Below are 100589 nucleotides of genomic sequence, written 5' to 3' on the forward strand. Positions count from 1 at the left end.
TTGTTCTTCAGGTCGGGGTGGTCGAACTGGTAGCCCTCGTCGATGATGCCCACGTACACGCTGTCACTGCCGGTCTTCCCGGCGGCCCAGGCGGTCTCGGCGCCCGAGCCGAAGTTGCCTTTCATGCCCCACAGGGTGCCGTCCGCGAAGTAATTGTCGGTCGGTGCGGCCTGGGTCTGGTAGGTCCAGTTGGGTTCCGCGAAGCGCACGAGGCCGCTGGCCTGCAGTTGCTGCGCCTTGGCCGTCACGCTCTGCCCGTCGGTGATCTGGGCGCGCAGCAGCGCGGCGCCGTTCACGGTGGCCAGGGTCTCGACGCTCTGCACGCCCAGCGCACTGAGGCTGGTCAGGGCCTGGCTGCTGAGGCCGCCCTTGAGCTGGACGAGCAGTTCGCCGTCCACGTAGGCGGGCGTGCTGGCCTGGGCGGCGTCGGGCGCGACCGCGACCTGGGGGGACGTCTGACCGCAGGCGGCCAGGAGGACGGAGAGGGTCAGCAGGCCAAACAGACGGGTACGGTTCATGCAACCTCCGGCGTGAGCAGGCGCGGGGCCGGTCACGGTGAGTGGGGCGTTGGAAAACGGTCTGGAAACCATAGGCTGATGTTCAGGTGGTCGTTTGTGAAGCGTATTTCATTGGGGACACACCCTCCCGGGGGGGGTGCGGGTGGGTGAGACAGAACCTGTGCGCTCAGACCGTTCAGACCGGAGGTGTCTGCCGGGTCGACCCGTGTAACAATGCAGGGCGTGATGCCAGGAACAGGTCTGGGGCCGGGCGCGCAGGCGGCGTCCGGGCTCACCGACGTCAGTTACAGCACGAACACTGCCAACGCCCTGATTCACCTGTACCGCGCCGAGGTCGGCAAGATGACCGCGTACCGGCAGCGGCTGGACATGACCACGAACTGGTCGGTGGTGACCACGGCGGGTCTGTCGTCCTTCGCGCTGGGGGACGTGAACAACAGCCACGCGACGTTCCTGTTCGCGATGTTCATGAACTACTTCTTCCTGCGCCTGGAAGCGCGGCGGTTCCGCACGTACGAGATCGCCCACCACCGCGTGCGGATCATGGAGCGTTTCTTCTACCCGGCGATGCTGGGCGACCGCGTGGACCCCGGCTGGCACCAGCTGCTCCTGGCTGAACTGGGCAAGCCGCGCAGCCCCATGAGCCGCGCGGACGCGCTGGGCTGGCGCCTGAACCGCAACTACCTGTGGATCTACGCCGCGGTGCTGGCCGCGTGGTTCGCGAAACTGGACCTCGCGCAGCCCAAGGGGTGGGTGCTGGAATTCCCGGCGGCGTTCTCCCTGGCGGACATCGGGAACTTTCCCGGCTGGCTGGTGTTCACGCTCGTGGGGGCCTTCTACGTGCACCTGATCGCCCTGGCCGCCCGTGCGGCGCGCACCTACCCGCTGGAAGAGGGCTGACCCGCCCCTGCCGTGACGACCGCGCGGACCTGAGCCTCGCGCCACACCTGCGCGCCCAGCAGTGCCAGCACCTGAACGCCCAGGCTGCGCGCGTACCAGTGCGGGCGCCCCGCGAGGACGCACGCGCCCAGCAGCAGGAACTGCGAGCTCAGGCCCAGGTTCGCGCTCAGGGCAGTCACGGGCAGCGGCGTGTAGGCCTGCCGCTCCTGCGGGGTGGGGGGGTGCGGGCGCGTCACGCGGCGCAGGCGGGCCTGGAACAGGGCGTCCAGCGCCCACTCCTGCGGGATGAAGTACGCGCCGTAGACGGCCTTCAGGGCCCGCAGCACCCCCGGGTGGTCCCCGCCCTGTGCGGCGTCCTCGCGGAACACCTCGCCCCGCGCGGCGCGGTACTCGCGTTCCCACACGAAATCCACGGTCAGGATCAGGCTCTGCAGCAGCGTGACCGGCACCCCGGCGTTCCCGAGGACCGCCACGTTCAGCGCGAGATTCACCAGCAGGTCCCCCTCGGTGTCCAGGTACCGGCCGGTCTCGGTGGTCTGCCCGGTCGCGCGGGCCAGCTGTCCGTCCAGACCGTCCAGCAGCGTCTTGACCTGCAGGAGCAGCGCGGGTCGCAGGCGTTCGCCGCGCCGGATGAGCAGCGCGGCGTACAGGCCCAGGGCGGTGTGGAGCAGCACCACGTGCTGCGGGTTGACGTTCCGCCGCGCCAGGGGCGGCACCAAGGTCTGGGCGGCCGGTCGGAACAGCCGTTCGCTCGCCCACTCGCGCGCCGGACGGGCCTTGCGCGTGCGGGCGAGCCCGGACTCTATCGGCGGCCCCCGTACTTGGGTGCGCCCTTGCGAACACCGGCGTAGCGGTTGCGTTCCTTGCGGCGCTGCGCGCTGCTGCCCTGCGCGGCCTTGCCGGGCACGGCCGCGGCCGGGGCGCGCCGGGGCGCGAAGGTGTCCATCGTCAGGAAGCGCGCGGCGGGAATGTACAGCAACAGCACGAACAGCAGGCTGCCCCACCAGGTGTTCAGGGTGTCCTTCAGCGGCGTCAGTTGCAGCAGCCCACTCAGGAGCGTGGCGACCAGCGCGAACAGCATGACCCGCGCCGTGAGTTTCAGCATCTTGCCCGCCGTGAAGCCCGGCGCGGGGTCCGGGGTGGTCAGCCAGCGCCAGAGGTTCACGCGCCGCTCTCCCCGGTCGGTTCGGCCTCAGTCGGCCCGGCTGTGGCGGAGCGGGCCGCGCCGCCCAGCGTCACGCGGTCCCGGAACGCCGCGAGTTCCGGGAAGTCCGTCTGTCCGTCCGCGCTGAGCAGCAGCGTCGGCTTGTGCTGCCGCTCCGCGAGGCGACCCAGTGCGGTCGCGGTCGAACCGTCCCGCGCGCCGCTCACGAAGAGGAAGCCCTTCACGGCGCCCTTGCCACCCAGCATGGATACCGCGCCGAACAGCTCGCGGTCCCCGGGGGTCGCGCGGGGCTGCTCCAGGCGCTCGGCGCGTTTCAGGACGTCCGCGACCGGCAGCTCGTGACTGAACACGGCGTGCAGGCCCAGGTCATCCAGCGCCGCGCGCAGCGGCCCCTGCACCAGCGGTTCGCTCAGCAGGGCGCGCGGGCCGATCACGGCGACCGTCACGCGGCTCGCGCGGGTCAGGGCCGGCTGCGAGGCGCGCGGATCCTGCGCCATGGGGCGCACCTTCTCCAGCGCCAGCCGCACCCGACCGGCGTTCTGCGACACGCGCAGGCCCAGTTCAGTCGCCGCGCCTTCCAGGCCATCGGGGCCGTCGGGCACGCTGATCAGGGTGGGCAGGCCGCTGATGCGCCGCGCGAGCAGGTCCGGCAGCGCCTCGCTCCACGCGTCGCCGCTCACGGCGGGCCACTGCGGGAGCAGCACGGCGTCCAGGCGGCCCATCGACAGGATGCGCCCCAGCGTCAGCTGCACGCTCAGCGGTTCGTTCGGGAGGCTCTCGCGGCCCAGCGCCAGCGCCTCCGCGTCGTCCAGGGCGGGAAGAACCGGCTCGGAGCCCAGTTCCTTCAGGAACGCCGACCAGTAGCCCGGCAGGCGCGCGGCGTGAGTTTCAAGCAGACCAACCCTCATTCTGAACAGTGTACGCGTGCGCGGCGGGGTCAGGTGTCCGCCCGCCGGGAAGGCTGCGCTCAGCCGCTCCCCTCCTGCGCGTCCACCTTGCCCTCCTGCTTGGCCTGCGTGGCCTGCTCGGCGACCTCGACCTCGTGATCGTCGATGTGGCGCTGCTCGGTGTGGTTCTCGAACAGTTCCTGCCGGGCGCGCACCTTCGACTGCGGCTGCCCCAGGTCCGAGCCGCTGCCCCGGTGCACCCGCTGGAAGAACACCAGTGCGCCCCCCGCCAGCGCCAGCGCGCCCGCGAAGTACAGGGTGTCCAGCGGTTTCTCCCAGCGCACGAAATGCTCCAGGAACGTCACGCCTAGAATCACGATGATCACCGACACGACCTTCTGCTCCAGGTCCGCGAGACTCTCGACACCCAGCGCGGACGTCAGGTTCAGCGGCGTGATGAACAGCGAGTACAGGCCCACCCCGATCAGGTAGAACACCACCGCCTTGAGCATGGTGCTCACGATCTCCAGGAACTCCACGGCGATGTTGCCCTCCTGACTGGCGATGCCCTGCGTGAACGTGTCCCGCCAGGAATCGTAGATGGTGTGCAGCGCCAGCAGCGTGCCCTGCAGGAACAGGCTGAACGACACGAGGAGCACGGCGATCACCGCGATCAGCACCACGAACCGCGTGCGGCCGATGATCTCGCTGAACCACTCGCGTTTGGACGGTTCGGGATTCGGGGAGCGCGGGGCGGGGGAGGAGCGGGTCACGCCCTCCATCATGGCGTTCCCCCGGCGCGGGCCGTGCGGGCCGGGCTTCACGCTTGCCTGAACGTCCGCCGCGCTGCCAGACTGCCCGGCGTGACTGCCGCGCCTGACCGCCCCACTCTCCCTGAATCCCTGAAACGCGTGCTGCCCGCCGCCCGCTGGGAACGCGTGAGCGGCGGCCAGAGCGGCGCGCAGGTCTGGACATCCACCCGCTACGTGCTGAAGGTGCAGCCCCGCACCCCGCACGCCGCGAGCACCCTGCAGCAGGAACGCGAGCGGCTCCGCTGGCTGGCCGGGCGCATCCCCGCCCCGCAGGTCGTGGCCTTCGAGACCGAGGGAGACCGGGACTTCCTGGCCATGACCCGCCTGACTGGCATTCCCATGAGCCACCCCGACGCCCGGCTGCACCCCGAACGGGTCGTGAACCTCCTGGCGCGTGCGCTGCGGGAACTACATGCCCTGCCCATCCGTGACTGCCCGTTCCGGCAGACGCTGGACGTCACCCTGCCCCTGGCCCGCGAACGCGTGCAGGCCGGACTGATCGACGGCAGCGACTTCGACGACGACCACGCCGGACGCAGCGCCGTGCACGTCTTCAACGAACTGGCCCGCACCCGCCCCGCCCGGGACGACCTCGTGGTCGCGCACGGCGACGCCACGTTGGACAACATCATCCTGAACGGCGAGTACGTGGAAGGCCTGATCGACGTGGGCCGCCTCGGCATCGCCGACCGGCACGCCGACCTGGCGCTGGCCCACCGCAGCGTCCGCAGTGAGCTGGGCGAACGCTACGCCGGGATGTTCCTCGATCTGTACGGCCGCGCCCTCGTGGACGACACGAAACTCGCTTACTACCGCCTGCACGACGAACTGTTCTGAATGGGTTGTGGGCTGTGGGGTGTGGGAGAAGATCGAATCCCACAGCCCACTCCCTGCCCTTACGCCTTGACCCAGCTGCGGAGGTAGTCGGCGACGAGTTCGCTGACGTTCACGCCGTCGCGGGTGGCCTTCTCGATCTGGGCGGCCTTCTCCTCGCGGGTGATGGGGAGCCAGAGGGCCACGTACTCCTGGCCGCCTTCCTGCTTGAATTCCCCGCCCAGTTCATCGCGCTGCACGAATCCGGTCTTCTCCATGTCTTCCTCCCCGGCCTGCATCAGCCAGTGGGTCACGCGGGCTTTCAGGAAACGCCACTCCCGGCCGACCTTGCGGCCCGGGATCTCACCGCTGCGCACCAGGGTGTACGCGGTGGTTTCGCTCACCTTCAGATAGGCGGCCAGTTCCTCCAGGGTCAGGACCTCGTCCGTGGGGGTCGTTACTTCGTTCATTCCGGCACCTCCTCTCAGGTGAGGTTATCTTGCGCTATCTGATGCTTAGTGTCAATAGATGGTGCAAGATGGCATCAGCTGATACTGAATGCGCTTCGTCGCATGCCCCCCGGTCTGCCCGGCCCACCCGTGCTCTACTCGGGCTCATGCGCACCCTCGGCCGACTCGTCTCCCGGCACCCCTGGGCGGTGCTGCTCGCGTGGCTGCTCGCCGCCGCCCTCAGCCTCCCCTTCGCTGCCCGCGCCCCCGCCGCCCTGACCGCCGACCCCGCCGGAGGCCTGACCGGGTCCGAAGCCACCCGCGTCACCGACCTCCTGCGCGACCGCTTCGGGGAACGCGACACGAACACCGTCGTCCTCGTCACCCGCAGCACCCCACCCCTGGGCACCCGCGAGGGCGACGCCACCTACCAGCGCTTCCTGGACGGCCTGGAAGACGTGCCCGGCGTCACCCGCGTCACCCCCGCGCAGGGCGGCGGCCCCTACCGCACCCGCTCGGCGGACGGCACCCTGGCCCTGACCCTCGCGCAGATCCCACTGCTCGACGGCGCGAGCGACACCCTGCGCCGCGTGCGTGCCTACACCGACCGCGCCGAGAGCGCCGCGCTGGACATCCGCGTCACCGGCGGGCAGGCCATTGCCGACGACTTCACCCACTTCGCCGAGAGCGACACCAAACGCAGCGAACTCGTCGCCCTGCCCCTGATCGGCGCGCTGCTGCTCGTCGTGTTCGGCGCGCTCGTCGCCACCGGCCTCCCATTGGCCGTCGGGATGCTCAGCATCAGCGTCGCCATGGCCGCCCTGTACGGCCTGACGCACGTCATGGACGTCAGCACCTTCGCGCAGAGCGTCATCACCATGCTCGGCCTGGGCGCCGGGATCGACTACGCCCTGCTGATGGTCAACCGCTTCCGCGAGGAACTGAACCGCACGCCCGACCCGCGCCTCGCCGCCGAACGCACCGTCCACACCGCCGGGCGCAGCGTCACCTTCAGTGGCTTGACCGTCGCCATCGCCATGGCAGGCCTGATCCTCCCCCCGATCGCGTTCGTGCGGTCCATCGGCATCGGCGGGGTGCTGGCCGTGCTGCTGACCGTCCTCGCCAGCCTCACCGCCCTCCCAGCCCTGCTGGCGCTGCTGGGCGACCGCGTGAACCACCCGCGCTTCACCCGCCTGAACTGGGCGCAGAGCGGCGCCGCGTCCGGCGGGTGGACCACCTTCGCGCGGCGCGTCACCGCCCGCCCCTGGCTCGCCGTGCTGAGCAGCACCGCCTTCCTGCTGCTGCTCGCCTCGCCCGCCCTGAACATCCGCACCGGGTACGCCGGCGCGTGGGGCCTCACGCCCGGCGTGGAAAGCCGCGACACCCTGAAAGATGTCGAGGCGCTCGGTGCCGGCGGCCTCCTCAGCCAGTTCGAGGTGATCCTCGACCTGAAAGGCCAGCGCTACACCCCGCAGGACCGCGCGAAGTTCCAGGCGCTCGTGACGGACCTGCGCGCCCTGCCCGGCGTGAAGGGCGTCCTCAGCCCCTTCCTGACCCCCAGCGACCTGGCGGGCACGAGTGCCAGCAGCACCGACCAGCTCGCCGCGCTCAGCGCCCTGACCACCCGCTCGTTCAGCCGCGACCGCACCCTGCTGCGCGTCACCGTCATCCCCGACCGGACCCTCCCGGCCCGCGAGATTCCCGCCTTCGAGCGGCAGATCCGGGGCACCATTGAGGCCAGCGGCTACGCCTACTTGCTCGGCGGCGCCCCGGTCGGCGGCGAGGAATTCAGCCGCGCCATCACCGACTCCCTGCCCACCGTCGTCCTGGCCGTGTTTGCGGGCACGTTCCTGCTGCTGATGGTCGCGTTCCGCAGCCTCCTGATCCCCCTCAAGAGCATCCTCATGAACGCCCTGACCGTCGGCGCCGCCATCGGCCTCGTCACCCTGATCGTGCAGGAAGGCGTCCTGGCCGCGCCCCTCGGCATTCCCGGCGACGTCGGCGTGCTCGACGCCAGCCTGCCGGTGCTCCTGTTCGCCGTGATGTTCGGCCTCAGCATGGACTACGAGATCTTCCTGCTGTCCCGCGTGCAGGAGGAATACCTCGCCGGACACCCCAACGACGAAGCCGTCGTCCTCGCCGTCGGCCACACCGCCCGCATCATCACCAGCGCGGCCATCATCATGTTCATCGTCTTTTCCGCCTTCATCTTCGGACGCGTCGTCGCCAGCAAAAGCATCGGCCTGGGCCTCGCCATCGCCGTCGCCCTCGACGCCACCCTCGTCCGCCTCGTCCTCGTCCCCGCCTTCCTCAAACTGGCCGGAAAGTGGAACTGGTGGCTGCCCGCGTGGCTCGACAAGCGCCTGCCGCACATCCGCCTCGAACACTGAACGGGGAGACATAAAGAGGGGCGACCTGCACATGCGGTCGCCCCTCTTTCCGCTGCCCGTGATCAAGCCTCGGCGTGCTCCTGCTCGCGCTTGCGGCGCAGGAACCACGCTGCCGCCGCCACCACCAGCACCCCCAGAATGATCTTGCTCGCCGGACCCACGTACTCCTCAACCCGGTCGTAATGCTCACCCAGCAGGAACCCCGCCCCCGCCAGCACCGACGCCCACAACGCCGACCCGATCGCGCTGAACAGCAGGAACTTCGGCATCGGCATCTCACTCATCCCCGCCGGCAGACTCAGCAGCGACCGGATCCCCGGCACCATCCGCCCGAACAGCACCGCCTTCGACCCATGCCGGTCAAACCAGTCGTCGGCCTTCTTGATGTCCTTGCCGCTCAGCGTCAACCACTTCCCGTGCTTATCTGCCCACGCCACCAGACGGTCCTCACCGAACGCCCGCCCCACGTAATACAGCGGCAACGTCCCGATCACACTCCCCAGCGTCCCCATCAGAATCACCAGCACCAGATTCAGATCCCCACGCGACGCCGCGAACCCCGCCGACGGCATGATCAACTCACTCGGAATCGGCGGAAACACGTTCTCCAGCACCATCAACAGCAGGATCCCCAGGTACCCCATGCTGTCCATCAAATTCTGAACCCACTCAGCCATACCCCCGAGCCTACAGGGCGTCACGCAGGGCAGGCGTCCACCCAAAGTGAAGCCCACTTCACGCACACGCCCTGACCCACCACCCCTACACTCGGCGCATGACCATCAAAGCCGTGATCTTCGACTTCGACGGCACCATCCTCGACACCGAAACCCCCGAATTCACCCACTGGCAGGCCCTCTACCGCCAACACGACCGCGAACTCCACCTCCACGACTGGCAACGTGGCATCGGCACCTGGGACGCCTTCGACCCCTGGCTCGGCCTCCCCGACCACATCCAACAGGACCGACACGCCACCCACGAACAACTCCGCGCCGATATCCACCACACCATCCAGAACAGCGACCTCCGCCCCGGCGTCCGACACGTCCTCGACGCCATCCGACCCGCCGGACTCCGCCTCGCCCTCGCCACCAGCAGCGACCGCGCCTGGGTCGCCCGCTGGCTCCACCAGCATGGTCTGTACGACCACTTCGAAACGCTTGCCACCCGCGACGACGTCACCCGCGTCAAACCCGACCCCGAGCTCTACACCCTCGCCACCCACCAACTCGGCCTCAAGCCTCACGAATGCCTCGCCGTCGAAGACAGCCTCAACGGCGCCACCGCCGCCGCTGCCGCCGGACTCCACGTCGTCGTCGTGCCCAACGACGTCACCCGCACACAAGCCTTCCTGCCCGAATGGGGACGCGTCGACGGGTACGACGGGGGGCTGGAATCACTGCTGGCGACCGTTCGGGGCTGATGCCTCTGGGGAGCCGTTGGAAGGGTTGCGCCTGGCGGCGGGCGTCCCCACCCCCCAGCCCCCTGCCCCCCTGGGGTAGGGGGCTGGGGGAGCTTACGTTGCACTGGGCAGGTATTTCTCTGAGGTGATCAGTGGGTATGGGGCGGGTTCGGCCACTGATGGGGTTGCAGACCTCCGGGTTCGCTGCGGGCGCCCCGCGCGCTGCGCGCACGACGGGCTCGTCTGCCACGACGATGGGGTAGCTCCACACCTTGCCGTGACTCGGAAGGTTCTACTTTTTGGGCTTCTGCCAAAGCGGTCTTTTGAAAGTCGATCAACGGATCGCTTCGTGTTGCCCTGCCAGCCACCGCAGACCACCACCGGCCGTCGTGCGCGCAGCGCGCGGGCCTTGCGGGGGGCGGCAGGATGGCGTCGAAGCCGGACCCGACACCGCCCACCACAAACACGCCGCATCAGGGAAAACTCTTGCCCAGTGCAACGTAAGCCCCCCCTGCCCCTCTGGGGTAGGGGGCTGGGGGGTGGGGCAGCCCGCCGCCAGGCGCAACCCATCCAACGCGACCTGCACACCGTGAGCAGCGGTCAGCTCAGATGTCCTCACTCCCGGTGTCCATGCGGACCACGCGTGGCTGGAAGCTGGCGATGACGTTCACGAGGTCGGTCTGGCGGGCGATGACGTCCTGGATGCGTTTGTAGGCTTGTGGGGCTTCGTCGATGCCGCCGCCGATGAGGGTGACGCCGCGCTGGGTGAGGTACGCCTGGACGTCTTTTTTGTTGAGGGTGTTGGCGGCGGCTTTGCGGCCGAGTTGGCGGCCTGCGCCGTGGCTGGCGCTGTGCAGGGCGGCGTCGTGGCCGAGGCCGCGGATGACGTAGCCGGGGTCGGCCATGCTGCCGGGGATGAGGCCGAGTTGGCCTTGGGTGGCGGGGGTGGCGCCTTTGCGGTGGACGATGAGGTCCTGGCCGTTGACGGTCTGTTTCCAGGCGAGGTTGTGGCTGTTGCTGACCTGCGCGAGGGGCGTGACGTTCAGGGCGCGGGCGAGGCGGGTGTGGATGAGGTGGTGGTTGGCGAGGGCGTAGCGTCCGGCGAGGTTCATGGCCTGCCAGTACGCCTGTCCGTCTTCGTGGTCGAGGGGGAGCCAAGCGAGTTTTTTCGCTTCGGGGGCGAGGGTTGGGTGGTGGCGTTCGGCGAGGGCGGTGAAGTGCCCGGCGACCTGCGCGCCGAAGCCGCGGCTGCCGCTGTGGGAGAGGACCGCGAGGTACTCGCCGGGGTCGAGGCCGAGGTCGGCGGTGGGGAGGGTGAGGGTGCCGAATTCGACGAAGTGGTTGCCGCTGCCGCTGGTGCCGATCTGCGTGGCGGCCTTGTCGAACAGGTGGCGCAGGATGGGCTGGTCCTGCCAGGTGCTTTCGTGGAGGACCTCGTGGTCCTGGCGGTCGCGTTTCTCGAAGGCGACGCCCGCGCCGAAGCGGGTGTGCTTCAGCAGGAGGGTGGTGGCCTCGTCGGTGCGCAGTGCATCCGGCTGGATGGGGAGGATGGAGAGCATCATGGAGCAGCCGATGTCCACGCCGACGCCGTAGGGAATGACGGCGTTCTCGGTGGCGAGGACCCCGCCGATGGGGAGGCCGTAACCGACGTGCGCGTCGGGCATGAGGGCTCCGGCGCGGCTGATGGGGAGGCGCATGGCGACGTCCATCTGGCGGTGCGCGCCGGGGTCGATCAGGTCCGCACCCCAGGTGGGGTAGGGGAGGGGCTGGGCGCGCAGTTCGCTGCCCTTGCGGGCGTCGACGGTGGCCTGCTGCGCAAGGAGCTCGGCGGCGAGCGGAGCGTACACGCCGCCCGCGGCGTACGCGGCGGGGTTCTGCTGCACGGCGCGCAGTTCGTTCAGGATGTCGTCGCGGGTCAGTCCGGCGGTTTCGCGCTGGGTGGCGGCGGTCTGGGCGAGGGCGATGGCTTTCTTTTCCAGGCCGAGTTTCACGAGGTGTTTGCCGTTCATGGGTTTCTCTCTTTCAGGTGGGCGCGGAGGCGACGGCGCTTCCGGTGGTGGGGCCTCGGGTGGTGGGTGTCCGGTCGCCGGGATCGCCGTCCGGGGCGTCGGGCGTACTGGGTGTGGCTGTACCGGATGGGGCTGTGCTGGGTGTACCTGCGGGCATGGTCGCCTCCTTTCCCTGAATCGGGTCTGGGTGAGTGTGCCGCGTGGGTGGGGCAGCGGGCATCCGCATGGTGGCGGATGGGCGGCGTAGGCCAGTGCCTACTCCGGCAGCTCGTCCAGTGGCGTGGGGTCGAAGCGGACCCGGTCGGGGATCAGCCGCCCGTTCTGCGCGCGGTACGTCAGGACGAGGCGGCCCGTGAACGCCCAGGCGCGTTGCACCTCGACCAGCGCGGTCAACTGGCCGCCCTGCACGGTCCAGTGGACCTGATCGCCGACGCGGGTCGCCTCGCCGGGGGGGACGCCGGGCAGCGGGGGGAGTTTCACGCTGCGGCCGCTCAGGGTCAGGCTGTGGGTGCCCAGGCGCACCTGCTGCCGCAGGTAGGGGACGGGCGGCGTGACCGGCCACGCCGGTCCCCTCGTCAGTCATCAGGGTCACGAGGACCTCGGGTCGGGCGTCGCCGGTCAGGTCCGTGACGCTCAGGCCGGGCCAGAAGGTGGGGTTGCTGATCGTGCGCCATGCGGGGAACGTGCGGGTGGTGCCCCCGGCGGTGACGCGCAGCCCGGTCAGCCAGCCCTGGCGGGCGGGGGCGATGATCTGCACGGTCACGGCAGGTCCCTCGTGCCGCGCGACGGTCGCCCCGGCGGGGATGCCGCCCGTGGGCGTGGGCACAGGCACCTGACCGGCCAGTGCGGTGGTCAGGTGCAGGGCGGCGAGCAGCGGCAGCAGGCGGCGCATGCCCCATCATGCCGCCCCGGGCGGGTCACCGCACCGCGGGGCGCCCCTGCGTGTCGGGGTGCACCTCGCGGGCGAGGGTGGGGGCGCGGCGGTCCAGACGGAAGCCGAACCCCGTCCAGTGCCACAGGCTCAGCGCGCGGGCGGGCGCGCCGGGCGCGCTGTAGGTGGTTTCCAGCGTGGCGAGCGTCCCGTCGGGCAGCACGGTCAGCGCCGCGACCGGCTGGAACAGCGCGCTGCCCACCCAGACCTCCCGGTACCGGCCGCCACCCAGGGGCCGCAGCACGGCCACGTGGCTGCTGAGGCCGCGCGCGTCGCGGTTTCCCTGGATGGGCGTGGGGCGCGCGGCCCAGCGGGCGGTGCGCCAGTCCCGCCAGGGTCGCCACACGGCCAGCACGCATTCGGGGGTGCCGTCGCCGGTCACGTCGGCCAGGACGCCGGTTCGCACCTCCCAGTCCGTGGGGAGGGTCAGGGCCGGGCAGGGCGGCGCGGGCTGCACGGCCGCGCCGCCCTGCCAGTCGCCCGCCGGGGTGAGGCTGCGCCACGGCAGACTGCCGCCGCCCGCGAGCGCGCCGCCCAGCAGCAGAGGGAGGAGCAGGGAGGCGCGCCTCACCGGGCCTCCGGGCAGGCGGGGAGTCCCAGGCGCGTCAGGGCCTGTGTCCGCTGGGGACCGCTGGCGGGCGTCACGCGGCCCGCGCGGGTGCGGGTGGGGGCGGCGCAGGCGCGCGTCACGTCCGGCAGCGGCACGCGCACCACCGCGCCCACCTGCGCGGACGGGAACGGCTGGTCGAACAGCAGGTTCCCCAGGCTGTACAGCACCAGCGCGGGCCCGCGCGGGCCGGGCAGCACCTCGTGTCCCTGGAGGACGTGCGGGCCGCTCCCGGCGATCACGGTCGCCCCGGCGGCCACCAGCGCGCGGGCCTGGGTGCGCTGCCGGGTGGTGGTCAGGCCGTACTCCTCGCCCCAGTGGGCCAGGACGATCACGGCGTCCGCCTGCCGCGCCGCCGCCCGCACGGTCGCTAGGGGGAGGGGGGCCGCGCCGTCGTCCAGCCAGGCCAGGAACGCGATCCGCTGCCCCCGCACCACGCGGATGGTCGGGACAGCGGTGACGGGGGTCTGCCCGGCGCGGCGCAGCGTGCCCTGCGACTGCTCCTGCCCGGGCGGCCCGGCGTCCCGGCTGTGGTTGTTCACCACGCCCAGGTGCGTGAGGGGCCACAGCGCGGCGGCGGCGCGGGGTGGAGCGCGCAGGTCGAGGCCCGACGTGACGCGGGGTGCGTCGGTCAGGGGGGATTCCAGGTTCGCGGTGGCCAGATCGGCGCGCAGCAGCGGCGCGACGGATCTCAGCGTGGCGGGCCAGTCGGCGGCATTCGCCTGCGCCACGCCGCGCGCGAGGCTCAGGTCACCGCCCAGCGCCAGCGTGACCACGCCTGACGCGGGGGCCTCCCGCCCGCCCGACGTGAGCAGCAGCCCCGCCAGCAGGGCGCAGTGAAAACGCTTCACTTCACGAGCACGCCGTCCAGCCAGGGGTGCGTGGGCGGCACCCTGCCCTGCCGGAGCTGCGCGCGCCACGCCTCGTCGGTCAGGCGGCCCGAGGCGGGCACCGTGAACTCGTACTGCGAGTACACGCCGCCCCGCGCGACCTGCAGCCCGCCGCGACCGTCGGGCACGACGGCGTACAGCTCGTGGATGAAGCCGGTGCCTTCCTCCAGCACCTCGTCCCCGCCGGTGGCGACGTCCGCGACGACGGCGGCTATGGCGTCCTCATCGAACTCGCTGGCGTTCTCGCCGTCCTCGGGGTCGGCGCTGGCCATCTTCATCTCCTCCAGCCACCCGCCGAAGTAGTGGATGCGGTCGTACTCGTCGCGGGTCAGCGGGGTGCCCGCCAGTTGCTTGGCGGTCGCGGTGTTCAGGAAGGCCAGCATGCCCCGCAGCGAGTCGAGGTTGGAGGCGGTGCGTTCCGAGAGTATCCCCTGGTCTTTCAGCACGCGCCGCGTCAGGGCCTCCAGAGTCTGGAGGCGCGCCCAGAGGGCCGGGTTGGGTTCCACGTACCCGCGCGGTGTTTCCGGGGGTTCCCCAGCGCCCATCTCGGCCATGGTCTGCTTGGCGTACAGGATCGTGTCGTGCCGCAGTTCCGTCCACGAGCCCAGCGCGGTCAGCATCTCCTTGCGCGTCCAGGCGGGCGTGCGCATGAACGCCGGGTACCGCGCGTCGCGCGGGTCGGGTTTCGCGAGGGCCTGCAGGGCGTACAGCCAGCCGGAATACACGTTCGCGGTCCAGTCGGTGGGTTTCAGCGCGGCGAAGTTCGCGCGGAGTTTCGCCATGTTCGCCTCGTAGTTCGCGTACTTCGCCTGCCCGCTGCGGCGCAGTTCGTTCAGCGCGGCGTCGCTGCCCAGCACGGCCAGCAGGTCCAGTCCGCGCGGCAGCAGGCGCGGCTGGTCGTCCGTGCCGACCTCGCGGTACACGAGGCGCTGGAAGGCCGCGCCGTCCAGCGTGAAGCGCTGCCCCATCAGCCGGAAGCCCAGCGTCTGCGCGTCGCGCACCTCGCGGCCCTCGCCGGGTTTGGCGACGACCACGGCGCTGTTCACCTGCGGGGGCGGCAGTTTCCGCAACTCGGCCTGGAAGGCGGCCAGGACGGCCGGGTCCGCCAGTCGGCGCACCTGCCCGCCGGCCGCCGCTTTCAGGGCCTGCGCGTACTGCCGGTAGTTCAGGTCGTCGCTGCGGCCCACGAGCAGCGCGGTCGGGTCGTACACGCGCGCCCAGAGTTTCTGCGCCTCGGCGTTCGCGCCCATCAGCGACGTCAGCAGTCCGGCCACGCGCGTCTCGCTGGCCTTGTCCACGCGCAGGTTCATGCGGCCCAGCCACATCATCGTGCGGAAGTAGCGTTTCAGCGCCTCGCTCTTCGTGTAGTGCCCACGCGGGATGTACTGCGAGTAGTCCTCCCGCATCTGCGTGCCGCTGAAGATGGCCGAGGGCGCGATGCCCTGATGCGCGCCGATCAGCTGCAGTTCCGCTGCCACCAGGGCGGCGACCTCGGCGGGCGGGGTCACGGCCGGGTCCGCGAGTTTCTGCGCGACCGCCAGGTATGCCAGCGTCAGCCGCGCGTCCGCCTCCAGCGGCGTGCCTTTCAGGGCGGCCAGCTGCCGCCGCGAGTCGGCCACGAGCAGCGTGGTGAGGCGGCGCGCGGCGGGCGCCAGGGATTCGCGTTCCAGGTCGCGCAGCAGCTTGTCGAAGATCAGGTGGTACACGTGCAGCGTCGCGTCGGACGTGACGAACACCGGCTGGTTCGCGTAGCGGGTGTTCTCGTACGCGGCGTCGAACTGCCGCCACTGGGCGGGCGTGATCACGAAGCCGCTCCGGGACAGCGCCGATCTCTGTGCGGCGTTCAGCGGGTCCAGGCCCAGGTCAGCGCTGCCGGTCACCAGCGGTGATCTGGGCAGGTTCACGGGCAGCGTGTACGGCGTGGGGGCGGCCAGCGCGCTGCCCAGCAGGGCCGCGGTCAGCAGGAGCAGATGTGGGCGCATGCTGCCGTGATACCACGCCGCTGCACGCCCGGTCAGCTCAGGTGCAGGGCGTCCAGCGCCTCCTGCGTCTCGTTCCAGGGGATGGTCTCGTGGGCGCGTTCCAGCGTGTCCTCGGGACCCTTCCCGGCCAGCAGGACCGTGTCGCCGGGCTGCGCCAGCGTCATGGCGGCGCGGATCGCGTCGCGGCGGTCGGGAATGGCCTGGAAGTTGGTGCGCCCGGCCTCCTGCGCGCCGCGTTCCATCTCGCGCAGGATGTCAGCAAGCGGGGTGTCGCGGCAGTCCTCCTCGGTGAAGATCGCGTGGTCCGCGAGTCGGGTGGCGACCTCGCCCAGCGGGGCGCGCTTGCCAGGGTCGCGCGGGCCGCCGGCCGAGCCGAGCACGACGATCAGGCGGCCGGTGGTGGTGGTCCGCAGGGTGCCCAGGGCTTTTTCGAGGCTGGGGGGCGTGTGCGCGAAGTCCACGATCACGCGCCGCCCGCGCGCATCGGGCACGAGTTCCATGCGGCCCGGCACGCCCCGGAACGACGCGAGGCCCGCCACCAGCGCCTCCCAGCCCGCGCCGAGGTGCGCGGCGGCGGCCAGGGCGGCCAGGGCATTGGCGACGTTGAAGCGTCCGATCATGGGGAGGTGCGCGTCGAACTCGCCCAGCGGGCTGAGGACGTGGAAGTGCAGGCCGGTGCTGCGTTCCTCGATGTCGGTGGCGCGCCAGTCGGCGTGCTGGCCCTCGGCGGAGTACGTGGTCTCGGCGGGGGCGACGCCGCGCAGCTGCGCGGTCCAGGGGTCGTCCACGTTCAGCACGGCGAACGGCGCGGCCTCGACCAGTCGGCGTTTGTCCGCGAAGTAGTTTTCCAGCGTCCCGTGGAAGTCCAGGTGTTCGCTGCTCAGGTGCGTCCAGACGGCCACGTCCCACGCGACGCTCCGCACGCGCTCCAGCGCGAGGGCGTGACTGCTGGCCTCCAGCACCGCCGCGTCCGCGCCCGCCGCGACCATGTCGGCCAGGGTGGCCTGCACCTGCGGGGCCTCCGGCGTCGTGAAGTGTGCCGGGAAGTGCCGCAGCGCGCCGTCCGGCAGTTCGTACCCGACGGTGCTCAGCAGGCCGGTGCGCAGCCCGGCGGCGCGCAGCAGGTGCCGGGCCAGCCAGCTGGTCGTGGTCTTGCCGTCGGTGCCGGTCACGCCCACGATCCGCAGCTGACGGCTGGGATGCCCGGCGAGTCCGGCGGCGGCGTCTGCCAGCGCGGCGCGGGCGCTCGGGACGCGCAGGTACGGCAGGGGGCTGGTCACGCCGTCCGGGAGGCCCTCGCCGATCACGGCCACCGCGCCCGCCTGCGCCACCCGGTCGATGAAGCTGTGCCCGTCGAAACGTGCCCCACGGATCGCCACGAACGCCGAACCCGGCTGGACCCAGTCGGCGTTGTGCGTGACGCCCGTCACCTCCGGGTTCAGGTCCGGCCCCACGGGCGTCAGGTGGGCGTGCAGGTGGTCGGCCAGCTCGGCAAGGCGCATGCCGGGATCATAGCGGCCCCCCGCGTGTGACCCTCAGCGCCGGCGGGTGTACAGGCCGCCGAAGGTCACGTTCAGGCCGCCGCATGCGCCGTTGTCCGCCGCTACCAGCCATGGCCCGACCGGCCACAGGTTCACCTCGCAGCCGTCCTGACGGTACTGCCACGGGCCGCCCTGACGGGTCAGCGTACCGGCGATCTGGCCGCTGCTCACGCTGCCGCCCGGCGTGGGGACCGTGGCGTTCCCGGTGACCTTCCAGGCGCTGGCGGTGCGGGTCAGGCTGAGCTCGGCGCGCGGCGCGGCCCACCGGCCACTCAGGGCGGGACTGGTGGGCAGGTTCTGCGCCAGCATGGTGTTCAGGTGCCCGCCCACCCTGGTGGGCACGCCGTCCTTCACGGGGTAGCTGCAGCGTCGGCCGTTCAGGGCGGGTCCCTGGAGCAGCAGGTCGTCCTTGGCCACGGACGCCCGGCCGGGCCTGCCGCTGGCGTCGGTGAACACGGCGCGGTTCACGGTGACGCGCGCGGCGCGCAGCTCGCTGGGGTTCAGGGTCATCCAGTCGGGGCAGCCCATCAGCGGGTCGGGTGTCGTCTGCGCGTGGGCGCCGTTCAGGGCGGGCAGGCTCAGGAGGGTCAGGGTGACGAGGGAACGCAGGGGAAGGGGCATGCGGGCAGGCTAGCGGTGAGCCGGGCCGCTCGCTGCCTCATCTGACCGTGCACGCAGCTGGGCGCGCTTCAGCGCAGCAGGGGCAGGCCGTACCCGTTGGCCTGCACGCGCTGGCACACCCACTCGAAGGCCTGCGGGTCCGCCACGAAGTCCAGCTGGTCGCCGGGGACGCGCACGACCGGGCACGCGTCGAAGCCCGACACCCAGCTGTCGTACAGGCGGTTCAGGCCGCCCAGGTACGCCTCGGGAATGTCCTGCTCGTAGGCGCGGCCGCGCTGCGCGATGCGCCGCTTCAGGGTGGGGAGACTGGCGTCAATGTGGATCAGCAGGTCCGGGACGCGCAGGGCGGGCAGCACGCCCTCGTACAGGCTGCGGTACGTGGCCCAGTCGCGCTCCTCCATCTGCCCGCTCTCGTAGAGGTTCCGCGCGAAGATGTTGGCGTCCTCGAACACCGTGCGGTCCTGGATGACGTAGCGCGCGCCGGTTACGAGGTTCAGGTGCTGCTCCAGCCGCCGCGACAGGAAGTACACCTGCGAGTGGAAGGAGTAGCGGCGCATGTCGCCGTAGAAGTCCTCCAGGTACGGGTTGTCCGCGTAGGGTTCGTACACGGGGCGCAGGCCGTAGCGCCCGGCGAGCATGCGGGTCAGGGTGCTCTTGCCGCTGCCGATGTTCCCGGAGATCGCGAGGTACATCAGTCCGCGGCCTGTCCGGCGCGCACGGCGTGATCGACCTGCGCCAGGATCTGCTGCTCGTGCTCGGGATTGTTCACGAAGTCGATCCCGGCGGCGTCGATGATCAGGTGCGGGTGCTCGTACGTGCGGAAGTACTCGTCGTACCGCCCCGTGAGGTTGGCGAGGTACTCGGCCTGCATGTCCTGCTCGAAGGGGCGGCCGCGCAGCGCGATGCGGCGCAGCAGTTCGTCGGTGTCGGCCCGCAGGTACACCACGAGGTCCGGGGTGGGCAGGCGCGGGGACAGGTGCGAGTACAGGTCCTCGTACAGCGCGAACTCCGCGTCGCGCAGGTTCATGGACGCGAAGATGAAGTCCTTGTCGAACAGGTAGTCGCTGACGACCGAGTCGCGGTACAGACCCGGCTGCCACAGCGCCGAGAGCTGCTTGAAGCGCGACAGCAGGAAGAACGCCTGCACCTGGAAGGAGTACGCGTCGGGCTGCTCGTAGAACTTCGCCAGGAATGGGTTCTCCTCGACGATCTCCAGGTTCAGTTCGGCGTTGTGGCGCGCGGCGAGCCGCCGGGCGAGGCTTGTTTTTCCGACCCCGATGGGCCCTTCGACGACGACGTACATGGCAGTTGGCAGCATAGCGCCCCCCGCGAGTCTCAAGGGTGGATGAACGCCTTGACACGCGCGGGGGGACCGGGGGGAGGGAGGGGTGACGGGACCTCGATCCTCTATTCCCCGTCTTCTTTCTTCTTGTCTTTCAGGCGGCCGGCATCGCGTGTGGCGCGGTTCAGGAGGTACTCGATCTGGGCGTTCACGCTGCGCAGGTCGTCTGCCGCCCAGCGTTCCAGCGCGGCGTACAGCTCCGGGCTGATGCGCAGGGGGAAGTTCTTGCGCGGCGGCATGGTCAGTACAGGCTACCGGCGTTCACGACCGGCTGCGTGCCGCGCTCGCTGGTCAGGACGACGAGCAGGTTGCTGACCATCTGCGCCTTGCGTTCCTCGTCGAGGTGCACGATGTCCTGATCGCTGAGTTCCTTCAGGGCCATCTGCACCATGCCCACGGCGCCCTGCACGATCTGCGCGCGTGCGGCGATGATGGCGCTGGCCTGCTGGCGCTGCAGCATCGCTCCGGCGATCTCGGGGGAGTACGCGAGGTGGGACAGCCGGGCTTCCAGCACTTCGACGCCGGCGTGGCGCAGGCGGGTGGCGAGTTCACGGCCCAGCGCCTCGGCGATCTCGTCGGCGTTGCCGCGCAGGCTCATGCCGGTGTCGCTGTACTCGTCGTAGGGGTACTGGCTGGCGAGGTGCCGCAGCGCCGTCTCGGCCTGAATGGCGACGAACGCGTTGTAGTCCTCGACGTCGAACACGGCCCGGGCGGTGTCCACGACCCGCCAGACGATCACGGCGGCAATCTCGATGGGGTTGCCGGCCAGGTCGTTGACTTTCAGGCGTTCACTGTTGAAGTTGCGGATGCGCAGGCTGACGCTCTTGCGGACCGTCAGGGGGTTGGTCCAGTACAGGCCGTTGCGGCGTTCCGTGCCTACGTAGCGGCCGAACAGGGTGAGGTTGGTCGCCTGGTTGGGCTGCACGATGAAAAAGCCGATCAGGGTGAAGGTCAGCAGTCCCAGGGCCAGGACGGCGACCGGGAAGATCTGCGCGATGAGCAGCGTGACGGTGCCGAGCGCGGCGAGCAGCCACACCAGGAAGACCGGGACGCCGGGCAGGCCGAAGGCGGCGCGTTCGACGCTGGCGACACCGCTGCGGGTCGAGACGCCGCCGTGGGGGGTGGGGGTGGGAGCCTGTTGCAGTTCGTTCATGATGGAACCTCCGGGCGATCTCGAATGACTATCAAAGTGATATCACTTTAGACCCGAGTCCACCAGCGGGAGTGGCCCGCGAGCGCGGACGCCTCCCGGGTGGTTCAAACGGTGATGGTTGATGGAGGCGCGTACCTTCCATCAACCATCACCGCTCGCCCATCACCTCTACTGCAGGGTGCGTTTGGGCAGCGTGACCTTCACCTGCACGCGCTTCTTGTTGCGCCACACGTCGAGTGTCACGGTCTGCCCGGTGCGTTTGGTGGCCACCAGACGGATCACGTCGAACGCGTCGCGCACGCCCTGGCCGTCCACCGCCACGATGATGTCGCCCAGCGGCGCGAGCAGCTGGTCCTTGCTGTTGCGCAGGCTGCCGCGCAGGCCCGCGCGCGCAGCCGCGCTGCCCGCCGCGACCTGATCCACCAGCGCGCCCTGATTGCTGCTCAGGCCCGCCAGCTGCCGCAGCGCCGGGTCCAGGCTGTCCAGGTCCACCAGCGTCGCGCCCAGCGTGCCGCGCTGCGGCACACCGATCTTCTCCAGGTCGTCCAGGCTCTGCTTGACCAGGTCAGCCGGAATGGCAATGCCGATCGTGCCCGGCACCAGCGAGTTCGGCGCGGCGTTCAGATCCGCGACACCCACCACCAGCCCGCGCGAGTCCAGCACGGGTCCGCCGCTGTTGCCCTGCTGGATGCTAGCGGTCGTGGTGATGTACTGACTGATCTCCGAGCCGAGTTGATCGGTGCGGGGCACGTCGCGGGCGCTGGCGGTCACGCTGAACACCCCGCTGCCCACGAAGTTCTGAATGCGGAACGGCGTGCCCAGCGTCATCAGCTTCTGCCCTGGAATAAGCCGGGCGCTGGAGCCGAAGTTCAGCGTGGCGGGGGCCGTGACGCCGCTGACGCGCAGGATCGCGATGTCAATGCCGGGGTCGACGCCCTCCAGACGGGCGGTGACGCGGCGGCCGTTGTACAGCGTGACCGTGATGGATTCCTGGAACTGCACCACGTGGTAGTTCGTGACGATCAGGTCCTTCTTGTAGAAGAACCCGGTGCCGGTCTCGATGGGGTCGTCGCCGGGTTGCAGCTGCTCGCGCTGCAGCCGGGTGTCCACGCGCACAACGGCCTGCAGAGCCTTCTGCGTGACCTGGACGGTGTTGATCTCGTCGGGGGTCACCAGGGTGCGCTGCGCGGTGACGCGGCCGGTCAGGTACGCGCCGCCGAGGCCTGTGCACAGCAGCAGTGTGAGGCCCAGCGTGCGCGGCAGGGTCACTCGTCGCCGCCGCTCTTGCGGGTGTCGTTCACGTAGAAACCGCTGCCCTTGAACGCAATGCCGGGCCGGGCCAGGACGCGTTTGACCGGCACGCCGGTGTCGGGGTGAGCGGTGTAGGGTTCGTCGCGCATGCTCTGCTGCAACTCGTAGATTTCGCCGGTGTCCAGGTTCTTGTACAGGTAGGTGGGCATGGATCTCAACCTCGCGTGACACGCCCCGCGTGTGCGGTTCTGGGCGCGCGGCTCATCCTAGCAACTGTCACCAGCGACAGATGTAAGGTCGCTGAAGCGTTTCCTTCAGCGTTGCCCCCCGCCGGTCCGGGCGGCGGGCCGGGGAGTGGCGTACTCACGTGAGGCCTCGGGGGGGTGCTATGCTGCCCGGGTGGACCGACTTGGTGTCCGGTTCACACCAAACAGGGCAGCGCAAGGCCCCACCCGCGCGGTGGGGAGACGAGGTGGAAGTGAGCGAGTTTCTGCGGATGCTTCCAGGCCAGCATGCACGGCCTACCCGACGCCCGGCGGTTCCAGCACGGAATCCAGGGCGTGAATCCCGGCCATAACCCCCGTGGCGACACGGACATAAAGCCAGGAACCATGCACCCACATCACAGACACCAGCGAGGACGCGGTTCAGGACGCCGCGGGACCATCACCGTCCCGCGCCCCTGCCGCGCCCTTCAAAGGAGCACCATGTGCGGCATCGTTGGATACATCGGCCCCCGGCAGGCGCAAGGCGTCCTCATCTCCGGCCTCTCGAAACTGGAGTACCGCGGCTACGACAGCGCAGGCATCGCCGTTCATGACGGCGTGCAGATCGAGGTGAAGAAGAAGGCCGGGAAACTCGAGAACCTCAGCACGCTGCTGGAGGGCCAGCCCATGAGCGGCTCGCTGGGCATCGGGCACACCCGCTGGGCCACGCACGGCCTGCCGAACGACACGAACGCGCACCCGCACGCCACCGAGGACGGCCGCATCGTGATCATCCACAACGGCATCATCGAGAACTACCTGCCCCTGAAAGAAGGCCTCATGAGCCGCGGGCACGAGTTCAAAAGCGAGACCGACAGCGAGGTCCTCGCCCACCTGATCGAGGAAGCCTACGCGGGCAACCTGGAAGAGGCCGTCCGTGCGGCACTCGCGCAGGTGCGCGGAGCGTACGGCATCGTCGTCACGCACATCGACCACCGCGAGATCGTCGCCGCCCGCACCGTCAGCCCCCTCGTGATGGGCGTCGGCGAGGGCGAGATGTTCCTCGCCAGTGACGTGCCCGCCCTGCTGGCCTACACCCGCAACATGGTGTTCCTGCACGACGGCGACATGGTCGTCCTGAACGACGACGGCTTCCGCGTCATGGACCTTCAGGGCAACCCCCAGGAACGCACCATCGAGCACATCGAATGGGACGCCGAGGCCGCCGAGAAGGGCGGGTACGACACGTACATGCTCAAGGAGATCTACGAGCAGCCCCAGGCCCTCACGAACACCCTGATCGGCCGCCTGCACGACGAGACCGGCGAGGTGAACCTCGACATCAACCTCGACCCCGGCAGCTTCAAGCGCATCAGCATCATCGCGTGCGGCACCGCCTACTACGCCGGACTGGTCGGCGAGTACCTCATCGAGCAGCTCGCCCGCATTCCCGTGGAAGTGGACGTCGCCAGCGAATACCGTTACCGCGACCCCCTCGTCAGCGAGAACACCCTGGCCATCGTCGTGTCCCAGAGCGGTGAGACCATCGACACCCTGGAAGCGCTGCGTGAGGCGAAGAAGTTCGGCGCGAAGACCCTCGGCGTGATCAATGCCAAGGGCAGCTCCATGACCCGCGAACTGGACGACACGCTGTACATCCACGCCGGACCCGAGATCGGCGTCGCCAGCACCAAGGCCTACACGAGCATGGTCAGCGCGTTCCTGATGCTGGCCCTGTGGCTCGGCCGCGCGCGCGGGACCCTCAGCGCCGAGCAGGGCGCGGAACTCCTCAAGGCCGCCCGTGAACTGCCCCGCCTCGTCGAGGACGCATTGAGTCCCGAACGCGTGGCGCGCATCAAGGAAGTCGCGGAGAAGTACGCCATGGCCCGCGACTACCTGTTCCTCGGGCGCGGCGTGAACAGCCCCACCGCTTACGAGGGCGCGCTGAAACTCAAGGAGATCAGCTACATCCACGCCGAAGCGTACGCCGCCGGTGAGATGAAACACGGCCCCATCGCCCTGATCGACGAGAAACTGCCGGTCGCCGTGATCGCCACCGAGAGCCGCCTGCTGGAAAAGACCATCAGCAACGTGCAGGAAGTCCGCGCCCGCGCCGGGAAGGTCATCCTGTTCCTGTCGGACGGCGACACCGAGAACGCCCGCCACGGCGACGACGTCATCTACGTCCCCCGCGCCCACGAGATGGTCAGCCCCGTCGTGAACGCCGTCGCCATGCAGCTCCTGGCGTACTTCACCGCCACCGCGCTGGGCAAGGACGTGGACAAACCCCGCAACCTCGCCAAGAGCGTCACCGTCGAGTAAAGACGCAGAGGAGGGGGCCGCAGCGTGACTGGCTGCGGCCCCTTTCCTTTGTTCGTTCAGAATCCGGACATGTCGCTGGCGACGGCGTTCGAGGGGAGGTTGTACACGCCGTACACTTCCTTGTCCATGAAGCTGTCGGGCAGGTAGGCGTAGCCGCCGTCGCCGAAGCCGCAACTCCAGGAGTTCTTGATCACGAAGTACCCGGTGGGCAGGGTCAGTTTGACGTTCACGAGCCCGGCGACTTTCGCGTCGTACGTCTGCGTGCCGGTGTTGATGTACCCGACGACGTGCACGGCGTGACCGCCGCGGTAGTTCTTGCCGACGCGGTTCATGTCGGGCAGGCCGTTCGCGCCGATGGCGTCGAAGGCGCCGTCCACGTTGAAGCCCAGGATCAGCTGGTCGCCCCGGTCGATCATCTGGCGCAGCAGGGCGCGGCGGTAGGCGCGGGCGGCGTCGCCGTTGCCGAAGGGGTTGCTGGCCAGGGCCACCCAGACTTCGTTGCCTTTGGTGGCGCGGAAGTTGAAGGCGGCGTTCGGGGCGATGTCCCATTCGGGTTTCCACGCGCAGTTGTTCGTGCCGCTCTGGCAGACCAGCTGGGCCTGCGCGGTGGTGTCGCTGCACGCCTGCTTGTCGTAGTTGGTGCAGGAGCTCTTGAATTCCGTGATGGGTTTGTTCTCGTCGGCGGGAATGCGGACGCGACTCCAGGAGGGGTTGTACTTCCAGCGGACTTCGGTGGGAATCATGCGTTGCTTGGCGATGATGTCGTCGTAGTCGCCCCAGCCGATGCCGTCGCCGAGGATGCCGTCGTCGCTGCGCATCCAGTAGTAGGCGTACTGTTCGGAGAGGTTGTAGGGGACCTTACTGCGGCGGGCGATCAGGGTTTCCAGGGCGGAGACGTACGCGAAGGCGCCGCAGGTGCCGCGCGCACCCTGGTTTTTGATGGTGGTGATCTGGTCGATGCGGTTGCCGCGGATCTGGCCGAACAGGGCGCTGGTGGGCGTGAAGCGGCACGCGCCGTCGGGTGAGGTGGCCGTGAAGCCCTCGCCGAGTTCGTCCTGCGGCTGGGAGGGTTTGGGGGGCGTGGGGGTGCTGGTGACGTTCAGGAGGGGCGCGGTGATCCTGACGTTCGGGGCGACGTTCAGGGTGCGCACGGATTCCGGCGCGAGGAATTCGCGCGGCACGGGATTCTGTTCGCTGAGGCCGAAGGATTGCAGGATGGCGGCGCGGTTGGCGGGGGCGCTGGCTTCGGCCTGAGCGACGTTCTGGGCGACGGTGTCCTGGCCGTACAGCAGCACGGGTTTGAGTTCCCCGGTGCGGAGTTTCACGGTGGCGGGTACGGTCAGGCCGCGGGGGAGGGCGAGGGTGGAGCGGGCGATGTCGGCCCGCAGGTCGCTGGCGCCCTGGAAGCCCTGAACGAGTCTGAGGCTGCGGTTGATGTCGGCGTCGCGGGCCTGGAGGCGCGCGGGCAGGTCCTGCAGGTTCAGTTGCAGGGCGTTGGGGCTCTGCAGGACCTGCTGGAACTGGGCCTGCGGGACGCGCAGGACGTTCAGGTTCAGGTTCGAGACCTGAAGGGGTTGCAGTTGCAGGTTCTGGAAGTTGAGGGTGTTCTGGGCGGCGGCGGTGGTCAGGGTGGCGAGCAGGGCGGTGCTGATCAGGGTGCGTGCGTTCATGGTGGACCTCCGGTTGGGGTGAGGAGATTGAACCGCGTGGGGCGTTTCAGGACCGTTGCAGGGTGTTGGGCATGGCGGCGTGGCGGATCGGCCGGGTGTGATCCGCGGGGTGTGTGGGGTGAGGCTCGTTTTGAACCGGGTTGAACGTGCGGGTGAGGGGTGAGGCGGGGGATTGACAGCCCGGTCACGTGAGCGCACACTGAAGCCATCTCAATGTAATCGTTTGCAATTTGATTTCCTCGTCTGGGAAATCGGAACAACCTCACATAGCCCACCTGTTCTGTCAGGGAGGTGTAATCGATTTCAATGGCCAGTATTCAGGATGTCGCCCAGCTCGCTCAGGTCAGTACCGCCACCGCCTCCCGCGCCCTGTCCCGCCCGGACATGGTTGCCAGCACCACCCGTGACCGCGTCCTGACCGCCGCACGCGAACTCGGCTACCAGCCCAACGTCATCGCCCGCAGCCTCCGCCAGGGCGAGACCCGCACCATCGGCGTGATCGTCACCGACATCCTCAACCCCTTCCACGCGCAGCTCGCCAAGGGCATCCAGGACGCCGCCGACCGCCACGGCTACACCGCCTTCCTGTTCAACAGCGACGAGGACCCCACCAAGGAACGCCGCGCCCTCGACACCCTGCGCGGCCACCTGCCCCAGGGCCTGATCATCGTCCCCACCAGCGGCGCCCGCGAGAACCTCCAGGCGCTGAGCGGCGTGCCCACCGTCGAACTCGACCGCGTGACCGGCAACCCGGACGTCACCACCGTCACCGCCGACAACGCCACCGGCGCGCTCGCCGCCACCCGCCACCTCATCAGCCTGGGGCATACCCGCATCGGTATGATCGTGGGCCAGCAGGACATCAGCACCGCCACCCTGCGTCACGACGCATACCGCTCCGCGCTGGAAGGAGCCGGGCTGCCCTACGACCCGGCCCTGGTGCTGCCCGGCAACCACCGCGAGGACGACGGCCACCGCGCCGCGCTGCGCCTCCTGACCCTCCCCGAGGACCGCCGCCCCACCGCGCTGTTCATCGGCAACAACGAGATGACCGTCGGCGCCGTCCTCGCCGCCCGCGCCCTGAACCTCAGCATCCCGGGCGACCTCAGCATCATCGGCTTCGACGACAGCCGCTGGGCCCAGACCATGAACCCCCCCCTGACGGTCGTCGCGCAACCCACCTACGACCTCGGCACCCAGGCCGCCGAGCAACTGATCCGCCAGCTCCGCCACCCCCGCGACGGACCCCCCCTGCATATCCAGCTGTCCACCACCCTGATCGTCCGGCACTCCACCAGCGCCCCCCACCCGACCGCCCCCGTCTACACCCACTGACCCCCGGCCCCCACGGCCACCCCCGGAGGAACCACCATGCGCAAAATCATCGCCACCGCCGCCCTGACCACCCTCGCCGCCAGCCTCACCCTGGGTGTCGTGCACGCCCAGAGCAGCGCCCAGCCCATCATCGGCCTGATCACCAAGACCGAAACCAACCCCTTCTTCGTGAAGATGAAAGAAGGCGCGCAGAAGGAAGCCACCCGCCTGGGCGCCAAACTCCTGACCGCCGCCGGGAAGGCCGACGGGGACAACGCCGGGCAGGTCGCCGCCATCGAGAACATGGTCGCCGCCGGCGCCAAGACCATCCTGATCACCCCCAGCGACTCCAAGGCCATCGTGCCCGCCATCGCCAAGGCCCGCGCGCAGGGCGTCATGGTCATCGCGCTGGACAGCCCCACCGAACCCGCCAGCGCCGTCGACGCGCTGTTCGCCACCAACAACTACCAGGCAGGCATCCTGATCGGCCAGTGGGCCAAGAAAGCCATGGGCAACAAGAAAGCCGTGATCGCCACCCTGGACCTGTTCCCCGGCCACCCGGTCGGCATCGCGCGCCACAACGGCTTCCTGGCGGGCTTCGGCATCAAGGGCATCACCGCCAGCACGACCGCCCTCGTGAACACCAGCGTCGCCTGCGCGCAGGACTCCTTCGGTGACCAGACCAAGGGCCAGACCGCCATGGAGAACTGCCTCCAGAAGAACCCCGACATCAACATCGTGTACACCATCAACGAACCGGCCGCCGCCGGGGCGTACCAGGCGCTGAAGGCCGCCGGGAAGGAAAAGAGCGTCCTGATCGTGTCCGTCGACGGCGGCTGCGCGGGCGTCCGCAACGTCGAGGGCGGCGTGATCGGCGCGACCAGCCAGCAGTACCCCCTGAAGATGGCCAGCATGGGCGTCGCAGCGGGCGTGAACTACGCCAAGACCGGCAAGAAGGTCAGCGGCTACACCGACACCGGCGTCACCCTGATCACCAACAAGGCCATGGGCGGCGTGAAGAGCCAGAACGGCAAGTTCGGCCTCGCCAACTGCTGGGGCCAGTAAGCCTCCGGTAGCCGGAGTGATCCGGCCACCCGAGCAGAGCGAGAAGGAGTGAACAGGGTTCCGGGCGTGGAACTGGCTGGCCGGTGCCGTGCCGGTCAGCCAGCGGAACAGACGGAACCCCACCCCAGGCCCTGACCGGCGCGGCTGCCTGGCCCCGCCCCCGACCCTCACCTTCAAGTCGCCACGGCCCGCGCCCCCCTGAGCCGCGCGCCGTGGCGAACTTCATTGACCGGGGAGACCCATGAGCATGACGCAACCCACCACCACACCCGAGCGGCGCTTCCAGGTGCCGAACCTCAGCACCCTGGGGCCACTGATCGCCCTGCTGATCGCCTGCCTGTTCTTCACGTTCCAGTCCGACCGGTTCCTGACGCTGGGCACATTCAGCCTGATCCTGCAGCAGGCGTCGTTCGTGGGCGTGATCGCCATCGCGCAGACGCTGATCGTCCTGACCGCCGGCATCGACCTGAGCTGCGGGATGATCATGGCATTGAGTAGCATGGTGATCGGCAAGCTGGCCGTCGAGCAGGGCGTGCCCGTCCCGCTGGCGATCCTGGCGGGCTTCGCGGTCGGCGCGTTCGTCGGCTGGCTGAACGGCCTGCTCATCACGAAATGGAAACTGCCGCCGTTCATCGTGACGCTCGGCATGTACTCCATCGTGTTCGCCGCCGTGAAGATCTACTCCAAGGCGACCAGCGTCCCCATGCCCGCCGACGGCCTGACGTTCCTCGCGCAGCGCTTCACGATCTTCGGCACGCCGTTCACGTACGGCAGCCTGCTGATGGTCGCGCTGTTCGTCCTGACGTGGCTCTTTCTCAACTACACCGCGCCCGGACGGCACATCTACGCGCTGGGCAACAACCCGGAAGCGGTGCGCCTGAGCGGCATCAACACCAGCCGCCTGCTGCTGAGCGTGTACACCTTCGCCGGGATGCTGTACGGCGTGGCGGCCCTGCTGCTGCTGGAACGCATCGGCGGCGCGTCCCCCGAGGCGGGCACCACCGAGAACCTCGAGAGCATCACCGCCGTCGTGATCGGCGGCACCAGCCTCTTCGGCGGGCGCGGCAACGTCCTGGGCACCCTGGTCGGCGTGCTGATCGTCGGCGTGTTCCGCTCGGGCCTGACGTTCATGGGCCTGGACAGCGTGTACCAGAACCTCATCACCGGCATCCTGATCATCCTGGCGGTCGCCACCGACCAGTTCTCCCGGAGGAAAGCATGACCGCCGCCACCCACCTGCCCGTCACCCCCGGACCGCAGACCGCCCGGCCACTGGTCATGGAAGCGCGCGGACTCGTCAAGCGCTACGGGCACGTCACCGCCATCGGCGGCGCGGACTTCGAACTGCGTCCCGGCGAGATCATGGCCGTCATCGGCGACAACGGCGCGGGCAAGAGCAGCCTCATCAAGGCGCTGTCAGGCGCGCTCATCCCCGACGAGGGCGAGATCCTCCTGGACGGGCAGCCCGTGCACTTCCGCACGCCCAGCGACGCCCGCCGCGCCGGGATCGAGACCGTGTACCAGGACCTCGCCGTCGCCCCGGCCATGACCATCGCGGAGAACCTCTTCCTGGGCCGCGAACTGTACCGCGGCGGCGCGCTGGGCCGCGCCCTGAAACTCATCGACCGCCGCCGCATGCTCACTGAAGCCACCGAGCACATGCAGGGCCTGCAGTTCGCGATCAAGAGCATGAGCCAGCCGGTCGAGACGCTGTCCGGCGGTCAGCGGCAGGGCGTCGCCGTGGCCCGCGCCGCCGCGTTCGCGCAGCACGTCGTGATCATGGACGAACCCACCGCCGCGCTCGGCGTGCGCGAGGGCAACATGGTCCTCGACCTGATCCGCAAGGTCCGCGACCGCGGCCTGCCCGTCATCCTGATCAGCCACAACATGCCCCACGTGTTCGAGATCGCCGACCGCATCCACGTGCACCGCATGGGGAAGCGCGCCGCGCTGCTGAACCCGCAGAAGATCAGCATGGCCGACACCGTGTCCGTCATGACCGGCGCCATCCGGCCCGAGGACCTCAGCGCGGACGTCCTGGCGCACTAGGGTTGTCGGAACAGAGGAGAGGAGGCGGGTGGCTGTCGTGCCCCCGCCTCCTCTCGTTTGCTCCCTTACCGGCTGGGGGTCAGGGCGCGGCCCTGCGTGAGCCAGAGGTTCAGCGCGCACACCAGCAGCAGCGCCCCCAGCGGGAACGGCACGCCGCCCAGGTCCAGCTGGACGTTCACGCCGCGCGTGAAGCTGCCCAGGCGACCCCGCACCTCGCCCGCGTAGTGGCGCAGGGTCACGTCCAGGCCGTCCGTGAAGCTGCCGTAGCGGCCCGTCACCTGATCCGGCGTGAACTCCAGCCGCGCGTCCACGCCCTGCGTGAAGCCGCCCAGGCGGACCGTCATGACGCCCGCCGCGATGCCCGCCCGGACGTCATGCCCGCTCGTGACGCCCCCCACGCGGCCCACCAGTTCGCCGCCTTCGAGCCAAACGCGCACGTCGGTGCCGTCCGTGAAGCCCCCCACCCGCGCGGTGAGGCGTTCCCCGTCCCAGGTGGCGTGCAGGTCCACGCCGTCCGACACGCCACCGAACCGGCCCGTCAGGGCCTCCTGCTGAGCAAAACCCGTCATGCCGCCCAGCGTACCGGAACGTGACTGGCAGAAGCCTCACGGGGGGAGGCGTGAACAGGAAAAAGTTGATGGTCGATAGAGGGGGGGCCCCTTCCATCAACCATCAACTATCGACGCTGCTTACAGTTCCAGCAGCATCCGCGCCGGGTCTTCCAGCAAGTTCTTGATCATGACGAGGAACTGCACGGCTTCCTTCCCGTCGATGATGCGGTGGTCGTAGCTCAGGGCGATGTACATCATCGGGGCGATCACGACCTGCCCGTTCTGCGCGATCGGGCGCTCGATGATGTTGTGCATGCCCAGGATGGCGCTCTGGGGGGCGTTGATGATCGGGGTGCTCATCATGCTGCCGAAGGTGCCGCCGTTCGTGATGCTGAACGTGCCGCCGCTCATGTCCTCCAGCGTCAGCTTGCCCGCCTTGGCCTTCTGCGCGTACCCGCCGATGGCCTTCTCGATCCCGGCGAGGCTCATCTGGTCGGTGTCGCGCAGGACCGGCACGACCAGACCACGGTCGGAAGCCACCGCGATGCCGATGTCGTAGAAGCCGTGGTAGATGATGTCCTTGCCCTCGACGCTGGCGTTGATGACCGGGAAGGCCTTCAGCGCCTCGGTCGCGGCGCGCACGAACAGGCTCATGAAGCCCAGTTTCACGCCGTGCTTCGCCACGAACTGATCCTGGTACTTCTTGCGCAGGTCCATGGCGGGCTGCATGTTCACCTCGTTGAAGGTGGTCAGCAGTGCCGCGGTGTTCTGCACCTCCTTCAGGCGCTCGCTGATGCGCTGACGGATGCGGGTCATGGGCACGCGCTGCTCGGGACGCGCCCCGGCCGGGATCACGGCGGCAGGGGTCACGGCCTGCGCCGGAGCGGCCGTCTGGGCGGGCGCGGCCTGCTGGCCCACGGCACTCAGCGCGTCGGCTTTCGTGATGTTCCCCTTGGGGCCGGTCGCGGGAATCTGCGCGGGGTTCAGGCCGTTCTCCACGACCACCTTGCGCACGGCGGGGGAGAGGTCGTCGCGGCGCGTCGCCTCGTTGCCCAGCGCGGCGCTGTCGGGCTGCGTGGCGGTGCCCCCCGCCGTGGCCTCGTTCGCGATGGGACCGCTGACCGTCTCCTGCGTCGCGGCCGGGGTGGCGGCGGGCGCGCTGCCCGCGTCACCCACGACGCCCAGCACCTCCTCGCTGAGGACCGTGTCCCCCTCGTTCTTCGCGGTGCTGACCAGCACCCCGTCCTGCAGGGCGGTGACTTCCAGCACCACCTTGTCCGTCTCGATCTCGGCGAGGACCTCGCCGCGCTTCACGGCGTCGCCGGGTTTCTTATGCCATGCCAGCAGCGTACCCTCGCTCACCGACTCGGAAAAAACAGGAACTTTGATGTCCGCCATAACGCCCTCAGTTATACCCCCCCGGCGCTGTGACTGCGCCGGGGACGCCCGAACACAAGGCACGAAAAAGATCCGTGAGGCGCACAACGCAGCGGGGCCGCCCCGGTGCTCCCGGAAGCGGCCCCGCTGAACTCGGGGTTCAGCCCTGCTGTTTGGCGGTCTCGGCGAGGTCCTTCTGCTCCTCGACGACCTCGCGGCTGAGCTTCTCGCCCAGCGCGTCGGCGATGACCTTCGCCTGTTCCTTGGCGTGCACGCTGGCGTACCCGGCGGCGGTGCTGGCGCTGCGCGGACGGGTGGCGCCCTTGAGGGTCTGCCCGGGCGCGAGCACCTTCTCGAGGTCCTCCCAGATCATCAGCCACGCGCCCTGGTTCTCGGGTTCCTCCTGCGCCCAGACGACCTGCGCGCCGGGGTGCTTCGCGAGTTCGGCGGCCAGCGCCTCGGCGGGGAAGGGGTACAGCTGCTCCAGGCGAATCAGCGCGGTCCCGGCGTAGCCTTCCTTGTCGGCGTCGCGGGCGTCCACGAGTTCCCAGTGGAGTTTGCCGCTGCTGATGACGACGCGGCGGGCGCCCGTGACCTCGGCGTCCCCGATGACCTCGTGGAAGCGGCCCTCGGCGAGGTCGGTCAGGGGGCTCATGGCGGCCTTGTTGCGCAGCAGGCTCTTGGGCGTCATGACGATCAGCGGCTTGCGGTAGGGGCGCAGCACCTGACGGCGCAGCAGGTGGAAGATCTGCGCGGCGCTACTGGGCACCACGACCTGCATGTTCTTCTGCGCGCACAGCTGCAGGTAGCGTTCCAGGCGGGCGCTGGAGTGCTCGGGGCCCGCACCCTCGTACCCGTGGGGGAGGAGCAGGGTCAGGCCGCTCAGGCGCTGCCACTTGCTCTCGCCTGCGCTCAGGAACTGGTCGATGACGGCCTGCGCGCCGTTGGCGAAGTCGCCGAACTGCGCTTCCCAGGCGATCAGGGCCTTGGGTTCACTGGTGGAGTACCCGTACTCAAAGGCCATGACGGCCTCCTCGGACAGGGTGGAGTCGATGACCTCCACGCGGCCCTGATCCGCACTGAGGTGCGCCAGCGCCATGTACTCCTCGTTCAGCGGGTCCTGCGCGTTCTGGTCGTGCAGCACGGCGTGGCGATGCACGAACGTGCCGCGCCCGGAGTCCTGGCCGACCAGGCGCACGCCGAAGCCCTCCTCGAGCAGCGTGGCGTACGCGAGCATCTCGCCCATGCCCCAGTCGAGAGGCTGCTCGCCCTTCGACATGGCCTGACGGGGCTTGATGACGGTGCGTTCGATGGTGCGGTGCACCTTGAAGCCCTCGGGGACCTCGGTGAGTTGCAGGCCCAGCGCGGTGAGTTTCTCCTGCGGGACGGCGGTGCTGACCTCGTCGCGCCAGTGGGTGCTGGTGTACTCGCTCCAGTCGACCGCCAGCTTGCTCTGCGCGGCGTTCTCCATCTCCTCGACGACCGATTCCCCGGCGTCGAGCTGATCCCGGAAGCGGTTGACGAGCGCGTCGCCCTCGCCCGCGTCGAGCACGCCCTCGGTCTCCAGCTTCTTCGCGTACAGCGCGCGGGTGCCGGGGTGCTGGTCGATCTCGCGGTACATGATCGGCTGCGTCATGCGCGGCTCGTCGCCCTCGTTGTGCCCGTTGCGGCGGAAGCAGATCAGGTCGATGAACACGTCCTTGCCGAACTCCTGCCGGTACGCCAGCGCCAGATCACCGCAGAACGCCACCGCCTCGGGATCGTCGCCGTTCACGTGCAGCACGGGCGCGTTCGCGATCTTCGCGACGTCCGTGCAGTAGCGGCTGCTGCGGGTGTCGCGCGGGTCGCTGATCGTGAAGCCCACCTGGTTGTTGATCACGATGCGCACGGCCCCGCCGGTCGCGAAGCCACGCAGGCGCGACAGGTTCAGGGTCTCCATGACCACGCCCTGCCCGCTCACGGCGGCGTCGCCGTGCACGGTGATGGGCAGCACGCTGCGCCGGGTCTCGTCCCCACGGCGGTCCTGGCGGGCGCGGACGCTGCCGTGCACGACGGGGGAGACGATCTCCAGGTGGCTGGGGTTGAACGCCAGCGCCAGGTGCATGGGCCCGCCGGGCGTGCGCACGTCACTGGAGTACCCCATGTGGTACTTCACGTCCCCGGCCACGTCCGGGTTGTCGCTGAGTTTCTTCTTCCCGTCGAACTCGTCGAACAGCACGCTGCTGGGCTTGCCGAAGATGTTCACCAGGGTGTTCAGGCGGCCACGGTGGGCCATGCCCAGCACGACCTCCTTCACGCCCGCCCGCCCGGCCTGCTGGATGATGCGGTCCAGCAGCGGAATGAAGGACTCGCCGCCCTCCAGACCGAAGCGTTTGACGCCCGGGTACTTGTTCTTCAGGTACAGTTCCAGGCCCTCGGCGGCGTTCAGTTTGCTCATCAGGCGGCGGCGCTCGTCGCGGCTGAACACGCCCCGGCCGCGGTTGGCCTCCACCCGCTCCTGGAACCACGCGCGCTCATTGGCGGGCAGGTAGTTGAACTCGAAACCGATCGGGCCGCAGTACGTGTCGTGCAGCTGCGCGATCACGTCCCGCAGCGGCCCGCTGAACGGACCGTCCTGCACCTGCTCGTTCAGGTCCGCGGCGGACAGGCCGTAGTACTCGGGCGTCAGCTCGGGCACCACGGGCAGCCCGCGCATCTTCAGGGGGTTGGTGTGCGCGCTGATGTGCCCGTACACCCGGAACGCCGTGATCAGCGCGCCCGCCGCCTGCTGCGCGCCACTGACGCCCTGCGGCGCCGGAATGACCGCCCCGCCGCGGCGCTGCGTGCCCAGCTGGTAGAACGCCTCCTGGATGGCCGAGTGCGGCGTCTCGTGCGCGCCACCGCGCAACTCGTCGAAGTAGGCCCGCCACTGCGGATCGACACTCTGGGGGTCCGCCAGGTACGCCTCGTACAAGCCCTCGATGAAGGCCGCGTTCCCGCCGGACATGATCGTCTGCGACTGCGTCATAACGCCTCAGCATACCGCCCACACCCCTGCGCATTGGCACCCGCCCCCCCCGGAATTTGTTCCCGCGTGCGTAACCATCCCCCCACCCCGGACAGGTGGTGCTTACACGACCCCCACCCATCCCGACCCGGAACGCGCCACCATGACGTCATGACCCACCCCGCCTTCCAGGCCACCCACCCGGACTTCCACGCCCTGTTCCCTGACGGCGCCGCGCCCGAACAGCTCGGCCGCGGGCACACCTGGACCGAGGGCCCCACGTACGTGCCCGCCCGGCAGCGCGTGATCTACAGCGACGTGCGGCAGAACCGCACCTGGGCGTACACCGACGACGGACAGCTGCTGGACGAACTGAACCCCAGCGGGTACCAGAACGGCCACACCCTGGACGCCCAGGGCCGCCTGATCGCCTGCTCGCACGGCCAGCGCGCGCTGCTGCGCCAGGAACACGACGGCAGCTGGACCACCCTGGCGGACCGCTTCGAGGGTGCCCGGTTCAACTCCCCGAACGACGTCGTGCAGCACCCCGACGGCAGCCTGTGGTTCACGGACCCCACCTACGGCCTGGACAAACCCGAGGAGGGCGGACGCGGCGAACCCATGGAGATCCCCGGCCGCTGGGTGTTCCGCCTGGCCCCCGACGGCACCCTGACCGCCCCCATCCGCGACCGGCACAAACCCAACGGCCTGGCCTTCGCCAGTGCGGACACGCTGCTGCTGGCCGACACGGGCGAGAACCCCGGCACGTACCGCTACCACGTCACCCCGCAGGGCGAGGCCACCCTGCAGGAGCTGCACTTCACGGTCAGTCCCGGCAAGACCGACGGCCTGCGCCTCGACGAGGCGGGCCGCATCTGGAGCAGCGCCGCCGACGGCGTGCACGTCCTCACCCCGGACGGACAGGAGCTGGGCCGCATCCTGTTCCCCGAGACGGTCAGCAACGTCGCCTTCGGCGGCCCAGGCGGAAAGACCCTGTTCGTCACGGCCAGCAGCGGCTTCTGGCGCGTCCCCACCACCACCCGCGTCCTGACGCTGTCCTGAGCCGCCGGGCGGCTTCGCCAAGAACGTCATAAGGGCCGCCCGTCGGAACGCGGGGCGGCCCTCCCTACACTGGGGACATGCAGATCCTGTCGCGCGTGACCCTGACCTTCGGCATCATCACCCTGATCGCCGCTGCGCTGCTGCTCGGCAAGGACGTCATCGACATCAACCAGCTGCACGCCGTGGCGAACGCCAACCGCAGCACCAACTTCCCCAGCCCGCTGAACACCGTGCTGATCACGGCCGTGCTCGCCGTGATCGGTGGATTCCTGACTGGCCTGGGCCTGGGCATGCCCAAACGCCTGCCGCGTACTACCCCCCACTGAACTTCGCCCTGCTGCACGTGATCCCCGGCCTGCTTCTGACCGGGGGTCTTTTCTGTGTGCACATCCAGAACTTTAAATGACCTTGATAATGTAGAAAACCTCATTTATGAAACAACATTTGGGAAAAGCCTGAATAATCACGATTCCCATGAAAAATAACCGTTGTTTAAAGAACGATCTCTGGGTGATCGCGTACGCTGATGGAACTTCAAAAGAGCGTCACCCCACTCAAGGAGTTCCACATGAAAACACCCATCGCCTGCACCCTTGCCCTCCTGATCGCCTCCGCCGCCCTCGCCGGTGGTGGCCCCAGCGTCGCCCGCCCCGCCGGCACCACGGTCAATCCCTTCGGCGCCACCGCCGCCGCCCCCATGACCATGCCCGCCGTGCTGTCCGACCTGCAACGCGCCGGTACCACCCTGACCCTCGTCACCGGCCGCAACGTCATCGCCGGCACCGTCAACGGCCCCACCGTGACCGCCATCGGCAGCGAGCCCGCCACCTCCGTCGTCGCCACCACCGGCGGCACCCAGCGCCGCTACACGCTGCTGAACCCCGTCCGCCCCGGCGTCGTGACCCCCGTGCGCGACATCCGCCTGCTGCCGGTCGCGCCAGTCGTGCTGCTGCCCATCCAGGCGCCGCAACCCGCCCCCCGGCCCATCGCCGCGCCCGTCACCCCAGCGCCCGCGCCCGTGACCCCCGTCCCGATCGTGCAGCCCACGCCCATCGTGCAGCCGGCCCCCGCGCCGGTCCAGCCTGCCCCGGTGCAGCCCGCGCCCGTACAGCCGGGGCCCATCCAGCCGGCTCCGGTGCAGCCCGCCCCGGCCCCCGTCCAGCCTGAACCCACCCCGCCCGCCCCCGAGGACCCCATCAGCATCTGCCACCGGACCGGCAGCGACACCAACCCGTACAACCTGATCACGGTCAGCCGCAACGCCCTGGACGCCCACGCCGGTCACGGGGACATCATCCCCGCCCCTGCCGAGGGGTGCCCCACCACCGCCGGGGACACCACGCAGCCCAGCCCCGCCCCGGTGCAGCCCGCGCCCGCCCCCGGTCAGCCTGAACCCACGCCCCCCGGCGACGGCAACGACAAGATCAACATCTGCCACCGCACCGGCAGCAGCACCAACCCGTACAACCTGATCTCGGTCAGCCGTAGCGCCCTGGACGCGCACTCCGGCCACGGCGACATCATTCCCGCTCCGGAAGGTGGCTGCCCCACCACCGCCGGGGACGCCACGCAACCCAGCCCCGCCCCGGTGCAGCCCGCCCCGGCCCCCGGCCAGCCGGAACCCACCCCCCCCGGTGACGGCAACGACAAGGTCAGCATCTGCCACAAGACGGGCAGTGACAGCAACCCCTACAACCTGATCACGGTCAGCCGTAGCGCCCTGGACGCGCACTCCGGCCACGGGGACATCATCCCCGCGCCCGCCGAAGGCTGCCCCACCGGCACCCCTCCCGGCAACGGGAACGGCAATGGCAACGGCAAGTAACGCCTGACGCACCACCCCGGCGGCGCCCCCTGAACTCCAGAGGGGCGCCGCCTCTGCCGTACCCAGAAGGGGCCCCGCGTGCCATCATGCGCGCGCACCCATGAACCTGCGACCCCTGATTGCCGCGCTGCTCGTCACGACCGCCCAGGCCACCCCCACCGTGCAGGGCGCGTGGCACGGCCCGTACTACCGCCTGACCCTGACCGGCCTGAGCGCCCGAGACGGCACGATCCGCTGGACGCCCGGCGGGACCGGCGCGGACCTGAAGTTCAGCGCGGCGCTCCCCACCCTGACCCGCACGGTGCCCACCGCGCAGGACCAGATCCAGATCCGCGTGCAGGACAAGGGCATTCAGATCCGCAGCGCGCAGGGCCGCCCGCTGCGCGTGAACCTGATGCCCGTCCGCGCGGGCGTCGAGGGGCCCACGCGCTTCACGGCCATCGACGTGTACCCCGAGGAAGCCTGGACGACGTATGAACCTGTCCCCGTCACGCCCTGCCGCGCACCCACCCCCGTCCCGGAACTGCCGTACCAGCCGCCCCGCTTCGCCACCGGCCCCGTCGGGTTCTACCTCGCGCAGATCGACCCGCGCACCGGCACGCCCATACGCGTCATCGCCAACGACCCGGACCGCCTGTACCCCCTGGCGAGCACCTTCAAACAGATCGTCCTGTGGGGCACCCTGCGCGACGTGCAGGCCGGACGCCTCAGCCTGAACACCCGCCTGACCGTCACCGAAACCAACCGCAGCATCGAGACCTACCAGCCCGGCACGCGCACCGTGCAGAACCTCGCCACGCAGGCCATCCAGAACAGCGAGAACACCGCCAGCGACGTCCTGCACCTCCGCTACGGCCCCGACCGCCTCCAAGCCCTCGTCACCGCGCAGGGCGCGTGCCACACCCGCGTGAACACCACCACCAAAGCGTGGTGGGCCGCGCAGGCCGGACTCCTCCCCGAACTCTACGGCCCAGACGTGAACACCGGCGCGCAACAGACCTTCACCCTCCCACCCGCCCAGGAAACCCAGATCCGCGCCCGCGCCGTGCAACAGGCCCAGACCCTGAACGCCGACCGCGTCCTCGACCACCTCGACCGCGCGTTCTTCAGCCCCACCTACCACCCCCAGACCGAGGTGTACCTGCAAAACCGCAGCACCCCCCGCGAATGGGCCACCCTGATCACCCGCATGTACCTCGACCCCAGCCTGACCCCCACCAACCGCGCGTTCCTGCGTGACACCCTCGCCAGAGGATGCTGCCGCGCCAAGGACCCCAGCGTCGCCTACTGGGGCAGCAAGGCGGGCAGCGGCTGGCGGAACGTCACCATGAGCGGCCTGCTCAGCCTGACCACCGGGCAGACCTTCGTGTACGCCTACTTCAACCCCGGCTCCGACACCATTGAAAGCGTCCTGATCGAGAAACAACTGCCGGATATCGCCCGGTACGTCCTGGAGAACGCCAAACGACTCGCTCGCAACGCCCCCTGAACCAGACGGGGGAACGGCGTCGCGGGTGGACCCCTCAGTCGGCTACGCCGACAGCTCCCCTTGAGGGGAGCCAGGGCCACCCCCCGCTCAGCCTCCGCTGCGCCCGAACCGGCCCAGAGCCGCGCGGCTTTCCGGCGTGCCTCCCGGCACCTTCGCGCCCGCCAGCGAGACGAACGACCACCCGCCCCGCGCACCATGCTCCACCACCAGGTAATGCGTCCCGGCCCCCAGCGTCCGCGCCAGCGTCGGCCCGCGCCACCCCACCACGCCATGCCCCGAGCACGCCGAGTACGACCCGGACACGCCCACCGCGCTCCAGCCGTCCGGCACGAAGTCCGGCTGCCCCGCCCCCACGGGCACGCCCGGCCCGACCAGCCACAGGCGGGGACGGTACGCCACGTCACACGCGGAACTGACGAACACCGCCACGTCCAGCCGGAAGCCCGCCCCAGTCGAGAGGGCGTACCAGTCGCGGCCACCCGCGCGGCCCTGCACGGTGATGACCTTCGACACGGTCGGCTGCGGCACCCGGAACGCCGTTTCCAGCGTGCCGCTGCCCGGATTGAACAGCGGCTGATGCGCCCCCGCCCCCACGATTGAGGTGTTTGCAATCCAATAACTGCGGTGAGGTCATGGCACGAATACAGAAAATCCTGAACCTAACTTTCGGAAAAGGTGATCTAGATTACTATCAGCAAAGTTGCCGACTATTCTTCTGCGGTGGTTGTAGGATAGCCTCGTTTTTCGATCCTTCCGATCTAGCCAAAATTTTCTGTACCACTTATGTGGCATGAGGAGTTTACGTATGACACGACAAAATTATAAGCGAAAGCGCAGGAGCGATACTACTTCGCAAGTCAAATCATTTTCTGTGGTCAAACTTAATGGAAATCTCAATGTTAATTGCCTTTTCCGTGACAACAAATTGGTTTTGGTTGGCGAGAACGGGTATGGTAAAACAACTATATTGGTGATGCTGTACTACACTATGACTAGGCAGTGGGTTAAGCTGCGCAAATACGATTTTGAATCTATAGAGCTTGTTTTTGGAAATAAAAATTTGAAGTTCAGTAAATCTGAACTTGAAGTGAATTTAGTGGATATGCCATATAAAAATGAGATAGCCAAATATATAGAGGAAAATGCACTAGAAGATATAATAGAGGAAAGTCCAATTTCATTCATTAGAGATGCATCCCAAATTATGGGTATCCCTAGTATATATTTTAGAAGATATGTAGATATGATTTCTAATATTGAATTGTCTGATAATGTTGGGGAAATCGACAAATATATTATGGAGAATATGAATTTTCAAGTCTTATACCTGCCAACATATAGACGAATTGAACAGGATATCAGGAAAATATTTCCGGATGTGGCGCGGAGATTTAACGAATCGTTGGATAAAAGGAGCGATAATTCTAAAAATTATATAGAGTTTGTTGAGTTCGGTATGAATGATGTAGATAAACTCTTGTCCGAAGAACTAAATAGATTGCGCGAAGTTTTCAGGGGATCTTTGGTGGGTTTAACGAATAGATTTCTTGCGGGAATCCTCTCTAGGAACTATGCGACAAATTCCGATATTGAGGTTAATCCTGAATTATACGACATGCTAAAATCCAGATACTCAAAAGAACTGGAGATAACACTGGGCGTTCCTGGATTCGAAAAAACGATTGAAGATATTAGTAAGAAAAGAAGTAAAACAGATCATGATAAAATTGTGCAGTATTTTTGGCAGCAACTGCTTAATGTTTATTTTGAGCAATATATAGCGAGTTCATCAATGCTGAATTTCACTAACATCGTGGATGGGTATTTAGTCAATAAGGATGCTATATTCAATTCGCAGGATTATTCATTTTCAATTGTACGTAATGCTAAAAAGGATAAATCTAAAAAAGAAAATAAAAATAATCCCTATCTACTATTCCCAGATGATATTAATCAAGATAATAAACTTAAAATAAAGCTTAAAAGCCTTTCCTCTGGAGAAAAACAGATAATTTCCTTATTTGCTCACCTACATTTTGGTAAGTTCGAAAAAGCATTCGTAATCATAGATGAACCTGAGCTATCTCTCTCTATAGATTGGCAAAGAAGCTTTTTGAGCGACATTGTATCAATACCAAATGTAATAGGCCTATTCTCTGTTACCCATTCGCCATTTATATTTGATAACGAGTTGGAGAAGTACACGCACGATCTTTCTGAATTTTCGGTAATGAGTAATGAGTAATCTCCTTGACCGTCTTAAGGAGGCGAGGAGTAGCACGGTTACTGTTATTGACAGATTTATAAGGGAATATGGTAGGCACGGAGCAGGAGCCTACATATTTGTGGAGGGCAAAAATGATCGATTGTACTACCAAAGTATCGTGAAAAGAATTATTAATAAGAAGCACTATATTAAGATTTTTGTCTGTGGTAACAGGAAGGCAGTAATCGAGGCTGAAAAAAATCTTCGTGATCGCCGTTTGCCAAACGGTGTGAAAACACTATTCTTCGCAGATCGTGACTTCGATTATAATTTACAAAACGAACCTCATTCAAGGGGAGTTTGCTATACGGATGGATACTCATTTGAAAACTATCTTATTGATGGTGAAAATATGCGCTTGGCATGGGATAGTTGTGTAACCACTGCGACAAGCGGCCTAGACTACGATATTCTATCTCGAATATTTAAAAGAGAGTATATAAAATTTGCAAGAATTATGATAGATCTTTCTGCGCATGTTTTGGCGCGGCGTCGATACATTAGGGAGGGTGAAAAAATAGTACTAAACGATGCAAGAATATTGCGATTTATGAATATAGATAGCGATCTAAATATAGAATACGAGGAAAATATCTTGCCTAAAATAAGTGATCAAATTGGTTTGAGAATGATGAAGTGTGATGCAAAAGTGTTTAAAAATATTAAACGAGATCTCAGAGAGAAGGGTAGCCTTTATTACATTAGGGGGAAATATTTAACGACATTTATTCAGAAATTTCTCGAAGGGGTCCAAGTGCTTGGCAAAAGTGTTGATGCAAATTTCGCATTTGATGTTCAAATTAATGAGAGAAATATCGTCAACTATATTTTAATGCGTGGAAACATACCGAATAATCTGGCATCATATGTGGAAGCCAGACTAGTATAAGTCCTATCTCAGACTTCCAGTGCCAGTTTGTCCACGTCATTTAACAGGGGGGTGCCTGCCGGGTACTCCCCGTTGAAGCACGCGAGGCACAGGCCAGGGCCGCTGACGGCTTCTCGGATGCCCTGCTCGCTGATGAACGTCAGGGTGTCCGCCCCGATCAGGTCGCGGATCTCCTCGATGCTGTGCGTGCTAGCGACCAGTTCCTTGCGGGCGGCGGTGTCGATGCCGTAGAAGCACGGGTGCTTGATGGGCGGGCTGCTGACCCGGAAGTGAACTTCGGTGGCGCCCGCTTCGCGCAGCAGGTTCACGATCTGGCGGCTGGTGGTGCCGCGCACGATGCTGTCGTCCACCAGCACAACGCGTTTGCCGCGCACGGCACTGGTGGGGGAGAGTTTCATCTTGACCTTCAACTCTCGTGCTTCCTGCGTCGGCGCGATGAACGTGCGGCCCGCGTACGGGTTCTTGTACAGGCCGTAGTCGAAGGGAATGCCGCTCTCGCGGGCGTACCCGATGGCGGCGCCGATGCCGCTGTCCGGGACGGGCACGACGATGTCGGCCTCGATGGGGTGTTCCTTGGCGAGCTGGTGCCCCATGCGGATGCGGCTTTCGTGGGCGTCAACGCCGTCGAGCTGGCTGTCGCTGCGGGCGAAGTAGATCCACTCGAACGCGCAGGGGGTGGGTTTCTTCGGGGCGACCATCAGGGAGTGCAGGCCGGTGCGGTCGATCCACACGAGTTCGCCGGGCTGCACGTCACGGATCAGGCGCGCGCCGACGGCGTACAGCGCGCACGGCTCACTGGCGATCACGTACGCGTGGTCGTCCCGCTGCCCGATCACCAGGGGCCGCACGCCGTTCGGGTCGCGGAAGCCCAGCAGCTGCGTGCGGCTCATCAGCACGCACGCGAAGCCACCCTTCAGGCGTTTCATGGCGGCGGCGGTGGCCTCCACGAGGTCCATGTGACTCTCGCGGGCGATCAGGTTCAGCATGACCTCGCTGTCGTTCGTCGTCTGGAACAGCGCGCCCTGCATCAGCATGTCGTTGCGGACCTCGCGGGCGTTCACGAAGTTCCCGTTGTGCGCCAGTCCCAGGATGCCCTTGTTCGTCCGGGTCGTCAGCGGCTGCGCGTTGAAGCGCAGGTTCGACCCGGTCGTGGAGTACCGCACGTGCCCGATGCTCACCCGCGCGTTCGCCAGCCGCACGCTGTCCAGGCGCCGCTCGTCGAACACCTGCGTCACCAGACCCAGGTCCTTCTCCACGTGGAACTTCTCCCCGTCCGACACGCACATCCCCGCCGCCTCCTGCCCACGGTGCTGCAGCGCAAAAAGGCCCAGGTACGTGAACCACGCCAGGTCCAGCGGCTCCGGCGAGAACATGCCAAACACACCGCATTCATCCTGCGGCTTATCAAGAATCGGATCAAAGATCATGGAAGTCCTTTAACCCCTCCCCCTTGAGGGGGGAGGTTGGGAGGGGGTGAGCGGGCCGGGCGGCGTGTGCGGGTCGGGCTGGGGTTGGGTTGGTCTTTCTGGCTGCGCGGGTGGGTCGGTGGCGGTTCACCCCCACCCGGCCTCCCCCCTCTCCTTCGGAGCTGCTCCAGTCAAGGGGGAGGAGAAAGGCCGGGGGGTTCATCCCAGGATCTCCGCGAGGGGGGTCGTGTGGGCGTGGGTGAGGGCGCTGAGGGTCACGCTCAAGTGTATGTGGTGGGTGGGGAGGGCAATGGTGACGGTATCGCCGCCGGTGGTGCCGAGGCGGGTGTAGGGGACGCCCTGGGCGTTGAGGGCCGCTTCGGTGCCTGCCTCGTCGGGGGTGGCGATGAGGATGCGGGCGTGCGCTTCGCCGTACAGGAGGGCGTCGGCGTGGGTGGTGGTGGGGGCGTTCAGGGTGACGGTCAGGCCGGTGTTCCCGGCGATGGCCATTTCGCTCAGGGCGACGGCGAGGCCGCCTTCGGCGCAGTCGTGCGCGGTGTCGGTCAGGCCCGCGCGGATCAGGTGCAGGGTCGCGTCGATGACGGCCTGTTCGCGGGTCAGGTCCAGGGTGGGGACGTGTCCGGCCTCAAGGCCGTGGACGGTTTCGAGGTACTGGCTCGCGCCGATGCTGTCGGCGTGCTCGCCGATCAGGTAGAGGGTGTGGCCCTCGCCCTTGAGGTCCATGGTGGCGCGTTTGGTCACGTCGGGCAGCACGCCGACCATGCCGATGGTGGGGGTGGGGTGGATGGCGACGCGTTCGTCCCCTTCGGTGTACTGGTTGTACAGGCTGACGTTCCCGCCGGTGACAGGGGTGTTCAGGGCGCGGCAGGCGTCGGCGATGCCGTGCACGGCGCGTTCCAGCTGGTAGTACACCTCGGGCCGGTGGGGGTTGCCGAAGTTGAGGTTGTCCGTGATCGCCAGTGGCGTGGCGCCCACGCAGGCGAGGTTGCGGGCGGCCTCGGCGACGGCGGCGGCAGCCCCGGTGTACGGGTCGAGGTACACGAAGCGCGGGTTGCAGTCGCTGGTCGCGGCGACGCCCATTCCGCTGCCCTTGACGCGCATGACGGCGGCGTCGGCGGCACCGGGTACGACGACGGTGTTCGTCATGACCTGATGGTCGAAGCGCTGATAGATGGGGCGCTTGCTGGCAATCGTGGGGTGGCTCAGCAGGTCGGTGAGGACCGCGCCGAGGTCGCCGGGGACGGGCACGCCGCTCAGGTCACGCTCGCGCTTCGCCTTGATCTCGTCGGATTCGATGCCCTCGCGGGTGTACTTGGGGGCCTCGTTCAGCAGGTCCACCGGCAGGTCGCAGACGACCTCGCCGCGCCACGTCAGGCGGTAGTTGGTGTGCCCCTCCACCTGCCCGATGGTCACGACGTCCAGTTCCCACTTGGTGAGCAGGTCCAGCAGGTCCTGCTCCTTGCCCGGCACGGGCACCAGGATCATGCGTTCCTGCGACTCGCTCAGGCACAGTTCCATGGGCACCATGCCGTCCTCGCGGGTGGGGACCAGATCGAGGTTCATGGTGATGCCCAGCCCGGCGCGGTACGCCATCTCGCAGGTGCTGCTCACCAGTCCGGCGGCGCCCATGTCCTGCACGCCCGCCACGACGCCCGCCTGGATGGCTTCCAGCGTCGCCTCCAGCAGCAGTTTCTCCATGAACGGGTCGCCCACCTGCACGGCCGGGCGGTCCGCCTGAGACGCGTTGCTCAGGTCGGCGGACGCGAACACCGCGCCGCCCAGCCCATCACGCCCGGTCTTCGACCCGACGTACACGATGGTGTTCCCGACCTCACCCATCGTCCCCTTCGCCAGATCCTCGTGGCGCAGCAGGCCCAACGCCATCACGTTCACCAGCGGGTTCTCCTGGTAGCTGGGGTGGAAGGTCACCTCGCCGCCCACCGTCGGCACGCCGATCGCGTTGCCGTAGTGCGCGATGCCCTCCACCACGCCGTTCAGCAGGAAGCGCGTCCTGGGGCTGTCCGGGTTCCCGAAGCGCAGGCTGTCCAGCACCGCGAACGGCCGCGCGCCCATCGCGAAGATGTCCCGCAGGATGCCGCCCACGCCCGTCGCCGCGCCCTGCACCGGCTCCACCGCACTGGGGTGGTTGTGGCTCTCCATCTTGAACGCCACGCCCCACCCGTCCCCGATATCCACCACACCCGCGTTCTCACCGGGACCCTGCAACACCTGCGGCCCCGTCGTGGGGAAGTGCCGGAACAGCGGCCGCGAGTTCTTGTACCCGCAGTGCTCGCTCCACATGGCGCCCACGATGGCGGCCTCCAGCGCATTCGGCTCCCGGCCGATACGCGAGACGAGCAGGTCGAATTCTTCGGTGGACAGGCCAAACGTGCCCGCACGGTCGCGGAGGGTGGCGGCTTGCGTCATTGAAGCTCCTTGCAAACCCGGGCGCGGCCCGGGCGGGGATGGATCGGGAGTGGGAAAGAGGAGGTGCGGGTCACGCCTGCGATTTCAGCAGCAGGTTCAGCTGTCCGCGGTGGTAGCCGACGTGGCGCAGCTGCATGCCGAGGGCGAGGCGGCGGGGGCGGGTGCCGCCCGGGGTGGCGGCGCTGAAGACCTCGCCGTCCAGGGCGCTGTCGCCCGCCCGTTCCAGCCACGCGACGACCTGCGTGCCGGTCTCAATCAGCGCGGCCAGGATCTGCTCGCGCGGGTCGCTCTCGCGGACAGGCGCGGGCTGGGTGCCGAGCGCCTGCACGCGGGCGTTGTCCTCCCAGCCGAGGTGGTGGTAGTTCGGCGTGCGGTCGTCCAGGACCATCAGGCGCAGCCACTCGGCGATGTGCAGGGCGTGCCACGCGGGGCTGTGGCCCAGGCGGGGCGTGTGGAAGGCGTCGCCTGGCGCCTGCTCCAGCGCGGCGCGGAACAGGTCCAGTTCGCTGCGGAACTGCTCGGCCAGGTAGGCCGTCACCGCGCCCGCCTGGGGGGTCACCGGGACACCAGCGCGCCCTTCAGGCTGTCGAACAGGCCGCGGCCGTCCTCGCTGCCCAGCAGGGCCTCCACGGCCCGCTCGGGGTGGGGCATCATGCCGAGCACGTTCCCGCGTTCACTGACGATCCCGGCGATGTCGTTCAGGCTGCCGTTCGGGTTGTCGGTGTACCGGAACACGACCTGCCCCTCGCCCTCCAGCCGCGCGATCGTCTCGGGGTCGGCGTAGTAGTTGCCTTCACCGTGCGCGATGGGCACCTCGATGACCTGCCCTGTCGTGTACGCGCCGGTGAACGCCGTGCCGGTGTTCTCCACGCGCAGGTGCACGGGGCGGCACAGGAAGTGCAGGTCACGGTTGCGGCTCAGCGCGCCGGGCAGCAGCCCGGACTCGGTCAGCACCTGGAAGCCGTTGCAGACGCCCAGCACGTACCCGCCGCGTTCGGCGTGCGCCTTGACGGCCTGCATGATCGGACTGCGCGCGGCAATCGCGCCGCTGCGCAGGTGATCGCCGTAACTGAACCCGCCGGGCAGGAACACCAGCTCCGTGCCCTGCGGGAGTCCGGCCTCGGTGTGCCACACGAACTGCGCGTCCTTATCGAGGAGCAACTGCGCGGCGTGCAGCGCGTCGCCGTCGCAGTTGCTGCCGGGAAACTGGATGACGGCCGTCTTCACGCCCCGACCAGCTCCTCACTCAGCTCCCAGCGGGCGTCCTCCATCACGGGGTTGCTCAGCACGTTCTCGGTGATGTCCTTCAGCTGCGCCTCCACCTCCGCGCGGCTGCCCGAGAGGGTCAGTTCGATGTACTTCCCGACGCGCACTCCACTCACGTTCCCGTGATCCAGGTGCGACAGCGCCCGCTCCACGGTGCGCCCCTGCGGGTCGAGAATGCTGGGCTTCAGGGTCACGAACACTTTCGCTTTAAAGGTGGACATGGTGGGGCTCCTTCGGAGGGCAGATGGCAAGAGGCTGATGGCAGATGGTCAGGAGTGCTGGCGCAGGTGGATCGTGGCGGTCGGCCATCGACCTTCAGCCATTCGCGCCCGGCGCGGTCACGCGCCGGAGCATCTCGGCGTAGGCGTCTTCCACGCCGCCGAGGTCGCGGCGGAAGCGGTCCTTGTCCATCTTCTCGTTCGTCTGGGCGTCCCAGAAGCGGCAGGTGTCGGGGCTGATCTCGTCGGCCAGGACGACCGTGCCGTCCGCCAGCGTGCCGAATTCCAGCTTGAAGTCGATGAGGCGCACGCCGCGCGCCGCGAAGTACGGCACGAGGAACGCCTGCACGTTCAGTGCCAGCTCCCGGATGCGCGTCAGCTGCTCGGGGGTGGCCCAGCCGAGCGCGACGGCGGTGTCCGTGTTGATCAGGGGGTCGCCCAGCGCGTCGCTCTTGTAGCAGTACTCCACGACCGGGCGGGAGAGTTCGGTGCCTTCCTCGACGCCCAGGCGTTTGCTGAACGACCCGGCGGCGACGTTGCGCACGATGACCTCCACGGGGATGATCGTCACGGCCCGCACGAGCTGCTCGGTCTCCGACAGCTGCCGGATGAAGTGGGTGGGCACGCCCGCCGTTTCCAGCTGCGGGAAGAGGTGCGCGGTGATCGCGTTGTTGATCGCGCCCTTGCCCCCGATCTGGGCTTTCTTGACGCCGTTGAAGGCGGTCGCGTCGTCCTTGTACTCCACCACGTACTCGTTCGCGTCGGGGGTGGCGTAGACGCGCTTGGCTTTCCCCTCGTACTTCAGTTCGCCTCTACCGGTCATACGCCCTCCGTGGGGAGCGCGCGCTCCCCGGAATGTAGGAAACGCGTCCCCCGAAGCAGAGCGGGGCGACGCTGAAATGTCGCAGTGCTGAGCATGTGCAGGCCTCCATCGCCGTCTCTCGGACGGGCTTACCGCTCCCGGTGCGTGGGGTGCGGGGCGTCTCACAGGACGCGGGTGGAAGAGAAGATGTATGCCCGCCCGGGTAGGGCGGTCACCGCTGCGCAGCGTAACACCCCCGCATGAGCCATATGCCGGGGTGTTCAGAGGACTTGGACGAACCCCCTGCCGGGGGCGTGCCCCGATGGCGTGGCCGGAGATGGCGTGGGCAGAGGGGCAGGCCACCGGTCCGCCCGCGCCGCGCCCCTGCAACCCGAGTCCGGGTCAGGAGTCTTGCTCATACGGACTCCGGTTGAAAGGTTTGCAAAAACTTTCAACCCGAGCGGACGCGAGCAGGAGAAGAACGGGTTCCGGGCGTGGAGTTGGCAACCCGGTGCGGTTCCGGGTTGTCAACGAAACAGACGGAATCCGTATCAGTCGTCGCTGGCGCTGGCCGCCCCTGCCTTCTTCCGCGCGACCTCCTCGCGGACCTCCGCGACGAGGAACGTGCAGGCCTCCGCGCAGGGCATCCCGCCCGGCACGCCGTCCAGAAACGAGTGCGTCAGGCGCTCCCCGGCCCACAGGCGCGTGCGCAGGCAGGCGGCACACACCCGCCCGGCCACCCGCTCGACCTGCTCGGGCACGGCGCGCTGCACCTTCGCGTAGATGCCGGTCTGCCGCCGCGCGGTCGTCGCCCACGGCGTGGGCCGCAGCGCGTGGCACGAGTGCGCGTACGTCTCCTCGACCACCGCCGGGTACGTGTAATGCACCGCGCGGCGCAGGTCCGCCTCGTTCAGCACGGCCCGCCAGCCGCGCGGCAGGTTGCGCAGGGTATGCACCGGGCGGTGCTCGCCGCCGTCCGTGACCCGCGCCCGGTCCCGCACGCCCTCGGGCGTCACCAGGGTCATCAGGTCCCCGCCGGGGCGACCCTCGTCCAGCGCGTGCCGGACCTCGAACACGCCCAGTTCCGGCGTGATCAGCAGTTCACCCACCCGCGCGCCCCGCCGGGCCAGCTTCAGGAACGCCTGCCACGCCGCCTCGTGCCCGCGTTCGGTGTCCCCGCCGGGACCGCCGGCGCCGCGCGCCTCCTCCGCCAGGTGCACGATCACGTCCGCGACGGCCGCGTGCGTGCCGACCGGGCGGGCGTAGTACACCTCGCGCGGGCCGTGCGGCGCGTCCGGGAAGGCCGTGACCGTGTCCGTCAGGTCCAGGTCCTGCGGGATGGTCTCCAGGGTGTGCCAGCCCTCGGACGCGAAGAACGGCACGATCACCACGCGCGGCGCGCGCGTCACCTCGGCCCAGCCGCTCACGCGCGGGTCCTCGTCGAGGAACAGGGCGTGCACCTCGCTGAACAGCCCCCGTTCGCGCAGGCGCGCGGCGTTCTCGTGAATCACGCGGCTGCTGTTCTCGTTGCGGGTCGTGCCGTGCCCCAGCACGATCAGCGCCGTGTCGTCCGGGCTGGGGTCCGGCAGGACCTCGCGGGCGCGGGCCTCGATCACGTCCGCCATGCCGGGGTGCACGCCGTACGGCAGGGTGTAGCGCACCGTGCGCCCCCCGATCACCCGCGCGATGCCCTCGGGCGGCACCGGCCCCTGGTGGCCCAGGCCCAGTTCACGCGGAATGACCGTCTCGGTGAAGTACCCCTCGCTGATGAACATCGGGATCACGGTCACGTCGGTGCTGGCGGTCGTCTTCAGCACCTGCCGCAGCGACGGTTCCTCCTTCCAGTACCCCTCGATCACCTCGTCGAACAGGCCGCGCCCGCGCAGCAGGTCCGCGTACCGGTACACGGCGACCGCCGATTCCCCGTTCAGGTGAGAGCCGTGACCAATCAGCACCAGTGACCGCATCCCTGCAACTGTAGCGCTCCGCGCGCGCCCCCCGCTTCCCCCGCCGCACCCGTCGCGGGGTGGTCCGGCCATGAACGCGGGTGAAGGCCACCCTCACGCCCCGGCTGGCGCGGCGGCGTAGCGTGGCGGTCGTCCCACCCAAGCCCGCGCGCGGTCCCGACCGGTTCCGTCCCCAGGTTCCCGCGCGACCCTCACCGGAGGTGCCCCCTATGTTCTTCCAGCAGAAAGACCGTCACGAGCAGATGGCCCGACTCGACCCGCGCGACACGAACGGCGACGGGCAGGTCAGCCCCCAGGAAGCCGCCGCGTACATCCAGGACTACCTGCAGCAGGCCAGCCCCGAGGAACGCGACCAGATCCTGCGCGAGTACGTGGGCGGCATGAGCCCCGACCAGCGCCGCGAGATGGGCGACGCGATCGTGCGCAGCCCCGCCAACCCCGTCACGCAGGTCCGCCACGACGACGACCACGACCTCGTGGACGCCTACACGAAGACCGCGCAGGCTCCCGCGCAGGACGGCAAGAGCCCCCTGGAGGCCGCGTTCGCGCCCGGCGGGATGCTCAGCAGCCCCCTGGTGAAGGCCGGACTGGTCGGCCTGGCGGGCATGATCGGCAGCCGCATGCTGCGCCGCTGAACCCCCGCACCCTCCCTCGCCCCTGCCCATCCCGGCGGGGGATTTCCGTGCCTTCCCGTTCCGGCCGCCCCGGGCGCACGTACAATGGCGCGCAATGCCCCTGACGTACCTCACCCGCATCGCCCAGACGCCCGCCCCGACCTTCCACGAGGAGCGGCGCGCGGACCTGATCGCGGGCCTGTGGACGGACCTGGGCTACGCGGTCGAACGGGACGAGGTCGGGAACGTCCTGACGCGCCTCACGCCCCCCGGCACCGAGGGCCTCCCGGCGCTGCTGCTCGCCTCGCACCTCGACACCGTGTTCGACGCGGACACCGACGTGACCGTCCGCGAGGAAGGCGGGCGGCTGGTGGGGCCGGGCGTGGGGGACAACAGCGCCAGCCTCGCCGTCATGACCGCGCTGCTGCGCGACCTGCGCGAGCGGCCCCTGACCCTGCGCCGCCCGCTGTGGATCGCCGCGAACGTCGGCGAGGAGGGCCTGGGCGACCTGCGCGGCGCCAAGCACCTGATCCGCACGCACCGGCCGCAGCTGGGCGCGTTCCTGGCGGTGGACGGCTACCTGGGCATCGCCGTGACCCGCGCCGTGGGCGTGCGCCGCTACCGCGCCACGTTCGCCGGCCCCGGCGGGCACTCCTGGGGGGATCAGGCGCCCAGCGCCCTGCACGCCCTGGGCCGCGCGATCAGCGCGCTGTACGCCCTGCACCTGCCCGTGAACCCGCGCACCACCCTGAACGTCGGCGTCGCGTCGGGCGGCACCAGCGTGAACTCCATCGCGGGCACCGCCGACCTGCTCCTTGACCTGCGCTCCCTGGACGGCGAGGTCCTGAGCGATCTGGACCGCCGCGCCGTGGCGGCCCTGCACGCCGCTGCGCGCGAGGCCGGGGTGAAACTGCATCTGGAACGCGTCGGGGACCGGCCCGGCGGGGACCTACGCGGCGAGGCGCTGCTGGACCTCGTGCGGGACGCCAGCCGCGAGGGCCGCGTCGACCTGCGCGTGGCGAGCAGCAGCACCGACGCGAACGCCGCCGTTCCGCACGACCTGCCGGCCCTGGCCGCCGGGGTGTACCGCGGCGGGAACGCGCACCGCACCGACGAGTGGGTGCAGGCCAGCAGCCTCGCGCCGGGTCTGAAGTTCCTGCGGCGCGTCGTCGAACTGTACCAGCGCCGACCCGTCCGCTGACCCGCCGCGCAGCAGTGGTCCTGCCATCAGGAGATTTCCCTTCCTGGTCGGCAAATCTTGTGAGTTTCGTTGCAATCGCCGCCCACCAAATTCCCATCCGCGCGGCGCACAATGAATGGACCGATGAACGCCACACAGAGCCCGGTGACTGCCCTGTCCTTCCTCCGCGTCGCGCGCACGGCGGGCCTCACGGCGCTGCTGCTGGGCGCCGGCATGGCCCCCGCCCACGCGCAGGGCGTGGTGTCGCCCGCGCAGGACCTCTTCAACCGCGCCAATCAGCTCATCCAGAACGAGTACGGCGGGCTGTCCACCGTGGACCGCGCCGCGCTGACCCGCGAGTACCAGGAGCGGCTCGACAACGTGTGCAGACCCACCCCCGACACCTGCGCAGAAGCGAAGGCGTACCCGGTGCTGGAAGCGGAACTGACCGCGCTGGGCGACGAGCACTCCTTCTTCCAGACGCCCGAGGACTACCGGGACTTCCGGGCCAGCGTCACCGGCGGCAACCGGCTGCAGTTCGGCGTGAAGCTGGGCGCGCTGGACGGCCAGAACCGCGTCGTGACCGAGGTCGTGCCCGGCAGCGCCGCCGAGGAGGCCGGCCTGAGGCGCGGGGACGTGCTGCTGACCATCGACGGGCAGCCGTACACCTACGAGAACCTGCGGGCCGCGCGCGAACAGGGGCGCACCATCACGCTGGGCAGCGAGCGGCTGGGCACCCCCCTGACCCTGACCATCACTGCGCGCGAGAGCAGCACCGTGGACCTGCCGCGCCTGAGCTTCGTGCCCGCCAGCGCGGCCGAGGCCGCCGTGATCCGCATACCGACCTTCCTGTCCGGCGGGGGCGTCGCGCAGCGCGTGCATGATCTGGTCGGGCAGGCGCAGGCGCGCGGCGCGACCGGCGTGATCGTGGACCTGCGCGGCAACACGGGCGGCAGCCTCGCCGAGTGCGACAGTGCCGTCAGTGCCTTCGTGCCCAGCCTGACCCGACTGGCCCGCAGCGCCGACGGGAACGCCCGCACGGTCGTGAGTCGCGGCACCCGCCTGGAAGACGGCCGCATTGCGGGCGGTGTGCGCAACCCGAACCTGTGGACCGGACCGATGGCGGTGCTGGTGGATGAGGGGAGCGCGTCGTGCAGCGAGTTCTTCGCATTCGAGATCCAGCACGCGCGGCGTGGCCCGGTCCTGGGCGAGCAGACCGCCGGGGTGGGCAACACCGCCACCCGCGTCTTCCCGGTGGGCGAGGGCGCGCTACAGCTGACCATCCTGAACTACGCTAAACCCGACGGCACGCCCTACCCCGTGAGTGTCACGCCGGACGTGGTGCGCGAGCAGAACGAGGCCACCACCCGCGAACTCACGCGCGGCGTGGACAGCCTGCTGGGCGCCGGGGTGGACGCCCTGAGCGGCGCGCCCACCCTGGGCCTGAACCCCTTCGGGCGGCCCTGACCCCCGCTCCTCGGCGCGGCCCCCCGGTTTCGGCGGGGCCGCGCGGCCCTCTCTGGGTGCATGGGCGCCCCGCGATGCCGGACGCCCCGGACGCCCTGCACCCCGCGCAGGGCCTATCCTCCGGGGCATGACGGACATCGCAGAACGCTACGTGCGGCTGGCGCACGCCATCGACGCGCACTCTGAGGGCTTCATCGACGGGTACGGCGGCCCGCAGGAGTGGGCCGTGCGGGATACACGCGACCCGCAGGCGCTGCGGGACGAGGCGCAGGCCCTGCTGGCGGACGTGGCGGGCGTGCCCGAACCCGAGCGGCGCGCGTGGCTGGAGGTGCAGGTGCGCGCCATGCACACCATGACCCGCCTGCTGTCCGGCGAGGCGATCCCCTACGCCGACGAGGTCCGTGGCCTGTACGACATCGAACCGCGCCGCGCCGACCTGGGCGCCCTGGACGCCGCACTGGCCGAACTCGACGCCACGCTGCCCGGCAGCGGCCCCCTGCCCGCGCGCGAGGAGGCCCTGCGTGCCCGGCTGGCCGTGCCGCGCGGCGAGATCCTGCGGGTGGCGCAGCCGATCCTGGCCGAACTGCGCGCCCGCGTCACCGAGCATTTCGGGCTGCCCCAGGGCGAGGACTTCAGCATCGAACTGGTGACCGACAGGCCCTGGAGCGGGTACAACTGGCCGCTGGGGAACCTGCGCAGCCGCATCGACATCAACACCGACCTCCCGGTGCTGCTGCCCGCCCTGCCCGACCTGATGGCCCACGAGGGCTACCCCGGCCACCACACCGAACACGCCACCAAGGAAGCCCGGCTGGTGCGGGAACGCGGCTGGGTTGAACACGGCATCCAGCTGATCAACGCGCCGGAATGCGTCGTGTCGGAGGGGATCGCCGTGAACGCCCTGCGCGCCGTGATGACCCGCGCGGAACTGGAGGCGTGGCTGACCGGCGACCTCGCTGCGCTGGCGGGCGTGGACCCGGAGGACATCCGCACGTTCCTGGCCGCCAGCCACGTCAAGAAGGCGCTGGGCGGCGTGAGCGGCGAGGCCGCCATGCGCCTGCACGCCGACGGCGCCCCCGAGGCTGAGGTGCTGGACTTCCTGCGCACCTACGCCCTGGCCAGCGACGCCCGCGCCGCGCAGTCCCTGCGCTTCATCCAGAACCCGAACTTCCGCGCGTACATCTTCACGTACTCGGTCGGCGGGGACCTCGTGGGCGCCGAACTCGACCGGGGCGGCGCAGGCGCCTACGCGCGGCTGCTGCGTGAACCCGTCACGCCCGGACAGCTGCGCGCCTGAAACGGAATCCGTAGGACCATCAGCAGCGGGGGGAGAGGAGACGTCCGCCTCGCCCTCCCCCCCGCCCGCACGGATCAGCGCCCGAGGATGCTCTCGATCTGCTCGATCACGTCGCTGCTCAGGCGCACGCCCGCGGCCTTCACGGTGTCCTCGATCTGCTGGACCTTCGTGGCGCCCGTGATGACGCTGCTCACGCCCTTCTGCCGCAGGATCCACGCGAGGGCCAGCTGCGCGCGGGTGATTCCCAGGTCGTCCGCGATGGGTTTCAGGTCGCGGACCTTCTGGATGTTCTCTTCCGTCAGGAAGTTCTTGCCCCAGTTCTCCTTCTCGGTCAGGCGGGCACCCTCGGGTTTGCCCGCGTCGTACTTGCCGGTCAGCAGGCCCATCGCCAGGGGGCTCCAGACGACCAGACCCACGCCCGCGCTTTCCGTGTAGGGCAGGATCTCGCCCTCGACGCGGTCGCGGCGGACCATGGAGTACTCGGGCTGCTCGGTGACGGGCGCGTGCAGGCCGTTGGCCTTCGCGAACTCGACCGCCTGCGCGATGCGCGCCGCGGGCCACATGCTCGTCCCCCAGTACAGCGCCTTGCCGTCGCGGATGACCTGATCGAAGGCCATGACGATCTCCTCCATGGGCACGTCCGGGTCGTAGCGGTGCGCGAAGTAGATGTCGAGGTGATCGGTGCCCAGTCGCTTCAGGCTGCCGTCGATGCTGTGCAGGACGTGCTTGCGGCTCAGGCCGCGGTCGTTCACGTCGTCGCTCATCGGCCAGTACACCTTCGAGCTGATGACCAGCGTGTGACGGGGGAATTCCTTCAGGGCGGCGCCCATGAGTTCCTCGCTGCGGCCCTTGGCGTAGATGTCGGCCTGATCGAAGAAGTTCACGCCGCCGTCGTACGCGGCGGTGACGATCTCGCGCACCATCGCGGAGGCGTCCTGGTTGATGCCGTACGTCTCCCAGCCGCCCAGGGCGACTTCACTGACCTTCAGACCACTCCTGCCGAGGTTCCGGTATTCCATGCGCGACACTTTATCTCTTAAAGCATCCTGGGCAGGTCAGATGGAGACAGGATAAAGAGAGCCTCATCACCATCCTCCGCCCGTGTGAATCAGCGGCGCACCCGGTACGAGTCCTGCACCAGCCCCGACGGGAACGCCCGCGAGCCCAGATGCTCCAGCCACACGTCCCCGCCCAGCGGGCCGAACAGAGGGATCCCCTCGCCCAGCAGCACCGGCACGCGCGTCACGATCAACTCCTCGATCAGTCCCGCGCGCAGGAACGCCTGCACCGTCTGCCCGCCATCCACGTACACGCCCCCCACGCCCTGCCCGCGCAGGTCCGCTGCCAGCGCCTCCACCGGCCCCGGATGCACCTCCACCCCCTCGCCCCGCAGGTCCTCCGGAATGTCCGCCGCCGTCAGGGTGCGGCTCAGCACGATCAGCCGCTTGCCCGCGTACGGCCACGGACGGAACGCCCGCACGGTCTCGAACGTCGCGCGGCCCATCACCACCACCTCCGCGCCCGCCATGAACGCGAAGAAACCGTGATCCTCCCCGGCAGGCATGGGCACCCCGTCCGGCGTCGCCCCCGGCAGCCAGTCCAGCCGCCCGTCGGGCCGCGCGATGAAGCCATCCAGGCTGGTGGCGATGAACACACGAAACGTCGTCATCCCGCCAGCCTACCCGCCCCGGCGCGGCCGGACATCCGCCAGTCGGCCCGGGCGGCGCTCAGATCTGCCCGTCGAAACGGTCGCGGTACACGACGTACGCCACGCCCAGCGTCGTCAGGGTGGACACCAGACTGCTCAGGCCGTAACTGATCAGCGGCAGGGTGATCCCCGTCAGCGGCAGCACACTCAGGGCCGCGCCGATGTTCTCGATCACCTGAAACCCGATCTGCCCCAGGATGCCCGCGAACAGTACCTGATCCTGCAGTCTCGGCGACTGCGCCGCCATGCCCGCCAGCCCCCAGAACAGCGCCCCGTACAGCACCAGCACGCCCAGCGCCCCCACCAGCCCCTGCTCCTCCGCCCAGGTACTGAACGCGAAATCCGTGTGCGCCTCCGGCAGGAACCCGTTGTGCGACTGACTCCCCTGCTTGTACCCCTTGCCCTCCACGCCGCCCGACCCGACCGCGATGATGCTCTGAATCACCTGATACCCCGCCCCGCGCGGATCCTCGTACGGATTCACGAAGATCGTCAGGCGCTTCTGCTGGTACGGCTCCAGGTGAGGAAACAGCACCGTCGGCACCGCCACGCTGACCGCCAGCACCGCCAGCGCCGCGTGCCACCACGGCATCCGCGCCGCGAGCAGCATCACCGCGAACATCACGCTCAGGACCATCGCCCCACCGAAATCGTTCACGACCACCAGCGCCAGCGCCGGCAGGAACACCGCCAGCGCCCGCGCGTACGTCGGCAGCCCCCGGAAACCCCCGCGCAGCACCAGCGCCAGCATCAGGATCAGGGCCAGCTTCGTGATCTCCAGCGGCTGGAATTGCAACGGCCCCAGCATGATCCAGTTCTTCTGCCCGTTCACTTCCTTGCCGATCACGAACGTGCTCGCCTGCAGCAGCAGCGCCAGCCCGAACAGGTGCGGCGCGAACCGGTAGATGCGGTCCCGGCCCGCCCACCACAGCACCCCCAGCGGCACCAGCGCCAGCAGCACGCCCAGCATCTGCTTCACGAAGATGCCCTCTGACGCGCGCGGCGACAGGGCCGCCGTGCTGACGGTCATCAGGCCCGCCACCAGCAGCAGCACGATGATCACGGGAAAACGCAGGTCGTACTTCACTCACAACTCCGGGCGCGGCAGGTCACGCCCCCAGGGTAGAGCCCACCACCCAGAAAATCCTAAGAGGAACCGCCCGGCGACTCATCCGTCACGCCCGCCCCACCCCGAACCGCATCAGGAAGGGGCAGGCGTCGCCACAGCGGACCGCCTGCCCCGGTCAGTCGGTCTCAGCGCGCCCGGCCACCCGCCGGCGGCTCATCCAGCGGGATGTTCGCCATCAGCACCACCATGTCGCCGCGCTGCTCGATCTCCACGCTGCTGTTCCCCGCCGGGAAGTACCGCTTCACGACCTCCAGCAGATCGTTGCGCAGCGCGTCCACCTTCCCGGGCGGAATCTGCGCCCGGTCATACGCCAGCACCAGCTCCAGGCGGTCCTTGAGCGTCTCCTTGCTGCGGCCCCGCTTCATCCACGAGAACATCTCAGGCCCCCCCGAATAGGCGGCGCAGCGCCGCCAGGAAACCCCGGTCCTCCTCGAACTTCGGATACGGGATGTCCTCACCCTTCAGGCGCCGCGCCGTCGCCATGAACGCCTCGCCCGCCTTCGTCTTCCCGAGCACCGCCGGCTCCCCGACGTTCGTACTCACGATGATCCCCTCGTCCTCCGGGATGATCCCGATCGGCTTCACGCCCAGGATGTCCAGGATGTCCGCCTCCGACAGCATGTTCCCGCTCGCGACCATCTTCGGCCGCAGGCGGTTGATGACCAGCCGGATCTCGTTGACCTGCTGCGCCTCCAGCAGCCCGATGATGCGGTCCGCGTCGCGCACGCTCGACACCTCGGGGTTCACCACGACCAGCGCCCCCTCGGCCGGCGCCGCCGCCGTCCTGAAGCCCGACTCGATGCCCGCCGGGGAGTCGATCAGGATGCGGTTGAAGCCCTCGTTCTCCACCAGGTCCCGCACCACCGTCTTGAACACCTCGGGATCCAGGGCGTCCTTGTCGCGCGTCTGAGAAGCGGGCAGCAGGAACAGGTTCTCCACGCGCTTGTCGCGGATCAGCGCCTGACTCATGCGGCACTTGCCCTCCAGCACGTCCACCAGGTCGAACACCACCCGGGATTCGAGGCCCATCACCACGTCGAGGTTGCGCAGACCCACGTCCACGTCGATCACGGCGACCTTCTCGCCGAGCTTCGCGAGGGCCGCTCCAATATTTGCGGTGGTCGTGGTTTTGCCCACGCCCCCCTTCCCGGACGTGACGACAATCACCTTGGCATTCATGTCCCGGCAGTGTAGCGCGCCTGCGTGAGGGAACGTCGACGATCCTGAGCGGCCTCCGTCCGGGCGCCGGGCGGTGAACCACACCGACAGCTGGAAGTCAAGTCAGTTCGGGACGCACCCGAACGGGGGGCGCTGCTACGCTCCACAGGGGTCAAGACATGAGCGTGTCATTCGCGTTCCATGAACCCCCAGCCCTGACGGCTGCTCCGGAGGCACCACCATGAAGAAAACGGCTCTTGCCCTGCTGACCCTGACGACCACCCTCGTCGCCTGCAAACCCCCTCAGGCCCCGGACCCTCTGGCCCCCTTCACCGGCCAGAAACTGAACTGGACGACCTGCGACCCCACCGTGCTGGGAAGTGACGACACGAAGCTGTTCGCCACTCTGGGCAACCGCCTGAGCTGCGCCGACCTCAGCGTCCCGCTGGACTGGTCGAAGCCCACCGCCGGAAAGGCCAGCGTGTCCCTGATCCGCTACGCGGCCGAGGACAGCAAGAAGCGTCAGGGCTCAATCTTCTTCAACCCCGGCGGCCCCGGCGGGGACGGCCTGGCCTTCGCTCCTCTGTTCGGCTTCTACTGGTCAAACAGCGTCATCGACACGCCTGCGGCTGAGAACCTGAAAACCATGACTCAGCAGTTCGACCTGATCGGCTTCTCCCCGCGCGGCGTGGGCGCCAGCACCCGCCTGAACTGCGGGACTAACGAACTGGGCGCCCCCATCCGCCCCCCCGCCACGGACCGCAGCGAGGCGAACGTCCAGGCGATGATCCGCGAAGGGAAACTGGTCGCCCTGGCCTGCCAGAAAAACCCCATCACGCCCTTCGTGAACACCGACGCCACCGCCCGTGACCTGAACCTCGCGCGGCAGCTCATGGGCGACCAGAAACTGAACTACATCGGGTACTCGTACGGCACGTGGCTGGGCTCCTGGTACGCCAAGCTGTTCCCCGAGCACACCGGACGCATGCTGCTTGACGGCAACACGTCCTTCAACGCGCCCTTCGAGGAAACCTTCGGCTACCAGCCCATGGCCTTCGAACGGGACTTCCGCGACGCGGTCGCCCCGTACCTGGCGAGGCAGAACGCGTACTTCGGGCTGGGCGCCACCGGGGCCGACGTGTACGCTGCGCAGAACGCACTGGAAGCGAACCTGCGCTTCATCACCAGCCGCTACATCGCGCAGTTCATGTACGGCCGCGACAACCTGCCCCTGATCGGCGTCGTCCTGAAGCCCGCCACCGTGCTCAGTGGTCTGATCAAGGCCAACCCCACCGCCACGCCCGACCAGCTGGCCGCCCTGGCCCTGAAGCAGACGTACTTCCCTGACGCCGAGACCAACGACCTGGCCAAGCAGGCGGCTCTGACGTTCCTCCGAGTCCGTGAGACCGTGCGCAACCCCGTGCCGACCCCCGTCGAACTGGACGCTTCCTCCTCCGTGTTCACCGCCGTCACCTGTAACGACACCGCCTGGACCACCGACCTGAGCGCCGCCCGCGCCCGCGACGAGCAGGACGCCAAGGCGTACCCGCTTCTGGGCGGATCCTCGGTCGCCAACGCCTGCTACCAGTGGAAGGGTGGTCCCAGCGTCAAGCAGCCCGCCATTCCCGCGAACATGCCGCCCGTCCTGATGCTCCAGAACGAACTGGATCCTGCCACCGCGCAGGAAGGCGCGCTGAAGGCCCTGAACAGCACGCCCAGCGCGAAGATGATCTTCATCGACGACGAGCCGCAGCACGCCGCGTTCCCGTACGGCACCGCCTGCGTGGATACGCCCATCACCGAGTACTTCCTGACCGGCAAGATGCCTGCGGACAAGTTGAGCACCTGCGCGGCCCTGCCGCTGCCCGGCGAGAAGACCGTGGTGCCCGTCAAGACCCTGAACGTGCAGAGCGGCGCGCTGTGCTTCGCGCAGCCCAACCTGAGCAGCCTCTCGCTGCGCGAGCAGCGTCTGAGCTACGCCCAGCTGGAGATGCGCCGCATCATCGACCGCACTACCCAGGGCCTGCTGGCGGGCCGCACGCTCCGCCCGGATCTGAACGGTCAGCTGACCGTCCGCGACTGCCAGTAACCACTCACCTGTAATCCAGTTCCATCCCCCTGCAGCCCGTCACGGTAGAGTGGCGGGCTGAAATGCCGTGCCCCCGCCTAAGCGGGTGTGGCGTGGCGAGGAGTGAGCATGACGGAAGCAGTGAAGCCCGCCACGGCGGGCGCGAGGAAGGTGGGGTTCATCAGCCTGGGGTGCCCGAAGGCGCTGGTGGACAGCGAGCGGATCCTGACGCAGCTGCGCGTCGAGGGGTACGAGGTCGCGCCCAGTTACGAGGACGCCGACGCCGTGATCGTGAACACGTGTGGGTTCATCACGCCTGCCGTGGAGGAATCCCTGAACGCGATCGGCGAGGCGCTGGACGCGACGGGGAAGGTCATCGTGACCGGCTGCCTGGGTGAACGCCCGGAGAAGATCATGGAGCGCCATCCGAAGGTCGCGGCCATCACCGGCAGCGAGGCGGTGGATGACGTGATGGGGCACGTGCGGACCCTGCTGCCCATCGAGACGGACGCGTTCACGGGTCTGCTGCCGGTCGCGGCGCCCGGCATGCGCGCCGGGGCGGAACAGCCCGCCCGGGAGGACACCCGGCATGGGGACGTGTTCGCGCCCAGCGTGAAGCTCACGCCGCGTCACTACGCGTACGTGAAGATCGCCGAGGGCTGCAACCACACCTGCTCGTTCTGCATCATCCCGAAACTGCGCGGCCTGCAGGTGTCGCGGGATGCGGGCGCGGTGCTGTACGAGTCGTTCCGGTTGATCGCGGGCGGCACGAAGGAACTCATGATCATCAGCCAGGACACCAGCGCGTACGGCGTGGACGTCCGCTACCGCGAGTCCGAATTCCAGGGTGAGCAGGTCCGCGCGCACCTGACGGACCTCGCCGTGAAGCTCGGGGAGATGGGCGCGTGGGTGCGCATGCACTACGTGTACCCGTACCCGCACGTCGAGAAGATCGTGGAACTCATGGCGCAGGGCAAGATCCTCCCGTACCTGGACGTGCCGCTGCAGCACGCCAGCCCGAAGGTGCTGCGCGCCATGCGCCGCCCCGGCGCGGGCAAGCAGCTGGACACCATCCGCCGCTGGCGCGAGATCTGCCCGGAACTCGTGATCCGCTCGACGTTCATCGTGGGCTTCCCCGGCGAGACGGAAGCGGACTTCCAGGAGCTGCTGACGTTCCTGGAGGACGCCCGCCTGGACCGCGTGGGCGCCTTCGCGTACAGCGACGTCGAGGAGGCGGACGCGAACGCGCTGCCCGGCGCGGTGCCACAGGAGGTCAAGGAGGAGCGCCTCGCGCGCTTCATGGAGGTCGCGCAGCGCATCAGCGCCGAGAAGCTCGCGGAGAAGGTCGGCACCGTCATGGACGTGATCATCGACGAGTTCAACGACGACGAGGACGACCAGCCCGGCACGAAGCTGATCGGCCGCACGAAGGGCGACGCGCCCGGCATCGACGGGCAGGTGTACGTGTACGCCGCCGACTTCGCCGGAGCCGTGAAGATCGGGGACATCGTCCGAGTGCGCATCGAGGACAGCGACGAGTACGACCTGTACGGCGAGGTCGTCGAGACGCCCGCGTGGCGCCCCAACGTGCCGCAGCTGGGGCACTTCGGCAAGCACTGAAACCAATAACCAGGGGGGGTGGGCTGCCCGGGTGGCCTGCCCCTTCACCGTTTCCGGGCGGCAGCTCACGCGGGGATGGGGGAGACTGCGGGGGTGATCCGACTGCATTTCAATCGACCCGGCAACCGCACGGGGCGGCAGCCGAGTACGTGGCTGCTGGACGTCCCGATCTTCACGGTCTGCCCGAACTGCGCCTTCACGCCGCATGAGGCGCTGCGGTACGTGGGGAGCCGTTACGGGTACGTGGGCGGGTTCACGTGCACCCAGTGCCGCGCGAAGGTGTCGATCACGGACGGCGACTGCCGCCCCCCGGTGCGCTTCACGGCCGACACGCCGGGCCACCCGCAGGTGTCGTTCGTGTACGAGGACGTGTACCGCCTGACCTGGGCGGACCTGGAACGCGCCGGGGCGCTGACCCGCACGCCCCTGATCCCGCCCGGCGAGAAGGGCTACGTGGACTTCGATGCCGCGCTGCGCGCCCTGGAGGTCGAGATCGCCCGCTTGGACCTCCCGCACGAGTCGGCCCCGCTGCCTGAGGGCGTGACGTGGGTACCCCTCCCGCTGCGGGCGTGGCTGGACGCGCTGCACACCCTGGGGGCGTGACGCTAGGGGTCTGACTGAGCCGGATTCATGCGAGGACTCGCCTGGCCTGCGCAGGGTGTACCGTGGATGGGTCAGCCCACATCTGTTCACGCTCCGCACCTGAGTTCAGGAGGCTTTCTCATGACCACGGCCGCGTCCTCTCCTTCTCCTTCCGTCACTCCGGTCGCGCCGGGCCTGCCCCTGATCGGGAGTCTGCTGCCCATGATGCGGGACAGCGAGGCTTTCCTGACGACCCAGGCGGCGCGGCTGGGGCCGTGTTTCCGGGTGCGGGTGCTGAATCAGTCCATGGTGGTGCTGGCCGGTCCGGCCGCCGCGCAGGTCATGACCGACAACACGGGCGAGGTGGATGCGTGGCGCGTCTGGGAGGGCATCATCCGTGAGTTCGGCGGGCGGCAGGTCCTGACCATGCTGGAGGGTCCGGATCACCTCGCCTACCGCGCGGCGGCCCGGGCAGGATTCGCGAAGGGGCGCGTGCTGGAGGGCCTGCCGCAGGTGGTCGCCCTGACCCGTGAGGCGCTGGACCGCACGGCGCCGGGCGAGGTGCTGCGGGTCGTGCCGTTCGCGCAGCGGCTCGTGGCGGACTGCATCGGCACGCTGACGCTGGGCCGCACGCCGGGCGCGCACCTGACGGACTTCATCACGTACTGGCACACGCAACTGGCGGTGCACCTGATCGGCTCGGCGCGTCCCGCGGCGCTGCGCCGGGCGGATTACCTGCGCGCGAAGGCCAGCGCCCGCGCGTTCGCTCAGGAGGTGCTGCATCAGGACAGCGGTGAGCAGCCCTCCAGTTACGTGCGTGACCTGCGCCGCCTGCGGGACGCCCGCCCGGACCTGATGAACGACGAGGAACTGCTGTTCATGATGCTGATTCCCTACGTGGCCGGGCTGGACACGGTCGTGAACGTCCTGTCCCTGACGCTGTACGAACTGTACCGGCGGCCCGAGGTGCTGGCGCGGGTGCAGGCCGAGGCGCGGCCCGTCGTGGAGGCCGGACTGCCCGCCGAGCGCCTGCGGGACCTGAAGGTCCTGCACGCCGCCGTGCTGGAGGTCATGCGGCTGTACCCCATCGCGAACATCCTGCCGCGGTACGCCACGCGGGACTTCACCGTGCAGGGGCACGCGGTGCGGCAGGGCGAGCGGCTCCTGATGGCGCTGGCCACCTCGCAGCGTGACCCGGCGCTGTTCAGGAACCCGGAGCAGTTCGACGTGGACCGCTTCCTGCCGCCCCGCAGCGAGCACCGGCAGAAGGGCGCGTTCCAGCCGTACGGGGCGGGCGCGCACACCTGCCTGGGGGCGGGCATGGCCGAGGCGCTCCTGTCGTCGGTGCTGGCGGTGACCGTCACGCACGGCCAGTTCGAGCTGTTTCCACAGACCTTCCGCATGAAACCCTTCCACTCCGCGAACCTGTCCCCGGACGGCCGCCTGAGCCTGCGCCGCACGTCGTAGGCCGCCCGGGCTGGGAAACCCCAGAGGTCCGGGGCGGCGCGAGACACCCGTGAGGTTTGTTCCTTAGACTGCCGGGGTGACCCCTGACGTCCTATTCGTGATTCTCGCCGGGATTCTCGGTCTGCTGGTGGGTTCGTTCTCGAACGTGCTCATCTGGCGCCTGCCGCGCGGGGAGAGTATCGCGTTCCCGCCCAGCCACTGCCCGAACTGCGACCACCGCCTGGGCGTGCTGGACCTCGTACCCGTGCTGTCCTGGCTGAGCCTGGGCGGGAAGTGCCGCTACTGCAAGGCTCCCATCAAGGCGCGGTACCCGGTCGTGGAACTGCTGACCGGGATCGGGTACGCGGCCATCGCGGCGCTGTTCCCGCCGCTGGTCGTGGGGTGGGGCGCGCTGGGCCTGATGGTGCTGTTCACGCTGCTGCTGGTGGGCAGCGCCATCGACCTGGACACGTACACCATTCCCGATGAGCTGACCCTGCCCGGCGTGGCGCTGGGCGTCCTGTTCGGCTTCCTGAATGGGCGTGCGGGCGTGGAGGGCCTGCCGGACCTCTCGGGCGCGGTGCAGGGGGCACTGCTGGGCGCCGGGGTGGTCGTGGCGATCAACCAGTTCGGGTCGTGGGTGATGCGCCGCTTCCGCGAGCGGTCCTGGCCGGAATTCCCCATCGGGTACCAGCAGATCAGCCTCGCGCTGCTCGCGGGCGCGTGGCTGGGCCCGTGGTGGGGTGCCGGTGTGGGCCTGCTGTCCGCGCTGGTGAACGTCGCGGCGCGCCGCGTGATCCGCATCCCGGAACTGCTCACGCTGGGCGGGCTGCTGGTCAGCGTGACGCTCGGCAGCGCCGGGTACGGCCCCGGCATGATCCTGATGGTGCAGGGCGCACTGGCGGCCGCCGGGGTGGTGTCGCTGATGTGCGGCGTGTACTGGTGGATCCACTGGCGCCGCCACCGCGAGGACGACGGCGCCAGCGACGACGCGAACGTGGACGCCAGCGCCATGGGCTTCGGCGACGTGAAACTCGCCGCCGTGATCGGCGCGTTCCTCGGCTGGGAGCGGCTGCTGCTGGCGCTGGTCGTCGCGGTGTTCGCCGGGGCGATCTTCGGGGTGGTGCAGCTCGCCGCGCGCCGCGAGAACCGCGTGAAGTTCGGGCCGTTCCTCGCGCTGGGCGCAGTGGTGGCCCTGCTGTGGGGCGGCACGCTGATCAGCAGTTACCGCGAGATGCTGGGCCTGTAGTGGACCGGGTGACGGTTGAAAGTTGAAAGAGGGGGGCCAGAGGATTCACACCTCTGGCCCCCTTCCTGTGGAGGTTGGTTACATCTTGACGGTGGTGCAGCTCACGCCCGCGTCGGCGGGGGTGCCCGCGGCGTCGCTGGCGGTGTGGATGTTGAAGTACGTGGCGTTCATGACGTCACCGGCGGCGGCGCTGCCGGAGAGCATCAGCATGCCCATGGCGTCACTGCGACCGACGATCTTGCTGCTCATGATGGGCGCGCCGCCGCTGCTGCACGGGTCGGTGCTGGCGGTGCCCTGATTGTGGTAGTGCGCGACGTAGTAGGTGTTCGGGGCGAGGCCGCTGACCATGGCACTGGTCATGACGGTCATGCCGTCACGCTTGACGGTGACGTTGCCGCTGGAGTTCAGCGCGCCGCCCGCGGGCTGCTTGGCGAGGGTGTAGGTCATGGGGGCGTACATCATGGCGCAGGAACCGAGGGCGAGGGACATCGCGGACACGAGCAGGGTCTTTTTCATGTGGAACCTCCGTTGCACTGGTTTGAACGGGGCAGTGTGTGCCCACGCGCGCCCGCCAGAGTGTCAGTCTGCCCGCTTTGTGACGGGTCACTGAAGGCCCGCTGAAGCTCAGGTGCAGACTTATACTGGGTTCAACCGCCCCGTGACGCCCTTCCCACCCGAGGTCCAACCATGACGCAGACCCAGCCGCTCCCCACCGATCTTCAGGCGCTGTTCGACCGTCAACGCGCGCACCGCTGGACGGTCGCGCAGAGCACCCCGGCGCAGCGGCAGGCGATCCTGCGCCGCCTGCACGACGCGGTCAGGGCCCACCGCGTCCACCTCGCCGACGCGCTGAGCACCGACCTCGGCAAGAGCCGCGCCGAGGCCGAGATCACCGAACTGCACCCCGTCCTGGAGGAAATCCAGCACGCCATCCGCCGCCTGCCCCGCTGGATGGCGCCCCGCCGCGTCGACACCCCGGCCGTGCTGGCGGGCGCCCGCAGCGAGATCCACCCGCAGGCGCGCGGCGTCACGCTGATCCTCAGCCCCTGGAACTACCCCGTGAACCTCGCCCTGGCGCCCATCGTGGCGAGCCTCGCGGCGGGGAACACCGTGATCCTCAAACCCAGCGAGAAGGCCCCCAACGTGGCCCGCGCGCTGCGGCAACTGCTGGAAGCCACCTTCGACCCCGCGCTGGTCGCCGTCGTGGAAGGCGACGCGGACACCGCCCGGCAGCTGACCGAACTGCCCTTCGACCACATCTTCTTCACGGGCAGCACCGCCGTCGGGAAACACGTCATGCGCGCCGCGAGCGCCAACCTGACCAGCGTCACGCTGGAACTGGGCGGCAAGAGCCCCGCCCTGATCGACCGCAGCGCCGACCTGAACCTGACCGCCGAACGGCTCGCGTGGGGCAAACTGCTGAACGCCGGGCAGACCTGCGTCGCCCCCGACTACGTGCTGGTCCCCGAGGCGCAGCGGGACGCGCTGATCCTGCGCCTGGACGAGGTCATCGCCCGCCGCTACGGGGACCGCGCGTGGCTGCGCGCCGGACCCGACTACGGCCGCATGGTGGACGCCGCCAGCGTCGAGCGGCTGCACCACCTGACCCGCCAGAGCGTGCAGATGGGCGCCCGCATCGCGCTGGGCGGCGAATTCAGCCCCGCCGAGCGGTTCATCGCGCCGACCGTCGTGACCGACGTCACCCCCGACATGCCCCTCATGCAGGAGGAACTGTTCGGCCCGGTCCTCCCGGTCCTCACGTACCGCTCGCTGGACGACGCCCTGAACCTCATCCGCCGCCTGGACGCCCCCCTGGCCCTGTACCTGTTCAGCGGCGACGACGCCGTCACCCGCCGCGTCCAGCGCGAGACGACCAGCGGCGGCATGGTCGTGAACGGCACCATCGTGCACCTCAGCAACCCACACCTGCCCTTCGGCGGCGTCGGCCCCAGCGGCATGGGCAGCTACCACGGCCAGCACGGCTTCCGCACCTTCAGTCACGAACGCGCCGTCCTGACCGAACCCACCCGGAGCCCCGTGCGGTTCACGTACCCGCCCTACGGCCGCCCCGGCCCGCGCCTGGTCGCGTGGGCCCTGCGCCTGCTCGAACGGCAGAGCGGCCCACGCGAATGACCCCCGGGCTCTGGGCGGACGTGACCGGCGTCGTCACCGCCGGGGGCCGCTCCAGCCGCTTCGGCAGCGACAAGGCCCTCGTCACGTGGCAGGGCCACACGCTCCTCGAACGCGCCTGCGCCCCCCTGGACCGCGCCCCCACCCGCCTGCTCATCGCCCCCCAGGGCCGCTACCACGTGCCCGGCTGGACCGTCACGCCCGACACCCGCCCCGGCGAAGGACCCCTGGCCGCCCTGGAAGCCGCGCTGAACGCCGCCCCGGACGGCTGGGTGGCCTTCACCGGCGTGGACCTGCCCAGCCTGACCCCCGCCTACTGGGACGCGCTGCTGGCCGCCCGCGAACCCGGCGCGCTGAGCGTGCAGACCCGCGACGGCCTGAACCGCCCCCAGCCCCTCGCGGCCCTGTACCACACCGACCTGCGCGCCCACGTCACCGAACTGCTCGACCTCGGCGAACGGCGCCTCAGACTCGCCGCGCCCGCCCCGCGGGTCCGGCACGTGCCCGGCATCGACCCCACCCTGCTGCGCAACGTGAACACCCCCGCCGATCTGCCCTGAACGGGCGGCACGGTCACGGCAGGCGCTACCCGAAGCGGGCTTTGTGCTCCCGCTTCAGCCGCGCGTACTCCACGTTCGCCTCCGCCTCATCCCACTTCGCCTTGAAGATTCGCGCGGACTCGGCCTTCACCGGATCCTCCGGATCACGCGGGCGCTCCGCGCGGCCATGCGCGCCACTCTGGCCCTTCTTGTCGTCCGGAACCGGCCCCTCGTACTTCTTTCCGCCCCGGTGGTTCGCGTAGCGCCGCGCGCGCGTGAACCCCATCTGCAGGAACTTGCGGGCCATGTCCGCCCCCACGATGTCCCCCGCCTCCAGGTACGCCAGGAACATCCCATAGATGTGCTCGCTGCTCTCGCGGGCCACCTCCGGCGTCGCGAACCGCCAGTGCGGCAGGATCTCCGACTTGTACGGCTGCACCAGCAACACGCCCTGCTCCCCCACCCCCACCCGGTACAACTCCGGATGCGCGCGCAGGTCCAGTTCCGCGTACTTCAGGGAGTAATCGAACTTCGGCACCTTTCCTCCTGATGCGGGATGAAAAAGGGCCACCGGGGCGGCCCGGCGGCCTCGCGCCTCTCTCGCTTCGCTCGGCCCAGACGGGCAGGCGTCACAGCGGTTTCCAGTTCCATTGAGGGGCCAAAAGCACGCCCCTCAACTCCACCTCCAACCGCTGTCCTGCGCAGTTGCTCGCTCCGCTCAATTCAGAGGTAATGAGGGTGTCTCAATACCTCTGAATTCTGATGTCAGTTCATCCGGTCGTCGTCCATGATCGCCTGGAGCATCCAGCGGATCTTGTCGATGGTCGCCGCGTACCCGTTGTACAGGTCGGCGGTCGCCGGGTCGTTCGCGTCGTCCACCGTCTGGCTGTCGTCGCGGTAGCCCTTGCCGACGCGGGTCAGGTCCGCGACCAGATCCGCCACCTGCGTGCGCGCGTCGCGCACCGTCTCGGTGGGGACCTTCACGACGCTGAACCGCTCGATGTCGCTCGGCGCGGCGATGGGGCTGCCGCCCAGCGCCACCAGACGCTCGGCCTGCTCGTCGATGGCGGGGAAGAACATGTCGATGAACTCGTCGTACGCGAGGTGCAGGTCACGGAAGAACCGCCCGCGGATGTCCCAGTGGTACTTCTTGAACTTCAGGTACAGGCTGATCGTCGTGGCGAGGTTCCGCTGCAGCGTCTCCGCGACCGTCCCGAACTCGGCTTCCGAGAGGTACGCGTGATCCACCAGCGCGTTGTTCGTGGTGTTCAGGTGCGCGGCGTCCGCCTTCGCCTGCCCGCTGGCCTTCCCGGCCGCCTTCTTCGCCGGGGCTGGGGCTTTCTTGGGGGCGGCCTTACTCTTCTTCGTCATGCGGCCAAGCTACTCCCGGCCCGCGTCAGGCGCCCATACGGGAAACCTTCACCCTTCCGCGAAGAACACCAGCCGGTTCCCCGCCACGCGCAGGCCCACCTCGCCGCGTTCCAGCAGCTCGGTCAGGTGCGCGCTGACCACCGCGCGGTTCAGGACCACCGCGCCCGCGTTCGACATCTGCACGCCCAGTCCGTCACATACGCGCGCCAGCAGGTCATCCACCCCCGCCTCCCCGGCGCGGACCGCCGCGCGCACCGCGTCCGTCACGCGCTCCAGCGCCGAGAGGTTCGCCGCGACCAGCCCCGGCAGGTCCCCGGTCGGATCGCCGTGCCCCGGTAGGGTCACCGCCACGCCCTCCAGCTCCCCCAGCCGTGCCGCCGCCTCCTTCTGAAGCGCCGAATCCTGGCAGAACACGAGCGGGTGCTTCGCCAGCGCCTCCGGCCCGAACAGCGCGTCCGCCGCGTACAGCACGCCGCCCACCCGCACGGCGTACATCAGGCTCGCGTGCCCCGCCACCTCGATCAACTCCAGGCTCACCCCGCCGATCCGCGTCAGACCCGGCTCGGGTGCCAGCCGCGCCGGACTGGGCGGCGCGAGCAGGAACTTCGACTGCAACGCCTTCGGCGGCCGCGCACCGAACAATCCGATGGGTTCGAGGATCGGGTGCGTGATGATCGCGTTCTCCAGCGGCGGCGCGAACACCTTCAACTCCGGAAATTTCTTCAGGAGCAGCGCGTTGCCCCCGTGATGATCCGCGTGACTGTGCGTGTTCAGAATCCCCGTCGGCGTCAGGCCAAGCTCGGCCAGCCCGCGCAACAGCTTCCGGGCGTGCCCGTCGTCCAGCCCGGTATCCACCAGCAGCGCCCCACCCCGCCCGTCCTCCAGCACCAGCGAATTCACCGCGCCCGGCAGGAAGTGCACACCGGGGGCCAGGGGAGACAGGCTGCTCATGCGGGACAGCGTACCCCCGGGGCGCGCGGGCCGGGTGTAGCCTGCGCGGCGTGAGTGCGTCCGTGTCCACGATCCCACCTGCGCCGCCCGTGCCGGATCCCGCGCCGTTCCGGGTGTCGGCGGCGCAGGCGGGACTGATCGCGTCGAACTTCCTGATGTGGGGCGGGTTCTTCGCGGTGATTCCACTGGTGACCGTGCATTTCAGCGGAGCGGTGGCGGGCGGCGGGCTGGGCTGGAGTGCCGCGAGCGTGGGCCTGGTGCTGGGATTGCGGCAGCTGACGCAGCAGGGCCTGACGGTGTTCGGCGGGGCGTGGTCGGACCGGCTGGGGCCGAAACCGCTGATCCTGGCGGGGTGCCTGCTGCGCACGGCGGGGTTCGCGTGGATGGGCTTCGCGGACTCGCTGGGCGTGCTGCTCGCGGCGGCGGTGCTGGCCGGGGTGGGCGGCGGCCTGTTCGACGCGCCCAAGAGTGCCGCGATCACGCAGGTGACGCGTGAGGAGCACCGCACGCGGATGTTCAGCCTGACCAGCCTGTCCGGGAACGCGGGGATGGTGACGGGGCCGCTGATCGGCGCGGCGCTGCTGGGCCTGGGGTTCCGTTCGGCGGCGCTGGCGGCGGCCAGCGTGTACCTCCTGGCGGCGCTGGTGCTGGCGGTGACGCTGCCGCACCTGCGTCCGCAGCGGGGCGCGGGCCGCAGCCTGGACGGGCTGCGCGTCGCGGCGCTCGATACGCGCTTCCGGCGCTTCACGCTGGTCCTGATCGGGTATTTCATCCTGAGTACGCAGATCAACGTGGCGGTCACCCTGAAGGCCATCGCGCTGGCGGGGAACGGCGCGACGGGACCGCTGTACGGCCTGTCGGCGGGCATGGCGGTGATCCTCCAGTACCCGCTGCTGCGCGCCGTGGAACGCTATCTGCCGACCCGAACGGCGCTGGTGGTGGCGGTGGCGCTGGTCGGCCTGAGCCTGGGCCTGATGAGCGTGGCGACCACCTTCCCGGCGCTGCTGGCGTGCGTGGCGCTGTACTCGCTGGGCACCATGACCGTGTACCCCACCCAGCAGACCCTGACCGCCCGCTTCGCCCCGCCCGCGCTGGTCGGCAGTTACTTCGGCTTTTCCGCGATCAGCCTGGGCGTCGGGGGCGCGGTCGGTAGTGTCCTGGGCGGCGCGCTGGTGGACACGGGCGCGCGGCTGGGTGTCCCGGCGCTGCCGTGGTTCACGCTGGCCGTCATCGGCGTGCTGACCGCGCTGGGCCTGCGCTGGGCACTGCGCGGCCTGGACGAGGCTCCCACTGACGCAGCCTGATCCTAGGCTCCCCTCGAGGGGAGCTGTCGGCGCAGCCGACTGAGGGGTTCACGCGGCGGTCAGTCCCCGATGAACACCAGCCGCTCGAAGCTGCCGTCCGGGTGTGTGTCCGGGAGGCCCTGCGCGGCGGCCTGTTTCAGCTGGGCGAGCGCGGCGGACAGCGCGGGTCCCTCGCCGTAGATGCGCTGGGCGTCGGGTGTGACCTGGAGTTCCAGGCCACGCCCTCCCTGAGTGGCGCGCAGGACGATGCCGGGGCCGGGGACGTGCGTGACCTGCACGTCGGCGGGGAAGGCGGCGAGGTCGATCTGGTGGCGCAGCGTGTCGTCCATGCGGTCATTGTGCCGCTCCTGCACCGCGCCCTGCCTCCCATTCACCCGGGCGTCCCGCCCGTATCCTGCGCGGGTGACGCTGTTCGACCCGCCCGCTCCCCTCGCCGAACGCCTGCGGCCCCGCACGGTCGCGGAGGTCGTGGGTCAGACGCACCTGCTCGGCCCTGGCAAACCCCTGACGCGCGTGCTGGGGTCCGGGCGGCTGGGCAGCCTGATCCTGTGGGGGCCGCCCGGCGTGGGCAAGACCACCCTCGCGCGCCTGCTGGCCGGGGAGGTCGGCGCGCACTTCATCCCCCTGTCGGCGGTGACGGCGGGCGTGAAGGACGTCCGGGAGGCGGTCACGGAAGCCGAACGCCTGCGCGGACGTGGACAGAAGACCATCCTCTTCCTCGACGAGATCCACCGGTTCAACAAGGCGCAGCAGGACGCGCTGCTCCCGCACGTCGAATCGGGCCTGCTGACCCTGATCGGCGCGACCACCGAGAACCCCAGCTTCGAGGTGAACCCCGCCCTGCGCTCCCGCGCCCGCACGCTGGTCCTCGAAGCCCTCAAGCCGGAGGAGGTGCGCGGCCTGCTGGACCGCGCCCTGACCGACCCGCGCGGCCTGAGCGGCGTGACTGCCGAGGACGGGGCGCTGGACCTCCTCGCCCGCCTCGCGGAAGGGGACGCCCGCCGCGCCCTGAGCACTCTGGAAGTCGCCAGCACCCTGAGTAACCCCGTCACGCCGGACGCGATCACCGAGGCGTTCGGGCGGCACCTGCCGCAGATGGACAAGAACGGCGAGGACTTCTACAACCTCATCAGCGCCCTGCACAAGAGCGTGCGCGGCAGCCACGTCGACGGCGCGCTGTACTGGCTGGCCCGCATGGTCGAAGGCGGCGCCGACCCCCTGTACGTCGCGCGGCGCGTGGTCCGCATGGCGGCCGAGGACATCGGGCTCGCCGACCCGCAGGCGCTGCGCCTCTGTATCGCGGCGCGCGACACCGTGGAATTCCTCGGCAGCCCTGAAGGCGACCTCGCCCTCGCGCAGGCCGTCGTGTACCTCGCGCTGGCCCCCAAGAGCAACTCCGTGTACGTGGCGTGGAAGAACGCCCTGAACGCCGTCCGCGACGGGGAAGGCCTCCCGATTCCGCTGCATTTGCGCAACGCCCCCACCGCACTCATGCGCCAGCAGGGCTACGGCAAGGGCTACGCGTACTACTTCGACGACCCCGAAGGCTCATTCGCCCAGAACTACCTCCCGGACGGCGTGCAACTGGGGCTCTACGCCCCCACCGGTGAAGGCTGGGAAGCCCGCGTCGCCGACCGCTGGCGCAAACTCCGGGACGCCCACGGCGACGGGGGAGAGGAGTAGATTCACCGACTACACTCGATTCAGTGAATGTCTCGGATTACGCGCACCTCTGGGATGGCCGCAGCCGTGAGTGGGTGGTGGCGCGTTTCGCCGATGGTCGTCTGATGCCACTGAATGCCGTCACGGGTGAGAGTTTCGTCGTGATCGAGGACGATCATGTCATCGCCCAGATCGTCGAGCGGATGCTCGGTGTGGGCCGACCTCTCATCGAGTACAGCGACTGGTGGGCGAAGCAGGCAACGGTCCTAGAGGCGCGGCAGACGATAGAAACTCTGACCCAGCGCGTGTGGCGTCTTCGCACGAGGACGGATCGAGCAACGGGCCAGGAAGCGCAGCCCATCACGCAGGAGTTACCTGCGCTGCTCGCCGAGTTGAACGCCACGCCGGAGGCTCAAGCCCTCAGACGGGTCGCCCGTCAACTCTGGCGGATGCACGAGCAACTCCTCGAACTGGAACGGCGAAGCGGGCGCGGATAGGCATTTCTCTGCCGGGACAATCCGGTCCCCCTGGCCGGGTACGGTGGGCGTACTTCAAGTGCGTGCAGGAGCCTGTTTCCGGGCGTCCTGAAGGGGGGGCGTGATGCTGGCAGTTCCGGTGGCGGGTCGGGCGTGGTTTCGGCTGAATGCGGAGTGGGTGCTGCCGGGCGTGACGGTGGCGCTGGTGTTCCTGCTGGCGGGGCGGGTGCCGCCGGAGGTGCGGCCGTGGCTGGTGGGGGTGGCGCTGTTCGACCTGACGGTGAGTGCGGCGCTGATCGCGTCCCGCACGCGGTTGCGGGGCGAGCGGCACCCGGAGGCGCTGGCGTGGGTGCTGGCGCGGGGTGTGCTGGTGGCGTGGCTGCTGCTGCCGCTGTCGCGCGGGTGGTGGCCGGTCGCGGCGGCGCTGGTGCTGGTGGGGCTGGGCGTGGTGGCGTTCGGCCTGACGCGGCCCCTCCCGGCAGGCGCGGCGCGGCTGGAGGGCCTGGAGCGGCGGATCGTGTCGTGGTCGCGCGTGACGCCCCGCTCGGGCCTGGGCGCGTGGCTGGCGTGGGAGGGGGCGGTGTGGGCGCACCTGCTGGGGCGGTCGCGCGGGCCGCGTGGCACGGCGTTCCGGTCGTCCACGGGGGCGGGCGCAGAGTTCACGCTGCTGATCTTCCTGAGCGTCCTGGAGGCCGTGCCGGTGCATTTCATGCTGGCGGCGCGGGATGAGCGGGCGGCGCTGGTGTATCTGCTCGTGAACGTGCTGGGCGTGCTGTGGTGCGCGGGACAGCTGCGGTCCCTGCGGGCGCGGGGCGTGGTGCTGGGCGAGCGGCTGCACCTGAACGCGGGCCTGCTCTGGACGGGCAGCGTGGCCCTGGGTGACATCGCGCAGGTGCAGGCGGGCGCACCCAGTGAGGCGGGCGTGCTGCCCCTGCACCGTCAGGCGCGGGCGAACGTGACACTGCGGTTCGCGCGGCCCATCACGTTGTACGGGTTCCTGGGGCGGCCACAGGTGGCAGGGGCGGTCAGTCTGAGCGTGGACGACCCCCGCGCCTTCATGGACGCCCTGGACGCCGCCCGCGCCGGGTTCAGGCCAGTCCCAGGCCCCGTGTGACGCTGGCCTGCGCGTCCTGTTCGGGGACTCTGGTCACGACCGCCTCGATCCGTCCGTCCGGGCCGGTCAGGATCAGGGTGGGGAAGGCGTGCACGCGGTACGGGCGGCGCAGGTGGCCGTCCGCGTCGAGGTGCAGCGCGTCTCCGTACGCGTGGGGGGGCAGGTCGCCGCGCCGCGCGTCGATCACGCGCAGGTCCAGCCCGTGCGTGTGCGCCAGCTGACCCAGGAACACGTCGAGCGTGTCGCACGCCACGCAGGCCTCGGTCTTGAAGGACAGCAGCGTGCGGCGCGTGACGTTCAGCGCGGCGGGCGGCGGCACGACCGCGCCCGGCTGGACGGTGCGCGCGGCGATCAGGCGGCCCAGCAGCGCCCCGAGCGGGCGGGGCAGGCGGATGCGGACGGGGGTGGGGGTGGGTCGCTGGGTCATGAAACCTCCTGGTGGATGCCCCCAGGTACGCGCCCGCCGCGGCGGGGTTCCCGAGTGGGCGTGACGGCCGCAGAAGGCCCCCGCCGCTCCGGGGTGCGGAGGTCGGCGGGGGGTGGGGGCGGACCGGCGTCGAGGCCGTGGTCGTGAGGGGTGCGCGGTGCCGGGTGAGGGGTGCAGGGTGCTGGGCGTGCCCGGTGGGGCCGGTCGGTCCGGCGACGCCGCCCCGGCGTCTTCAGGGGTGCAGCTTGTTCCCCGCTGCGGGGTAGGTCTCCGCCCGCGCGGCCGTCCCCGAGCGGCAGTGTGGGCCTACCCGGGCAGGTCCGTCAACCAGTTGGCCTGTTGCAGTTGCGTGTCCAGTTCGCGCCGCGCCTTGGCCAGGGTGTCCACCTGCGCCTGCAGGTCGCGGGCGGGCAGCGCGGAGAGGATGCGGACCTCGCTGTTGCTGTAGCGGGTGGGGCGTTCGCTGGCGGTGGCGGCGGCGCGGCGCAGGACCTTCAGGCGCAGGTCGAGCAGGTCGCGGCGGGTCAGGGCGTCCGTGAGCGTCTCCCCGCCGGGCAGCGTGGCGCTGAGGTTCGCGCGGTGAATGCGGGGCAGGAGGGCCTCCAGCTGCGCGGTGACGTCCATGAACTCGCGCAGCAGCGCCTGTGGGTCCTCGGCGGGCGCCTCGCCCTCCTGCACGAGGAGGTTCTTCACGAGGCGCTCCTCGAGCTGCGCGGCGCGTTTCTGGAGGTCGGCGCGGGTGATCAGGGCCTCGGCGAGTTTCATGCGTGCAGGGTAAGGGTAGACAGGGGAGAGGTGCAGAGGGAATTGGGATAAGGCTTTCTAAGCCACTCGGCGCACGGTCATTCCGGGCGGGGGCCGCTATGCTCCTCATTGAGATGTCGTTCGATGCCCGCGCCCTGTCCGCCCTTGATTTTCCTCGCGTCCTGTCTGCCCTGGCGGAGCGGAGTGCCACGACGCTGGGCGCCGAGCGTGCGCGGGCCCTGCGCCCGTCGGATGACGCGGGGCGGATCGCGCGGGAACTCGATGAGCTCGAGGACGCGCTGTTCGGCGTGAGCCTCAGCCTGGGCGGCATTCAGGACATCCGTGACCTGCATGCCCGCGCGGGCGAGGGTCGCGTGCTGGCCGGGCAGGAACTGCTGAACGCCGCGTACTCGCTGGACGGCGCGATGACCGTCAAGCGGGCCATCAACGCGAATTCGCGCGGGCCGCTGCGGGAACTCGCGGTGGACCTGGGGGATCACAGTGAACTGGTGCGGCGGGTGCTGTCCGCCCTGGACCGCGACGGCGGCGTCCGCGACGACGCCAGTCCGCGCCTGCGGGACCTGCGCAAGCGCATCGAGCCGCTGCGGGGGCGCATCCGCGAGCGGCTGGCGGCGACGCTGGACAAGTGGGCGGACGTGCTGCAGGAGCACATCGTCACGATCCGCCGCGACCGCTACGTGCTGCCGGTGCAGGCCAGTCGCGTGGGGCAGGTGCAGGGCATCATCGTGGACGCCTCGGCAACCGGGCAGACGTACTTCGTGGAACCGGCGGCGGTGACGCAGCTGAACAACGAACTGACCCGCCTGATCCTCGACGAGGAGGCCGAGGTGCGGCGCATCCTGACGGAACTGTCGGGCCTGCTCGCCTCCGACGCGGCGGTGCCGATGACGCTGGCCGTGATCGGCGAGCTGGACCTGATCGCCGCGAAGGCGCGACTGGCCCGCGACTGGCGCCTGAACCGCCCCGAGCAGGTCGAGGACGGCTCGTACGACCTGCGCGAGGTGCGCCACCCCCTGATCGAGAACCCGGTCGCGAACGACCTCGCGCTGGGCGACACGAAACTCCTGCTGATCACCGGGCCGAACATGGGCGGCAAGACCGCGACCATCAAGACGCTGGGCCTGGCGGTGCTGATGCACCAGTGCGGGATGTACGTCGCGGCGGCCAGTGCGCGGCTGCCGGTCGTGCGGGACGTGCTGGTGGACATCGGGGACGAGCAGAGTATCGAGGCGAGCCTGTCCACCTTCGCGTCTCACCTCAAGCACCTGCGGTACGTGCTGCGGCACGCCGCGCCGGACACCCTGGTCCTCGTGGACGAGCTGGGCAGCGGCACCGACCCGAACGAGGGCGCCGCACTCGCGCAGGCGCTGATCGAGTGCCTGCTGACGCAGGACGCGCGCGGCGTGATCACCTCACACCTCTCGCCCCTGAAGCTGTTCGCGCTGGAAACGCCGGGGCTGAAGAACGCCAGCATGGGCTTCGACGTGGACACCCTGGCCCCCACGTACGTCCTGCAGGTGGGCCAGCCGGGCCGGTCGTTCGCTCTTGCCATCGCGCAGCGCATGGGCCTCCCCGCCGACGTGCTGCGCCGCGCCGAGGACCTCCTCGGACCCGACGCGGGCCTGATGGAACGCATGCTGGAAGGCCTGGAACGCGAACGGACCGACCTGCGCGCCCAGCTGGACGCCACCGCAGCTGCCAGACGCGACGCGGAGGCCGAACTGGGCCGAGTCCGCCAGGAGCGCGAGACCCTCGAGGCCCGCCGGAACGAGATGCTCGCCGAGGCCAGCCAGAAGGCCGAGTCGCTGTACGCCGACGCCGTCGAGCGCGTGCGGACGCTGCGGGCCCGCGCGCAGGAGGACAGCGCCCGCCCGCGCGTCATGCAGGAACTCCGCGAACTGCGCGTTGCCGCGCAGAAGACCCGCCCCGCCCCCGCCCCGCGCGAGGACCGCGGTGATCCCATCCGGGTGGGCAGCAGCGTGGACGTCCCCGCGTACAACGCCACCGGGCAGGTGCTGGAACTGCGCGGCGATGATCTGGTCGTGCAGCTGGGCGTCATGAAGGTCGGCGTGAAACGCCGCGACGTGCGCCTCAAGCAGGAAGCCAAACCTCAGGCTCCCAAGACGCGCGGCCCGCGCTTCACGGGTACCGCGCCCACCGCGTCCCTGAAGGAACTCCAGCTGCGCGGCATGGGCGTCGAGGAGGCCGTCGAGGAACTCCGCACCGCCATCCTCGAGGCGCACGCCCTGAAGGAAACCCCCCTTCGCGTCGTGCACGGCAAGGGCCAGGGCGTCCTGCGCCGCCTGCTGCGTGATTACCTGAAGAACGACAAGAAGGTCGAGTCCTTCCACGACGCCGAACCCAACCAGGGCGGACACGGCGTGACCATCGTGAACATCCGCCGCTGACCGAGGCGAACTCATGAGGGGAGCTTTGACGACCCTCAGGGTTCACCGTCAGGATAGGCAGGTGCGATTTCCTGCTCCTGCTCTCCTGACGGCCACGCTCACCGCAGCTGGCCTCGCCCTGACCGGCCTCGCCTCCGCCCAGACCGCCCCCGCTGGCGGCTTCCAGCTGCCTCCCGACTACTTCGGACGGTTCGGCAGCACCCAGCTGGTCGCCAGCACCACCGAGGGTTTCGGCGTGCGTTACCTGCCGCTGCCCCTCAAGGCCGATCTGCGGCTGACGCTCGTGAAGGCCCCCACGTACACGGATTACGGCCTCAGCGCCCAGCTGGGCAGCCTGTACGCCGCCGCCGGGGTGTTCTACAACGTGCCCCGGGCCGAACTGACGAACGCCCCCGCCAGCGGCCTGCAGTGGAGCGGCGTGGTGCAGGGCGGCGCGTCGCACAGCCGGTTCAGCGTCGGGTACGCCACGCAGGTGGACGGCGGCAAGGTGCGGTTCCTGAACAACGTCGGCGTGGCCCAGCAGGGCGGCGTCACCGCGCCCTACACCCAGTCCGAGGTCAGTGCCGGATACGGCAAGGCGTTCGACAAGGTCAACACCGCCGTGTACTCCACTGCGCGCATGTACGCCTTCCCGGTGCAGGGCAAGGCGCAGGGCAGCCTGGACGTGACCCTGGCGCTGAACGCCCCGCTCGCGCAGGGCCTCACGCTGGACGCCTCGCACTTCGAGCGCTTCACGGTCGGCGCGGTCGCCATCCCGGACTTCGGACTGGGGCGCTACGAGGCCAGCGCCGCGACCTTCACCTACCGCGTGCCGGGCCAGGCGGGCTTCGGCGTGGGCGCCGTTCGCAGCCGCACCTACCGGGACTGGACGAACCGCGTGACGACCACGGACGGCGACCTGCTGCTGAACGTGGGCCTGCCGGTGCTGCTGGGCGGCAGCGTCGGCTACGAGTGGCACGACGCGGCGCCCACCGCCAACCGCTGGCGCTTCGGCGTGTCCACGCTGCCCCGCTGATCCTCCCGTCTGGCGGGTCTGGGTCGGGTGGACAGGGGCCGACCCTGACCGCCCGGTGGGATGGTACCTTCCCGGCGTGACTGCCCGCACTCCTGCCGCCCCGCCGCCGCTCTCGTGGACGCTGCTGGCGGTGGGCGTGGCGGCGTTCTTCACGCTGGGCGTGATCCAGGCGATGTACGGCCCGGCGTTCGGTCTGTTCCAGGCGCGGTTCGGGATCACGACGGCAGCGGTGGGCCTGATCGCCAGCGCGCACTTCCTGGGGTCGGCGGTCGCGCCGCCCCTGATGGGCCTGCTGCTGCGCCGGGTGAGCGTGCGGGCCGGAGTGTCGTGGAGTCTGCTGCTGCTGGCGCTGGGCGTGACGGGCGTCGTGCTGGCCCCCGCGTGGCCGCTGGCGGTCGGCAGTGCGTTCCTGGGGGGCTTCGGGCTGGGCGGCGTGAGTGCCTGCCTGAACGCCGCGTACGCGAGCGTGGGGTCGCGCGCCGTGAACCTCGTGAACGCAGTGTTCGGGGTGGGCAGCATGCTCGCGCCGCTGCTCGTGTCGGGCCTGGGCCGCGCGGACGGCACGCCGGGCGGACTGGCGGGCCCGTTCCTGACGGTCGCGGCGCTGGCAGCCGTGACGTTCGTGGTGGGCCGCGTGTGGGGCGTGCCGGGCATCCACGCGCCCGCCCGCGCGGCGGACGCCCCGGCCCCCGCGCGGCCCGCCGTGCAGGCGGCGCTGTTCGCGGCGCTGATCGTGTGCTACGTGGGCCTGGAGGCCGGGTACGGCGCGTGGGCGGCCCGCTACCTGACCGAGCTGGAGTTGCCGGGCGCGGCGCTGGTCCTGAGTGCCTTCTGGGGCGCGCTGACGGTCGGGCGGGTCCTGACCGGCGTGTTCGCGGGTCGCGTGGGCGCGCCGCGCGTGGTCCTGGCCTGCGGCGCCGCCCTGATCGTCCTGGCGCTGGCGCTGCGCGTCCCGGCGCTGGCCCCGGCGGCGGTGATCCTCTCGGGGCTGGTGCTCGCCCCGGTGTTCGGCACGACCCTGGCGTGGCTGTCGCAGGTGCTCAGCGCGCGTCTGGTGCCGCTGCTGCTCGTGGCGGGCTCGCTGGGCGGCGTGCTGTCCCCGTGGCTGCTGGGGCAGCTGTTCGCGCGATTCGGGGCGGGGGCGGTGCCCGTGACGCTGGCGGCCCTGGCGGCCCTGATGGTGGGGTTCACGGCGCTCGCGCGGCGGGGCGCGCGCCGACTGGTCTGATACGAACTCCGATGGAATGGCTGACAGGGCCGCTGGGTCCGAGCGGATGCGACTCGTAGAGCTGCCCCGCAGAGGATGAGCAAAACGGAATCCGTATGACCGCGCCGGGGGGCGTGTGAGGGGGGGTTCTAGCAAACCTCGTTGTCAGCGGGGGGGCCGTGTGGCAGAATGCGCGGCGAATTCTCAGCAACCCACGATTCAAGTCCTCGCCGGGTTCAGTCCGGCGGCGCAACGGAGGCTCCAGAGTGGCACAGGCGACCAGACAGGTGAAGCTCACGCGTGAAGGTTTCGAACGGCTCCAGAAGACGCTGGACCAGGAAATGAACCGCCTCGCGGAAGCGACGCGCATCCTCCAGGAGCAGATGGAAACCAACTCGGACACCGAGGACACCGGGCTGGAGGACGCCAAGCGCGAGAAGATGAACATCGAGGCGCGCATCGACGAGCTGGAGGACACCCTGGCCCGCGCGACCGTCATCGAGGACCACGAGAACGAGGGCCGCGTGGAACTCGGCGCGATCGTCGTGCTTGCCAACGAGACCACCAAGAAGGACATGAAGGTGCAGGTCGTCAGCGCCGCCGAGGCGACCGTCACCGGCGGCAGCCTCCCCCGCGTCAGCGAGGACAGCCCCGTCGGGAAGGAACTGATGAACCGCAAGAAAGGGGAGACCTTCGTGGTGAACCTCGACAACGGCAAGCAGATGAAATACAAGGTCAAGAGCATCGAGTACTGAGACCACCTCCGGTCCACCTGTGGACCCGAGCGGAGCGAGTGGGAGCAGTCCGGGTTCCGGGAGTGGAGTGGGCAGATCGGTGGTGTTCCGATCTGCCCACGGATCGGACGGAATCCGGAACTGGGGAGGCAGGTCGCTGCGTGCGGTCTGCCTCCCGGCGCGTTGTGGGGCGGGCCGTGAACTGGACGTCGGGCGGGCGTGGCATGTGGGGCGCGCCCTATACTGGCGGTTATGTCTGATGGTTCCCCCAACCGCCGCGAAGGTCTGCACGAGCAGACCGTCAGCCGCCTGAACAACCTGGACGCGCAGGTGGCCGCGGGTTTCGAGGCCCACCCCTACACGTACCCGCGCACCCATCACGCCCGTGACGTGCTGGCCGCCCACCCCGCAGGTGCGGTGGGTGAGGACGGCGCGCCGAAGTGGGAGGCCGGGCAGGAGTGGCCCGAGGCGCAGTACGCGCTGGCTGGTCGCGTGACCCTGATGCGTCACATGGGCAAGGCGGCGTTCGCGGACCTGAGTGACGAGCACGGCAAGATCCAGCTGCACTTCTCCAAGCAGGACACCGAGAACTTCGATCCGACGAAGAAGATCGACCTGGGTGACATCATCGGCGTGCGGGGCTTCCCGTTCGTCACGAAGACCGGGCAGCTGACGCTGCGCGTGACGTCCTGGCAGCCGCTGGTCAAGAGCCTGCACCCGCTGCCCAGCAAGTTCCACGGTCTGCAGGACGAGGAACTCCGTGCGCGGCGCCGCTACGTGGATCTGATGATCAACCCCGAGAGCCGCGAGGTGTACCGCACGCGCTCGCAGATGCTGCGCTTCATCCGCAACTTCCTCGACAGCCGCGACTTCATGGAGGTCGAGGGTCCCACGTTGCAGGTCGTGCCGGGCGGGACCGAGGCCAAGCCGTTCAAGACGTTCCACAACGCGCTGGGGCACGAGTTCAGCATGCGCATCAGCCTGGAGCTGTACCTCAAGCGGCTGCTGGTGGGCGGCTTCGAGCGGGTGTACGAGATCGGCCGGAACTACCGCAACGAGGGCATCGACCGGACGCACAACCCGGAATTCACGATGCTCGAAGCGTACTTCGCGTACGGCGACTACAACGACATGATGGTGCTGGTCGAGACGCTGCTGCACGACCTGGTCGTGGAACTCAAGGGCGAGCCGAAACTCACCTACCAGGGGCGCGAACTGGACTTCTCGCTGCCGTTCAGGCGGCTGGACTTCGTGACGGCGCTGAAGGAGCAGGCGGGCCTGGACTTCGATCCGCTGGACCTCGTGAAGCTGCGCGAGTGGAGTGACGTGCACCACCCGGAGCACCGCAAGACCCCGGACTACAAGCTGCTGGACAAGCTGGGGGGCGAGTACGTCGAGCCGTTGCTGCAGAACCCGACGTTCCTGACGGACATGCCGCTGGCGATCAGTCCGCTGGTGAAGGTGCACCGCGACCGCGACGGGCTGGCCGAGCGTGCGGATCTGTACGTGGCGGGGTTCGAGCTGGCGCCGATCTACTCGGAGCTGAACGACGCGCTGGATCAGCGGGAGCGGTTCGAGGCGCAGACGGCCCGCCGGGACGCCGGGGATGACGAGGCGCACGAGCAGGACGAGGACTTCCTGCTGGCGCTGGAGTACGGCATGCCGCCCACCGCCGGGATGGGCATGGGCATGGACCGCCTGGCGATGCTGATGACCGACCGGGATTCCATCCGGGACGTGCTGCTGTTCCCGCTGCTGCGGCCCGAGGGGACGGGCGTGGCTGGTGAGACTGCGGACGCTGATCACTGACGATAAAGGCGAGGAGGGCGCCGGGGCCAGGGGGTCCCGGCCTCTCTTTTGGGTGGAAGTTAGATCGGTTGTCCAGAAATGTCTGGCGTGAAGCGCTTCCATTAATTCGTTCGTTTGACAAACAAAATTAAGCAGGCGCAGCATACCCCTACACAAGCCCCACCTGACCCGCAGTCGGAACAGCCGACTGACGCCCTGCCCACTGCCCCACCATGCTGACCCGCCCGGCCAGCAGAGGACACCCCATGTTGCACGCCGACTCCCACAGCCCGGACACCCTGGACCTCGCGGCCATCCGCGCGCGGCACACCCTGCTGCTGCTCGGCCTGCTGTGGGACCGGGACCTGGCCCGCGTGGACATCGCCCGCGAACTGGGCCTGTCCCGCAGCGCCATCAGTTCCATCGTCACGGAACTGATCAGCGTCGGACTGGTGCAGGAAGTCGGCACGCGCGGCACCGGCGGCGTCGGACGGCGCGCCACCCTGCTGAACCTCAACACCCGCGCCGCCGCGCTGCTCGCGATCGACCTGGGCGCCAGCCACGCCCGCGTGGACGCCCTGGACCTCCACTGCCGCCCCCTGGCCACCCGCACCGTTGGGCACGACATCGCCCTGGGTCCCCAGGCCACCTACGCCCTGCTGCGCGACCTGACCGCCCAGGTGCTCGCCGACGCGAACCTGCACGCCGCGCAGATAGCCCTGGTTGGCATCGGCGTTCCCGGGCCCGTCGACCACGACACCGGCCGCGTCGTGCAGCCCCCCAACATGCCCGGCTGGGACGGCGAGAACGTCCGCGCCGCCCTGCAGGACGCCCTGAACCTCGAGGTCCTCGTGGACAACGACGCCAACCTGGGCGCCCTGGCCGAGGCCCGCTTCGGCGCGCACCGCGGCATCCAGGACCTCATCTACGTGAAGGTCGCCACCGGCATCGGCGCCGGCGTGCTGCTCGGCGGACGCCTGCACCGCGGCACGCGCGGCGGGGCCGGAGAGATCGGGCACATCAGCATCAACGAGCAGGGCCCCGTCGGCCGCAGCGGCAACCCCGGCAGCCTGGAAAGCTACGCCGCCGCGCAGGTCATCGAGAACCACGCCCGCAGCCTCCGCCTCCAGGGGCACCCCACCAGCCTCCCCGATCCCCTGACCATCGAGGACCTGCTCGCCCACGCGGGCAGCGACCCCCTGGCCCGCGTCGTGTGGGAGGAAGCCGGACACCACCTGGGCGTGGCGATCAGCACCACCCTGAACCTGTTCAACCCGGCCGCCGTGATCATCGGCGGGCGCCTCTCCCAGGCGGGCGACGTGCTGCTGCGCGCCATCCGCGTCAGCGCCCAGAGCCGCACCATGCGCATCAACGCCGACCGCACCCGCATCGACCTGGGCACGCTCGGCCAGGACGCCGGCGTGCTGGGTGCCGGCGCCATGATGCTCGATTCCCTCTTCACCCCACGGGGCCTGCCGCACCTGTACGGCATCGCCCGCATGAACCAGAACGCCCGGGACCTCGCGGGCAGCCGCGCCCCACCCCCGGCCACCCGGCCCGCCCCCCGAACCCTGAACGCACCCGTTTCTCACGGAGGAACACCATGAAAAAAGCACTGCTGCTCGCCGCCGCCCTCGCCGTCACCACCAGCGCCTCCGCCGCTGGCAAACTGGAGATCTTCTCCTGGTGGTCCGGTGACGAGGGTCCCGCCCTCGAAGCCCTGATCAAGCTGTACAAGGCCAAGTACCCCAGCGTCACGGTCGACAACGCCACCGTGTCCGGCGGCGCCGGCACCAACGCCAAGGCCGTCCTGAAAACCCGCATGCTGGGCGGCACGCCCCCCGACTCCTTCCAGGCGCACGCCGGGCAGGAACTCATCGGCACCTGGGTCGTCGCCGGACGCATGGAAGACCTGAGCGGTCTGTTCAAGAGCGAAGGCTGGAACAAGGTCTTCCCCAAGGACCTCGTCAAGCTGATCAGCAGCAAGGGCGGCACCTGGAGCGTGCCCGTGAACGTGCACCGCAGCAACGTCATGTGGTACAACCCCGCCAAACTCAAGGCCTGGGGCGTCACCGCACCCAAGACCTGGCCCGAATTCCTCAAGACCTGCTCCACCCTGAAAGCCAAAGGTGTCGCCGCGCCCCTGGTCGTCGGTGAGAACTGGACCCAGCAGCACCTCTGGGAAAGCGTCATGATCGGCACCATCGGCGCCGCCAACTGGGAGAACCTGTGGGCCGGGAAGCTGAAGTTCACCGATCCCAAGGTCGTGGGCGGCTTCACCACCTTCGGCAAGGTCATGGACTGCGCCAACAAGGACGCCAGCGGCCTCAGCTGGCAGCAGGCCAGCGACCGCATCATCAGCGGCCAGAGTGCCTTCAACGTCATGGGCGACTGGGCGGCCGGGTACTTCACCACCACCAAGAAGCTCACCCCCATGGGCGGCTTCGGCTGGGCCCCCGCCCCCGGCACCACCAAGACCTTCGTGATGCTCGCCGACTCCTTCGGCCTGCCCAAGGGCGCCAAGGACCGCGCCGAGGCCATGAACTGGCTGAAGATCCTGGGCAGCAAGGCCGGACAGGACGCCTTCAACCCCCTCAAGGGCTCCATCGCCGCGCGCACCGACAGTGACCTGAGCAAGTACAACACCTACAGCCGCAGCGCCGCCGCCGACTGGAAGAGCAACAAGATCGTCGGCAGCCTCGTGCACGGCGCCGTCGCCCCCGAAAGCTTCACCAGCGCCTTCGGCGCGATCATCGACCAGTTCGTCGCCAGCAAGAACAGCGCCGGCGCTGCCGCCGCCGCGCAGCAGCTGGCCGTGCGCGCCGGCATCAGCAAGTAACCGCCGCCTGGCGGTCAGACCGCCACGCAGACACCTGAAGTCAGTGGATTGTGGGCCGCGGGATCTTCCGCTGCCCGCAGTCCACTTCCCCTGAAAGGAGGCCCACATGAAAGGCCTGAGTAAAGACCGCCTGTGGTCCATTGCCGTCCTGACGCCCAGCATCATCCTGATCGCGGTGTTCGTGTACGGATTCATCGCGCGCAGCGTGTACGTCAGCATGACCGACTGGGGCAACGACCCCGCGCAGGCCCTGGCCCTCAACCCCATCATCCGCTGGGTGGGCTTCACCAACTACCAGGACCTGTTCACCGGCTTCCTCCAGGGGCGCTTCCGGCAGGAACTCGTCAGCACCATCTTCTTCACGCTGTTCTTCATCCTGGGCTGCCTGGGTCTGGGCCTGGGCCTCGCGCTGATCCTGGACCGTAACCCGCGCGGCGAAGGGCTGTGGCGCACCATCTTCCTGTTCCCCATGAGCCTGTCGTTCATCGTGACCGGCACCATCTGGCGCTGGATGCTGCAACCCGAAGGCGGCGTGAACCAGGCGCCCACCCTGTTCGGCGGTCAGAGCGGCACGTTCGCGTGGCTGAGCAGCACCGACGCCATCCTGAAATTCGACTGGAACAAGCTGCCCCTGCTGACCGCCAGCGTCGTCGGCCTGGTGCTGGTCGTCATGGCCGTCCGGGCCGCGCGCAGCGGCGACCGCACCCGCACCCTGGTCGCCGGGGCGTGCGCCGCGCTGCTGTTCCTGTGGGCGCTGTTCATCGGCCCGAACGTCAAGCTGCTGCCCGCCCCGGAACTGCACGGCTTCAACCTCGCCCTCATCGGCATCATCATCGCCGCCGTGTGGCAGATGAGCGGCTACACCATGGCCCTGTACCTCGCGGGCCTGCGCGGCATCCCCGAAGAACTCCGCGAGGCCGCCAAGGTCGACGGCGCCAACGACCTCGGCATGTACCAGCACGTCATCTTCCCGCTGCTGGCGCCCATCACCCTGAGCGCCATGATCGTCCTGGGTCACATCAGCCTGAAGATCTTCGACCTCGTGTACGCCATGGCCGGACCGGACAACATCGCCACCAGCGTCCCGGCACTGAACATGTACCTCACCAGCTTCCGGCAGAACCAGTTCGCGCTGGGCGCCGCGATCGGCACCATCCTGCTGATCCTCGTGGCGTTCGTGATCGTTCCCTACCTCGCCTCCCAGTTCCGCACCGAGGAAGGCCACGCATGACCACCACCGCCCCCGCCAACGCCGCCCCCACCGCCACGCCCCGCCGCCCCCTGAAACCCGGGCGGATCCTGATGTACGCCCTGCTGATCCTGGCCGCGCTGTTCTTCCTCGTGCCGGTGTACCTGCTGCTCGCCACCGCCCTGAAAAGCCCGGATGCGATCAACCTGGCCACCACCTGGCACTGGCCCGCCGCGCTGAACTGGGCCAGCTTCAGCGACGCCTGGGCCAAGATCGGCGGAAACGTCCTGAACAGCCTCTTCCTGGCCGTCACCGCCACCCTGCTCAGCGCCCTGCTGGGTAGCCTGAACGGCTACGCCCTGAGCAAATGGAAGTTCCGCGGCGCGAACACCATGTTCGCCCTGATGCTCTTCGGGATGTTCATCCCGTACCAGGCGATCCTGATCCCCCTGTTCCAGTTCATCAAGAGCCTCGGCCTGTACGGCAGCATCTGGGGTCTGGTCCTGGCGCACGTCGTGTACGGCATTCCCATCACGACCCTGATCTTCCGCAACTTCTACGCCGACGTGCCCGACGCTCTGATCGAGGCCGCCACCATCGACGGCGCCGGCTTCTGGCAGATCTACGGCCGGGTCATCTTCCCGATCAGCATCCCCGGCTTCGTCGTCGTGATCATCTGGCAGTTCACGCAGGTCTGGAACGAATTCCTGTTCGCCGCCACCCTGACCAACACCACCAGCCAGCCCGTCACGTACGCCCTGTCCCAACTCGCGGGCGGACAGGCCGTCAGCTGGAACCTCCCCATGGCCGGCGCGATCCTCGCCGCGCTCCCCACCCTGCTCGTGTACATCCTGCTCGGCCGTTACTTCGTGCGCGGCCTGCTCGCCGGGTCCGTCAAGGGCTGAACACCGGCCCCCCTCGCGCGCCCCGCACTCCGGTGTGGGGCGCGTTCATTTCACCTGCGCCACGTGCCGTCCTTTTCCGTTGCGTCCGATCTTGCCTTCCCGCATCAGCAGGCCCAGCAGGCTGTACGAGAGGTAGTCCTTCGAGCCGCCCCCGTAGTCACTGCGCAGGCCCAGCAGGCTGGCGACCTCGGCGTTCTTCACGCCGCCCGGGTTGGCCTGCGCGAACTCCAGCACGGCGTCCTTGAGCAGCGTCAGGCCGACCTGCGCTTTCTCCGGGGCGCCTGCGGGCACGGTCAGGCCGGGACGCTCCTTGCCGCCCAGGCCCGAGGGCAGCACGGTGTTCGTCAGGAGTCCGCCGCTGGCCTGCGTGCCGAACGCCGCGATCAGTTCCGCCTCCAGCCGCAGCGCCTCGGCCTCGGTCAGGTGCTCCACCAGATAACTCACGAGGACCTGCGCCCCGGCGCCCTCGATCTCGCGGATGCGGTCACCCTTGGGGGTGTGGTCCGGGCGGATCAGGTGATCGTGGGCGCGCGTGCCCGTGCCCTTCCCGATGTAGAAGGGCCGCGCCGGGTGCTGGCGCGGGTCCTTCAGGGCGTACACGTAGTACGGCTTGTCCGGTGTCACCTGGGTTTCCCGATCATCCGCCTCAGCATGCCAGGTCCGTGCCCTGCCCGGGCCGCACCTGTGCCTATCCGCGCATGACGAAGTGTTCGATGATGGCGTGGTGGTCCTCGAAGAACAGTTCGGGGCGGGCCAGGACGTCGCTGAGCGGCATCCAGAGGGCCTCGCTGGCGTCGCTGCCGCCGCTGAGGCGTGGCAGCTGCCCGATGCCGAGGTCGAAGTGGAAGGCGTGCGTGATGGTGCGGCCGCGCAGGCTGCGGTCGGGGTAGTCGAAGACCGCCTGGGCGCGCAGCGCGGCTTTCAGGTCGAGGGCCGTGCCCAGTCCGGTTTCTTCCTGCACTTCGCGGACGCAGCAGTCGAGGAGGGTTTCGTTCTGTTCGAGGAAGCCGCCGGGCATGGCGAGTCGCCCCCGGCCGGGCAGGCCGCCGCGCCGCACGAGCAGGACGTGGCCGCTGCGGGTGATGACGGCGTCGGTCGTGACGAAGATGGGGGGGTAGGGGGCGTCTTTCCAGGCGGCGCGGTAGCGGGCGAGGTATTCGTATTCGTCGCGCAGGTCGCGGTAGTCGGGGGTGGTCTGGAAGGTGGTCAGGAAGGCGTGGACGGCGGGGGGGACCATGCCCTGCACGGTGTCGGGGCGGCCTTCGAAGTAGGCGCGGCGGACGTCGGTGGCGCTCAGGGGACTGACGACGTGGGTGGGGATGAATTCCCAGGCGGGGAAGGAGCGAAGGTAGTAGCTGCTTTCGTCCTTGATGTGGCCGATGAGGGCGACGTCGGTGCTGCCGCGCGTGTGGGCGGTGACGCCGGCCTGGACTTCGCTGAGCCACAGGGCCTCGTTGTAGTAGTAGTCGCGGACGTGCACGAACAGCACGCGTGTCCTGGGGATGCCGGCGCCCCGGAGCATGGCGCTGATGAGGTCCTGGCGTTCCTCGGCGGTGAAGGGGTTCTTGATGTTGCGGGCGGCGCGGGCGCTGCCGATGACGACGATGAGTTTCTGGACGCTCTGGAGCGCTTCGAGCATCACGGCGAGGTGCGCGGCGTGTGGGGGTTCGAAGCGGCCGATGTACACGCCGAAGGTGCGGCGGCGGCGCGGGGGCAGAGCAGGGCTGGTCATGCTCCTCACGTTGACATAGATGAACAATGAAAAACATGAGAAATCTGCCGGTGATCCTCTGGATGCCGGTCATGCGCTCACCCCACCGGTCCGTCCGTCGTACTGTGGAGGCATGACCCGCACCCTGCTGGCTGCCACCCTCGTCCTCTCGCTTGCCGCGCCCGCCGTCGCCGGGGGGGCCGCCGCGCCCAGCACGCAGGTGCAGGCCGCCACGCCCGCCGCCGTCATGGCCAGCCTGAAAGCCGCCGGCTACCGGGTCACCATGAACCCCACCAGCCCCGACCGCGACCCCACCATGACCGTCACCGCCGGCGACCGCGAACTGCAGGTGTGGCTCAGCAGCTGCGCGAACGGCGTGTGCGGCCGCGTGACCGCCAGCAGCTCCTGGGACTACAGCGACGCCGAGGAACTCGACACCGAATTCCTGAACGAGTGGAACAGCAACTACTACACCCAGGCGTACCTGTACGAGGGCAGCGTCTACCTCGATAGCACCATGCCCATCCGCGGCGGGTACACCCAGGCCACCCTGAAAGCCTGGATGACCGATTACCTCGACGATGTCAGCGCCTTCGAGGACGAACTGCCCAGCGAGTAACTCCGCACCGGTGACCCCTCCGGACCGCATCAGCGGCCACCGGGGGGGTCTGCCACGCAGGTAAAGGAACTCCCCAGGGCAGCTCAAGAGGCCTCAAGTCCGGCCGGGCCTGCGCGGACGGCGCACGGCTGCACACTGAAGTCCTGATGTCAGACCTCAAACACCTGGGCCAGCAGGCCGCCAGCAGCCTCAAAGGCGGCGTCGAGAGCGCGCAGCAGGCCGCCGCGAACGCCACCCAGCACGCCGCCCCCTGGCTGGAAACCCTGGCCCGCTTCGGGTACGCCAGCAAAGGCGTCGTGTACGGCACCGTCGGCCTGCTGGCCCTGACGGTCGCGCTGGGCCGCGGCGGCGCGACCACCGACACCAAGGGCGCCCTGCTGAGGTTGCAGGACCTGCCCGCCGGATCCCTGCTGATGTGGATCCTGACGCTGGGCCTCATCGGGTACGCCCTGTGGCAACTGATCCGCGCCGCCCTGGACCCCGAAGGACAGGGGCACCAGGCCAAAGGCGTCGTCAAACGCATCGGCTACACCTTCAGCGGCGTGGCGAATCTCGCCCTGGCCTACTTCACCGCGCAACTGGCCATCGCCGGGAACGCCACCCGCTCGCAGAACAGCGAGGACCAGCTGGCGGGCACCATCCTCAATCTCCCCGGCGGGCAACTGTGGCTGGGTCTGGGCGGCGTCATCCTGATCGCCGTGGCCGGCAACCAGCTGTACAGCGCCTACGGCGCGAAATTCATGAAACGCATGCGCTTCACCAACCTCTCCCAGCGCACCTGCACGCTCCTGACCCGCGTCGGCCAGATCGGCATCGCCTCGCGCGGCATCCTGATGATCATCATCGGGATCTTCGCCCTGATCGCCGCCTGGCACCGCAAAGCCAGCGAAACCGTCGGCATCAGCGAGGCCCTCACCTGGCTGCGCACCCAGCCCAGCGGCGCCCTCCTGCTGGGCACCGTGGCGCTCGGCACCCTGCTCTACGGCGTGTGGTGCGTCGTGCAGGCCCGCTACCGCCGCATCCGCATCGAGGGCCACGGCGACGCCAACTGACCCCGCCTGCCTGACCCGCCCCGACCGGCGCCCCCGCAGGCGCGTGCCACAATCGCCCCTATGGCCCCCAACCCCAGCCGTCAGGTGGCGCTGATCGCGCACGACAAGAAGAAACTCGAACTGGCCCTGTTCGCCCTGAACCACCGGGACGTGCTGGGCCGGTTTCACCTGGTCGCCACCGGCACCACCGGCGGCATCCTGGAAAAACAGACCGGCCTGACCGTCGAACGCGTCCTGTCCGGCCCGCTGGGCGGTGACCAGCAGATCGGCGCCCGCCTCGCCGAGGAGCGCGTGCTGGCCGTCTTCTTCTTCCGCGACCCCCTGACCGCCCAGCCGCACGAACCTGACGTGAGCGCCCTGGTGCGCCTGTGCGACGTGCACGACATTCCCCTGGCCACCAACCCCGCCAGCGCCGAGGCGCTGATGCTGTGGCTACGCGAACAGCTGAGCGACTGACCACGAGTTTCAGCTCCACCCCGGGACCACTGGCCCGTCCCGCCGATTCACTTCCAGCTGCCGCTTCAGTTCATCGCCCCGCTCGGTGCAGAGGGACCCCACCGGGCCCTCTGAGGTCTGCTGGAACGCCGCACGCAGGCGCCCCCAGCAGCCACAAGTGGGCGGCCCGCTCCGACCCGGCGGTCAGGTGGCTTATATTGAACTCATGCGCGCCCCCGCGACGCCCTCTCTGACGTCCGGTCTGCTGACCGACGTCGGTCGGCAGCGACAGGGCGGCGTGAACCAGGACGCCGCTCTGGCCCTGGACCTCCCCCAGGGCGGCCTGTACGCCGTCGCGGACGGCATGGGCGGCCACGCCGCCGGGGAACTCGCCGCGAACCTCGCCCTCGACGCCCTCAGCCAGGGCTACCTGGACGGCCGCGGCACCCCGCCCGCCCGGCTCGCGCAGGCCGTGCAGGCCGCGAACCTCGCCGTGCTGCGCCACGCCGTCGGCGAGTACGTCGGCATGGGCACCACCCTGCTTGCCGCCCTGATCGACCGGGGCGCCGTCCTGATCGCGCACGTCGGCGACTCCCGCGCGTACCTGCTGCGCGACCACGCCCTGCACCGCCTGACCGAGGATCACTCCTGGGTGGCCGAACAGGTCCGGCTGGGCCACATGACCGAGGCCGAAGCGCGCGACCATCAGTGGCGCAGCGTCGTCAGCAACGCCCTGGGCGGCGAGGAACGCGTCCGCCTGGAACTGCACGGGCTGCCCACCCAGCCCGGCGACCGCCTGCTGCTGTGCAGCGACGGCCTGAGCAGCGTCGTCACCGACGACGAACTCTGCTCCATCCTCGCCCGGCCGCTGCCACCCGAAGCGACCGCGCGCCTGCTCGTGAACGCCGCGAACGACGGTGGCGGTCCCGACAACATCACCGCGCTGATCGTCGACATCCACCGCGCCGCGCCCGTGCCCACCTACGCCCTGCCCCAGCAGCGCGACGACGGCCCCATGTACATCGACGTGCTGCTCAGCACCCAGCGCGGCAACAGCCTCATGACCTACCTGCTGCTCATGATCGCGTACTTCACGCTGCTGGGCATCATGCTCGTCCCCGAACGGCGCACCCTGCTGGGCATCCTGGGCATCACCCTGCTCCTGACCCTGCTGATCGGCCAGCGGTTCGTGCAGCAGCGCCGCGCGCCCAACCCACTGGGGCACCCCGCCGCCAGCCTCCAGACCGGCAGCCCTGCCACCCGCGATCCCAGCGTCAGTCAACCCCACTGACCAGCCCCGCCCGGTATGCTGCCCGGCATGAAAGACATCATCCAGACCCCCGACGCGCCCGCCGCCATCGGCCCCTACAGCCAGGCCACCGTCTTCGGCAACCTCGTGGTCACCAGCGGCCAGATTCCCCTCACGCCCGACGGCACCCTCGTCGAGGGAGGCATCACCGAACAGACCGAGCAGGTCATCGCGAACCTGAAAGCCGTGCTGGCCGCCGCCGGAACCGACCTCGCGCGGGTCGTGAAGACCACCGTGTTCCTGGCCGACATGAACGAATTCGCCGCCATGAACGCCGTGTACGAGGCGCACTTTCCCGCCCCGTACCCCGCCCGCAGCACCGTGCAGGTCGCCCGCCTGCCCCGCGACGTCCGCGTGGAGATCGAGGTGCTGGCCGAACGCCACTGACCGCCGCTATCCACGGGCTGAGGGGCGAAGCCTCTGCGAGGGTGGTCCTCCGACGCTTCGCTCCCCGTCCCCTGTGGCCCATTCCACGCCCGGCAGCCCGCTGCCACTCTGACCCGCATCCGCTCGGAACGAACGGCTCTGGCAGACCATTCAACGGGAGTTCGGCTTACAGGCCGTACAGCTCCGCGTACTTCCCGCGCAGGTATGCGAGGTACGGCGCGGCGGTCATGCCCTGCCCGGTCGCGCGTTCCACCAGTTCATTCGGCGTGAACGTCCGCCCTGGCGCGTACACGTTCTCGCGCAGCCAGCCGTGCAGCCGCCCGAACTCACCCCGCGCGATGTCCCCGTCCAGGTCCGGGTTCGCCGCCTGGGCCGCCGCGTAGAACTGCGCGCTCAGCACGTTCCCCAGCGTGTACCCCTGGAACACCCCGCCGATCCCGCCGCTGAACCAGTGCACGTCCTGCAACACGCCATCCACGTGACTGGGGGCACGCAATCCCAGGTTCGCCTCGTACGCCGCGTGCCACGCCTCCGCCAGATCGCGCACAGCCAGCGACCCGCCCAGCAGCTGCCGCTCCAGCTCGTAGCGCGTGATCACGTGCAGGTTGTACGTCAGCTCATCGGCGTCCGTACGGATCAGGCTGCGGCGCACCACGTTCACCGCACGGAACATCTCCTCCTCGGATACGTCGGCCAGCTGCTCCGGGAACGCGTCCCGGAACCGCCCGAACTGCCCCGCCCAGAACGCCCGCGAGCGCCCCACCAGGTTCTCCCACAGCCGCGACTGACTCTCGTGCACCCCGGCACTCACCCCGCCACCCAGCGGCGTGTCCAGCAGGTCCTCCGCGACGCCCTGCTCGTACAGCGCGTGCCCCACCTCGTGCAGCGTCGAGTACAGCGCGTCCGTCGGGTCCGCCAGCTGCGCCCGCGTCGTGATCCGCACGTCCCGCGCGCCCAGCCGCGTCATGAACGGATGCGCCGTCAGATCCTGCCGCCCCCGCGCGAAATCGTACCCGTACAGCGCCCCGACCTCCTCCCCGAGGCGCAACTGAGTCGCAATCGGGTACTCACGCGCCAGGAAATCCATCCGGGGGGCCGGGGCCGCCGTCACCGCGTCCACCAGCGGCACCAGCGCCGCGCGCAACTCCGCGAACACCGCGTCCACCTGCCCCGCCGTCATGCCCTCGTCCGACGCGTCCACGAAGAAATCCATCGGGTCCGCGAACTCCGGGAAGAAACCAGCGCGCTGCACACTCAGGTCCAGCGTCCGCTCCAGCAGCGGCACCAACCGCGCCCAGTCGTTCGCGGGCCGCGCCTCCACCCACGCCGCGTACGACTCACCGGCATGCTGCGCCGACGCCCGCACGAACTCCCCCGGCAGACGCGTCGCCCGCTCGAACTCCCGCCGCGCCACCGCCAGCATCCGCGCCTCAGTAGGCCCCAGATCCAGCGCGCCCGCCTGATCCAGCAGCCGCCCATACCCCACGTCCGTCGCCCGCGCGTGCCGCACGCCCGACAGCAGCGCCCGCTGCCGCGCCCGACCCGCCGCACCCCCACGCGGCAGGTACGTACTCTGATCCCATCCCAGCAAGGCCCCGATCCCACCCAGGTCCGAAAGCTCCTGCCAGTGCGCCCGCAACGCTGCCCACGTCTCATGCTGTGTCATGACCCGCAGGGTACCGCGCACCTGCGGCAGATCGCGCGCCGACCGGATGTCAGACTGCCCGCATGCCCACACCCCTGCCGCTGGAGGAACTCGTCACCCTGCCCATCACGATGGGCCTGACCGTCTCGCCGGACGGTGAGCAGGTCGCGTACTACGACAACCGCAGCGGCCGCATGGAACTGTGCACCCTGCACCTGCGCACCTGCGAGCGCCGCCAGCACACCAGCGGGCAGGCCCCCGCCACCCCCCGCAGCGCCCCCGTCTGGAGTGCCGACAGCCGCGCCCTCTTTCTCGCCTGGGATCACGACGGGAACGAACGCACCGCCCTGCACGTCCTCACCCTGGACACCGGCGAGGTGCGCGCCCTGCACCACCAGCCCGGCAGCATGGACTTCCCGGTGCACGCCCACCCGGACGGCACGCGCCTGCTCGTGAACTCCACGCGCGGCGGTCAGATGAACGTCTGGCAGTACGACCTGACCCGCAGCGGCGCGGACGCCTGGACGCCCCTGACCACCCAGCCCAACAGCACCCAGGCCGTCGCGTACAGCCCCGACGGGCGCCAGATCAGCCTGAACACCAACGAAAACCCTGACCTGCGCAACCTCGACGGGTACGTCATGAACGCCAACGGCACGGGGATGCGCCGCGTACTGCACGTTCAGGACGGCACCCGCGAGAGCGTCGGACACTGGCACCCGGACGGCACGCACCTGATCGCCGCCAGCGACGCTGCCGGGCACGGCCGCGCCGGACTGCTCGACCTGACCAGCGGCGAGGTGCAGTGGTTCACGCCCGAAGGCGGACCCGACGACACCCCCGGCCGCATCAGCCCGGACGGCCAGTGGCTGAGCGTCACCCGCAACGCCGACAGCACCCTCACGCCACTGCTGTACAGCCTGGACGCGGCCGCCCCCCGCGCCCTGCATCTGCCGCCCGGCCTGAGCAGCGGCACCCAGTACGCCCTCGGGCATCAGCTGCTCGTGGGGCACAGCACCACCACCACCCGCGCCGACGTCCTGCTGTACGACCTGAAGACCGACACTATCAGTACCCTGATCCCCGCCGAATACGGCACCATGAGCCCCGCGCAGTTCACGCCCGGCGAGTACGTCCACTACCCCAGCCCCAGCGCCCACGACCCGCAGGTGCAGGTCCCCGCCATCCTCTACACGCCCGCCGGTCTCGACCCGGCCGTCCGCCACCCCGCCCTCGTGCACGCGCACGGCGGCCCCACCTGGCAGTTCTTCCGCACCTTCGACGACGAGGTGCAGTACCTCGTCAGCCTCGGCTACACCGTCATCTGCCCCAACGTGCGCGGCAGCACCGGTTACGGCACCCCCTGGCGCGACGCGAACCTGCGCGACTGGGGCGGGCGCGACCTGCAGGACATCGCCGCCGCCGCCGCGTACCTCACCACGCTCCCCCACGTCGAGCCCGCCCGCATCGGCCTGTACGGCGTCAGCTACGGCGGCTACCTCTCCTACCTCGCGCCCGTCAAGCACCCCGACCTGTTCAAAGTCGCCATTCCCATCGTCGGGATCACCGACCTGCACCAGCTGCACGCCGACAACAGCCGCGACATCCCCCAGCTCGCCTACTACTTCCGCACCATGATGGGCCACCCCGACGAGCACGCAGAACTCTGGCGCGACCGCAGCGCCATCAGCCACGCGGCGAAGCTGAAAGCGCACATGCTCATGCTGCACGGCGCGAACGACCCCCGCTGCCCGGTCAACCAGGCCCGGAGCTTCCGCGACGCGTTGAACGCCAGCGGCAAACACGAAGGCCAGGACTACGAGTACGTGGAATTCGACGACCAGGGCCACGGCACCGCCGACCCCGCGGCCCGCATCCGCACCACCCGGCTGATCGCCGATTACCTCGCCCGGCACCTGTAACCACGCCATTCCGCTTGCGCCACCTGGCCGATGCCCGGAACACTGACCTCGCGCACACTGAGCGCATGACCGACCATGCCCTCTCCAGACGCCTCTCGTACCTGCTGCGCCACGCCCCGCACGAAGCCGGACTGACCCTCGCCCCCGGCGGCTGGGTGCCCCTCGCCCCCCTCCTGACGCACCTGAACGTCACCCGCACGCAGGTCGAAGCGGTCGCCCTCGGCAGCGACAAGCAGCGCTTCAGCCTGCGCGGCGAGCACATCCGCGCCAACCAGGGGCACAGCGTGCCCGTCGACCTCCAGCTTACCCCCGCTACCCCACCCACACTGCTCTACCACGGCACGTACCCAGCCGCTCTGGATGCCATCCGCGCTGGGGGACTCCAGCCCATGAATCGCCACCACGTCCACCTCTCTAGCGACCCCGACACCGCCCGGCGCGTCGGCGCGCGGCGCGGCCCACCCGTCATCCTCACCATCCGCGCCGGGCAGATGCACGACGCCGGACACGCGTTCTTCGTCAGCGAGAACGGCGTGTGGCTGGCGGACACGGTGCCGCCCGCGTACATTGACGGTGCATAAAGCCCGAACGTGCAACCCGGTCGTTGACGTGCTGGACGGCAGAAACCGGGCCGCGCGGCAGGGGTTGACGCGGCCTGCATACCGGGGTATCCTTTTACTATCACCGCCGAAGAAGGCGGATTTTTCGTTTTTAGCTTGACCTGCGCTGGGTTGCCCCACCCCCCAGCCCCCTACCCCAGAGGGGCAGGGGGGGCAGTCGCTGCGCTCGGCAAGAGTTTTTACTGAGGCGGCGTGTTTGAGTGCGGCGGTGACGGGTCTTGCTTCGACGCCATCCTGTCGTCACGGTGGAAGGCCCGCGCGCTGCGCGCACGACGGCTGGTGGCAGTCTGCGGTCGGTGCGTGGGTGGGCGTTGCGGGCTACTGATCGACTTGTTTTCCGGTGGCTTCGGCTGGGGCTCGGGTCATCTGCGGGCGCGCGGTTTCCCTCTGCGGGCTACCCTGCCTGTATGGATCTCGCTGCTGCCCGCGCCGCCCTGCAAGCCGCCACCCGCGTTGCCGTGCTGACCGGCGCGGGCGTCAGCGCCGAGAGCGGCATTCCCACCTTCCGCGACGCGCAGACCGGGCACTGGGCACGCTTCAGACCCGAGGACCTCGCCAGTCCGCCCGCGTACCGCCGCGACCCGGAGATGGTCTGGGAGTGGTACGCGGGCCGCTACCGCGACGTGCTCGCCGCGCAGCCGAACGGCGCGCACGACCTGCTCGCGCGACTGGAGGCGCAGAAGGGCGCGGGGTTCTTCCTCGCCACGCAGAACGTGGACGGGCTGCACCACCGCGCGGGCAGCGGCACGCACGGCGGGCGGGTCGTGGAACTGCACGGCAACCTCCTCAGCGGCCGCGACGAGGTGACGGGCCAGACGTTTCCTCTCGCTGCGCCCGCTGAGCTGGTCACGCCGCCCACCTCCCCGCTCGGAAACCGCATGCGGCCCAACGTCGTCTGGTTCGGCGAGTACCTGCCCGAGGACGCCCTGGAAGCCGCTCAGGACGCCTTCGCCGCCGCTGAGGTCGCGCTGGTGATCGGCACGAGCGGGGCCGTGTACCCCGCCGCCGGACTGGCCGCCGAGACCCTGCGGCGCGGCGGGATCGCCATCGAGATCAACCCCACCGACACGGAGATCTCGCACCAGATGACCTATGCCATCCGGGACGTCGCGTCACAGGGCCTCGCCGCGCTGCTCGAATGAAAGTCCACCCGCAGCGCAGCCACGTGAAAGGCCCGGCCAGCACCCCACCCGCCCCGGCGCGCATCTGGGGCCTGCTCGCCAGCGAGGCCGACCGCGTGGTGCTGTTCCGGCGCGGCTCCTCACGCTGGACACGGCTGTACCTGTGGGACACCATCACCGACACCCTGACACCCGGATCGTGGTTCCAGGGGCGGCTGTACGAGTGGATGAGCGACCTCTCGCCCGACGGCGAGCACCTGCTGTACCACGCGCAGAACGAGTCAAAACGGCAGCAGGCGCTGGCAATGGAACGCTACGGCGTCAGAATGTGGGACTGGACGGCTCTGTCGAAACCGCCGCAGGTTCACGCCATCGGACTGTGGAACGCCCCGGACGGCTGGAGCGGCGGCGGCGCGTTCCGGGACTCACGGACGATTCAGGTCAACCACACCTGACGTTCACCCTGTGATCGGTCCAGCCCGAATGAGCCCAGCGTACTTCAGCCCGCCAGTTGGCGGGCGAACTCATGTGGCGTGAGGTTCCCAAGAGAGCTGTGGGGACGGACGACGTTATAGTCCCGCC

General features: G+C 69.1%; 96 protein-coding genes and 1 pseudogene (1 of these 97 cut by a window edge). 49 read left to right on the forward strand and 48 right to left on the reverse strand.

Annotation, left to right across the window (positions count from 1 at the left end; genetic code table 11):
- Positions 1 to 518: the start of a S8 family peptidase gene (locus IEY69_RS12430; protein WP_189073473.1), read on the reverse strand. 817 nt of this gene lie to the left of the window's left edge; 518 of the gene's 1335 nt are visible here — the first part of the coding sequence; its start codon is at positions 516 to 518; the stop codon falls past the left edge of the window.
- A 225-nt stretch (positions 519 to 743) separates the two neighbouring features.
- Between IEY69_RS12430 and IEY69_RS12435 the strand changes: the two genes are divergently transcribed.
- Positions 744 to 1418 carry a DUF2270 domain-containing protein gene (locus tag IEY69_RS12435; RefSeq protein WP_189073565.1) on the forward strand — a complete coding sequence of 225 codons (675 nt, stop codon included), beginning with the start codon at positions 744 to 746 and terminating at the stop codon, positions 1416 to 1418.
- Here the strand turns inward: IEY69_RS12435 and IEY69_RS12440 are convergent.
- From IEY69_RS12440 to IEY69_RS12455, 4 genes are all read right to left on the reverse strand, one after another.
- Positions 1397 to 2134, reverse strand: a complete 738-nt coding sequence (locus IEY69_RS12440; protein ID WP_229783920.1) for a CDP-alcohol phosphatidyltransferase family protein — start codon at positions 2132 to 2134, stop codon at positions 1397 to 1399. The two genes, IEY69_RS12435 and IEY69_RS12440, sit on opposite strands and share 22 nt — an antisense overlap.
- Before the next feature lie 86 nt (positions 2135 to 2220).
- Positions 2221 to 2583 carry a hypothetical protein gene (locus IEY69_RS12445; protein ID WP_189073474.1) on the reverse strand — a complete coding sequence of 121 codons (363 nt, stop codon included), beginning with the start codon at positions 2581 to 2583 and terminating at the stop codon, positions 2221 to 2223.
- Complete coding sequence (locus IEY69_RS12450) at positions 2580 to 3491, reverse strand: hypothetical protein (RefSeq protein WP_189073475.1); 912 nt, start codon at positions 3489 to 3491, stop codon at positions 2580 to 2582. The genes IEY69_RS12445 and IEY69_RS12450 overlap by 4 nt, the downstream gene beginning before the upstream one ends.
- 59 nt (positions 3492 to 3550) lie before the next feature.
- Entirely contained in the window at positions 3551 to 4252 is a 702-nt protein-coding gene (locus IEY69_RS12455; RefSeq protein WP_189073567.1) for a YqhA family protein, read from the reverse strand.
- An 81-nt stretch (positions 4253 to 4333) separates the two neighbouring features.
- On the opposite strand from IEY69_RS12455, the gene IEY69_RS12460 reads away from it, so the two are divergent.
- Entirely contained in the window at positions 4334 to 5119 is a 786-nt protein-coding gene (locus IEY69_RS12460) for an APH(3') family aminoglycoside O-phosphotransferase (RefSeq protein WP_189073476.1), read from the forward strand.
- Between the two features lie 59 nt (positions 5120 to 5178).
- Here the strand turns inward: IEY69_RS12460 and IEY69_RS12465 are convergent, their stop codons facing one another.
- Positions 5179 to 5565, reverse strand: a complete 387-nt coding sequence (locus IEY69_RS12465; RefSeq protein ID WP_189073477.1) for a helix-turn-helix domain-containing protein — start codon at positions 5563 to 5565, stop codon at positions 5179 to 5181.
- Between the two features lie 146 nt (positions 5566 to 5711).
- Between IEY69_RS12465 and IEY69_RS12470 the strand changes: the two genes are divergently transcribed.
- Complete coding sequence (locus IEY69_RS12470; protein WP_189073478.1) at positions 5712 to 7934, forward strand: MMPL family transporter; 2223 nt, start codon at positions 5712 to 5714, stop codon at positions 7932 to 7934.
- A 62-nt stretch (positions 7935 to 7996) separates the two neighbouring features.
- Here the strand turns inward: IEY69_RS12470 and IEY69_RS12475 are convergent, their stop codons facing one another.
- Positions 7997 to 8611 carry a DedA family protein gene (locus IEY69_RS12475; protein ID WP_189073479.1) on the reverse strand — a complete coding sequence of 205 codons (615 nt, stop codon included), beginning with the start codon at positions 8609 to 8611 and terminating at the stop codon, positions 7997 to 7999.
- A gap of 98 nt (positions 8612 to 8709) precedes the next feature.
- On the opposite strand from IEY69_RS12475, the gene IEY69_RS12480 reads away from it, so the two are divergent.
- Entirely contained in the window at positions 8710 to 9360 is a 651-nt protein-coding gene (locus IEY69_RS12480; protein ID WP_189073480.1) for an HAD-IA family hydrolase, read from the forward strand.
- 584 nt (positions 9361 to 9944) lie between these two features.
- Here the strand turns inward: IEY69_RS12480 and IEY69_RS12485 are convergent.
- Together IEY69_RS12485 and IEY69_RS12490 are read right to left on the reverse strand one after the other, a co-directional pair.
- Positions 9945 to 11348 (reverse strand): RtcB family protein, encoded by a 1404-nt coding sequence (locus IEY69_RS12485; RefSeq protein WP_189073481.1) that lies wholly within the window; start codon positions 11346 to 11348, stop codon positions 9945 to 9947.
- A 255-nt stretch (positions 11349 to 11603) separates the two neighbouring features.
- Positions 11604 to 11870 (reverse strand): hypothetical protein, encoded by a 267-nt coding sequence (locus IEY69_RS12490; protein WP_189073482.1) that lies wholly within the window; start codon positions 11868 to 11870, stop codon positions 11604 to 11606.
- Between the two features lie 134 nt (positions 11871 to 12004).
- On the opposite strand from IEY69_RS12490, the gene IEY69_RS12495 reads away from it, so the two are divergent.
- Positions 12005 to 12184, forward strand: coding sequence for a hypothetical protein (locus tag IEY69_RS12495; RefSeq protein ID WP_189073483.1), 180 nt, complete (start codon positions 12005 to 12007; stop codon positions 12182 to 12184).
- An 81-nt stretch (positions 12185 to 12265) separates the two neighbouring features.
- On the opposite strand, the gene IEY69_RS12500 is transcribed toward IEY69_RS12495, so the two are convergent.
- The 11 genes from IEY69_RS12500 to IEY69_RS12550 all read right to left on the reverse strand — a co-directional run bounded on the left by IEY69_RS12500 (position 12266) and on the right by IEY69_RS12550 (position 21875).
- On the reverse strand, positions 12266 to 12850 hold the full coding sequence (locus tag IEY69_RS12500) for a hypothetical protein (protein ID WP_229783925.1): 585 nt from the start codon (positions 12848 to 12850) through the stop codon (positions 12266 to 12268).
- Positions 12847 to 13737 (reverse strand): CapA family protein, encoded by an 891-nt coding sequence (locus IEY69_RS12505; RefSeq protein WP_189073484.1) that lies wholly within the window; start codon positions 13735 to 13737, stop codon positions 12847 to 12849. Before IEY69_RS12505 ends, IEY69_RS12500 begins: the two co-directional genes overlap by 4 nt.
- Positions 13734 to 15758, reverse strand: a complete 2025-nt coding sequence (locus tag IEY69_RS12510; RefSeq protein ID WP_189073485.1) for a DUF3160 domain-containing protein — start codon at positions 15756 to 15758, stop codon at positions 13734 to 13736. Before IEY69_RS12510 ends, IEY69_RS12505 begins: the two co-directional genes overlap by 4 nt.
- 32 nt (positions 15759 to 15790) lie before the next feature.
- Complete coding sequence (locus IEY69_RS12515) at positions 15791 to 17260, reverse strand: UDP-N-acetylmuramoyl-L-alanyl-D-glutamate--2,6-diaminopimelate ligase (protein WP_189073486.1); 1470 nt, start codon at positions 17258 to 17260, stop codon at positions 15791 to 15793.
- A 33-nt stretch (positions 17261 to 17293) separates the two neighbouring features.
- Positions 17294 to 17920 (reverse strand): hypothetical protein, encoded by a 627-nt coding sequence (locus IEY69_RS12520; RefSeq protein ID WP_189073487.1) that lies wholly within the window; start codon positions 17918 to 17920, stop codon positions 17294 to 17296.
- Positions 17921 to 17988: 68 nt separating this feature from the next.
- Positions 17989 to 18612 carry a deoxynucleoside kinase gene (locus IEY69_RS12525; protein WP_189073488.1) on the reverse strand — a complete coding sequence of 208 codons (624 nt, stop codon included), beginning with the start codon at positions 18610 to 18612 and terminating at the stop codon, positions 17989 to 17991.
- Entirely contained in the window at positions 18612 to 19223 is a 612-nt protein-coding gene (locus IEY69_RS12530; protein WP_189073569.1) for a deoxynucleoside kinase, read from the reverse strand. Before IEY69_RS12530 ends, IEY69_RS12525 begins: the two co-directional genes overlap by 1 nt.
- 104 nt (positions 19224 to 19327) lie before the next feature.
- Positions 19328 to 19501: a type II toxin-antitoxin system antitoxin gene (locus IEY69_RS12535; RefSeq protein ID WP_189073489.1), complete on the reverse strand. Its 174-nt coding sequence runs from the start codon at positions 19499 to 19501 to the stop codon at positions 19328 to 19330.
- 2 nt (positions 19502 to 19503) lie between these two features.
- Complete coding sequence (locus IEY69_RS12540) at positions 19504 to 20415, reverse strand: SPFH domain-containing protein (protein WP_189073490.1); 912 nt, start codon at positions 20413 to 20415, stop codon at positions 19504 to 19506.
- Positions 20416 to 20583: 168 nt separating this feature from the next.
- A complete protein-coding gene (locus tag IEY69_RS12545) occupies positions 20584 to 21684 on the reverse strand; it encodes a S1C family serine protease (RefSeq protein ID WP_189073491.1) in 1101 nt (366 codons plus the stop codon).
- Positions 21681 to 21875 carry an FmdB family zinc ribbon protein gene (locus IEY69_RS12550; protein ID WP_189073492.1) on the reverse strand — a complete coding sequence of 65 codons (195 nt, stop codon included), beginning with the start codon at positions 21873 to 21875 and terminating at the stop codon, positions 21681 to 21683. The genes IEY69_RS12545 and IEY69_RS12550 overlap by 4 nt, the downstream gene beginning before the upstream one ends.
- A gap of 498 nt (positions 21876 to 22373) precedes the next feature.
- On the opposite strand from IEY69_RS12550, the gene glmS reads away from it, so the two are divergent.
- Entirely contained in the window at positions 22374 to 24194 is a 1821-nt protein-coding gene (glmS, locus tag IEY69_RS12555) for a glutamine--fructose-6-phosphate transaminase (isomerizing) (protein WP_189073493.1), read from the forward strand.
- A 56-nt stretch (positions 24195 to 24250) separates the two neighbouring features.
- Here the strand turns inward: glmS and IEY69_RS21765 are convergent, their stop codons facing one another.
- The gene (locus IEY69_RS21765; RefSeq protein ID WP_229783927.1) at positions 24251 to 25864 is read right to left on the reverse strand and encodes a C1 family peptidase; all 1614 of its coding nucleotides are present in this window, start codon (positions 25862 to 25864) and stop codon (positions 24251 to 24253) included.
- A 306-nt stretch (positions 25865 to 26170) separates the two neighbouring features.
- On the opposite strand from IEY69_RS21765, the gene IEY69_RS12565 reads away from it, so the two are divergent.
- From IEY69_RS12565 to IEY69_RS12580, 4 genes are all read left to right on the forward strand, one after another.
- A complete protein-coding gene (locus tag IEY69_RS12565) occupies positions 26171 to 27199 on the forward strand; it encodes a LacI family DNA-binding transcriptional regulator (RefSeq protein WP_189073494.1) in 1029 nt (342 codons plus the stop codon).
- Positions 27200 to 27235: 36 nt separating this feature from the next.
- Positions 27236 to 28243, forward strand: a complete 1008-nt coding sequence (locus IEY69_RS12570; RefSeq protein WP_189073495.1) for a sugar ABC transporter substrate-binding protein — start codon at positions 27236 to 27238, stop codon at positions 28241 to 28243.
- A gap of 241 nt (positions 28244 to 28484) precedes the next feature.
- Positions 28485 to 29465 carry an ABC transporter permease gene (locus IEY69_RS12575; protein WP_229783929.1) on the forward strand — a complete coding sequence of 327 codons (981 nt, stop codon included), beginning with the start codon at positions 28485 to 28487 and terminating at the stop codon, positions 29463 to 29465.
- Positions 29462 to 30292, forward strand: coding sequence for an ATP-binding cassette domain-containing protein (locus tag IEY69_RS12580; protein ID WP_189073496.1), 831 nt, complete (start codon positions 29462 to 29464; stop codon positions 30290 to 30292). The genes IEY69_RS12575 and IEY69_RS12580 overlap by 4 nt, the downstream gene beginning before the upstream one ends.
- A 65-nt stretch (positions 30293 to 30357) precedes the next feature.
- Here the strand turns inward: IEY69_RS12580 and IEY69_RS12585 are convergent, their stop codons facing one another.
- From IEY69_RS12585 to IEY69_RS12595, 3 genes are all read right to left on the reverse strand, one after another.
- A complete protein-coding gene (locus IEY69_RS12585; RefSeq protein WP_189073497.1) occupies positions 30358 to 30861 on the reverse strand; it encodes a hypothetical protein in 504 nt (167 codons plus the stop codon).
- Between the two features lie 120 nt (positions 30862 to 30981).
- Entirely contained in the window at positions 30982 to 32241 is a 1260-nt protein-coding gene (gene odhB, locus IEY69_RS12590; protein WP_189073498.1) for a 2-oxoglutarate dehydrogenase complex dihydrolipoyllysine-residue succinyltransferase, read from the reverse strand.
- A gap of 139 nt (positions 32242 to 32380) precedes the next feature.
- On the reverse strand, positions 32381 to 35227 hold the full coding sequence (locus IEY69_RS12595) for a 2-oxoglutarate dehydrogenase E1 component (RefSeq protein ID WP_189073499.1): 2847 nt from the start codon (positions 35225 to 35227) through the stop codon (positions 32381 to 32383).
- Positions 35228 to 35377: 150 nt separating this feature from the next.
- Here IEY69_RS12595 and IEY69_RS12600 point away from each other — a divergent pair, with 150 nt between their 5' ends.
- The 4 genes from IEY69_RS12600 to IEY69_RS12615 all read left to right on the forward strand — a co-directional run bounded on the left by IEY69_RS12600 (position 35378) and on the right by IEY69_RS12615 (position 39582).
- A complete protein-coding gene (locus IEY69_RS12600; RefSeq protein ID WP_189073500.1) occupies positions 35378 to 36268 on the forward strand; it encodes an SMP-30/gluconolactonase/LRE family protein in 891 nt (296 codons plus the stop codon).
- Positions 36269 to 36345: 77 nt separating this feature from the next.
- Positions 36346 to 36594, forward strand: coding sequence for a hypothetical protein (locus IEY69_RS12605; protein ID WP_189073501.1), 249 nt, complete (start codon positions 36346 to 36348; stop codon positions 36592 to 36594).
- 242 nt (positions 36595 to 36836) lie between these two features.
- The gene (locus IEY69_RS12610; RefSeq protein ID WP_189073502.1) at positions 36837 to 38093 is read left to right on the forward strand and encodes a hypothetical protein; all 1257 of its coding nucleotides are present in this window, start codon (positions 36837 to 36839) and stop codon (positions 38091 to 38093) included.
- Between the two features lie 100 nt (positions 38094 to 38193).
- The gene (locus IEY69_RS12615; protein WP_189073503.1) at positions 38194 to 39582 is read left to right on the forward strand and encodes a serine hydrolase; all 1389 of its coding nucleotides are present in this window, start codon (positions 38194 to 38196) and stop codon (positions 39580 to 39582) included.
- Positions 39583 to 39669: 87 nt separating this feature from the next.
- Here IEY69_RS12615 and IEY69_RS12620 read toward each other — a convergent pair whose 3' ends face one another.
- The gene (locus IEY69_RS12620) at positions 39670 to 40176 is read right to left on the reverse strand and encodes a hypothetical protein (protein WP_189073504.1); all 507 of its coding nucleotides are present in this window, start codon (positions 40174 to 40176) and stop codon (positions 39670 to 39672) included.
- 211 nt (positions 40177 to 40387) lie between these two features.
- On the opposite strand from IEY69_RS12620, the gene IEY69_RS12625 reads away from it, so the two are divergent.
- Positions 40388 to 41827 carry an AAA family ATPase gene (locus tag IEY69_RS12625; protein WP_189073505.1) on the forward strand — a complete coding sequence of 480 codons (1440 nt, stop codon included), beginning with the start codon at positions 40388 to 40390 and terminating at the stop codon, positions 41825 to 41827.
- Positions 41820 to 42737, forward strand: a complete 918-nt coding sequence (locus tag IEY69_RS12630) for a DUF4435 domain-containing protein (protein WP_189073506.1) — start codon at positions 41820 to 41822, stop codon at positions 42735 to 42737. The genes IEY69_RS12625 and IEY69_RS12630 overlap by 8 nt, the downstream gene beginning before the upstream one ends.
- Positions 42738 to 42745: 8 nt before the next feature.
- Here IEY69_RS12630 and purF read toward each other — a convergent pair whose 3' ends face one another.
- From purF to IEY69_RS12665, 7 genes and pseudogenes are all read right to left on the reverse strand, one after another.
- Positions 42746 to 44164, reverse strand: coding sequence for an amidophosphoribosyltransferase (gene purF, locus IEY69_RS12635; RefSeq protein WP_189073507.1), 1419 nt, complete (start codon positions 44162 to 44164; stop codon positions 42746 to 42748).
- A gap of 198 nt (positions 44165 to 44362) precedes the next feature.
- Entirely contained in the window at positions 44363 to 46591 is a 2229-nt protein-coding gene (gene purL / locus IEY69_RS12640) for a phosphoribosylformylglycinamidine synthase subunit PurL (RefSeq protein ID WP_189073508.1), read from the reverse strand.
- Between the two features lie 70 nt (positions 46592 to 46661).
- Positions 46662 to 47129 carry a DinB family protein gene (locus tag IEY69_RS12645; RefSeq protein ID WP_229783931.1) on the reverse strand — a complete coding sequence of 156 codons (468 nt, stop codon included), beginning with the start codon at positions 47127 to 47129 and terminating at the stop codon, positions 46662 to 46664.
- A 17-nt stretch (positions 47130 to 47146) separates the two neighbouring features.
- Positions 47147 to 47818, reverse strand: coding sequence for a phosphoribosylformylglycinamidine synthase subunit PurQ (gene purQ / locus IEY69_RS12650; RefSeq protein ID WP_189073510.1), 672 nt, complete (start codon positions 47816 to 47818; stop codon positions 47147 to 47149).
- Positions 47815 to 48078, reverse strand: a complete 264-nt coding sequence (gene purS, locus IEY69_RS12655; RefSeq protein ID WP_046843969.1) for a phosphoribosylformylglycinamidine synthase subunit PurS — start codon at positions 48076 to 48078, stop codon at positions 47815 to 47817. The genes purQ and purS overlap by 4 nt, the downstream gene beginning before the upstream one ends.
- Positions 48079 to 48172: 94 nt before the next feature.
- Positions 48173 to 48898, reverse strand: a complete 726-nt coding sequence (gene purC, locus IEY69_RS12660; protein ID WP_189073511.1) for a phosphoribosylaminoimidazolesuccinocarboxamide synthase — start codon at positions 48896 to 48898, stop codon at positions 48173 to 48175.
- A 530-nt stretch (positions 48899 to 49428) separates the two neighbouring features.
- A pseudogene (locus IEY69_RS12665) lies at positions 49429 to 50847 on the reverse strand (CbiX/SirB N-terminal domain-containing protein); the annotation flags it as partial.
- A gap of 206 nt (positions 50848 to 51053) precedes the next feature.
- Here IEY69_RS12665 and IEY69_RS12670 point away from each other — a divergent pair.
- The 4 genes from IEY69_RS12670 to IEY69_RS12685 all read left to right on the forward strand — a co-directional run bounded on the left by IEY69_RS12670 (position 51054) and on the right by IEY69_RS12685 (position 55402).
- Positions 51054 to 51479, forward strand: a complete 426-nt coding sequence (locus tag IEY69_RS12670) for a hypothetical protein (protein WP_189073513.1) — start codon at positions 51054 to 51056, stop codon at positions 51477 to 51479.
- 94 nt (positions 51480 to 51573) lie between these two features.
- Positions 51574 to 52659 (forward strand): M20/M25/M40 family metallo-hydrolase, encoded by a 1086-nt coding sequence (locus IEY69_RS12675; RefSeq protein WP_189073514.1) that lies wholly within the window; start codon positions 51574 to 51576, stop codon positions 52657 to 52659.
- Positions 52660 to 52782: 123 nt separating this feature from the next.
- Positions 52783 to 54105, forward strand: a complete 1323-nt coding sequence (locus IEY69_RS12680; RefSeq protein WP_189073515.1) for a S41 family peptidase — start codon at positions 52783 to 52785, stop codon at positions 54103 to 54105.
- A 127-nt stretch (positions 54106 to 54232) separates the two neighbouring features.
- Complete coding sequence (locus IEY69_RS12685) at positions 54233 to 55402, forward strand: DUF885 domain-containing protein (protein ID WP_189073516.1); 1170 nt, start codon at positions 54233 to 54235, stop codon at positions 55400 to 55402.
- A 74-nt stretch (positions 55403 to 55476) separates the two neighbouring features.
- Here the strand turns inward: IEY69_RS12685 and IEY69_RS12690 are convergent, their stop codons facing one another.
- From IEY69_RS12690 to minD, 5 genes are all read right to left on the reverse strand, one after another.
- The gene (locus IEY69_RS12690; RefSeq protein ID WP_189073517.1) at positions 55477 to 56421 is read right to left on the reverse strand and encodes an aldo/keto reductase family protein; all 945 of its coding nucleotides are present in this window, start codon (positions 56419 to 56421) and stop codon (positions 55477 to 55479) included.
- 89 nt (positions 56422 to 56510) lie between these two features.
- Positions 56511 to 57071 (reverse strand): dihydrofolate reductase family protein, encoded by a 561-nt coding sequence (locus tag IEY69_RS12695; protein ID WP_189073518.1) that lies wholly within the window; start codon positions 57069 to 57071, stop codon positions 56511 to 56513.
- A 58-nt stretch (positions 57072 to 57129) separates the two neighbouring features.
- On the reverse strand, positions 57130 to 58197 hold the full coding sequence (locus tag IEY69_RS12700) for an FtsW/RodA/SpoVE family cell cycle protein (protein WP_189073519.1): 1068 nt from the start codon (positions 58195 to 58197) through the stop codon (positions 57130 to 57132).
- 167 nt (positions 58198 to 58364) lie between these two features.
- A complete protein-coding gene (gene minE, locus IEY69_RS12705) occupies positions 58365 to 58616 on the reverse strand; it encodes a cell division topological specificity factor MinE (RefSeq protein WP_189073520.1) in 252 nt (83 codons plus the stop codon).
- Position 58617: 1 nt separating this feature from the next.
- Positions 58618 to 59418 (reverse strand): septum site-determining protein MinD, encoded by an 801-nt coding sequence (gene minD, locus IEY69_RS12710; protein ID WP_189073521.1) that lies wholly within the window; start codon positions 59416 to 59418, stop codon positions 58618 to 58620.
- 220 nt (positions 59419 to 59638) lie between these two features.
- Here minD and IEY69_RS12715 point away from each other — a divergent pair, with 220 nt between their 5' ends.
- The 5 genes from IEY69_RS12715 (at position 59639) to IEY69_RS12735 (ending at position 66362) form a co-directional block, all read left to right on the forward strand.
- Positions 59639 to 61486, forward strand: coding sequence for an alpha/beta fold hydrolase (locus IEY69_RS12715; RefSeq protein ID WP_189073522.1), 1848 nt, complete (start codon positions 59639 to 59641; stop codon positions 61484 to 61486).
- A 108-nt stretch (positions 61487 to 61594) separates the two neighbouring features.
- Positions 61595 to 63085, forward strand: coding sequence for a 30S ribosomal protein S12 methylthiotransferase RimO (rimO, locus tag IEY69_RS12720; RefSeq protein WP_189073523.1), 1491 nt, complete (start codon positions 61595 to 61597; stop codon positions 63083 to 63085).
- 93 nt (positions 63086 to 63178) lie between these two features.
- A complete protein-coding gene (locus IEY69_RS12725) occupies positions 63179 to 63688 on the forward strand; it encodes a hypothetical protein (RefSeq protein WP_189073524.1) in 510 nt (169 codons plus the stop codon).
- A gap of 120 nt (positions 63689 to 63808) precedes the next feature.
- Positions 63809 to 65134, forward strand: a complete 1326-nt coding sequence (locus IEY69_RS12730) for a cytochrome P450 (protein ID WP_189073525.1) — start codon at positions 63809 to 63811, stop codon at positions 65132 to 65134.
- Positions 65135 to 65210: 76 nt separating this feature from the next.
- Positions 65211 to 66362, forward strand: coding sequence for a prepilin peptidase (locus IEY69_RS12735; RefSeq protein WP_189073526.1), 1152 nt, complete (start codon positions 65211 to 65213; stop codon positions 66360 to 66362).
- Positions 66363 to 66440: 78 nt separating this feature from the next.
- Here IEY69_RS12735 and IEY69_RS12740 read toward each other — a convergent pair whose 3' ends face one another.
- Positions 66441 to 66878, reverse strand: coding sequence for a superoxide dismutase (locus IEY69_RS12740; RefSeq protein ID WP_189073527.1), 438 nt, complete (start codon positions 66876 to 66878; stop codon positions 66441 to 66443).
- A 171-nt stretch (positions 66879 to 67049) separates the two neighbouring features.
- On the opposite strand from IEY69_RS12740, the gene IEY69_RS12745 reads away from it, so the two are divergent.
- Both IEY69_RS12745 and mobA read left to right on the forward strand, forming a co-directional pair.
- Positions 67050 to 68495, forward strand: coding sequence for an aldehyde dehydrogenase family protein (locus IEY69_RS12745; RefSeq protein ID WP_189073528.1), 1446 nt, complete (start codon positions 67050 to 67052; stop codon positions 68493 to 68495).
- Positions 68492 to 69052, forward strand: a complete 561-nt coding sequence (mobA, locus tag IEY69_RS12750; protein WP_189073529.1) for a molybdenum cofactor guanylyltransferase — start codon at positions 68492 to 68494, stop codon at positions 69050 to 69052. The genes IEY69_RS12745 and mobA overlap by 4 nt, the downstream gene beginning before the upstream one ends.
- 25 nt (positions 69053 to 69077) lie before the next feature.
- On the opposite strand, the gene IEY69_RS12755 is transcribed toward mobA, so the two are convergent.
- From IEY69_RS12755 to IEY69_RS12765, 3 genes are all read right to left on the reverse strand, one after another.
- The gene (locus IEY69_RS12755) at positions 69078 to 69569 is read right to left on the reverse strand and encodes a DUF4385 domain-containing protein (protein WP_189073530.1); all 492 of its coding nucleotides are present in this window, start codon (positions 69567 to 69569) and stop codon (positions 69078 to 69080) included.
- Positions 69570 to 69796: 227 nt separating this feature from the next.
- Complete coding sequence (locus IEY69_RS12760) at positions 69797 to 70402, reverse strand: Dps family protein (RefSeq protein ID WP_189073531.1); 606 nt, start codon at positions 70400 to 70402, stop codon at positions 69797 to 69799.
- A gap of 48 nt (positions 70403 to 70450) precedes the next feature.
- The gene (locus tag IEY69_RS12765; RefSeq protein WP_189073532.1) at positions 70451 to 71353 is read right to left on the reverse strand and encodes an MBL fold metallo-hydrolase; all 903 of its coding nucleotides are present in this window, start codon (positions 71351 to 71353) and stop codon (positions 70451 to 70453) included.
- 50 nt (positions 71354 to 71403) lie between these two features.
- Between IEY69_RS12765 and IEY69_RS12770 the strand changes: the two genes are divergently transcribed.
- A complete protein-coding gene (locus tag IEY69_RS12770) occupies positions 71404 to 72657 on the forward strand; it encodes an MFS transporter (protein WP_229783932.1) in 1254 nt (417 codons plus the stop codon).
- Positions 72658 to 72716: 59 nt separating this feature from the next.
- Here the strand turns inward: IEY69_RS12770 and IEY69_RS12775 are convergent, their stop codons facing one another.
- Positions 72717 to 72986 (reverse strand): hypothetical protein, encoded by a 270-nt coding sequence (locus IEY69_RS12775; RefSeq protein WP_189073533.1) that lies wholly within the window; start codon positions 72984 to 72986, stop codon positions 72717 to 72719.
- A 73-nt stretch (positions 72987 to 73059) separates the two neighbouring features.
- Between IEY69_RS12775 and IEY69_RS12780 the strand changes: the two genes are divergently transcribed.
- The 3 genes from IEY69_RS12780 (at position 73060) to IEY69_RS12790 (ending at position 75909) form a co-directional block, all read left to right on the forward strand.
- Complete coding sequence (locus IEY69_RS12780) at positions 73060 to 74340, forward strand: replication-associated recombination protein A (protein ID WP_189073534.1); 1281 nt, start codon at positions 73060 to 73062, stop codon at positions 74338 to 74340.
- Between the two features lie 23 nt (positions 74341 to 74363).
- A complete protein-coding gene (locus tag IEY69_RS12785; protein ID WP_189073535.1) occupies positions 74364 to 74816 on the forward strand; it encodes a hypothetical protein in 453 nt (150 codons plus the stop codon).
- A gap of 103 nt (positions 74817 to 74919) precedes the next feature.
- Positions 74920 to 75909 carry a hypothetical protein gene (locus IEY69_RS12790; RefSeq protein ID WP_189073536.1) on the forward strand — a complete coding sequence of 330 codons (990 nt, stop codon included), beginning with the start codon at positions 74920 to 74922 and terminating at the stop codon, positions 75907 to 75909.
- Here IEY69_RS12790 and IEY69_RS12795 read toward each other — a convergent pair.
- Complete coding sequence (locus IEY69_RS12795; protein WP_189073537.1) at positions 75884 to 76336, reverse strand: hypothetical protein; 453 nt, start codon at positions 76334 to 76336, stop codon at positions 75884 to 75886. The two genes, IEY69_RS12790 and IEY69_RS12795, sit on opposite strands and share 26 nt — an antisense overlap.
- A 306-nt stretch (positions 76337 to 76642) precedes the next feature.
- Positions 76643 to 77101, reverse strand: coding sequence for a DIP1984 family protein (locus IEY69_RS12800; protein WP_189073538.1), 459 nt, complete (start codon positions 77099 to 77101; stop codon positions 76643 to 76645).
- A gap of 113 nt (positions 77102 to 77214) precedes the next feature.
- On the opposite strand from IEY69_RS12800, the gene IEY69_RS12805 reads away from it, so the two are divergent.
- From IEY69_RS12805 to IEY69_RS12845, 9 genes are all read left to right on the forward strand, one after another.
- Positions 77215 to 79509, forward strand: coding sequence for an endonuclease MutS2 (locus tag IEY69_RS12805; RefSeq protein WP_189073539.1), 2295 nt, complete (start codon positions 77215 to 77217; stop codon positions 79507 to 79509).
- Positions 79510 to 79570: 61 nt separating this feature from the next.
- Positions 79571 to 80524 carry a hypothetical protein gene (locus tag IEY69_RS12810; protein WP_229783933.1) on the forward strand — a complete coding sequence of 318 codons (954 nt, stop codon included), beginning with the start codon at positions 79571 to 79573 and terminating at the stop codon, positions 80522 to 80524.
- A gap of 76 nt (positions 80525 to 80600) precedes the next feature.
- The gene (locus IEY69_RS12815) at positions 80601 to 81752 is read left to right on the forward strand and encodes an MFS transporter (RefSeq protein WP_229783934.1); all 1152 of its coding nucleotides are present in this window, start codon (positions 80601 to 80603) and stop codon (positions 81750 to 81752) included.
- Between the two features lie 245 nt (positions 81753 to 81997).
- Positions 81998 to 82486 (forward strand): GreA/GreB family elongation factor, encoded by a 489-nt coding sequence (locus IEY69_RS12820; RefSeq protein WP_174367754.1) that lies wholly within the window; start codon positions 81998 to 82000, stop codon positions 82484 to 82486.
- A gap of 231 nt (positions 82487 to 82717) precedes the next feature.
- A complete protein-coding gene (gene lysS / locus IEY69_RS12825) occupies positions 82718 to 84274 on the forward strand; it encodes a lysine--tRNA ligase (protein ID WP_189073540.1) in 1557 nt (518 codons plus the stop codon).
- Between the two features lie 245 nt (positions 84275 to 84519).
- Entirely contained in the window at positions 84520 to 85860 is a 1341-nt protein-coding gene (locus IEY69_RS12830; protein WP_189073541.1) for an ROK family protein, read from the forward strand.
- Complete coding sequence (locus IEY69_RS12835; RefSeq protein WP_189073542.1) at positions 85857 to 87092, forward strand: ABC transporter substrate-binding protein; 1236 nt, start codon at positions 85857 to 85859, stop codon at positions 87090 to 87092. The genes IEY69_RS12830 and IEY69_RS12835 overlap by 4 nt, the downstream gene beginning before the upstream one ends.
- A 106-nt stretch (positions 87093 to 87198) precedes the next feature.
- Positions 87199 to 88323 carry a carbohydrate ABC transporter permease gene (locus IEY69_RS12840; RefSeq protein WP_189073543.1) on the forward strand — a complete coding sequence of 375 codons (1125 nt, stop codon included), beginning with the start codon at positions 87199 to 87201 and terminating at the stop codon, positions 88321 to 88323.
- Positions 88320 to 89186, forward strand: a complete 867-nt coding sequence (locus tag IEY69_RS12845; RefSeq protein ID WP_189073544.1) for a carbohydrate ABC transporter permease — start codon at positions 88320 to 88322, stop codon at positions 89184 to 89186. The genes IEY69_RS12840 and IEY69_RS12845 overlap by 4 nt, the downstream gene beginning before the upstream one ends.
- A gap of 45 nt (positions 89187 to 89231) precedes the next feature.
- Here the strand turns inward: IEY69_RS12845 and IEY69_RS12850 are convergent, their stop codons facing one another.
- Complete coding sequence (locus IEY69_RS12850) at positions 89232 to 89810, reverse strand: GIY-YIG nuclease family protein (protein WP_189073545.1); 579 nt, start codon at positions 89808 to 89810, stop codon at positions 89232 to 89234.
- Between the two features lie 64 nt (positions 89811 to 89874).
- Positions 89875 to 90918, reverse strand: coding sequence for a bifunctional nicotinamide-nucleotide adenylyltransferase/Nudix hydroxylase (locus tag IEY69_RS12855; RefSeq protein WP_189073546.1), 1044 nt, complete (start codon positions 90916 to 90918; stop codon positions 89875 to 89877).
- 112 nt (positions 90919 to 91030) lie between these two features.
- On the opposite strand from IEY69_RS12855, the gene IEY69_RS12860 reads away from it, so the two are divergent.
- The 5 genes from IEY69_RS12860 to IEY69_RS12880 all read left to right on the forward strand — a co-directional run bounded on the left by IEY69_RS12860 (position 91031) and on the right by IEY69_RS12880 (position 94699).
- Positions 91031 to 91516: a YbjN domain-containing protein gene (locus IEY69_RS12860; RefSeq protein WP_189073547.1), complete on the forward strand. Its 486-nt coding sequence runs from the start codon at positions 91031 to 91033 to the stop codon at positions 91514 to 91516.
- Between the two features lie 146 nt (positions 91517 to 91662).
- Positions 91663 to 92568 carry a DUF1206 domain-containing protein gene (locus IEY69_RS12865; protein ID WP_189073548.1) on the forward strand — a complete coding sequence of 302 codons (906 nt, stop codon included), beginning with the start codon at positions 91663 to 91665 and terminating at the stop codon, positions 92566 to 92568.
- A 60-nt stretch (positions 92569 to 92628) separates the two neighbouring features.
- Positions 92629 to 93024 carry a methylglyoxal synthase gene (locus IEY69_RS12870; protein ID WP_189073549.1) on the forward strand — a complete coding sequence of 132 codons (396 nt, stop codon included), beginning with the start codon at positions 92629 to 92631 and terminating at the stop codon, positions 93022 to 93024.
- A gap of 205 nt (positions 93025 to 93229) precedes the next feature.
- Complete coding sequence (locus IEY69_RS12875) at positions 93230 to 94294, forward strand: PP2C family protein-serine/threonine phosphatase (RefSeq protein WP_189073550.1); 1065 nt, start codon at positions 93230 to 93232, stop codon at positions 94292 to 94294.
- Between the two features lie 27 nt (positions 94295 to 94321).
- Positions 94322 to 94699: a RidA family protein gene (locus tag IEY69_RS12880; protein WP_058978236.1), complete on the forward strand. Its 378-nt coding sequence runs from the start codon at positions 94322 to 94324 to the stop codon at positions 94697 to 94699.
- Between the two features lie 166 nt (positions 94700 to 94865).
- Here the strand turns inward: IEY69_RS12880 and IEY69_RS12885 are convergent, their stop codons facing one another.
- Entirely contained in the window at positions 94866 to 96365 is a 1500-nt protein-coding gene (locus IEY69_RS12885; protein ID WP_189073551.1) for a carboxypeptidase M32, read from the reverse strand.
- Positions 96366 to 96427: 62 nt separating this feature from the next.
- On the opposite strand from IEY69_RS12885, the gene IEY69_RS12890 reads away from it, so the two are divergent.
- The 4 genes from IEY69_RS12890 to IEY69_RS12905 all read left to right on the forward strand — a co-directional run bounded on the left by IEY69_RS12890 (position 96428) and on the right by IEY69_RS12905 (position 100462).
- Positions 96428 to 98266, forward strand: a complete 1839-nt coding sequence (locus IEY69_RS12890) for a S9 family peptidase (protein ID WP_189073552.1) — start codon at positions 96428 to 96430, stop codon at positions 98264 to 98266.
- Positions 98267 to 98331: 65 nt separating this feature from the next.
- Positions 98332 to 98847, forward strand: coding sequence for an RNA 2'-phosphotransferase (locus tag IEY69_RS12895; protein WP_189073553.1), 516 nt, complete (start codon positions 98332 to 98334; stop codon positions 98845 to 98847).
- A gap of 446 nt (positions 98848 to 99293) precedes the next feature.
- Positions 99294 to 100028: a Sir2 family NAD-dependent protein deacetylase gene (locus IEY69_RS12900; protein ID WP_189073554.1), complete on the forward strand. Its 735-nt coding sequence runs from the start codon at positions 99294 to 99296 to the stop codon at positions 100026 to 100028.
- Complete coding sequence (locus tag IEY69_RS12905; RefSeq protein WP_189073555.1) at positions 100025 to 100462, forward strand: hypothetical protein; 438 nt, start codon at positions 100025 to 100027, stop codon at positions 100460 to 100462. Before IEY69_RS12900 ends, IEY69_RS12905 begins: the two co-directional genes overlap by 4 nt.
- Before the next feature lie 44 nt (positions 100463 to 100506).
- On the opposite strand, the gene IEY69_RS12910 is transcribed toward IEY69_RS12905, so the two are convergent.
- On the reverse strand, positions 100507 to 100589 hold an 83-nt coding region (locus tag IEY69_RS12910), incomplete at its 5' end, for an integrase core domain-containing protein (protein WP_189073575.1).

The organism is Deinococcus sedimenti, from assembly GCF_014648135.1.
GTDB lineage: Bacteria > Deinococcota > Deinococci > Deinococcales > Deinococcaceae > Deinococcus > Deinococcus sedimenti.

Bases quoted from the DNA above. Each gene is read 5' to 3' on its own strand.
- IEY69_RS12435 (WP_189073565.1), top strand. From the start codon at position 744: ATGCCAGGAACAGGTCTGGGGCCGGGCGCGCAGGCGGCGTCCGGGCTC.
- IEY69_RS12450 (WP_189073475.1), bottom strand. From the start codon at position 3,491: ATGAGGGTTGGTCTGCTTGAAACTCACGCCGCGCGCCTGCCGGGCTAC.
- IEY69_RS12455 (WP_189073567.1), bottom strand. From the start codon at position 4,252: ATGGAGGGCGTGACCCGCTCCTCCCCCGCCCCGCGCTCCCCGAATCCC.
- IEY69_RS12465 (WP_189073477.1), bottom strand. From the start codon at position 5,565: ATGAACGAAGTAACGACCCCCACGGACGAGGTCCTGACCCTGGAGGAA.
- IEY69_RS12470 (WP_189073478.1), top strand. From the start codon at position 5,712: ATGCGCACCCTCGGCCGACTCGTCTCCCGGCACCCCTGGGCGGTGCTG.
- IEY69_RS12475 (WP_189073479.1), bottom strand. From the start codon at position 8,611: ATGGCTGAGTGGGTTCAGAATTTGATGGACAGCATGGGGTACCTGGGG.
- IEY69_RS12480 (WP_189073480.1), top strand. From the start codon at position 8,710: ATGACCATCAAAGCCGTGATCTTCGACTTCGACGGCACCATCCTCGAC.
- IEY69_RS12485 (WP_189073481.1), bottom strand. From the start codon at position 11,348: ATGAACGGCAAACACCTCGTGAAACTCGGCCTGGAAAAGAAAGCCATC.
- IEY69_RS12510 (WP_189073485.1), bottom strand. From the start codon at position 15,758: ATGCGCCCACATCTGCTCCTGCTGACCGCGGCCCTGCTGGGCAGCGCG.
- IEY69_RS12515 (WP_189073486.1), bottom strand. From the start codon at position 17,260: ATGCGCCTTGCCGAGCTGGCCGACCACCTGCACGCCCACCTGACGCCC.
- IEY69_RS12520 (WP_189073487.1), bottom strand. From the start codon at position 17,920: ATGCCCCTTCCCCTGCGTTCCCTCGTCACCCTGACCCTCCTGAGCCTG.
- IEY69_RS12525 (WP_189073488.1), bottom strand. From the start codon at position 18,612: ATGTACCTCGCGATCTCCGGGAACATCGGCAGCGGCAAGAGCACCCTG.
- IEY69_RS12530 (WP_189073569.1), bottom strand. From the start codon at position 19,223: ATGTACGTCGTCGTCGAAGGGCCCATCGGGGTCGGAAAAACAAGCCTC.
- IEY69_RS12535 (WP_189073489.1), bottom strand. From the start codon at position 19,501: ATGCCGCCGCGCAAGAACTTCCCCCTGCGCATCAGCCCGGAGCTGTAC.
- IEY69_RS12540 (WP_189073490.1), bottom strand. From the start codon at position 20,415: ATGAACGAACTGCAACAGGCTCCCACCCCCACCCCCCACGGCGGCGTC.
- IEY69_RS12550 (WP_189073492.1), bottom strand. From the start codon at position 21,875: ATGCCCACCTACCTGTACAAGAACCTGGACACCGGCGAAATCTACGAG.
- glmS (WP_189073493.1), top strand. From the start codon at position 22,374: ATGTGCGGCATCGTTGGATACATCGGCCCCCGGCAGGCGCAAGGCGTC.
- IEY69_RS21765 (WP_229783927.1), bottom strand. From the start codon at position 25,864: ATGAACGCACGCACCCTGATCAGCACCGCCCTGCTCGCCACCCTGACC.
- IEY69_RS12565 (WP_189073494.1), top strand. From the start codon at position 26,171: ATGGCCAGTATTCAGGATGTCGCCCAGCTCGCTCAGGTCAGTACCGCC.
- IEY69_RS12570 (WP_189073495.1), top strand. From the start codon at position 27,236: ATGCGCAAAATCATCGCCACCGCCGCCCTGACCACCCTCGCCGCCAGC.
- IEY69_RS12575 (WP_229783929.1), top strand. From the start codon at position 28,485: ATGAGCATGACGCAACCCACCACCACACCCGAGCGGCGCTTCCAGGTG.
- IEY69_RS12580 (WP_189073496.1), top strand. From the start codon at position 29,462: ATGACCGCCGCCACCCACCTGCCCGTCACCCCCGGACCGCAGACCGCC.
- IEY69_RS12585 (WP_189073497.1), bottom strand. From the start codon at position 30,861: ATGACGGGTTTTGCTCAGCAGGAGGCCCTGACGGGCCGGTTCGGTGGC.
- odhB (WP_189073498.1), bottom strand. From the start codon at position 32,241: ATGGCGGACATCAAAGTTCCTGTTTTTTCCGAGTCGGTGAGCGAGGGT.
- IEY69_RS12595 (WP_189073499.1), bottom strand. From the start codon at position 35,227: ATGACGCAGTCGCAGACGATCATGTCCGGCGGGAACGCGGCCTTCATC.
- IEY69_RS12600 (WP_189073500.1), top strand. From the start codon at position 35,378: ATGACCCACCCCGCCTTCCAGGCCACCCACCCGGACTTCCACGCCCTG.
- IEY69_RS12605 (WP_189073501.1), top strand. From the start codon at position 36,346: ATGCAGATCCTGTCGCGCGTGACCCTGACCTTCGGCATCATCACCCTG.
- IEY69_RS12610 (WP_189073502.1), top strand. From the start codon at position 36,837: ATGAAAACACCCATCGCCTGCACCCTTGCCCTCCTGATCGCCTCCGCC.
- IEY69_RS12615 (WP_189073503.1), top strand. From the start codon at position 38,194: ATGAACCTGCGACCCCTGATTGCCGCGCTGCTCGTCACGACCGCCCAG.
- IEY69_RS12625 (WP_189073505.1), top strand. From the start codon at position 40,388: ATGACACGACAAAATTATAAGCGAAAGCGCAGGAGCGATACTACTTCG.
- IEY69_RS12630 (WP_189073506.1), top strand. From the start codon at position 41,820: ATGAGTAATCTCCTTGACCGTCTTAAGGAGGCGAGGAGTAGCACGGTT.
- purF (WP_189073507.1), bottom strand. From the start codon at position 44,164: ATGATCTTTGATCCGATTCTTGATAAGCCGCAGGATGAATGCGGTGTG.
- purL (WP_189073508.1), bottom strand. From the start codon at position 46,591: ATGACGCAAGCCGCCACCCTCCGCGACCGTGCGGGCACGTTTGGCCTG.
- purS (WP_046843969.1), bottom strand. From the start codon at position 48,078: ATGTCCACCTTTAAAGCGAAAGTGTTCGTGACCCTGAAGCCCAGCATT.
- purC (WP_189073511.1), bottom strand. From the start codon at position 48,898: ATGACCGGTAGAGGCGAACTGAAGTACGAGGGGAAAGCCAAGCGCGTC.
- IEY69_RS12670 (WP_189073513.1), top strand. From the start codon at position 51,054: ATGTTCTTCCAGCAGAAAGACCGTCACGAGCAGATGGCCCGACTCGAC.
- IEY69_RS12675 (WP_189073514.1), top strand. From the start codon at position 51,574: ATGCCCCTGACGTACCTCACCCGCATCGCCCAGACGCCCGCCCCGACC.
- IEY69_RS12680 (WP_189073515.1), top strand. From the start codon at position 52,783: ATGAACGCCACACAGAGCCCGGTGACTGCCCTGTCCTTCCTCCGCGTC.
- IEY69_RS12685 (WP_189073516.1), top strand. From the start codon at position 54,233: ATGACGGACATCGCAGAACGCTACGTGCGGCTGGCGCACGCCATCGAC.
- IEY69_RS12690 (WP_189073517.1), bottom strand. From the start codon at position 56,421: ATGGAATACCGGAACCTCGGCAGGAGTGGTCTGAAGGTCAGTGAAGTC.
- IEY69_RS12695 (WP_189073518.1), bottom strand. From the start codon at position 57,071: ATGACGACGTTTCGTGTGTTCATCGCCACCAGCCTGGATGGCTTCATC.
- minE (WP_189073520.1), bottom strand. From the start codon at position 58,616: ATGTTCTCGTGGATGAAGCGGGGCCGCAGCAAGGAGACGCTCAAGGAC.
- minD (WP_189073521.1), bottom strand. From the start codon at position 59,418: ATGAATGCCAAGGTGATTGTCGTCACGTCCGGGAAGGGGGGCGTGGGC.
- IEY69_RS12715 (WP_189073522.1), top strand. From the start codon at position 59,639: ATGAAGAAAACGGCTCTTGCCCTGCTGACCCTGACGACCACCCTCGTC.
- rimO (WP_189073523.1), top strand. From the start codon at position 61,595: ATGACGGAAGCAGTGAAGCCCGCCACGGCGGGCGCGAGGAAGGTGGGG.
- IEY69_RS12730 (WP_189073525.1), top strand. From the start codon at position 63,809: ATGACCACGGCCGCGTCCTCTCCTTCTCCTTCCGTCACTCCGGTCGCG.
- IEY69_RS12740 (WP_189073527.1), bottom strand. From the start codon at position 66,878: ATGAAAAAGACCCTGCTCGTGTCCGCGATGTCCCTCGCCCTCGGTTCC.
- IEY69_RS12745 (WP_189073528.1), top strand. From the start codon at position 67,050: ATGACGCAGACCCAGCCGCTCCCCACCGATCTTCAGGCGCTGTTCGAC.
- mobA (WP_189073529.1), top strand. From the start codon at position 68,492: ATGACCCCCGGGCTCTGGGCGGACGTGACCGGCGTCGTCACCGCCGGG.
- IEY69_RS12760 (WP_189073531.1), bottom strand. From the start codon at position 70,402: ATGACGAAGAAGAGTAAGGCCGCCCCCAAGAAAGCCCCAGCCCCGGCG.
- IEY69_RS12765 (WP_189073532.1), bottom strand. From the start codon at position 71,353: ATGAGCAGCCTGTCTCCCCTGGCCCCCGGTGTGCACTTCCTGCCGGGC.
- IEY69_RS12775 (WP_189073533.1), bottom strand. From the start codon at position 72,986: ATGGACGACACGCTGCGCCACCAGATCGACCTCGCCGCCTTCCCCGCC.
- IEY69_RS12790 (WP_189073536.1), top strand. From the start codon at position 74,920: ATGCTGGCAGTTCCGGTGGCGGGTCGGGCGTGGTTTCGGCTGAATGCG.
- IEY69_RS12795 (WP_189073537.1), bottom strand. From the start codon at position 76,336: ATGACCCAGCGACCCACCCCCACCCCCGTCCGCATCCGCCTGCCCCGC.
- IEY69_RS12800 (WP_189073538.1), bottom strand. From the start codon at position 77,101: ATGAAACTCGCCGAGGCCCTGATCACCCGCGCCGACCTCCAGAAACGC.
- IEY69_RS12805 (WP_189073539.1), top strand. From the start codon at position 77,215: ATGTCGTTCGATGCCCGCGCCCTGTCCGCCCTTGATTTTCCTCGCGTC.
- lysS (WP_189073540.1), top strand. From the start codon at position 82,718: ATGTCTGATGGTTCCCCCAACCGCCGCGAAGGTCTGCACGAGCAGACC.
- IEY69_RS12830 (WP_189073541.1), top strand. From the start codon at position 84,520: ATGTTGCACGCCGACTCCCACAGCCCGGACACCCTGGACCTCGCGGCC.
- IEY69_RS12835 (WP_189073542.1), top strand. From the start codon at position 85,857: ATGAAAAAAGCACTGCTGCTCGCCGCCGCCCTCGCCGTCACCACCAGC.
- IEY69_RS12840 (WP_189073543.1), top strand. From the start codon at position 87,199: ATGAAAGGCCTGAGTAAAGACCGCCTGTGGTCCATTGCCGTCCTGACG.
- IEY69_RS12845 (WP_189073544.1), top strand. From the start codon at position 88,320: ATGACCACCACCGCCCCCGCCAACGCCGCCCCCACCGCCACGCCCCGC.
- IEY69_RS12855 (WP_189073546.1), bottom strand. From the start codon at position 90,918: ATGACCAGCCCTGCTCTGCCCCCGCGCCGCCGCCGCACCTTCGGCGTG.
- IEY69_RS12860 (WP_189073547.1), top strand. From the start codon at position 91,031: ATGACCCGCACCCTGCTGGCTGCCACCCTCGTCCTCTCGCTTGCCGCG.
- IEY69_RS12865 (WP_189073548.1), top strand. From the start codon at position 91,663: ATGTCAGACCTCAAACACCTGGGCCAGCAGGCCGCCAGCAGCCTCAAA.
- IEY69_RS12870 (WP_189073549.1), top strand. From the start codon at position 92,629: ATGGCCCCCAACCCCAGCCGTCAGGTGGCGCTGATCGCGCACGACAAG.
- IEY69_RS12875 (WP_189073550.1), top strand. From the start codon at position 93,230: ATGCGCGCCCCCGCGACGCCCTCTCTGACGTCCGGTCTGCTGACCGAC.
- IEY69_RS12880 (WP_058978236.1), top strand. From the start codon at position 94,322: ATGAAAGACATCATCCAGACCCCCGACGCGCCCGCCGCCATCGGCCCC.
- IEY69_RS12885 (WP_189073551.1), bottom strand. From the start codon at position 96,365: ATGACACAGCATGAGACGTGGGCAGCGTTGCGGGCGCACTGGCAGGAG.
- IEY69_RS12890 (WP_189073552.1), top strand. From the start codon at position 96,428: ATGCCCACACCCCTGCCGCTGGAGGAACTCGTCACCCTGCCCATCACG.
- IEY69_RS12895 (WP_189073553.1), top strand. From the start codon at position 98,332: ATGACCGACCATGCCCTCTCCAGACGCCTCTCGTACCTGCTGCGCCAC.
- IEY69_RS12900 (WP_189073554.1), top strand. From the start codon at position 99,294: ATGGATCTCGCTGCTGCCCGCGCCGCCCTGCAAGCCGCCACCCGCGTT.
- IEY69_RS12905 (WP_189073555.1), top strand. From the start codon at position 100,025: ATGAAAGTCCACCCGCAGCGCAGCCACGTGAAAGGCCCGGCCAGCACC.